Origin of the sequence: Pseudomonas sp. FP1740 (genome assembly GCF_030687165.1) — a bacterium.
Lineage (GTDB): Bacteria > Pseudomonadota > Gammaproteobacteria > Pseudomonadales > Pseudomonadaceae > Aquipseudomonas.
This window is the reverse complement of the sequence record NZ_CP117461.1, coordinates 1,747,139-1,860,975: the sequence shown is the minus strand read 5'-3', so window position 1 is coordinate 1,860,975 and position 113,837 is coordinate 1,747,139. Positions and strand designations below refer to the sequence as shown.

At 60.1% G+C, this 113,837-nt stretch carries 115 protein-coding genes (1 of these 115 cut by a window edge); 27 read left to right on the top strand and 88 right to left on the bottom strand.

Annotated features, from left to right (window positions below; translation table 11 throughout):
- The 5 genes from PSH69_RS08240 to PSH69_RS08220 form a co-directional block, all read right to left on the bottom strand.
- Positions 1-137, bottom strand: the start of a protein-coding gene (locus tag PSH69_RS08240) for an AraC family transcriptional regulator (protein ID WP_305411637.1). Its footprint begins 877 nt before the window's first position; 137 of the gene's 1,014 nt are visible here — the first part of the coding sequence; it begins with the start codon at positions 135-137; the stop codon falls past the left edge of the window.
- A gap of 22 nt (positions 138-159) precedes the next feature.
- A complete protein-coding gene (locus PSH69_RS08235) occupies positions 160-1,563 on the bottom strand; it encodes an amino acid permease (RefSeq protein ID WP_305411636.1) in 1,404 nt (467 codons plus the stop codon).
- A gap of 98 nt (positions 1,564-1,661) precedes the next feature.
- Positions 1,662-2,516, bottom strand: coding sequence for a tryptophan 2,3-dioxygenase (gene kynA, locus PSH69_RS08230; RefSeq protein WP_305411635.1), 855 nt, complete (start codon positions 2,514-2,516; stop codon positions 1,662-1,664).
- Positions 2,513-3,178, bottom strand: coding sequence for an arylformamidase (gene kynB, locus PSH69_RS08225; RefSeq protein ID WP_305411634.1), 666 nt, complete (start codon positions 3,176-3,178; stop codon positions 2,513-2,515). Before kynB ends, kynA begins: the two co-directional genes overlap by 4 nt.
- A 223-nt stretch (positions 3,179-3,401) precedes the next feature.
- Positions 3,402-3,842, bottom strand: coding sequence for a heme-binding protein (locus tag PSH69_RS08220; protein ID WP_007939170.1), 441 nt, complete (start codon positions 3,840-3,842; stop codon positions 3,402-3,404).
- A gap of 266 nt (positions 3,843-4,108) precedes the next feature.
- Between PSH69_RS08220 and gcl the strand changes: the two genes are divergently transcribed.
- The 8 genes from gcl (at position 4,109) to PSH69_RS08180 (ending at position 13,746) form a co-directional block, all read left to right on the top strand.
- Complete coding sequence (gene gcl / locus PSH69_RS08215) at positions 4,109-5,884, top strand: glyoxylate carboligase (RefSeq protein WP_305411633.1); 1,776 nt, start codon at positions 4,109-4,111, stop codon at positions 5,882-5,884.
- A 145-nt stretch (positions 5,885-6,029) separates the two neighbouring features.
- On the top strand, positions 6,030-6,812 hold the full coding sequence (gene hyi / locus PSH69_RS08210; protein WP_018925087.1) for a hydroxypyruvate isomerase: 783 nt from the start codon (positions 6,030-6,032) through the stop codon (positions 6,810-6,812).
- 188 nt (positions 6,813-7,000) lie between these two features.
- Positions 7,001-7,891, top strand: coding sequence for a 2-hydroxy-3-oxopropionate reductase (locus PSH69_RS08205; RefSeq protein WP_305411632.1), 891 nt, complete (start codon positions 7,001-7,003; stop codon positions 7,889-7,891).
- Positions 7,892-8,056: 165 nt separating this feature from the next.
- The gene (locus PSH69_RS08200; protein WP_305411631.1) at positions 8,057-9,337 is read left to right on the top strand and encodes a glycerate kinase; all 1,281 of its coding nucleotides are present in this window, start codon (positions 8,057-8,059) and stop codon (positions 9,335-9,337) included.
- Positions 9,327-10,742: a pyruvate kinase gene (gene pyk / locus PSH69_RS08195; protein WP_305411630.1), complete on the top strand. Its 1,416-nt coding sequence runs from the start codon at positions 9,327-9,329 to the stop codon at positions 10,740-10,742. Before PSH69_RS08200 ends, pyk begins: the two co-directional genes overlap by 11 nt.
- Before the next feature lie 138 nt (positions 10,743-10,880).
- A complete protein-coding gene (locus PSH69_RS08190) occupies positions 10,881-11,795 on the top strand; it encodes an urea transporter (protein WP_305411629.1) in 915 nt (304 codons plus the stop codon).
- 21 nt (positions 11,796-11,816) lie between these two features.
- Positions 11,817-12,641 carry an ion transporter gene (locus PSH69_RS08185; protein ID WP_305411628.1) on the top strand — a complete coding sequence of 275 codons (825 nt, stop codon included), beginning with the start codon at positions 11,817-11,819 and terminating at the stop codon, positions 12,639-12,641.
- Between the two features lie 106 nt (positions 12,642-12,747).
- Positions 12,748-13,746 (top strand): sulfate ABC transporter substrate-binding protein, encoded by a 999-nt coding sequence (locus PSH69_RS08180; protein ID WP_086945851.1) that lies wholly within the window; start codon positions 12,748-12,750, stop codon positions 13,744-13,746.
- A gap of 57 nt (positions 13,747-13,803) precedes the next feature.
- Here the strand turns inward: PSH69_RS08180 and PSH69_RS08175 are convergent, their stop codons facing one another.
- On the bottom strand, positions 13,804-14,433 hold the full coding sequence (locus PSH69_RS08175) for a hypothetical protein (RefSeq protein ID WP_305411627.1): 630 nt from the start codon (positions 14,431-14,433) through the stop codon (positions 13,804-13,806).
- Positions 14,434-14,659: 226 nt separating this feature from the next.
- On the opposite strand from PSH69_RS08175, the gene PSH69_RS08170 reads away from it, so the two are divergent.
- From PSH69_RS08170 to PSH69_RS08160, 3 genes are all read left to right on the top strand, one after another.
- Positions 14,660-15,865, top strand: coding sequence for an MFS transporter (locus tag PSH69_RS08170; RefSeq protein ID WP_305411626.1), 1,206 nt, complete (start codon positions 14,660-14,662; stop codon positions 15,863-15,865).
- A gap of 244 nt (positions 15,866-16,109) precedes the next feature.
- The gene (locus PSH69_RS08165) at positions 16,110-16,577 is read left to right on the top strand and encodes a helix-turn-helix domain-containing protein (protein ID WP_305411625.1); all 468 of its coding nucleotides are present in this window, start codon (positions 16,110-16,112) and stop codon (positions 16,575-16,577) included.
- On the top strand, positions 16,574-17,149 hold the full coding sequence (locus tag PSH69_RS08160) for a PIN domain-containing protein (protein WP_305411624.1): 576 nt from the start codon (positions 16,574-16,576) through the stop codon (positions 17,147-17,149). Before PSH69_RS08165 ends, PSH69_RS08160 begins: the two co-directional genes overlap by 4 nt.
- A gap of 56 nt (positions 17,150-17,205) precedes the next feature.
- Here PSH69_RS08160 and PSH69_RS08155 read toward each other — a convergent pair whose 3' ends face one another.
- The 10 genes from PSH69_RS08155 to ccmA form a co-directional block, all read right to left on the bottom strand.
- Positions 17,206-17,604, bottom strand: coding sequence for a hypothetical protein (locus PSH69_RS08155; protein WP_305411623.1), 399 nt, complete (start codon positions 17,602-17,604; stop codon positions 17,206-17,208).
- A gap of 14 nt (positions 17,605-17,618) precedes the next feature.
- On the bottom strand, positions 17,619-18,827 hold the full coding sequence (gene ccmI / locus PSH69_RS08150; RefSeq protein ID WP_305411622.1) for a c-type cytochrome biogenesis protein CcmI: 1,209 nt from the start codon (positions 18,825-18,827) through the stop codon (positions 17,619-17,621).
- Complete coding sequence (locus PSH69_RS08145) at positions 18,820-19,293, bottom strand: cytochrome c-type biogenesis protein (RefSeq protein WP_018925074.1); 474 nt, start codon at positions 19,291-19,293, stop codon at positions 18,820-18,822. Before PSH69_RS08145 ends, ccmI begins: the two co-directional genes overlap by 8 nt.
- Positions 19,290-19,826 carry a DsbE family thiol:disulfide interchange protein gene (locus PSH69_RS08140; RefSeq protein WP_018925073.1) on the bottom strand — a complete coding sequence of 179 codons (537 nt, stop codon included), beginning with the start codon at positions 19,824-19,826 and terminating at the stop codon, positions 19,290-19,292. Before PSH69_RS08140 ends, PSH69_RS08145 begins: the two co-directional genes overlap by 4 nt.
- Complete coding sequence (locus PSH69_RS08135) at positions 19,823-21,826, bottom strand: heme lyase CcmF/NrfE family subunit (RefSeq protein ID WP_305411621.1); 2,004 nt, start codon at positions 21,824-21,826, stop codon at positions 19,823-19,825. Before PSH69_RS08135 ends, PSH69_RS08140 begins: the two co-directional genes overlap by 4 nt.
- A 3-nt stretch (positions 21,827-21,829) precedes the next feature.
- Positions 21,830-22,285, bottom strand: coding sequence for a cytochrome c maturation protein CcmE (gene ccmE / locus PSH69_RS08130; RefSeq protein WP_007939191.1), 456 nt, complete (start codon positions 22,283-22,285; stop codon positions 21,830-21,832).
- Positions 22,282-22,458, bottom strand: a complete 177-nt coding sequence (ccmD, locus tag PSH69_RS08125) for a heme exporter protein CcmD (RefSeq protein ID WP_007939192.1) — start codon at positions 22,456-22,458, stop codon at positions 22,282-22,284. The genes ccmE and ccmD overlap by 4 nt, the downstream gene beginning before the upstream one ends.
- Positions 22,455-23,210, bottom strand: coding sequence for a heme ABC transporter permease (locus tag PSH69_RS08120; protein ID WP_007939194.1), 756 nt, complete (start codon positions 23,208-23,210; stop codon positions 22,455-22,457). Before PSH69_RS08120 ends, ccmD begins: the two co-directional genes overlap by 4 nt.
- A gap of 80 nt (positions 23,211-23,290) precedes the next feature.
- Positions 23,291-23,959, bottom strand: a complete 669-nt coding sequence (gene ccmB, locus PSH69_RS08115; RefSeq protein WP_007939195.1) for a heme exporter protein CcmB — start codon at positions 23,957-23,959, stop codon at positions 23,291-23,293.
- On the bottom strand, positions 23,956-24,591 hold the full coding sequence (ccmA, locus tag PSH69_RS08110; RefSeq protein ID WP_007939196.1) for a cytochrome c biogenesis heme-transporting ATPase CcmA: 636 nt from the start codon (positions 24,589-24,591) through the stop codon (positions 23,956-23,958). The genes ccmB and ccmA overlap by 4 nt, the downstream gene beginning before the upstream one ends.
- A gap of 197 nt (positions 24,592-24,788) precedes the next feature.
- Here ccmA and PSH69_RS08105 point away from each other — a divergent pair, with 197 nt between their 5' ends.
- Both PSH69_RS08105 and PSH69_RS08100 read left to right on the top strand, forming a co-directional pair.
- Entirely contained in the window at positions 24,789-26,363 is a 1,575-nt protein-coding gene (locus PSH69_RS08105; protein ID WP_305411620.1) for a flagellar hook-length control protein FliK, read from the top strand.
- On the top strand, positions 26,360-26,689 hold the full coding sequence (locus PSH69_RS08100) for an EscU/YscU/HrcU family type III secretion system export apparatus switch protein (RefSeq protein ID WP_018925069.1): 330 nt from the start codon (positions 26,360-26,362) through the stop codon (positions 26,687-26,689). The genes PSH69_RS08105 and PSH69_RS08100 overlap by 4 nt, the downstream gene beginning before the upstream one ends.
- A gap of 117 nt (positions 26,690-26,806) precedes the next feature.
- On the opposite strand, the gene PSH69_RS08095 is transcribed toward PSH69_RS08100, so the two are convergent.
- The 14 genes from PSH69_RS08095 to flhA all read right to left on the bottom strand — a co-directional run bounded on the left by PSH69_RS08095 (position 26,807) and on the right by flhA (position 41,107).
- The gene (locus PSH69_RS08095; RefSeq protein ID WP_105339832.1) at positions 26,807-27,199 is read right to left on the bottom strand and encodes a DUF2802 domain-containing protein; all 393 of its coding nucleotides are present in this window, start codon (positions 27,197-27,199) and stop codon (positions 26,807-26,809) included.
- Entirely contained in the window at positions 27,200-27,685 is a 486-nt protein-coding gene (locus tag PSH69_RS08090) for a chemotaxis protein CheW (protein WP_007938663.1), read from the bottom strand.
- A gap of 74 nt (positions 27,686-27,759) precedes the next feature.
- Entirely contained in the window at positions 27,760-28,626 is an 867-nt protein-coding gene (locus PSH69_RS08085; RefSeq protein WP_305411619.1) for a CheW domain-containing protein, read from the bottom strand.
- A 30-nt stretch (positions 28,627-28,656) separates the two neighbouring features.
- A complete protein-coding gene (locus tag PSH69_RS08080) occupies positions 28,657-29,445 on the bottom strand; it encodes a ParA family protein (protein ID WP_007938661.1) in 789 nt (262 codons plus the stop codon).
- 43 nt (positions 29,446-29,488) lie between these two features.
- Positions 29,489-30,385, bottom strand: coding sequence for a flagellar motor protein MotD (gene motD, locus PSH69_RS08075; protein WP_370695253.1), 897 nt, complete (start codon positions 30,383-30,385; stop codon positions 29,489-29,491).
- Positions 30,386-30,397: 12 nt separating this feature from the next.
- Positions 30,398-31,138 (bottom strand): flagellar motor protein, encoded by a 741-nt coding sequence (locus PSH69_RS08070; protein WP_305411618.1) that lies wholly within the window; start codon positions 31,136-31,138, stop codon positions 30,398-30,400.
- On the bottom strand, positions 31,138-32,268 hold the full coding sequence (locus tag PSH69_RS08065; RefSeq protein ID WP_305411617.1) for a chemotaxis response regulator protein-glutamate methylesterase: 1,131 nt from the start codon (positions 32,266-32,268) through the stop codon (positions 31,138-31,140). The genes PSH69_RS08070 and PSH69_RS08065 overlap by 1 nt, the downstream gene beginning before the upstream one ends.
- 49 nt (positions 32,269-32,317) lie before the next feature.
- Positions 32,318-34,570: a chemotaxis protein CheA gene (locus PSH69_RS08060; RefSeq protein WP_305411616.1), complete on the bottom strand. Its 2,253-nt coding sequence runs from the start codon at positions 34,568-34,570 to the stop codon at positions 32,318-32,320.
- A 37-nt stretch (positions 34,571-34,607) separates the two neighbouring features.
- A complete protein-coding gene (locus tag PSH69_RS08055) occupies positions 34,608-35,396 on the bottom strand; it encodes a protein phosphatase CheZ (protein WP_018925061.1) in 789 nt (262 codons plus the stop codon).
- Positions 35,397-35,417: 21 nt separating this feature from the next.
- Positions 35,418-35,789, bottom strand: coding sequence for a chemotaxis response regulator CheY (locus PSH69_RS08050; protein ID WP_167331167.1), 372 nt, complete (start codon positions 35,787-35,789; stop codon positions 35,418-35,420).
- Positions 35,790-35,956: 167 nt separating this feature from the next.
- Positions 35,957-36,697 carry an RNA polymerase sigma factor FliA gene (gene fliA, locus PSH69_RS08045; RefSeq protein WP_018925059.1) on the bottom strand — a complete coding sequence of 247 codons (741 nt, stop codon included), beginning with the start codon at positions 36,695-36,697 and terminating at the stop codon, positions 35,957-35,959.
- On the bottom strand, positions 36,694-37,524 hold the full coding sequence (fleN, locus tag PSH69_RS08040) for a flagellar synthesis regulator FleN (protein ID WP_003222917.1): 831 nt from the start codon (positions 37,522-37,524) through the stop codon (positions 36,694-36,696). Before fleN ends, fliA begins: the two co-directional genes overlap by 4 nt.
- A 116-nt stretch (positions 37,525-37,640) precedes the next feature.
- Positions 37,641-38,966 (bottom strand): flagellar biosynthesis protein FlhF, encoded by a 1,326-nt coding sequence (gene flhF, locus PSH69_RS08035; protein WP_305411613.1) that lies wholly within the window; start codon positions 38,964-38,966, stop codon positions 37,641-37,643.
- 11 nt (positions 38,967-38,977) lie between these two features.
- Complete coding sequence (gene flhA, locus PSH69_RS08030; RefSeq protein ID WP_305411612.1) at positions 38,978-41,107, bottom strand: flagellar biosynthesis protein FlhA; 2,130 nt, start codon at positions 41,105-41,107, stop codon at positions 38,978-38,980.
- Between the two features lie 393 nt (positions 41,108-41,500).
- Between flhA and PSH69_RS08025 the strand changes: the two genes are divergently transcribed.
- Positions 41,501-41,650, top strand: coding sequence for a hypothetical protein (locus tag PSH69_RS08025; RefSeq protein ID WP_018925056.1), 150 nt, complete (start codon positions 41,501-41,503; stop codon positions 41,648-41,650).
- 48 nt (positions 41,651-41,698) lie between these two features.
- Here the strand turns inward: PSH69_RS08025 and flhB are convergent, their stop codons facing one another.
- From flhB to PSH69_RS07770, 51 genes are all read right to left on the bottom strand, one after another.
- Positions 41,699-42,838: a flagellar biosynthesis protein FlhB gene (flhB, locus tag PSH69_RS08020; RefSeq protein ID WP_305411611.1), complete on the bottom strand. Its 1,140-nt coding sequence runs from the start codon at positions 42,836-42,838 to the stop codon at positions 41,699-41,701.
- A gap of 3 nt (positions 42,839-42,841) precedes the next feature.
- The gene (gene fliR / locus PSH69_RS08015; RefSeq protein ID WP_018925054.1) at positions 42,842-43,624 is read right to left on the bottom strand and encodes a flagellar biosynthetic protein FliR; all 783 of its coding nucleotides are present in this window, start codon (positions 43,622-43,624) and stop codon (positions 42,842-42,844) included.
- A gap of 3 nt (positions 43,625-43,627) precedes the next feature.
- Positions 43,628-43,897: a flagellar biosynthesis protein FliQ gene (gene fliQ, locus PSH69_RS08010; RefSeq protein WP_007938648.1), complete on the bottom strand. Its 270-nt coding sequence runs from the start codon at positions 43,895-43,897 to the stop codon at positions 43,628-43,630.
- A complete protein-coding gene (gene fliP, locus PSH69_RS08005; RefSeq protein ID WP_007938646.1) occupies positions 43,894-44,652 on the bottom strand; it encodes a flagellar type III secretion system pore protein FliP in 759 nt (252 codons plus the stop codon). The genes fliQ and fliP overlap by 4 nt, the downstream gene beginning before the upstream one ends.
- Positions 44,652-45,101, bottom strand: a complete 450-nt coding sequence (gene fliO, locus PSH69_RS08000) for a flagellar biosynthetic protein FliO (protein ID WP_019579581.1) — start codon at positions 45,099-45,101, stop codon at positions 44,652-44,654. The genes fliP and fliO overlap by 1 nt, the downstream gene beginning before the upstream one ends.
- Complete coding sequence (gene fliN / locus PSH69_RS07995; RefSeq protein ID WP_370695235.1) at positions 45,102-45,560, bottom strand: flagellar motor switch protein FliN; 459 nt, start codon at positions 45,558-45,560, stop codon at positions 45,102-45,104.
- Positions 45,561-45,617: 57 nt separating this feature from the next.
- Complete coding sequence (gene fliM / locus PSH69_RS07990; RefSeq protein ID WP_007938639.1) at positions 45,618-46,586, bottom strand: flagellar motor switch protein FliM; 969 nt, start codon at positions 46,584-46,586, stop codon at positions 45,618-45,620.
- Between the two features lie 9 nt (positions 46,587-46,595).
- Positions 46,596-47,096 carry a flagellar basal body-associated protein FliL gene (gene fliL / locus PSH69_RS07985; RefSeq protein ID WP_258612525.1) on the bottom strand — a complete coding sequence of 167 codons (501 nt, stop codon included), beginning with the start codon at positions 47,094-47,096 and terminating at the stop codon, positions 46,596-46,598.
- Between the two features lie 214 nt (positions 47,097-47,310).
- Positions 47,311-48,678, bottom strand: a complete 1,368-nt coding sequence (locus PSH69_RS07980) for a flagellar hook-length control protein FliK (protein ID WP_305411609.1) — start codon at positions 48,676-48,678, stop codon at positions 47,311-47,313.
- Positions 48,679-48,783: 105 nt separating this feature from the next.
- Positions 48,784-49,131: an Hpt domain-containing protein gene (locus PSH69_RS07975; RefSeq protein WP_305411608.1), complete on the bottom strand. Its 348-nt coding sequence runs from the start codon at positions 49,129-49,131 to the stop codon at positions 48,784-48,786.
- A gap of 32 nt (positions 49,132-49,163) precedes the next feature.
- Positions 49,164-50,867, bottom strand: coding sequence for a fused response regulator/phosphatase (locus PSH69_RS07970; protein ID WP_305411607.1), 1,704 nt, complete (start codon positions 50,865-50,867; stop codon positions 49,164-49,166).
- Positions 50,868-50,872: 5 nt separating this feature from the next.
- Positions 50,873-51,178 carry an STAS domain-containing protein gene (locus tag PSH69_RS07965; RefSeq protein ID WP_019579575.1) on the bottom strand — a complete coding sequence of 102 codons (306 nt, stop codon included), beginning with the start codon at positions 51,176-51,178 and terminating at the stop codon, positions 50,873-50,875.
- Between the two features lie 118 nt (positions 51,179-51,296).
- Positions 51,297-51,746, bottom strand: a complete 450-nt coding sequence (gene fliJ / locus PSH69_RS07960; RefSeq protein ID WP_018925046.1) for a flagellar export protein FliJ — start codon at positions 51,744-51,746, stop codon at positions 51,297-51,299.
- Positions 51,747-51,752: 6 nt separating this feature from the next.
- Positions 51,753-53,111, bottom strand: a complete 1,359-nt coding sequence (gene fliI, locus PSH69_RS07955) for a flagellar protein export ATPase FliI (RefSeq protein ID WP_305411606.1) — start codon at positions 53,109-53,111, stop codon at positions 51,753-51,755.
- Positions 53,101-53,910, bottom strand: a complete 810-nt coding sequence (fliH, locus tag PSH69_RS07950; protein WP_305411605.1) for a flagellar assembly protein FliH — start codon at positions 53,908-53,910, stop codon at positions 53,101-53,103. The genes fliI and fliH overlap by 11 nt, the downstream gene beginning before the upstream one ends.
- Positions 53,911-53,917: 7 nt before the next feature.
- Positions 53,918-54,937 carry a flagellar motor switch protein FliG gene (fliG, locus tag PSH69_RS07945; RefSeq protein WP_003184041.1) on the bottom strand — a complete coding sequence of 340 codons (1,020 nt, stop codon included), beginning with the start codon at positions 54,935-54,937 and terminating at the stop codon, positions 53,918-53,920.
- Complete coding sequence (fliF, locus tag PSH69_RS07940; protein WP_018925043.1) at positions 54,930-56,717, bottom strand: flagellar basal-body MS-ring/collar protein FliF; 1,788 nt, start codon at positions 56,715-56,717, stop codon at positions 54,930-54,932. Before fliF ends, fliG begins: the two co-directional genes overlap by 8 nt.
- Before the next feature lie 15 nt (positions 56,718-56,732).
- Positions 56,733-57,062 carry a flagellar hook-basal body complex protein FliE gene (gene fliE, locus PSH69_RS07935; RefSeq protein ID WP_018925042.1) on the bottom strand — a complete coding sequence of 110 codons (330 nt, stop codon included), beginning with the start codon at positions 57,060-57,062 and terminating at the stop codon, positions 56,733-56,735.
- A gap of 129 nt (positions 57,063-57,191) precedes the next feature.
- Complete coding sequence (fleR, locus tag PSH69_RS07930) at positions 57,192-58,577, bottom strand: sigma-54-dependent response regulator transcription factor FleR (protein WP_305411604.1); 1,386 nt, start codon at positions 58,575-58,577, stop codon at positions 57,192-57,194.
- Positions 58,578-58,582: 5 nt separating this feature from the next.
- Positions 58,583-59,788: a PAS domain-containing sensor histidine kinase gene (locus tag PSH69_RS07925; RefSeq protein WP_305412803.1), complete on the bottom strand. Its 1,206-nt coding sequence runs from the start codon at positions 59,786-59,788 to the stop codon at positions 58,583-58,585.
- A gap of 128 nt (positions 59,789-59,916) precedes the next feature.
- Positions 59,917-61,392: a sigma-54 dependent transcriptional regulator gene (locus tag PSH69_RS07920; RefSeq protein ID WP_026345697.1), complete on the bottom strand. Its 1,476-nt coding sequence runs from the start codon at positions 61,390-61,392 to the stop codon at positions 59,917-59,919.
- A gap of 172 nt (positions 61,393-61,564) precedes the next feature.
- The gene (locus tag PSH69_RS07915; protein WP_096479714.1) at positions 61,565-61,861 is read right to left on the bottom strand and encodes a flagellar protein FliT; all 297 of its coding nucleotides are present in this window, start codon (positions 61,859-61,861) and stop codon (positions 61,565-61,567) included.
- Positions 61,862-61,871: 10 nt separating this feature from the next.
- Positions 61,872-62,267, bottom strand: a complete 396-nt coding sequence (gene fliS / locus PSH69_RS07910) for a flagellar export chaperone FliS (RefSeq protein ID WP_019579569.1) — start codon at positions 62,265-62,267, stop codon at positions 61,872-61,874.
- A 126-nt stretch (positions 62,268-62,393) separates the two neighbouring features.
- Complete coding sequence (gene fliD, locus PSH69_RS07905) at positions 62,394-63,836, bottom strand: flagellar filament capping protein FliD (RefSeq protein ID WP_305411603.1); 1,443 nt, start codon at positions 63,834-63,836, stop codon at positions 62,394-62,396.
- Positions 63,837-63,918: 82 nt separating this feature from the next.
- Positions 63,919-64,284, bottom strand: a complete 366-nt coding sequence (locus PSH69_RS07900; RefSeq protein ID WP_007938606.1) for a flagellar protein FlaG — start codon at positions 64,282-64,284, stop codon at positions 63,919-63,921.
- Positions 64,285-64,355: 71 nt separating this feature from the next.
- The gene (locus tag PSH69_RS07895) at positions 64,356-65,201 is read right to left on the bottom strand and encodes a flagellin domain-containing protein (RefSeq protein ID WP_019579566.1); all 846 of its coding nucleotides are present in this window, start codon (positions 65,199-65,201) and stop codon (positions 64,356-64,358) included.
- A gap of 249 nt (positions 65,202-65,450) precedes the next feature.
- Positions 65,451-65,717 (bottom strand): hypothetical protein, encoded by a 267-nt coding sequence (locus tag PSH69_RS07890; protein ID WP_305411601.1) that lies wholly within the window; start codon positions 65,715-65,717, stop codon positions 65,451-65,453.
- Complete coding sequence (locus tag PSH69_RS07885; protein ID WP_305411600.1) at positions 65,714-67,006, bottom strand: motility associated factor glycosyltransferase family protein; 1,293 nt, start codon at positions 67,004-67,006, stop codon at positions 65,714-65,716. Before PSH69_RS07885 ends, PSH69_RS07890 begins: the two co-directional genes overlap by 4 nt.
- Before the next feature lie 82 nt (positions 67,007-67,088).
- Positions 67,089-68,015 (bottom strand): ketoacyl-ACP synthase III, encoded by a 927-nt coding sequence (locus tag PSH69_RS07880; RefSeq protein ID WP_018925031.1) that lies wholly within the window; start codon positions 68,013-68,015, stop codon positions 67,089-67,091.
- Positions 68,016-68,244: 229 nt separating this feature from the next.
- A complete protein-coding gene (pseI, locus tag PSH69_RS07875) occupies positions 68,245-69,297 on the bottom strand; it encodes a pseudaminic acid synthase (protein ID WP_305411599.1) in 1,053 nt (350 codons plus the stop codon).
- Positions 69,294-70,796 (bottom strand): UDP-2,4-diacetamido-2,4,6-trideoxy-beta-L-altropyranose hydrolase, encoded by a 1,503-nt coding sequence (gene pseG, locus PSH69_RS07870; RefSeq protein WP_305411598.1) that lies wholly within the window; start codon positions 70,794-70,796, stop codon positions 69,294-69,296. Before pseG ends, pseI begins: the two co-directional genes overlap by 4 nt.
- On the bottom strand, positions 70,793-71,488 hold the full coding sequence (gene pseF / locus PSH69_RS07865) for a pseudaminic acid cytidylyltransferase (protein WP_305411597.1): 696 nt from the start codon (positions 71,486-71,488) through the stop codon (positions 70,793-70,795). The genes pseG and pseF overlap by 4 nt, the downstream gene beginning before the upstream one ends.
- A gap of 6 nt (positions 71,489-71,494) precedes the next feature.
- Complete coding sequence (gene pseC, locus PSH69_RS07860) at positions 71,495-72,658, bottom strand: UDP-4-amino-4,6-dideoxy-N-acetyl-beta-L-altrosamine transaminase (RefSeq protein ID WP_305411596.1); 1,164 nt, start codon at positions 72,656-72,658, stop codon at positions 71,495-71,497.
- Positions 72,655-73,656 carry a UDP-N-acetylglucosamine 4,6-dehydratase (inverting) gene (gene pseB, locus PSH69_RS07855; protein WP_305411595.1) on the bottom strand — a complete coding sequence of 334 codons (1,002 nt, stop codon included), beginning with the start codon at positions 73,654-73,656 and terminating at the stop codon, positions 72,655-72,657. Before pseB ends, pseC begins: the two co-directional genes overlap by 4 nt.
- Positions 73,657-73,686: 30 nt before the next feature.
- Entirely contained in the window at positions 73,687-76,623 is a 2,937-nt protein-coding gene (locus PSH69_RS07850; RefSeq protein ID WP_305411594.1) for a TIGR00180 family glycosyltransferase, read from the bottom strand.
- Positions 76,624-76,674: 51 nt separating this feature from the next.
- On the bottom strand, positions 76,675-77,412 hold the full coding sequence (locus PSH69_RS07845; protein WP_064619523.1) for a cephalosporin hydroxylase family protein: 738 nt from the start codon (positions 77,410-77,412) through the stop codon (positions 76,675-76,677).
- Positions 77,413-77,428: 16 nt separating this feature from the next.
- On the bottom strand, positions 77,429-78,499 hold the full coding sequence (locus PSH69_RS07840) for a class I SAM-dependent methyltransferase (protein ID WP_305411593.1): 1,071 nt from the start codon (positions 78,497-78,499) through the stop codon (positions 77,429-77,431).
- Positions 78,489-79,346, bottom strand: a complete 858-nt coding sequence (locus tag PSH69_RS07835) for an NAD(P)-dependent oxidoreductase (RefSeq protein ID WP_305411592.1) — start codon at positions 79,344-79,346, stop codon at positions 78,489-78,491. Before PSH69_RS07835 ends, PSH69_RS07840 begins: the two co-directional genes overlap by 11 nt.
- Positions 79,343-80,569 carry a class I SAM-dependent methyltransferase gene (locus tag PSH69_RS07830; RefSeq protein ID WP_305411591.1) on the bottom strand — a complete coding sequence of 409 codons (1,227 nt, stop codon included), beginning with the start codon at positions 80,567-80,569 and terminating at the stop codon, positions 79,343-79,345. The genes PSH69_RS07835 and PSH69_RS07830 overlap by 4 nt, the downstream gene beginning before the upstream one ends.
- Positions 80,566-81,126 (bottom strand): dTDP-4-dehydrorhamnose 3,5-epimerase family protein, encoded by a 561-nt coding sequence (locus PSH69_RS07825; protein ID WP_111454407.1) that lies wholly within the window; start codon positions 81,124-81,126, stop codon positions 80,566-80,568. Before PSH69_RS07825 ends, PSH69_RS07830 begins: the two co-directional genes overlap by 4 nt.
- The gene (rfbG, locus tag PSH69_RS07820; protein WP_305411590.1) at positions 81,123-82,205 is read right to left on the bottom strand and encodes a CDP-glucose 4,6-dehydratase; all 1,083 of its coding nucleotides are present in this window, start codon (positions 82,203-82,205) and stop codon (positions 81,123-81,125) included. Before rfbG ends, PSH69_RS07825 begins: the two co-directional genes overlap by 4 nt.
- Positions 82,187-82,960, bottom strand: coding sequence for a glucose-1-phosphate cytidylyltransferase (gene rfbF, locus PSH69_RS07815; protein ID WP_305411589.1), 774 nt, complete (start codon positions 82,958-82,960; stop codon positions 82,187-82,189). The genes rfbG and rfbF overlap by 19 nt, the downstream gene beginning before the upstream one ends.
- Before the next feature lie 271 nt (positions 82,961-83,231).
- Positions 83,232-86,804 carry a glycosyltransferase gene (locus PSH69_RS07810; protein WP_305411588.1) on the bottom strand — a complete coding sequence of 1,191 codons (3,573 nt, stop codon included), beginning with the start codon at positions 86,802-86,804 and terminating at the stop codon, positions 83,232-83,234.
- Positions 86,805-86,925: 121 nt separating this feature from the next.
- A complete protein-coding gene (locus PSH69_RS07805) occupies positions 86,926-88,494 on the bottom strand; it encodes a flagellar hook-associated protein 3 (protein WP_305411586.1) in 1,569 nt (522 codons plus the stop codon).
- Between the two features lie 13 nt (positions 88,495-88,507).
- A complete protein-coding gene (gene flgK, locus PSH69_RS07800) occupies positions 88,508-90,568 on the bottom strand; it encodes a flagellar hook-associated protein FlgK (RefSeq protein WP_305411585.1) in 2,061 nt (686 codons plus the stop codon).
- A gap of 23 nt (positions 90,569-90,591) precedes the next feature.
- The gene (flgJ, locus tag PSH69_RS07795) at positions 90,592-91,890 is read right to left on the bottom strand and encodes a flagellar assembly peptidoglycan hydrolase FlgJ (RefSeq protein WP_305411584.1); all 1,299 of its coding nucleotides are present in this window, start codon (positions 91,888-91,890) and stop codon (positions 90,592-90,594) included.
- A gap of 11 nt (positions 91,891-91,901) precedes the next feature.
- Positions 91,902-93,011, bottom strand: a complete 1,110-nt coding sequence (locus tag PSH69_RS07790) for a flagellar basal body P-ring protein FlgI (protein WP_305411583.1) — start codon at positions 93,009-93,011, stop codon at positions 91,902-91,904.
- A gap of 6 nt (positions 93,012-93,017) precedes the next feature.
- The gene (flgH, locus tag PSH69_RS07785) at positions 93,018-93,713 is read right to left on the bottom strand and encodes a flagellar basal body L-ring protein FlgH (protein WP_105339878.1); all 696 of its coding nucleotides are present in this window, start codon (positions 93,711-93,713) and stop codon (positions 93,018-93,020) included.
- A gap of 52 nt (positions 93,714-93,765) precedes the next feature.
- A complete protein-coding gene (flgG, locus tag PSH69_RS07780) occupies positions 93,766-94,551 on the bottom strand; it encodes a flagellar basal-body rod protein FlgG (RefSeq protein WP_305411582.1) in 786 nt (261 codons plus the stop codon).
- Positions 94,552-94,596: 45 nt separating this feature from the next.
- Positions 94,597-95,337: a flagellar basal body rod protein FlgF gene (locus PSH69_RS07775; protein WP_305411581.1), complete on the bottom strand. Its 741-nt coding sequence runs from the start codon at positions 95,335-95,337 to the stop codon at positions 94,597-94,599.
- Positions 95,338-95,691: 354 nt separating this feature from the next.
- Positions 95,692-97,251: a sigma-54-dependent phenylalanine hydroxylase transcriptional regulator PhhR gene (locus tag PSH69_RS07770; protein ID WP_007938551.1), complete on the bottom strand. Its 1,560-nt coding sequence runs from the start codon at positions 97,249-97,251 to the stop codon at positions 95,692-95,694.
- Between the two features lie 281 nt (positions 97,252-97,532).
- Here PSH69_RS07770 and phhA point away from each other — a divergent pair, with 281 nt between their 5' ends.
- The 6 genes from phhA (at position 97,533) to PSH69_RS07740 (ending at position 101,943) form a co-directional block, all read left to right on the top strand.
- The gene (phhA, locus tag PSH69_RS07765) at positions 97,533-98,318 is read left to right on the top strand and encodes a phenylalanine 4-monooxygenase (protein WP_018929945.1); all 786 of its coding nucleotides are present in this window, start codon (positions 97,533-97,535) and stop codon (positions 98,316-98,318) included.
- Positions 98,319-98,423: 105 nt separating this feature from the next.
- Positions 98,424-98,780, top strand: a complete 357-nt coding sequence (locus tag PSH69_RS07760; protein WP_018929944.1) for a 4a-hydroxytetrahydrobiopterin dehydratase — start codon at positions 98,424-98,426, stop codon at positions 98,778-98,780.
- The gene (locus PSH69_RS07755; RefSeq protein ID WP_370695234.1) at positions 98,780-99,973 is read left to right on the top strand and encodes an amino acid aminotransferase; all 1,194 of its coding nucleotides are present in this window, start codon (positions 98,780-98,782) and stop codon (positions 99,971-99,973) included. Before PSH69_RS07760 ends, PSH69_RS07755 begins: the two co-directional genes overlap by 1 nt.
- Positions 99,974-100,249: 276 nt before the next feature.
- A complete protein-coding gene (locus PSH69_RS07750) occupies positions 100,250-100,381 on the top strand; it encodes a hypothetical protein (RefSeq protein WP_007938543.1) in 132 nt (43 codons plus the stop codon).
- Between the two features lie 75 nt (positions 100,382-100,456).
- Entirely contained in the window at positions 100,457-100,639 is a 183-nt protein-coding gene (locus PSH69_RS07745; protein WP_019579540.1) for a hypothetical protein, read from the top strand.
- Positions 100,640-100,743: 104 nt separating this feature from the next.
- Complete coding sequence (locus tag PSH69_RS07740; protein ID WP_019648074.1) at positions 100,744-101,943, top strand: MFS transporter; 1,200 nt, start codon at positions 100,744-100,746, stop codon at positions 101,941-101,943.
- Here PSH69_RS07740 and arfB read toward each other — a convergent pair.
- Together arfB and PSH69_RS07730 are read right to left on the bottom strand one after the other, a co-directional pair.
- Complete coding sequence (gene arfB / locus PSH69_RS07735) at positions 101,940-102,353, bottom strand: alternative ribosome rescue aminoacyl-tRNA hydrolase ArfB (RefSeq protein ID WP_007938537.1); 414 nt, start codon at positions 102,351-102,353, stop codon at positions 101,940-101,942. The two genes, PSH69_RS07740 and arfB, sit on opposite strands and share 4 nt — an antisense overlap.
- Before the next feature lie 101 nt (positions 102,354-102,454).
- Positions 102,455-103,867 carry an amino acid permease gene (locus PSH69_RS07730; RefSeq protein ID WP_064619561.1) on the bottom strand — a complete coding sequence of 471 codons (1,413 nt, stop codon included), beginning with the start codon at positions 103,865-103,867 and terminating at the stop codon, positions 102,455-102,457.
- A gap of 947 nt (positions 103,868-104,814) precedes the next feature.
- Here PSH69_RS07730 and PSH69_RS07725 point away from each other — a divergent pair.
- Entirely contained in the window at positions 104,815-104,952 is a 138-nt protein-coding gene (locus PSH69_RS07725; protein WP_305411580.1) for a hypothetical protein, read from the top strand.
- Positions 104,953-105,019: 67 nt separating this feature from the next.
- On the top strand, positions 105,020-105,985 hold the full coding sequence (locus PSH69_RS07720) for a leucyl aminopeptidase (RefSeq protein WP_305411579.1): 966 nt from the start codon (positions 105,020-105,022) through the stop codon (positions 105,983-105,985).
- A 150-nt stretch (positions 105,986-106,135) separates the two neighbouring features.
- Here the strand turns inward: PSH69_RS07720 and rluB are convergent, their stop codons facing one another.
- The 5 genes from rluB to PSH69_RS07695 all read right to left on the bottom strand — a co-directional run bounded on the left by rluB (position 106,136) and on the right by PSH69_RS07695 (position 110,930).
- Positions 106,136-107,401 (bottom strand): 23S rRNA pseudouridine(2605) synthase RluB, encoded by a 1,266-nt coding sequence (gene rluB, locus PSH69_RS07715; RefSeq protein ID WP_305411578.1) that lies wholly within the window; start codon positions 107,399-107,401, stop codon positions 106,136-106,138.
- Between the two features lie 193 nt (positions 107,402-107,594).
- Complete coding sequence (scpB, locus tag PSH69_RS07710; protein WP_305411577.1) at positions 107,595-108,587, bottom strand: SMC-Scp complex subunit ScpB; 993 nt, start codon at positions 108,585-108,587, stop codon at positions 107,595-107,597.
- An 11-nt stretch (positions 108,588-108,598) separates the two neighbouring features.
- Complete coding sequence (locus PSH69_RS07705; protein ID WP_253548957.1) at positions 108,599-109,357, bottom strand: ScpA family protein; 759 nt, start codon at positions 109,355-109,357, stop codon at positions 108,599-108,601.
- Positions 109,358-109,423: 66 nt separating this feature from the next.
- Positions 109,424-110,053, bottom strand: a complete 630-nt coding sequence (locus PSH69_RS07700; protein WP_007938530.1) for an L-threonylcarbamoyladenylate synthase — start codon at positions 110,051-110,053, stop codon at positions 109,424-109,426.
- 13 nt (positions 110,054-110,066) lie between these two features.
- Positions 110,067-110,930 carry a PHP domain-containing protein gene (locus PSH69_RS07695; RefSeq protein WP_018929935.1) on the bottom strand — a complete coding sequence of 288 codons (864 nt, stop codon included), beginning with the start codon at positions 110,928-110,930 and terminating at the stop codon, positions 110,067-110,069.
- 87 nt (positions 110,931-111,017) lie between these two features.
- On the opposite strand from PSH69_RS07695, the gene PSH69_RS07690 reads away from it, so the two are divergent.
- From PSH69_RS07690 to PSH69_RS07670, 5 genes are all read left to right on the top strand, one after another.
- Positions 111,018-111,614 (top strand): septation protein A, encoded by a 597-nt coding sequence (locus tag PSH69_RS07690; protein ID WP_064619571.1) that lies wholly within the window; start codon positions 111,018-111,020, stop codon positions 111,612-111,614.
- A 1-nt stretch (position 111,615) separates the two neighbouring features.
- A complete protein-coding gene (locus PSH69_RS07685; RefSeq protein WP_019579534.1) occupies positions 111,616-111,915 on the top strand; it encodes a YciI family protein in 300 nt (99 codons plus the stop codon).
- A 110-nt stretch (positions 111,916-112,025) separates the two neighbouring features.
- Entirely contained in the window at positions 112,026-112,439 is a 414-nt protein-coding gene (locus tag PSH69_RS07680; RefSeq protein ID WP_064619574.1) for a hypothetical protein, read from the top strand.
- Between the two features lie 7 nt (positions 112,440-112,446).
- Positions 112,447-113,124 (top strand): response regulator transcription factor, encoded by a 678-nt coding sequence (locus PSH69_RS07675; RefSeq protein WP_008010984.1) that lies wholly within the window; start codon positions 112,447-112,449, stop codon positions 113,122-113,124.
- Positions 113,125-113,329: 205 nt separating this feature from the next.
- Complete coding sequence (locus tag PSH69_RS07670; protein WP_111454417.1) at positions 113,330-113,779, top strand: Spy/CpxP family protein refolding chaperone; 450 nt, start codon at positions 113,330-113,332, stop codon at positions 113,777-113,779.
- The last annotated feature ends 58 nt before the right edge of the window (positions 113,780-113,837 follow it).

Below are 113,837 nucleotides of genomic sequence, written 5' to 3'. Positions count from 1 at the left end.
TGAAAGCGGATCCGCTCGGGCGTCGAAGTCTGGAGGCGGTGCGGCCCGCAGATACCAGACATCCAGTTCCTCGCACCCTCGAGGTCATAGTGATCGATACGAATGTCGCGAAACTGCGGATCAGCGTTGCTACTCATCACGGCGCACCCACGGCAAAGGCTATTGAACTATCGGCAAGGCCCGATCCTTGGCCATACGCATCCGGTAAAAACCGAAGATGATCAACACCCACACCGGTATCGCGAAGACTGAAGCGCGTATCCCTGGAATCATCAGCATGACGCAGACGATCATGGCCATGAAGGCCAGGCACAGGTAATTACTGTAAGGGAACCAGAACGCCTTGAAGCCCGGCACGATACCTCGCTGGCCCATGATTTTGCGAAATTTCAGGTGCGTCAGGCTGATCATCGCCCAGTTGATCATCAGCGATGCGACCACCAGTGCAAAGAGCAACTCAAGCGCTTCATGCGGGGCGAGGTAGTTAACCAGCACGGACAGCATGGTGATCAACGCAGATACGCCCAGCGCCAGTAGAGGCACGCCCTGCTTGTTCAGTTTCATCAGCGCCTTGGGTGCATCGCCCTGTTCGGCCAGGCCATAGAGCATGCGGCTGTTGCAGTAGACGCCACTGTTATAGACAGAGAGCGCCGCTGTGAGCACCACGAAATTGAGGATGTGCGCTGCGGTGTCACTGCCGATCAAGGAGAAGATCTGCACGAACGGGCTGCCGCTATAGGCATCGCCCGAAGCGCCCAGTGTCTGCAGCAGTTGATCCCACGGATACAGCGACAGCAACACGGTGAGTGCGCCGACGTAGAAGATCAGCACGCGATAAACCACCTGGTTGATCGCCTTGGGAATCACCTTACCCGGCTCGCTGGCTTCAGCGGCGGTGATACCGACCAGTTCCAGACCGCCGAAGGAGAACATGATGAACGCCATGGACATCAGCAATCCGGTGGTGCCGTTGGGAAAGAAGCCGCCGTGACTCCACAGATTGCTGACCGAGGCCTGCGGGCCGCCCGTTCCGCTGAACAACATGTAGCAGCCCAGGACGATCATGCCAATGATCGCGACAACCTTGATGATGGCGAACCAGAACTCCATTTCGCCGAAGACTTTGACGTTCATCATATTGATGAAATTGACCAGGACGAAGAACACCGCCGCGCTGACCCAGGAGGGGACTTCCGGCCACCAGAACTGCACGTACTTGCCGACAGCCGTCAACTCGGCCATGCCCACCAGCACATACAGCACCCAGTAGTTCCAGCCGGACAGAAAGCCGGCATAGCCGCCCCAGTATTTGTGGGCAAAATGACTGAAGGAGCCGGCCACCGGTTCCTCGACAATCATTTCGCCCAGCTGGCGCATGATCAGAAAGGCGATGAAGCCGGCAATCGCATAGCCGAGGATCATCGACGGCCCGGCCGATTTGAGGACTCCGGCAGAGCCGAGAAACAACCCGGTCCCTATCGCTCCGCCCAATGCGATCAGCTGAATATGACGATTTTTCAGCCCTCGCTTGAGCTCGCCTTGTCGCAAGATTTCATCCGCCATCTGGTTACCTTCTAATTGTTATGGTCAGGCATGGTTTGGATGCGTCAATTTACTCAATTGCCGCTCGGTTTAAGCGTTCAGACATCATTCTCGGCAAATTAAAGAGTTGAGCGCACTCGCCACAACTCCGGGAACAGCACGGTATCGAGCATCTTGCGCAGATAACCGACACCTTCTGTGCCACCGGTCCCTGGTTGAAAGCCGATGATCCGCTCGACCGTGGTCACATGCCGGAAGCGCCATTGACGGAACGAGTCCTCAAGGTCGATGAGTTTCTCCGCCAGCTGATAGAGATCCCAATAACGCGAAGGGTCAGTGTAGACCTCGCGCCAGGCGGCTTCGACCGACGCGTCATGCACCGTCGGACTGCTCGGGTCGCGTTCGAAACGCTGTGGGTCGATGGTCAAGCCTGCGCTGACCATCAAGCGAATCGCCTCGTCATACAGCGACGGTGTGGCGATTGCCTTTTCAAGCGCCTGCAACAGTTCCGGCCGATGCGCATGGGGGCGCAACAGGGTCGCGCTTTTGTTGCCCAGAATGAATTCGATCTCGCGGTACTGGAACGACTGAAAGCCCGATGACTGCCCCAGAAACGGCCGTATAGCGTGGTACTCGGTGGGTGTCATGGTCGCCAGCACCGTCCAGGCATGCACCAGCTGATCAAAAATCCGCGAGACCCGCGCCAGCATCTTGAACGCGGGCGGCAACTCTCCCAGTCGAATGTGTTCACGAGCGGCTTTGAGCTCGTGCAGCATCAGCTTCATCCACAGCTCTGACGTCTGATGCTGGATGATGAACAGCATCTCGTTATGGTCCGGAGATAACGGGTGCTGTGCGCTGAGAATGCGCCCCAGATCCAGGTAGTCGCCGTAGCTCATGGAGTCGGAAAAATTCAGCTCGGCGTTATGCCATTCTTCCGTCTGGTTTGCAGGTGAATAGGGGCATTGGCTCATTGAGTCGGCTCCTCAAGTTGCGGTTTATTCAGTGGACGCAAAATTGCCCTGACCGGACTGGCGTCCAGATGGGCAAAACGCAGCGGCAGCGCGATCAATTCATAGTCCCCTTCCGGGACGTCATCGAGCACGATGCCCTCGAGAATAGCCATGCCATGTCGGGCTACGGCATTGTGCGAATCCATGGTTTTGGATTGCTGAGGGTCCAGCGATGGCGTATCGATACCGATCAAGCGCACACCGAGGCTCGCCAGCAGGTCGACGGTTTCTTTGGCGACGGCGGTAAAATCCGGATCCCAGGCGCTCAATGGCGCTTGTCCCCAGGTGCGCAGCAGCACCCGTTCAGGCAGGTCTTGCAAGCGACCTTCAAGCTGCTCGGGGTGCACCAGCGGGCCGCTATTCAGGCAATGCAGCACACGGCAAGGCCCCATATAGACATCGAGCGACACATCGCCAATGGCCGCGCCATCAGCGCTGTAATGCAGCGGCGCGTCGACATGGGCACCCGTGTGAGGCGACAGGGTGATACGCCCGACATTCACCGGACACTCGGGTCCGAAGCTCCACACGCGCTCTTCCTGGAAAGGTGTGTCACCCGGCCAGGTAGGTGTAGCGGTGCTCAAAGGCGGGCTGATATCCCACCACGACAGTGTTGTTTTCATTGTAAAGCTCTCGGCCTGTTCCGAGAGAATGATACGAGTGATACCTCTGAATTTTCTTGCGAAAATATTCGGCAATAGCCAAATATTTCGCACAAAATTCTAAAAATCTGGAATTTACCGGATGGAAATTTCAACGAAGAAAGCAGGCAGCTAAAAAGCTGTTTTCGTCCGCAAGACGCTTTCGCGAGTAAGCTCGCGAAAGCGGTAAATCAGGCGCCGAAGATCAACCAGCCACCCCCGCATCCGCCTTCAACCCCTGCCCCTCGATCGCGCGGATCGCACACTGCTCATCGACATCTGACAGATCACCGCTGATGCCAACCGCCCCCAACACAGTCCCGTCCTGATCCCGAACCAACACGCCGCCGGGCACCGGGACGACGCTGCCCTGCCCCAGGCTATTCAGCGCGGCGAAGAAAGCCGGGCGTTGTTGGGCGTCCTGTGCCAGCAGGCGTGAGCCCTTGCCCAGGGCAATCGCGCCCCAGGCCTTGCCGATGGCGATCTGCGGACGCAGCAGGCTGGCGCCGTCTTCACGTTGCAGCGTTATCAGGTGCCCGCCGGCATCCAATACTGCAACGGTCAATGGCGCGGCAGAGATGGCCCGCCCTGCGGTGATGGCCTGATCGGCCAGGTTGACTGCAACTTTCAAGGTTAAAGCGCTCATGGTGCCGTCCTCATTTTGTTATTGGGAAAGCCGTTGGATTGCTTTTCGTTGCGCAATCCGATGCAACAAATAGAACACAATGAATTATTTTTTTGTATACAATAATTTTCGAAAAGCGCGACATGCGACGAAAAGCCACAGCTATTTGGGCTTCCGACGAATGAAACAGGCGCTTGAGAAAATGGATTGACCTGCGCCGTCCGCCGTGAATACACTCTGCGCAAAGCCACTTGTATACAATTACAAAACGTAAGAGGCACAAAACCATGAGCAAAATGAGAGCAATCGAAGCCGCCGTTCTGGTGATGCGCCGCGAAGGGGTCGATACCGCTTTTGGCATCCCGGGCGCCGCGATCAACCCGCTGTACTCCGCCTTGCAGAAGGTCGGTGGCATCGATCACGTCCTCGCTCGCCACGTTGAAGGCGCCTCGCACATGGCCGAGGGTTACACCCGCACCAAGGCCGGCAACATCGGCGTGTGCATCGGCACATCGGGACCTGCCGGTACTGACATGGTCACCGGGCTCTACAGCGCTTCGGCCGACTCGATCCCGATCCTGTGCATCACCGGGCAAGCACCGCGGGCCCGTATGCACAAGGAAGACTTCCAGGCCGTCGACATCACCAGCATAGTCAAGCCGGTCACCAAGTGGGCGACCACGGTTCTGGAGCCGGGCCAGGTGCCTTACGCCTTCCAGAAAGCCTTCTATGAGATGCGCTCCAGCCGCCCCGGCCCGGTGCTGATCGACCTGCCGTTCGACGTGCAGATGGCCGAAATCGAATTCGATATCGACGCCTACCAGCCGCTGCCATTGGCCAAGCCGAGCGCGACCCGCGTGCAGGTGGAAAAAGCCCTGGCCATGCTCGACCAGGCTGAACGCCCATTGCTGGTGGCCGGTGGCGGCATCATCAATGCCGACGCCAGCGAGTTGCTGGTGGAGTTCGCCGAGCTGACCGGTATTCCGGTCATCCCGACCCTGATGGGCTGGGGCACCATCCCGGACGATCACCCGCTGATGGTCGGCATGGTCGGCCTGCAAACCTCGCACCGTTATGGCAACGCCACGATGCTGAAGTCCGACGTGGTGCTGGGCGTCGGTAACCGCTGGGCCAACCGTCACACCGGTTCGGTCGACGTTTACACCGAAGGCCGCAAGTTCATTCACGTCGACATCGAACCGACCCAGATCGGCCGCGTGTTCACCCCGGACCTGGGCATCGTGTCCGACGCCGCTGCCGCATTGACCGTGTTCATCGAAGTCGCTCGCGAATGGCAAGCCGCTGGCAAGCTGAAAAACCGCAGCGCCTGGCTGCAAGACTGTCAGCAGCGCAAAGCCAGCCTGCAGCGCAAGACTCACTTCGACAACGTGCCGGTCAAGCCGCAGCGCGTTTACGAAGAGATGAACCAGGTGTTTGGCAAGGACACCTGCTACGTCAGCACCATCGGTCTGTCGCAGATTGCCGGCGCGCAGTTCCTGCACGTCTACAAACCGCGTCACTGGATCAACTGCGGCCAGGCCGGACCGTTGGGCTGGACCATTCCGGCCGCGCTCGGCGTGGTCAAGGCGGATCCGACCCGCAAGGTGGTGGCGCTCTCGGGCGACTACGACTTCCAGTTCATGATCGAAGAACTGGCGGTGGGCGCGCAGTTCAAGCTGCCGTACATCCACGTCGTGGTGAACAACTCGTACCTGGGGCTGATCCGTCAGGCGCAGCGCGGTTTCGACATGGACTACTGCGTGCAGCTGTCCTTCGACAACCTCAACGCTCCGGAACTCAACGGCTACGGTGTCGACCATGTCGCGGTCGCTGAAGGCCTGGGTTGCAAGGCGCTGCGAGTATTCGAACCGGGTCAGATCCAGCCTGCCCTGCGCAAGGCTCAGGAGATGATCGAGGAGTTCAAGGTGCCGGTGATCGTCGAGATCATTCTGGAGCGCGTGACCAACATTTCCATGGGCACCGAGATCAACGCCGTCAACGAATTCGAAGACCTGGCGCTGGTCGGCAACGATGCGCCAACGGCGATTTCGTTGCTCGATTAAGAATGACCTGACACCTGTAGCAGCTGCCGAGGTACGAGGCTGCGTTGCGTGTCCGCAGGACCGCCATCGGGGGGCCGCTTCGCAGCCCAACGCAGCCTCGTGCCTCGGCAGCTGCTACAGGCACATATTTTTACAGGAGACCACCATGCCGCGTTTCGCAGCCAACCTGTCCATGCTGTTCACCGAGCAGGATTTTCTTGCCCGTTTCGACGCTGCCGCCAAGGCCGGCTTCAGTGGTGTCGAATACCTGTTCCCCTATGACTTCAGCTCCGCCGAAATCAAGGCCAGGCTCGATGCCAACGGTCTGACCCAGGTGCTGTTCAACCTTCCGGCCGGTGACTGGGCCAAGGGCGAACGCGGTATCGCGTGCCTGCCGGATCGGGTCGAAGAGTTCCGCGCCGGTGTCGATCTGGCCATTGCCTACGCCCAAGTGCTGGGCAACACCCAGGTCAACTGCCTGGCCGGTATTCGCCCACAAGGCGTCGACGAGGCCACCGTGGAAAAAACCTTCGTCGCCAACCTCAAGTACGCGGCCGACAAGCTGCAAGCGGCGGGCATCAAACTGGTGATGGAAGCGATCAACACCCGCGACATTCCGGGCTTCTACCTGAACAACACGGCGCAAGCCCTGTCGATTCGCGAACAGGTCGGCAGCGCCAACCTGTTCCTGCAATACGACATCTATCACATGCAAATCATGGAAGGCGACCTGGCCCGCACCATGGCCGCGCACCTGGATGAGATCAACCACGTGCAATTGGCGGACAACCCAGGGCGCAACGAACCGGGTACCGGTGAAATCAACTACCGCTTCCTGTTCGAACACCTGGACCGCATCGGTTATCAGGGTTGGGTCGGCTGTGAATACAAGCCGCTGACCACGACCGAAGCGGGCCTGGGCTGGTTGAAAACCCATAACGCAATTTGACGTGTGGCGAGGGGGCTTGCCCCCGTTCGGCTGCGAAGCAGTCGTAAAACCTGCACACGCGCTCTACCTGATTCACTGCGCAAACAGTTTTGGGGCCGCTTCGCGACCCAACGGGGGCAAACCCCCTCGCCACAAAGAGCTCATCGGTCCAGAGCCGGGAGCCACACAAAAAACAAGAGGATTTTCTCATGGCTAAAATCGGATTTATCGGCACCGGCATCATGGGCCACCCAATGGCGTTGAACCTGCAGAAAGCCGGTCACAGCCTCTTCCTGTCGGCGCACCACGACGCCGCCCCTGCCGATCTGCTGGCTGCTGGCGCCGTTGCGCTGGCCAACCCGAAAGAAGTCGCCCAGGAAGCCGAATTCATCATCGTCATGGTGCCGGATACCCCGCAGGTCGATGACGTGTTGTTCCGCGCCGACGGCGTTGCGGCGGGCGTCAGCAAGGGCAAAGTCGTGATCGACATGAGCTCGATCTCGCCGACCGCCACCAAAACCTTCGCCGCCAAAATCAACGAAAAAGGCGCGCAATACCTCGACGCACCGGTTTCCGGCGGTGAAGTCGGCGCCAAGGCTGCAACCCTGAGCATCATGGTCGGTGGTGAAGCCGATGCCTTCGAACGCGCCCTGCCGCTGTTCCAGGCCATGGGCAAGAACATCACCCTGGTCGGTGGCAACGGCGACGGGCAAACCGCGAAAGTGGCGAACCAGATCATCGTCGCGCTGAACATCCAGGCCGTGGCCGAAGCGCTGCTGTTCGCCTCGAAAAACGGTGCCGACCCAGCGAAAGTACGTGAAGCGCTGATGGGTGGTTTCGCCTCGTCGAAGATCCTGGAAGTTCACGGCGAGCGCATGATCAAGGGCACCTTCGACCCGGGCTTCCGCATCAGCCTGCACCAGAAGGACCTGAACCTGGCCCTGGCCGGTGCGCGCGAGCTGAACATCAACCTGCCGAACACCGCCAATACCCAACAAGTGTTCAGCACCTGCGCGGCCATCGGTGGCAGCAACTGGGATCACTCGGCGCTGATCAAGGGCCTGGAACACATGGCGAATTTCTCGATTCGCGATAAATAACGCCTGCCCCGTACGGATCGTTCCCACGCTCTGCGTGGGAATGCATCCCGGGACGCTCCGCGTCCCTGCCGAGCGGACGCGGAAAGTCCAGTTGAGGCATTCCCACGCAGAGCGTGGGAACGATCATTAGCACCATACCCAGAACAATAAAAATTGGAGCCCGCCATGTCGGTCGATCCGCAACAATTGCTGCGCGAGCTGTTTGCCACAGCCATCGACGCGGCCCATCCGCAGCATGTCCTTGAAGCCCATTTGCCAACCGACCGCAGCGGTCGGGTGATCGTCATCGGCGCCGGTAAAGCCGCCGCAGCCATGGCCCAGGTGGTCGAACGCTGCTGGCAGGGTGAAGTATCTGGCCTGGTGGTGACCCGCTACGGCCACGGCGCCCCGTGCGAAAAAATCGAAGTGGTCGAAGCCGCGCACCCGGTGCCGGACGCTGCCGGTCTGGCCGTCGCGAAACGGGTTCTGGAACTGGTCAGCAACCTGAGCGAAGACGACCGTGTGATCTTCCTGTTGTCCGGCGGTGGCTCTGCCCTACTCGCCTTGCCTGCCGCCGGCATCACCCTGGCCGACAAGCAATCGATCAACAAAGCGCTGCTCAAATCCGGCGCGACCATCGGCGAGATGAACTGCGTGCGCAAGCACCTCTCGGCGATCAAGGGTGGGCGTCTGGGCAAAGCCTGCTGGCCCGCCACGGTTTACACCTATGCGATTTCCGATGTGCCAGGCGATCTCGCCACCGTCATCGCCTCCGGCCCCACCGTGGCCGACCCGAGCACCTCGGCTGAAGCGTTGGCGATCCTCAAGCGTTATGCCATCGAAGTCCCGGCCTCGGTGCGCAACTGGCTGCAAAGCCCCGAGTCGGAGACGGTCAAACCTGGCGACCCGAGCCTGGCCCGCAGTCATTTCCAATTGATCGCCCGCCCACAGCAGTCACTGGAAGCGGCGGCGGTGAAAGCCCGTCAGGCGGGTTTCAGCCCGTTGATTCTCGGCGACCTGGAAGGTGAATCCCGGGAAGTGGCGAAGGTCCACGCCGGCATTGCGCGGCAGATCGTCCAGCACGGTCAGCCGCTGGCGGCGCCGTGCGTGATTCTGTCCGGCGGCGAAACCACCGTCACCGTGCGCGGCAATGGCCGTGGCGGGCGCAACGCCGAATTCCTGTTGAGCCTGACTGACAGCCTCAAAGGCCTGCCCGGCGTCTACGCCCTGGCGGGTGACACTGACGGCATCGACGGCTCCGAAGACAATGCCGGCGCCATCATGACTCCGGACAGCTATGCCCGTGCCGCCGCCCTCGGCCTCACTGCCTGCGATGAGCTGGACAACAACAATGGCTATGGCTACTTCGCGGCGCTCGATGCACTGATCGTCACCGAGCCGACCCGTACCAACGTCAACGACTTCCGCGCCATTCTGATTCTCGAGAGCCCTAATCATGACGCCTGACAAGAAGGTCAAAATCCTCGCCACCCTCGGCCCGGCCACCGACGGGATCGACGATATCCGTGAACTGGTGCGCGCCGGGGTCAATATCTTTCGCCTGAACTTCAGCCACGGCGATCACGCCGACCACGCGCAGCGCTATCAGTGGATTCGTGAAGTCGAGCGCCAGCTGAATTATCCGCTGGGGATTCTGATGGACCTGCAAGGCCCGAAACTGCGGGTCGGCAAATTCGCCCGGGGCAAAGTGCAGCTATATCGCGGCCAGTCGCTGCGCCTGGATCTGGATGCGACGCCGGGGGACGAGCGCCGGGTCAACCTGCCCCACCCGGAAATCATCGCCGCGCTGGAGCCCGGCATGGACCTGCTGCTGGATGACGGTAAGTTGCGTCTGCGAGTGGTGACCAAGTACGCCGACGCCATCGACACCACGGTGCTCAACGGCGGCGAACTGTCGGACCGCAAAGGCGTCAACGTGCCGCAAGCGGTGCTCGACCTGAGCCCGCTGACCGCCAAGGACCGCCGTGATTTGAGCTTCGGTCTGGAGCTGGGGGTGGACTGGGTCGCGCTGTCGTTCGTGCAACGCCCGGAAGACATCCGCGAAGCCCGCGCGCTGATCGGCGACAAAGCGTTCTTGATGGCCAAGATCGAGAAGCCATCGGCCGTGGCTCAGCTGCGGGAAATCGCTGAATTGAGCGATGCGATCATGGTCGCTCGCGGTGATCTGGGTGTGGAAGTGCCGGCCGAAAGCGTGCCGCAGATTCAGAAAAACATCATCGGCACCTGCCGCCAACTCGGCAAACCGGTGGTGGTGGCGACGCAGATGCTGGAGTCGATGCGCTTCTCCCCGGCCCCGACCCGCGCCGAAGTCACCGACGTCGCCAACGCCGTGGCCGAAGGCGCGGACGCGGTGATGCTGTCGGCGGAAACCGCGTCCGGCGAGTACCCGCTGGAAGCCGTGCAGATGATGAGCAAGATCATCCGCCAGGTGGAAAACGGCCCGGATTATCAGACCCAACTGGACGTGAGCCGGCCAAAAGCCGAGGCCACGGTGTCGGACGCCATCAGTTGCGCGATCCGCCGCATCAGCAACGTGCTGCCGGTGGCGGTGCTGGTGAACTACAGCGAGTCCGGTACCTCGAGCCTGCGGGCCGCACGGGAACGGCCGACGGTGCCGATCCTCAACCTGACGCCAAACCTGCAAACCGCCCGGCGATTGACGGTGGCGTGGGGCGTGCACTCGGTGGTCAACGATCGACTGCGACAGGTGGATGAAGTGTGCTCGACGGCGCTGGAAATCGCCCAGGCACAGGGGATGGCTCAGCGCGGGGATACGTTGCTGATTACCGCGGGCGTGCCCTTCGGGCAGCCGGGGTCAACTAATTCGTTGCGCATCGAGACATTAATCTAACCCCCTCACAATGATCGTTCCCACGCTCTGCGTGGGAATGCAGCCCGGGACGCTTCGCGTCCCAAGAGCAGACGCAGAGCGTCCACTGAGGCATTCCCACGCAGAGCGTGGGAACGATCTGTACTGACTGCCCCCATCATGCCTGCCAACCACTTCAACACCCACTGCCCCGACTGGGCGACCGCCCTGCTTAACGGCTTCAGCCAGATCTTTCTCCAGCGCCATCCGCTGAGCGGGCTGTTGTGTCTGTTGGCGATTCTATTCACCGCGCCCGCTCTGCTCGGCGGTGCGCTGCTGGGCGGTGTCGCCGGGTTGCTTACCGCGCAACGTCGCGGGTATGCCAAGGCGGATCGTCAGGCCGGGCTGTTCAGTTACAACGGTATTTTGCTCGGCCTGCTGCTGAGCCTGTATTTCCCATGGTCAGCACTGTTGCCACCGCTGATCATCGCCTGCGGCGGCCTGAGTGCCATGCTCATTCAGCAATGGCTCAAAGGTGCTCGCGATCATCAATGTCTACCGGCGTACACCGCACCCTTCGTTGGGTTGAGCTGGTTATTGCTCGGCTTTGCCGCACCACAGCAACCCGCGCCGCTGATCGAACTGAACACCCTCAACCTGCTCACTGCCGAATTGAAAGGCCTGGGGCAAGTCATGTTTCTCGGCCATCCCCTGGCCGGCGCGCTGATTGCCGCCGGATTACTGATCGCCGATCGCGGCGCCTTTGTGTGGGCGCTGCTCGGCTCCGCCGCCGGCCTCGGATTTGCCCTTCTGCATGGCGAAACTTCAAATGCCTTGCAGGGTTTGAGCGGTTACAACGCGGTACTCGCCGCCCTCGCCTTCAGCCCGCAACGCCGCCAACCCTGGCTGCCGCCGCTCGGCATTCTGCTCGCGGTATTGCTCACGCCGGGGTTCGCCGCACTGGGCCTGGCAACGCTGACCGCGCCGTTCATTCTTGCCTGCTGGCTGATTCGCGCAGGCATTCGGGTGTTGCGTCAGGCCGCCATGGACAGCGCACCTTGCGCTAGCGGGGAGAATCACCCTAGGCTGCGCTGATTCTCGATTCAGGCGTTATCCATGGACAGCAGCAAAAACTGGCGTGAAGAGCTTTACGTCATGATCTTCCAGACCGACACCCAGGCCGGTCGGCGCTTCGACAGCATCTTGCTGTTGATCATCCTCGCCAGCCTGGTGATCGTGGTTCTGGACAGTATCGACAGCGTTCACCAGAACTACGCCGACGTGCTGGCATACATCGAGTGGGGCTTCACCGTCATTTTCATCATCGAATACGGCCTGCGCCTGTATTGCTCGCCCAAGCCGCTGCGCTACGCGTTCAGCTTCTATGGGTTGGTGGATTTGCTGGCGATCGTGCCCGGCATTCTCGCGCTGTATTACAGCGATGCGCAGTACCTGCTGATCATCCGGATCATACGAATGCTGCGGATTTTCCGCGTGCTCAAGCTCAGCCCGTATCTGAAACAAGCCAACTATTTGATGTCGGCGTTGCGCGGCAGCAAGCAGAAGATCGTGGTGTTTTTGCTCAGTGTCAGCACCCTGGTGACTGTGTTCGGCACCTTGATGTACGTGATCGAAGGCCCGGAACACGGCTTCACCAGCATCCCCAAAGGGATCTATTGGGCTATCGTCACGCTGACCACCGTGGGTTTCGGCGACATCGTGCCGAAGACGCCGCTGGGTCAGGTGATTTCGTCCCTGGTGATGATCACCGGTTACTCGATCATCGCCGTGCCGACGGGGATCTTTACCGCGGAACTGGCCAACGCCATGCGCGGTGAACAACTGCAACACGATTGCCCGATCTGCAAGAAAAACAGCCACGAGCATAGCGCGGCGTTCTGCTCTCGTTGTGGCAATGCGTTGTTCAAGAAAATGGAATAAGCAAAGTGTTTTTTAATCTTTAAGCGACTATGCGAGTCCGGCTATAGTCGCTGGCAAATTGCCAATAATCTCCATCGAACACGTTTGATAAAACAAGGAATGCGCAGTGAAAAAACTCTTTGGCGCCTCACTTCTGGCCGCTGGCCTGGCCTTGAGCAGCCTGGCTCAGGCCGCACCGACCCTGCTGAACGTTTCCTACGACGTGATGCGAGATTTCTATAAGGACTACAACGCTGCCTTCCAGAAACACTGGCAAGCCGAGCACAACGAAAACATCACGCTGCAGATGTCCTTCGGCGGCTCCAGCAAACAGGCACGCTCGGTGATCGATGGCCTGCCGGCTGACGTCATCACCATGAACATGGCCACCGACATCAACGCCCTGGCGGACAACGGCAAACTGGTCCCGGACAACTGGGTCACCCGCCTGCCGAACAACAGCGCGCCGTTCACCTCGGCCACCGTGTTCATCGTGCGCAAAGGCAACCCGAAAGCCCTGAAAGACTGGCCGGACCTGCTCAAGGACGGCGTACAGGTGATCGTCCCCAACCCGAAAACCTCGGGCAACGGCCGCTACACCTACCTCTCGGCCTGGGGCTATGTGCTGAAAAACGGCGGTGACGAAAACAAGGCAAAAGCCTTCGTCGGCAAACTGTTCAAACAAGCGCCGGTGCTCGATACCGGTGGCCGTGCAGCCACCACCACCTTCATGACCAACCAGATCGGCGACGTGCTGGTGACCTTCGAAAACGAAGCGGAAATGATTGCTCGCGAGTTTGGTCGTGACCAGTTCGAAGTGATCTACCCGAGTGTTTCCGCGGAAGCCGAGCCGCCGGTGTCGGTGGTCGATAAAACCGTCGACAAGAAAGGCACTCGCGCGGCTGCCGAGGAGTATCTGAAATACCTGTGGTCCCCGGAAGGTCAGGAAATTGCCGCCGCCAATTACCTGCGACCGCGTGATCCGGCGGTGTTGGCGAAATACACCGATCGCTTCCCGAAAGTGGATTTCCTGTCGGTGGAGAAGACCTTTGGTGACTGGCGCACCGTGCAGAAGACTCACTTCAATGATGGTGGGGTTTTCGACCAGATTTACAACGGCCAGTAATCACTGAGTTCAATGAAAGAGGCGACCTGTGAAGGTCGCCTTTTTTGTGGGATACCGTTACATCGGCGGTGTCACACCGTCCTTGCCGGCCGAAATGGATTGAGCGGTCAGTGTCCCGTCGGCACTCTGGGTCACAAACGTCACGATCTTCACGCCCACCTTCAGCAAGCTGCGGTCCCCCGACACCAGATTGACGATCGGCACATCCTCCGGCACCAGAATCGTCTGTTGGCCGCCCTTGTAATTGACGGTCAGAACCCGGCCGTTGCTGACCACCAGATCTCCTACGCTGCCATTGGTCATGCTGCTGCCCTTGACCAGATCAAAAGGCCGATGGCCGTCGCCGCTGCCGGCCAGTTCCGGCGGGAAGACGTGGACTTCCAGCGCTTTGAGAGTGCCGTCTTCCTGGGGCACGGCGGCCGAGCCGATGTAACTGCCGGGTTTGATGTCTTCGATGTTGGCCAGGGTGACGGCGCGGATTTTGGTGTCCTTGGTCAGGTTGATCACCACGTTTTCGCCGCTGCTGACGTGGACTTTCAACACGTCGGCGCTGACACCAGTGATCTCGCCGCGCACACCGATACGCATCCCCGGTGCGTCGCCGGCCTGAACAAGACCAGCCGTAAACAAGCTGATCAAGGTAACCACTGAAGCACTACGGATCAGGTGACGGAACATCGCATTCATGTTGAAGTGCCTTCCGGTTTATGGAACGAAAGAGAACATAAGCACGCTATCGAAGAACAGTGAATGTATCATCGGATCCCGATGGTCGGGCACAGATTCATCGCAGACTGCTCATGGGCGTCACTCATTGCGCAAAGGAATGATGACTATCACTCCAAACCCTCTTCCGCCGCTCTAGCCAGCCGTTTAGCCTCTGCGCACTTCTTCTTGTTCAGCGAGCTACATTATGAATCCAGCGACTCAGGTGCCCCACGGTACCGCGACAATGACCCGAGGGATGGTGCTGCTCTTTGCCTTCTGCTGTGGCGCGATCGTCGCCAACATCTACTACGCCCAGCCGATCATCGGCCTGATCGCGCCGGACATCGGCCTGACCGACACCATGGCCAGCCTGATCGTTTCGCTGACGCAGATTGGTTATGCGCTGGGCCTGTTCTTTCTGGTGCCGCTGGGCGATCTGCTGGAAAACCGCCGCTTGATGATCATCACCACCGCGGTGGCGATTGCCAGTCTGCTGGGCGCGGCGTTCACCGATCAGCCGAACGTGTTTCTGCTGATTTCGTTGCTGGTGGGTTTCAGCTCGGTGTCGGTACAGATCCTGATTCCGCTGGCCGCCCACCTGACGCCGGAAGCGTCGCGCGGCCGCGTGGTTGGCGGGATCATGGGCGGTCTGCTGTTGGGGATTCTGCTGGCACGGCCGGTGTCCAGCGTAGTGGCTGACCACTTCGGCTGGCGTGCGATGTTCGTCATTGCCGCAGCGTTGATGGCTGCAATCAGCATCGTCCTGGCCCTGACGGTGCCCAAGCGCCAGCCTGATCACAGCGCCTCTTATGGCCAGCTACTGGGTTCGCTCTGGACGCTGCTGCGCCAGCAACCGGTGTTGCGTCAACGGGCCTTTTACCAAGCCTGCATGTTCGCCACGTTCAGCCTGTTCTGGACTGCCGTGCCGCTGGAACTGATGCGCAATCATGGCTTGTCGCAAACCCAGATCGCGATCTTCGCCCTGGTCGGAGCCATCGGCGCGATTGCCGCGCCCATCGCCGGTCGACTGGCCGATGCCGGCCACACCCGCAACGCCTCGCTACTGGCCATGCTGTTCGCCAGCCTGAGCTTCCTGCCGGCCTTCATCCACCCGGCCTACAGCGTCATCGGCCTGGCCGTGACCGGCGTGGTGCTGGATTTCTGCGTGCAGATGAACATGGTCCTCGGCCAGCGCGCGGTCTACACCCTCGACGCCAAAAGCCGCGGTCGTCTGAATGCGCTGTACATGACCAGCATCTTCATCGGCGGCGCGTTCGGCTCATCGGTGGCCAGTGCGGTGTACGAACACGGTGGCTGGTTGTGGGTCGTGATTGTCGGCAGCGTGTTTCCGTTGCTGGCGTTGTTGCGGTTTTTGAGTGCTTCGGAGAAGCCTGCACTGGCGACGGCGTAACAACGTTAGAAACATCGTGAACAAACGTAAGTCCCTGTGTGAGCGGGATTGCCCGCGAAAGCGTCAGGTCAGTCGACATTTCTGCTAAATGTCACACCGCCTTCGCGAGCAAGCCTACACACCCGATCTCCAGCACTAACGTGATTGCATATGGAGCTGAAAAGCCGGTCGTTTCGTTTATTGCGATTTTCGTTTGATTCGAATAGCCTTCCAATATCGATTATTCAGAATATTGGAAAGCATCATGTCACCAGTTATCCATCCCCCCCTTAACCTGCCCATGGAGCGTGAGGTCCAGGCCGCTATCGAAGGTCAGCGCGCCTTGGCTGCCTACCTCGCCACCCAATTCGAAACTCAGCATATCCAGATTTTCGATGAGCAGAATGAAGCACACAGCGTCGAACTTCCCACCTCAGCGCTTCGGTTGCTTGTCGACATCCTGGCAGAGCTCGCTGCAGGCAACGCCGTCAAAGTGGTCCCGGTACACGCTGAACTGACCACCCAGGAAGCGGCGGACTTGCTCAATGTCTCACGCCCGCACCTGATCAAACTGCTGGAGTCCGGTGAGTTGTCCTACCACAAAACCGGCAAGCACCGACGTGTGCGCTTTACCGATTTGATGGACTATAAAACCCAGCGCGACATAGCCAGCGAGCAAGCAATGACGTTTCTCGCCGAGCAGGCACAAGCGTTAAGGACAGGATACGAGTGAGGCACTCCCCTTTTACCGCTGTATACGACGCATGTGTTTTGTACCCCGCCCCCTTGAGAGATTTTTTGATGTGGCTTGCGCTCTCCGGGCGCTTCAGGGCGCGATGGTCACTGGAGATACATAACGAATGGAAGCGCAATCTACTGAAGAACCGCCCGGACCTGACAACAGAGCAGTTGGATCGCACGTCCGACTTGATCGATCAGGCCATACCTGATGCTTGCGTCTACGGTTACGAAAGGCTGATCGAAGGGCTAACACTGCCTGATGTCGATGACCGACATGTTCTGGCTGCCGCTATACGCTGCAATGCCAGTGTCATCGTGACCTTTAACCAGAAAGATTTTCCGGATGAAACACTGGGAGCCTTTGGCATCGAAGCCCAGCATCCTGACGAGTTCGTCGATAACCTCTTTGATCCGGACCCGGCAGCAGTTGTTGCGGCAGCACAACGACAACGCAAACAGCTAAAGACGCCGCCGATGGATGTCACCACTTATCTCGAACTGCTGTTACGCCAGGGCCTGAATCGGTCGAGCAAGGCGTTGACCCACTATCAGGCGATTCTTTAATCGCCCTTCATAAATGCCGAAAAGCAAAACGGCGATCCTCAGATCGCCGTTTCCATTCACTGCCCGAATTGTCTGCCCAACCCACCCGGTACACCATGAATGTCCGTCTCTTCCCATGGCCCGTTCGGGCTGATCGAGCGGCTCCAGCCGTTGTCCCAGCGGTAGTAGGTGCGCTGGCGGTAGAAGGTGTTGGTTTGATTGTCGAGGACGTAAACACCGAGTTTCGCATCCCAATGGCTGTTGCCCCCCGGTGGCGGGGCGAAGCTGGCGGAGGTGCGTGGCACCGGCTTCGATGGTTTGCCCGGCGTGACCGGTTTGCTCGGTGTGGTCGGTTTGGTGCTCGGCTGCGAGGGCGGGATTGGCGGCAACCGTTCCGGTTCGTACTCCTGGACCGCACACGCGCTTAGCCCCAAAACCATCATGCTGAGGAGAGTGATACGAGCGAAGGCGGTCATGGTGGCGTTTCCTGTTATTTATCCGGGCTGTCGATGGTCAGTTTTTGTGGCGCGGTGGTGCTGGTGGCCAAAGGTTGGCTACGACCGATCCATTCGCCGGCAGTCGGTTGGCCGGCGCGGGAGATGCGCGCAACCAGTTGGACTTCGGGGAAGTTCGACAGTTTCAACTGGGGCATCATTGCATCGGCATCGCCCAGCTCGACGGTCGCTGGCAGGTCGGCAACGGTCAGACGCTTGGCGGCCAGCGGCGCGGGTGGGCCGGAAATGGCGCGGGCGAAGATGAACACGCTGTCGCCGGGCTGGACCCTGGCTTTCAAGTCGGGCGCCAGATCGACACGCACCTTGAGCAATGCTGCAACCTTCACTGCCGGAGCCTGAACCTGAGCCACCTTGCCACCGCTGGCTTCAAGCTTCTCGGCGGCCTTGGCGATGCCGCCTTGCAGCGCGACACGGGACTGGTCTTCCGGCGGCAGTTGCACCAACAGACGATTCCAGTAGTCGATGGCTTCCTGGTAACGCTCGCCTTCGAAGGCCGCTATGCCCAGCAGACCGAGACTGGTGACCTCCTTCGGATCGGCTTTCAGTGCTTCGTCAGTCAGAGCCTGGACCTTGTCCGACCACTTCTTGCCATCGGCGAAGTATTGGGCCTGAGCCCACTGCCCGAGCAGTTCCGGCTGGCGACCGGCCAGGTTCACGGTACGCTCGAAGATCTTCGCCGCATCGCCGGGGCGGTCCTGAGCCATGTAAGTGCGGCCGAGGAAGTACAGGCCTTCGGCCGAATCCGGTTGGGCCGCAACCGCACGCTCCAGGCGACGGGTCATCTCTTCCATCGACTGCGGTGCCTGGGCGAACTCGCGGGTCAGCTCGACTTTGTCGCTGGCACCGAAATGCAGGTACAGCCCAAGGCCCAGCACGGGCACCAGAATTGCCGCCAGCAATGGCAATGGCTTGCCCATGCGCGACACTCGCGGTGCCTCGACGCCTTCGGTGTCGGCAAGCAGTTCACGGGCGGCTTCGGCGCGGCCGGCATTCATTTGTTCGGCGTTGAGTACGCCTTCTTCCTGCTGAGTCTGCAACTCAGCCACGCGCTCCTGATACAGCGCGACGTTAAGCGCCGTACGATCCTCTTCAAGCTGGGCGCGACGACCGCGCAGAACGGGGATCAGCAAAAAACTCAGGGCTACCAGAAGCAGCAGGCCTGCAGCGAGCCAGAAATCAATCATGCTTGGTTTTATCCAACAGGTGGTCGAGGCGCTCGCGCTCATCAAAAGAAAGCGTGTCCGGGCTGTCAGCGCGTTGCACGCGACGACGGCGGACGATCACGGCGATGATGACAAAACCGCCCAGCAGCAGGCCGGCCGGGCCGAACCAGAGCAATGCGGTCTTGGCATTCAGAGCAGGTTTATAGCGGACGAAATCACCGTAGCGGTCGACCATGAAGTCGATGATCTGCTGATTGTCCTTGCCCTCGCCGAGCATGCGGAAAATCTCTTTGCGCAGGTCGGCGGCGATCGGTGCGTTGGAATCGGCAATGTCCTGATTCTGGCACTTTGGGCAACGCAGCTCTTTGGTCAGCTCGCGAAAACGCTCGCGATCACCCTCTTTGGCGAACTCATAGGTATCGATGGCGGCGTGGGCCACGCCAGCCATGCTCAACCCCAGAACGGCGGCGGCAATCCAGCGCTTCATGGCTTGGCCTCGTCGACCAGCGCCTGATACTTGGCCGCCAGTTTTTCCCGCCAGACTTGCTCGTCGATCACCCCGACGAACTTGTCTCGGATGATGCCCTTGGCGTCGATGAAGAAGGTTTCCGGTGCGCCATACACGCCGAGGTTCAGGCCCAGGGTGCCCTCATCGTCACGGACGTCCAGTTGATACGGGTTGTGGAACTCGGCCAGCCACTTCAAGGCGTCTGCATTGGTGTCCTTGTAGTTGATGCCGTAGATCACCACGCCCTTCTCGGCCAGTTTGTTCAACACCGGGTGCTCGACCCGGCAGGAAATGCACCAGGTGCCCCAGACGTTGACCAGCGCCGGTTTACCCAGAATGTCCGCTTTGGTCAGGGTTTTGTCGCCCTGCACGGAGAGCAGGGAAAACTCCGGGAACGGCTTGCCGATCATCGCCGAGGGCAACTCGGCCGGGTTCAGGTACAGCCCCCGATACAGAAAAACAGCAACCACCAGAAAAATCGCCAGCGGCAACAGCATCAACCAACGTCTCATGCGGTGGCTCCCGTCATGCCGAGCGCTTCACGCACACGACTTTTTACCTTGACCCGATAACGGCGATCCAGCGCCGCCAGCAACCCGCCTACACCTGTGAGCAGCCCACCGAACCAGATCCAGCGCACGAACGGTTTGACGTGCACGCGAACCGCCCAGGCGCCCTCGCCCAACGGCTCGCCCAGTGCGACGTACAGGTCACGGGTGAAACCGGCGTCGATCCCGGCCTCGGTCATCATCGAGTTCTGCACGGTGTACAGGCGTTTTTCCGGGTGCAGCACGCTGACTTCCTTACCGTCGCGGATCACCCGTACGGTGCCCTTGTCGGAGGTGAAGTTCGGGCCTTCGAAGTGCTTGGCGCCTTCGAACACAAACTGGTAACCGGCCAGGCTCATGGACTCACCCGGTGCCAGGCGCAGATCACGCTCGGCGCTGTTCTGGCTCGACAACACGACACCCAGGGCGCACACGGCGATACCCAAATGCGCAAGTTGCATGCCCCAATAACTGCGGGTCAGGGTCGGCAGTCCTTTGATCAGGCCTTTGTGGCGAGTCTTGTCGAAAATGTCCCGCACACCGGCCAGCAACACCCAGGCAGCCAACATGAAGGTTGCCAGCACCGCCCAGTTGAAATCGCCGTAAGCAACACCCGCCACGACGGCCAGCGCGGCGCTGCCGAGTAATATCGGGGTCAGCATGCTCACCAGCCATTTGACCGGGGTGTCTTTCCAGCGCACCACCACGCCGACCGCCATCACTATCATCAGGATCGCCATCAACGGAATGAACAGCGCGTTGAAGTACGGCGGGCCGACCGACAGCTTGGCACCGGTCATCGCGTCAAGGATCAGCGGATACAGGGTGCCCAGCAGAATCATCGAAGCAGCCACCACCAGCACCAGGTTGTTGCCCAGCAGCAGGGTTTCCCGGGACCAGAGGTTGAAGCCGACATGGCTCTTGACCACCGGCGCGCGCAGGGCGAACAGCGTCAATGAACCACCGACCACAAACAGCAGGAAGACCAGAATGAACACACCACGCTCAGGGTCAGAGGCAAAGGCGTGAACCGAGGTCAGCACGCCGGAACGCACCAGGAAGGTCCCGAGCAGGCTCAACGAGAATGCGGCGATGGCCAACAGCACGGTCCAGCTCTTGAACACGCCACGTTTTTCCGTGACCGCCAATGAGTGAATCAGCGCCGTGCCCACCAGCCAAGGCATGAAGGACGCGTTTTCCACCGGGTCCCAGAACCACCAGCCGCCCCAGCCGAGTTCGTAGTAGGCCCACCAGGAACCCAACGTGATACCGATGCCAAGGAAGGCCCAGGCGACGATGGTCCACGGACGGGACCAGCGCGCCCACGCCGCATCGAGACGACCGCCCAACAGCGCGGCGATGGCGAAGGCGAAGGCCACGGAAAAGCCGACGTAACCCATGTATAGCATCGGCGGATGAACAATCAGGCCGATGTCTTGCAGCAGAGGATTAAGATCGCGCCCGTCCGCCGGCATCTGCGGCAGGATCCGGGCGAACGGGTTGGACGTCAGGATCAGGAACAGCAGGAAACCCGTGCTGATCATGCCCATCACCGCCAGCACCCGGGCCAGCATCACTTGCGGCAACTGTCGGGAGAACACCGACACCGCGAAGGTCCAGCCGCCGAGAATCAACGCCCACAGCAGCAACGAACCTTCGTGAGCGCCCCACACGGCGCTGAACTTGTAGTACCACGGCAGCGCGCTGTTGGAGTTGCTGGCCACGTAGGCGACGGAGAAGTCGTCCGCCATGAACGCATACGTCAGGCAACCGAAGGCGAACAGCAAAAACGCGAACTGCCCCCACGCGGCCGGCTGGGCCAGGCTCATCCACAAACGGTCGCCGCGCCAGGCACCGAGCAACGGCACCACGGCCTGCACCAACGCAAAACACAACGCCAGGATCATGGCCAGATGGCCGAGTTCGGGGATGAACAGCCCCGAGCTGTAAAGTGCGGAAGTCATCCGTTAGCCCTCCTTGGCTGGCGTAGGTGCCGACTGACCACTGTCTTTCAACGCCTTGGTCACTTCCGGCGGCATGTACTTCTCGTCGTGCTTGGCCAGCACTTCGTCGGCCACCACCACGCCATCAGCGTTGAGCTTGCCGAGGGCAACGATGCCCTGCCCTTCGCGGAACAGGTCCGGGAGGATGCCGCGATAGCTGATGGTCACGGATTTGTTGAAGTCGGTGACGATGAATTTCACGTCCAGGGAATCGCCGGAACGTTGCAGCGAGCCTTTTTCGACCATGCCGCCCGCACGGATGCGCGTGTCTTGCGGCGCTTCGCCATTGGCGATCTGGGTCGGGGTGTAAAACAGATTGATGTTCTGCTGCAGGGCGCTCAGGGCCAGGCCGACGGCAGCGCCGACACCGACCAGGATCGCGAGAATGATGACAAGACGCTTTTTACGTAGCGGATTCACTGGCCGTTCTCCCGGCGCAAACGACGCGCCTCTTGTTGCAGATACCGCTTGCGGGCCAGGATCGGCGCCGCCACGTTGAGGGCCAGCACCGCCAGGCAAATGCCATAGGCTGACCAGACATACAGGCCGTGATGGCCCATGGCGAGAAAGTCGCCGAATGAAGCGAAACTCATCGAGCGGCCTCCAGACTGTTCTGCACTTCGGATTTCACCCAGCTCGCCCGGGCTTCGCGCTTGAGCACTTCAAGGCGCATGCGCAGCAACAGCACCGCGCCGAAGAAACAGTAGAAACCCAACACCGTCAGCAGCAGTGGCAGCCACATCTCGGCGGGCATCGCCGGTTTTTCGGTGAGAGTGAACGTCGCGCCCTGGTGCAGGGTGTTCCACCACTCCACCGAGTATTTGATGATCGGGATGTTGATCACACCGACAATCGCCAGCACCGCGCAGGCCTTGGCCGCGCTGTCACGATTGCTGATGGCGTTGCCCAGCGCAATAAGACCGAAGTACAGGAACAGCAGAATCAACATGGACGTAAGTCGCGCATCCCAGACCCACCACGACCCCCAGGTCGGTTTGCCCCAGATCGCCCCGGTGACCAGCGCCACGGCGGTCATCCAGGCACCGATCGGGGCGGCGCATTGCAGGGCGACGTCGGCCAGTTTCATTTTCCACACCAGCCCGACAACGCCGCACACGGCCAGCATCACGTAGATCGACTGCGCCAGCATGGCGGCGGGAACGTGGATATAGATGATTCGAAAGCTGTTGCCTTGCTGGTAGTCCGGCGGTGCGAAGGCCAGGCCCCAGACCACGCCGACGCTAATCAGCAGCAACGCCGCGACGCTCAGCCAGGGCAGCAATTTGCCACTGATGCCGTAAAACCATTTGGGCGAGCCGAGCTTATGAAACCAGGTCCAGTTCATTGCTGTTTCCATCACGGTTGCTGTTCGTTATCACGAAACAGCCAAAGGGTCTTTACTGGTTAAATTTTAACCAGACCTCATTATTCGCCGACACTGATCTTCAGGCCAGCAGCTATTGCAAAAGGTGCCAGGGTTATCGCCAGGGCGGTCAGGCTACCAAGCCACAAGAGATAACCGGTCGCCGGCATGCCCTGCAATGCCGCCTGCAAGGCGCCACTGCCGAGAATCAACACCGGGATATACAGCGGCAGAATCAGCAGCGCCAGCAACAGGCCACCACGCTTCAATCCGACCGTCAGCGCCGCGCCCACCGCACCGAGCAGGCTCAACACTGGTGTACCGAGCAATAAAGAAAGCAGCAACACCGGCAGACAAGCGGCAGGCAAACCGAGCATCAGCGCCAGCAATGGCGCGAGCAAAACCAGTGCCAGGCCGGAAAAGGCCCAGTGTGCCAGCACCTTGGCCAGCACCAGAAGAGGCAGGGGGTGCGACGAAAGGACCCACTGTTCAAGGGATCCGTCTTCGAAATCACTGCGGAAGAGCCCGTCCAGCGAGAGCAAAACCGATAAAAGCGCCGCCACCCAGACCAGCCCCGGAGACAAGGTTTGCAACAATTGAGTCTCGGGACCGACCGCCAGCGGGAACAAGGAGACGACGATGGCGAAAAATACCAACGGGTTCGCCAATTCGGCGGGACGGCGGAACAGCAAACGGGCCTCACGGGCGACCAACAGGCCGAAAACACTCATACGGCCCAATTCCCCAAATCAATGTCGCGATAGCCGGCCGGCATCCGGCTCAGCGTGTGGTGAGTGGTCAGCACCACCATGCCGCCGCGCTCGCAGTGCGCGGCCAGGTGTTCTTCGAGTTGCGCCACGCCTTGTTTGTCGAGCGCAGTGAATGGCTCGTCGAGGATCCACAGCGGCGGGCTGTCCAGGTACAACCGCGCCAACGCCACACGACGCTGCTGGCCGGCGGACAGGGTGTGACAGGGAACATCCTCGAAACCGCGCAGCCCCACCGCCGCCAGCGCTTGCCAGATCGCCTCATGGGAAGCCGGTTGATGCAAGGCGCAGAGCCAGCTGAGGTTTTCCTCGGGGGTCAGCAGGTCCTTGATGCCGGCGGCATGGCCGATCCACAGCAGGTTGCGCGCCAGTTCGCTGCGTTGTTCGTTCAGTGGCTGGCCGTTGAGCAACACTTGACCGGCGGTCGGGTGCATCAAGCCACAAAGCAGACGTAACAGGCTGGTCTTGCCACTGCCGTTGGGACCGCTGATCTGTAACATTTCGCCACTGGCCAGTCGCAATTCGAGATTTTCGAAAAGCAGCCGAAGGTCTCGCTCACAGGCAAGGGCAACGGTTTGCAGGACAGGACTGGTCAAGGGTTCACGGGCCTTATGCGGTTCAAGTCGGCTCTGGCGCGGCCGTTAAAGAGATGCAGCATAGATGCTATGACGGCTTGTTCTAGAGAGCTGCGTCAATCAATTGCAATGTTTTCGCCACTCAGCGAAAGACGGGCGGCATTATACATGGCGTTCCCTACTCTCAAGAGTGCAATTTCCTCAGGTTGTGTCCGCGTATGACAGGCGAAATGAACATCCTCCCGCTCCCGCCAACCACCCCGGCGACTTCGCGTCCATTGGTGATCAGCGGCGAGTTGCTCAAGCTGCTGACGCCGATGGAGGGCCTGATCACGGCCGGTCAGACCGCCAAGGCTGAAGTGCTGTCGCTCAAGCAGGCGGATCAGACCTTTCAACTGTTGCTCAAGGTCACTCTCGACAGCGGCCGCCAGACCACGGTCCAGGCCACCAGCACTCAGCCGTTGCCCCAGGGTACCAGCCTGTCGATCACCCAGCCGTCGGCGGGCAATCTGGCGGTCACGGTGCAACAGGCCATCGCCTCCAGCGTCGCCACCCTCACCCGTATCGATACCGCGCAACTGCCGGTCGGCACCCTGCTGCAAGGCAAAGTGCTGACCTCTCAGGTGATGCCGCAGGTGCCGGGCCAGCCGACGGTGTTTCGCTCGATGGTGAGCCTGCTCAACACCGCGCTGAGCGGCAGCACGTTGAGCATCGACAGCCCGACGCCGCTGCGCATCGGCACCTTGCTGAGCGCCCTGGTGCAGGACACCCAGACCCTCAAATTCGTGCCGCTGAGCAGCCGTCAGGAACAGTTGGCGGTGACGCAACAATTGGTCAGCCAGCAAAGTCGCCAGGGTTCTCTGGATGGCTTGATCAAGGTCCTGCAAAATCTGCCACCGTCGGATCAGACCTCCAGCGACCTGCGCGCCGCCGTAGACAAATTGCTCGCCGGCCTGCCGGACGTCCAACAATTGAGTACGCCCAAAGGCCTGGCCCAGGCGCTGGCCAACAGTGGCCTGTTCCTCGAAGCGAAACTGCTGACCGGGCAAAACCCGACGCTGACGCCGGACATGAAAGGCGACTTGCTCAAGCTGATCGCCCAACTGACGCCGGGCCTGCCGGCCAACACCAATCTCAACGCAATCATCGCCGCCAACACCCTGGCCCAGGCCATGCCGAGTTTTGTGCGCAATGCCCTCGGCATGCTCGGGCAAGTCAGTGCCAAACCGTCGCCTACCAGCTTCCCACTGCCCGAGCGCCTGCTGCAAAGCGCAGAAGGCGAAAATGATCTCGAGCACCTGCTGCGCCTGGCTGCGGCGGCGGTTTCACGCTTGCAAAGTCATCAGCTGTCGAGCCTTGAGCAGACTGGCGTCACCAGTGACGGGCGGTTGATGAGCACCTGGCAACTGGAAATCCCCATGCGCAACCTGCAGGACATCGTGCCGTTGCAGGTCAAATTCCAGCGCGAAGAAGCCCCCGAAAAAGAACAACCGCGCGAACGCCGCGATGAACGCGAACCCAAGCAACCGCTATGGCGTGTCGAGCTGGCGTTCGACATGGAACCGTTGGGGCCGTTGCAGATTCAGGCCCAACTGATCAAAGGCAGCCTCTCCAGTCAGCTGTGGGCCGAACGGCCGTACACCGCGAGCCTGATCGAAAGCAATCTGGCCGCGCTGCGCCAGCGCCTGCTGGATTCCGGGCTGAACGTCGGCGATCTGGATTGCCACCTCGGCACACCGCCACAAGGCCCTCAAACCCGTCTCGAACAACGCTGGGTCGACGAAACCGCATGAACGAATCCACCGCACCGCGCCAGGCCATCGCCCTCAAATACGACGGCAGCCACGCCCCTACCCTTACGGCCAAAGGTGACGAAGAACTGGCTGAAGAAATTCTGCGGATTGCCCGTGACTACGAAGTGCCGATTTACGAGAACGCCGAACTGGTGAAACTGCTGGCGCGGATGGAATTGGGCGAGAGTATTCCCGAGGAGTTGTACCGCACGATTGCCGAGATCATTGCGTTTGCCTGGAATCTGAAAGGCAAGTTTCCGGCGGGGCATGATCCGCATGCGGTGACGGTGGAGAAGGACGTCACCGAGCGCGGGGATGATTATTGAATCTTTGTTGAATGTAAAAAGATCGCAGCCCCGTTTCACTCGACAGCTCCTACAGGGCGTACACCATCCCAATGTAGGAGCTGTCGAGTGAAACGAGGCTGCGATCTTTTGCTCTTCTCAGTTTCTGTGCAACTTGCTCATCAACTCCGCCTCAGCCTGGGTCAACCCGCAGGACTGAGTCAGCTCATCGACGCTGGCCCCCATCCCCACCAGACGCGCGGCCTGGGCGAATGAAAGGCTCGATGGATCACGCTGTTCCAACTGCGCCAGTTTGTCCGGCAACGGCCCGACCACCGCGCGCAGTTCGTGCAGGTCTTCCCCCATGCGCACATTGCCGTTCTGGTAGTCGTCGACGCGCTTGGCCAGGTCCTTGATGCGCTGATCACGCAGCGCATCGCCCTGAGCCTGTTGTGCGGCGATCTGCCTTTGAGCGCGGATGTACGCCAGGAACATCGCCAGCGTGCCTGCCCACAAGAGGAACAGGACAATCACAGCCACCTCAAGAATCAATCAGATACTCTCCAGTTCCGACCATTCTTCTTCGCTCATCATCTTGTCCAGCTCGACCAGGATCAGCAGTTCATTGTTCTTGTTGCACACGCCTTGAATGAACTTGGCGGACTCTTCGTTACCGACGTTCGGTGCGGTCTCGATTTCCGACTGACGCAGATAAACCACTTCAGCCACGCTGTCGACCATGATCCCGACCACTTGCTTGTCGGCTTCGATGATGACGATGCGGGTGTTGTCGCTGACGTCGACCGTGCCCAGGCCGAAACGCTGGCGGGTGTCGATCACGGTGACCACGTTGCCGCGCAGGTTGATGATACCCAGCACGTAGCTCGGGGCACCCGGTACCGGAGCGATTTCGGTGTAGCGCAGGACTTCCTGAACGCGCATCACGTTGATGCCGTAGGTTTCATTGTCCAGCTTGAAGGTGACCCATTGCAGGATCGGATCTTCGGAACCTTTTGCCGCCGTCGCCTTGTCATTCATACCCTGACCCCTCGAAAAACCGCCCTAGCGGTGTGTATTCAGTGCACCGGCACTTGAATGCCGATGCGTGTTTTTTATGTCGGTTTGTGGTTCGGCTTACTGCCGCCCATGTGCTTCGCCCCGCCGCTGGCGATCAATTCGGCCAGTGCGGCGACATCGAGCAAGGCGCACATGTGTTCAATCACCGTGCCGGCGAGCCATGGCCGCTGCCCCCGGTGACTTCTCCATTTGATTTCATTCGGGTCCAGGCGCAACGAGCGGCTGACCTGATGCACCGCCAGCCCCCACTCATAGCCTTGGACTGAAATAACGTATTGCAGGCCCTGGCGGAAATCGTCGCGGTAGCGGTCCGGCATGACCCAGCGTGCGGTATCCAGCACTTTCAGGTTGCCGGCCTGGCTCGGCAGGATTCCGAGGAACCATTCCGGCTGACCGAACAACGGCGTCAGCTCGTGGCCGGCCAGGGAATAAATCGAGCCCAGGCACACCAGCGGCACCGCCAGGGTCAACCCGGCGACATCGAACAACAGGCATTCGAACGGCTCGGCCGCCCAGGCCGGACGATCGTCATTTTCCACCGGAGGCGGCGTGTTGCTCGGCGGCAGATGAACTTCCACCACCGGCGGCACCAACGCTTGCAGCAACGGCGCAATCGTCGACACGGGCGCCAGAATCGGTGCCGGCGCTTCGATCACGGCCACCGCGGCCTTCGCCACTGGCACAACAACGGGAGCCGCGACCACTGCCGGCTTCTGCGCATCGCGCGCCTGCTCTTCGAGCACTGCCGCCTGGAACTCGTCCAGGGCAGCTTCAGCCTCGACAACCTCGGGCAGCGCCTCGACTTCAGGCAACAGTTCTTCGGTCGCGTCCTGCAGCAAGCCATCCAGATAAGACTGAAGGGCCAATTGCGGGCGCGAGGTGATCTTCACCGGCCGGGTCATGCGAATACCATCGTAGGAATCAGGCTCATCTCAAGCCACCTGCGGAACAAGTTGCTGGGCGAGCAGATGCTTGAGCAGTGCGCGGTAGGCGAGCACGCCGCGACTCTTGCCATCGAATTGCGACGGCGTCAGCCCTGCCCGGCTCGCGTCACGCAAGCGGGTGTCGATCGGGATGTAGCCTTGCCAGATTTCTTCCGGGTACTTGTCGCGCAGCACCCGAAGGGTGCCAAGCGAAGCCTGGGTGCGGCGGTCGAACAGGGTTGGCACGATGTTGAACGGCAACGCCAGTTTGCGCGAGCGGTTGATCATCGCCAGCGTGTTGACCATGCGTTCCAGGCCTTTGACCGCCAAGTGCTCGGTCTGCACCGGAATCACCAACTGCTGGCTGGCCGCCAAGGCATTGACCATCAGCACGCCGAGCAACGGCGGGCTGTCGATCACGGCGTAATCGAAGTCTTGCCACAACTGCGCCAGACTCTTGGCGATCACCAGGCCCAAACCGCTCTGGCCCGGCGACTGGCGCTCAAGGGTGGCCAGCGCGGTGCTCGACGGCAACAGGGAAATGCGTTCGTCACTGGTGGGCATCAACAGCTGACCGGGCAAGCCTTGCGGCACGCTGCCCTTGTGCAGAAACAGGTCGTAGCTGCTGTGCTCCAGGCTGTCGGGGTCGTAACCGAAGTAGCTGGTCATGGAGCCGTGGGGGTCGAGATCGACCACAACCACGCGCTTGCCCGCCTCCGCCAGTAAACCGGCTAAAGCAATGGAGGACGTGGTTTTACCGACACCACCCTTTTGATTGGCAACTGCCCAGACTCTCATTCGGATTGTTCCTCCCGGTCGAAAACGTCGACCGAGAAATAGCTCAACGTATTAATGCGGGTGACGGAGAATTGACGGCACTCTCGCGTCCCGGCGACTTGACCGGGGTCGGTGCAGTTTGTGTGCCAGCCCGCTTCAATGCGGCATCCGGTTGTGCATGAGCCGTTCCGGTACCGGTGAGGCTACGGCGTACATCAAGATTGCGTGACACCACCAACACCACCCGACGGTTGCGCGCGCGGCCTTCGGCGGTGGCGTTGTTAGCCACCGGCTGGAATTCGCCGTATCCCACCGATGCCAGACGACCAGGGTTCACGCCTTGCATCGCCAGCATCCGCACGATGCTCGCCGAACGGGCCGAGGACAGTTCCCAGTTGGTCGGGTATTGCGCGGTACGGATCGGCTGATCGTCGGTGAAGCCTTCGACGTGGATCGGGTTGTCGAAAGGCCGGAGGATCGCGGCGACCTTGTCGATAATGTTGAACGCAATGTCGCTGGGCATGGCGTCGCCACTGCCGAACAACAGGCTGGAATTGAGTTCGATCTCAACCCACAACTCGTTGCCGCGCACGGTCATCTGGTTGGAACTGATCAAGTCGCCGAACGCCGCGCTGATGTCATCGGCGATGCTTTTGAGTGGATCGTTGGCGGCCTGGGCGATGCCGGCGTCGATCTGCTCGCTGTCCTTGACCAATGGCTTGGCCGGGGTCACGGTCTTCGGTCGCTCTTCGCCGATGGGTATCGGCTTGAGGGCGCGGTCAGAGTCGGTAAACACCCCGATCAACGCCTCGGAAATAATCTTGTACTTGCCTTCGTTGATCGACGAGATCGAGTACATCACCACGAAAAACGCGAACAGCAAGGTGATGAAGTCGGCGTAGGAAACGAGCCAGCGTTCGTGATTCACATGTTCTTCAGGTTGCCTGCGACGAGCCATGATCCATTTCCCCCATCAATCCATGAAGCCCTGAAGCTTCAACTCAATAGAGCGAGGGTTTTCACCTTCGGCGATCGACAGGATTCCTTCCAGCAACATTTCGCGATAGCGTGACTGCCGCAACGCGATGGACTTGAGCTTGGCGGCAATCGGCAGCAGCACCAGGTTGGCACTGGCCACGCCGTAGATGGTGGCGACGAAGGCGACGGCAATGCCGCTGCCCAGTTGCGATGGATCGCCCAGGTTGCCCATGACGTGAATCAGGCCCATCACCGCACCGATGATACCGATGGTCGGCGCGTAGCCGCCCATGCTTTCAAAGACTTTGGCGGCTTCGATGTCGCGGCTTTCCTGGGTGTAGAAATCCACTTCCAGAATGCTGCGAATCGCTTCCGGCTCGGCACCGTCGACCAGCAGTTGCAGGCCTTTGCGCGAGTAGCTGTCGGGCTCAGCGTCGGCCACCCCTTCCAGCCCGAGCAAACCTTCCTTGCGAGCGGTCAGGCTCCAGTTCACCACGCGATCAATGCCGCCGGCCAGGTCCACGCGAGGCGGAAACAGAATCCAGGCAAGAATCTGCATGGCGCGCTTGAAGGCACTCATCGGCGATTGCAGCAGCGCGGCACCGATGGTGCCACCGAGTACGATCAACGCCGCCGGGCCGTTGGCCAGCGCGCCGAGGTGACCGCCTTCAAGGTAGTTGCCGCCGATAATGGCGACAAACGCCATGATGATCCCGATAAGGCTGAGTACATCCATCAGATGCAAGCCTCAACCAGATGCCGACCGATGTCGTCGAGGCTGTACACCGCGTCCGCGAGTTCGGCTTTGACGATGGCCATCGGCATGCCGTAGATCACGCAGCTGGCTTCATCCTGCGCCCAGATCGCACTGCCGCCCTGCTTGAGCAGACGCGCGCCTTCGCGACCGTCAGCGCCCATGCCGGTCAGTACCACCGCCAGAACTTTGTCGCCGTAGGACTTGGCCGCGGAACCGAAGGTAATGTCCACGCACGGCTTGTAGTTCAGACGTTCGTCGCCCGGCAGGATTTTCACCGCGCCACGGCCGTCGATCATCATCTGCTTGCCACCCGGTGCCAGCAGCGCCAGGCCCGGACGCAGGATGTCGCCATCCTCGGCTTCCTTGACGCTGATGCGGCACAGCTTGTCCAGGCGCTCGGCGAAGGCCTTGGTGAAGGCAGCCGGCATGTGCTGGATCAACACGATGGGTGCCGGGAAGTTGGCCGGCAACTGGGTCAGGACCCGTTGCAGCGCAACCGGGCCGCCGGTGGAGGTACCGATGGCGACCAATTTGTAGGCTTTGCGTTTCGGCGCAGGAGATGACGGAGCCGCTGCATGGGGGCGCGCCGCAATCGGTGCCGGTGCCGGACGCGCAGGCGCGCTGCTGCCGTAGCTGCCAACACTCGAAGGTGCAGGCGTCGGGGCTGGCGCAGCGACCGGTGCCGGAGGGGTGTAGGCACTGACACGACGGTTACTGCGCGAGATGCTGAGAATCTTCTCGCACAGCAGTTGCTTGACCTTCTCCGGGTTACGGGAGATGTCTTCGAAATTCTTCGGCAGGAAGTCCACCGCGCCGGCGTCCAGCGCATCGAGGGTGACCCGGGCGCCTTCGTGGGTCAGCGAGGAGAACATCAACACCGGGGTCGGGCAGCGCTGCATGATGTGCCGCACTGCCGTGATGCCGTCCATCATTGGCATCTCGTAGTCCATGGTGATCACGTCTGGCTTGAGGGCCAGGGCCTGATCGATCGCCTCTTTTCCGTTGGTCGCCGTACCGACGACCTGGATATTTGTATCCGCTGCAAGAATTTCCGAGACGCGGCGGCGGAAAAACCCCGAATCGTCCACCACCAGGACTTTGACTGCCATAAACACTCCGTTAGACGGGGCGAGGCTCTGGCGCCCCGCTCCCCCAGAATCAAATACGCCGTGCGGCGTAACGCTTGAGCATGCTCGGAACATCGAGAATCAGAGCAATGCGGCCGTCACCGGTGATGGTGGCACCGGACATGCCCGGGGTTCCCTGGAGCATTTTGCCCAATGGCTTGATGACCACTTCTTCCTGGCCCACCAACTGATCGACGACGAAGCCGATCCGTTGAGTGCCCACCGAAAGGATCACCACATGGCCCTCGCGCTGCTCTTCGTGAGCGGCGGAGCTGACCAGCCAGCGCTTGAGGTAGAACAAGGGCAGCGCCTTGTCCCGCACGATCACCACTTCCTGGCCGTCCACCACGTTGGTGCGCGACAGGTCGAGGTGGAAGATCTCGTTGACGTTCACCAGCGGGAACGCGAACGCCTGGTTGCCGAGCATGACCATCAGCGTCGGCATGATCGCCAGGGTCAACGGGACCTTGATGACGATCTTCGAGCCTTTGCCCTTGGTCGAGTAGATATTGATGGTGCCGTTGAGCTGGGCGATCTTGGTTTTCACCACGTCCATGCCCACGCCACGACCGGACACGTCGGAGATCTCGGTCTTGGTCGAGAAGCCCGGCGCGAAGATCAGGTTGAAGCAATCGGTCTCGCTGAGACGGTCCGCCGCATCCTTGTCCATCAAACCTTTTTTCACGGCGATGCCGCGCAAAACGTCAGCGTCCATGCCCTTGCCGTCATCGGAGATGGACAGCAGGATGTGGTCGCCTTCCTGTTCTGCGGACAGGATCACTTTGCCGCTGCGAGGCTTGCCCATCGCTTCGCGATCAGCCGGCTCTTCGATACCGTGGTCGACCGAGTTGCGCACCAAGTGGACCAATGGGTCGGCCAGGGCCTCGACCAGGTTCTTGTCGAGGTCGGTTTCTTCGCCGACCAGTTCCAGGTTGATCTCTTTCTTGAGCTGGCGAGCCAGGTCGCGAACCAGACGCGGGAAGCGCCCGAAGACTTTCTTGATCGGTTGCATCCGGGTCTTCATGACCGCGGTTTGCAGGTCGGCCGTGACCACGTCGAGGTTCGACACGGCCTTGGACATGGCTTCGTCGCCGCTGTTGAGGCCCAGACGAACCAGGCGGTTACGAACCAGTACCAGCTCGCCGACCATGTTCATGATTTCGTCGAGACGCGCGGTGTCGACCCGCACGGTGGTCTCGGCTTCGCTGGTTGGCTTTTCCGCGGGCGGCGCGGCCGGGGCACGAGCGGGAGCCGGCGCTGCGGCGGCAGCAGGCTTCGGCGCTTCGGCTTTTGGCTCGGGTGCTTTGGCCGCAGGTGCTGGCGCCTTGGCAACCGGAGTCGCTACCGAAGCAACAGCAGAAGCAGTGCCCACTTCAGTGAACTTGCCCTTGCCATGCAATTCGTCGAGCAGCGATTCGAACTCATGATCGGAGATCAGATCGCTACCCGCCGCAGCGGCGGTTGGCGCAGCCGGGGCGGGTGCCGAAGCGATGGCCGATTCCAGCGCATCGACCGCAAAGTTGCCTTTGCCATGCAGCTGGTCGAGCAGAGCTTCGAACTCGTCGTCGGTGATGTCGGAGCTGTCGCCGGCGGCTTTCGGAGCAGCCGGTACAGCAGGCGCTGCGGCCACTGCATCGGCGGCGAACTGGCCTTTGCCGTGCAGTTGATCGAGCAACGACTCGAACTCTGCATCGGTGATTTCGTCACTGGCGGCTGCATCGGCGGCAGGCTGCGAAACAGGCTGCGCAGTCGCTACGGGCGCCTCGGCCTGGGCCTTGACGGCGTTCAGCGAGTCCAGCAGTTGTTCGAATTCGTTATCGGTAATGTCGCCCGATTCGCTTTCGGCGACCGGTGCTTCAACCACTTCAGCGACCGGAGCCGGTGCGGCTTCCATTTGCGGCTCGGCCAGACGGGCCAGCGCCGCGAGTAATTCAGGCGTGGCAGCCGTGATCGGGCTGCGTTCGCGGACTTCGCTGAACATGCTGTTCACCGCGTCCAGCGCTTCGAGAACCACGTCCATCAGTTCCGAGTCGACGCGACGCTCACCCTTGCGCAGGATGTCGAACACGTTCTCGGCGATGTGACAGCACTCCACCAGCTCGTTGAGCTGGAGGAAGCCGGCGCCCCCTTTTACAGTGTGAAAACCGCGAAAAATTGCATTGAGCAAGTCCGCATCATCAGGTCGGCTTTCCAGCTCGACCAGCTGCTCGGACAGTTGCTCTAGAATCTCGCCGGCCTCAACCAGGAAATCCTGAAGGATCTCTTCATCGGCGCCGAAGCTCATTAAGGGGGTGCTCCTACAGGTCTAAAAACCCAGAAAACTAAAATCCAAGACTGGATAACAAATCGTCCACATCGTCCTGACCGGACACAACGTCTTCTCTTTTATCGGCATGAATCTGCGGACCTTCACCCTGAGAGAGATGTTTTTGTGGATCTTTTTCAGCCAGCATCGCCTCACGGTCATGTTCGATACCCGCAAAGCGGTCTACGTGACTGGCCATGAGCACGAGCTTGAGCAGATTGCTTTCAACTTCGGTGACCAATTGGGTCACACGCTTGATCACCTGACCGGTGAGGTCCTGGTAATCCTGGGCCAGCAGAATGTCGTTGAGGTTGCTCGACACGACGCGGTTGTCTTCACTGCTGCGTGTCAGGAAACCATCGACCCGCCGGGCCAGTTCGCGGAACTCTTCAGCCCCGACTTCGCGACGCATGAACCGTCCCCAATCCGTGCTCAGCGCCTGGGCTTCATCGCTCAGGCTGTTGATCAGCGGCGTGGCGTTTTCCACCAGGTCCATGGTGCGGTTGGCCGCGGCCTCGGTCAGTTTGACCACATAGGACAGGCGCTCGGTGGCATCCGTGATCTGAGACACTTCCTCGGCTTGCGGCATGTGCGGGTCAATCTGGAAATTGACGATCGCGCTATGCAGCTCGCGGGTGAGCTTGCCCACTTCCTGATACAGGCCGCGGTCACGGGTCTGGTTGAGCTCATGGATCAGTTGCACAGCGTCGCCAAACTTGCCTTTTTCAAGGCTGTCGACCAGTTCGACCGCGTGTTTTTTCAGGGTCGACTCGAAATCGCCCTGTGAAGATTCGTTATGCTCCATAGCTCCCCCGTGCGCAGTACATCAGCCGATGCGTTCGAAAATCTTCTCGATTTTTTCTTTCAACGCCTGGGCTGTGAAGGGTTTGACCACATAGCCGTTAACACCGGCCTGGGCCGCTTCGATGATTTGCTCGCGCTTGGCTTCGGCGGTCACCATCAGCACCGGCAGGTGCTTGAGCCTTTCATCGGCGCGTACCGCACGAAGCAGGTCGATGCCGGTCATACCGGGCATGTTCCAGTCGGTAACCAGAAAATCGAAGTTACCGCTTTGCAGCATCGGCAACCCGGTCAGCCCGTCATCGGCTTCGGCGGTGTTGGTGAACCCAAGGTCACGCAACAGGTTTTTTATGATCCGCCGCATCGTTGAGAAGTCATCAACGATGAGGATTTTCATGTTCTTGTCCAATTCGACCTCCAAGCAGTCTTAAACGCGTCCAGCACCTGGACGCGCCATTTCAATCAATCCGGCAAAGCACTCAATGACTGTCTGGAGCACAACAGATCGAGACCGGTGCAGTTCAACCCCACACCGGCTCCATTCGCAGTGTCCCCACACTGCCTTCAGCGCGCTCGCCACTCCCCCAAACGCCCCCGCAAACGGGCCGCGCACTGGCTGTGTAACTGGCTGACCCGAGATTCACTGACCCCCAGGACTTCACCGATTTCCTTGAGATTCAACTCTTCGTCGTAGTACAGCGCCAACACCAGTCGCTCACGCTCCGGCAAATTGGCAATCGCGTCCGCCAGCGCCGCCTGGAAGCGTTCATCTTCCAGATCGCGTGACGGCTCGAGATGAGCACTCGCGCCATCCTCATGCAGCCCTTCGTGTTCGCCGTCCTGCAACAGATCGTCGAAACTGAATAACCGGCTGCCCAGGGTGTCGTTCAAAATCCCGTAATAATCGTCGAGACTCAATTGGAGTTCGGCCGCAACTTCGTGATCTTTAGCGTCACGGCCGGTTTTAGCTTCAATCGAGCGAATCGCGTCGCTGACCATGCGGGTATTGCGGTGGACCGAACGTGGCGCCCAGTCCCCCTTGCGCACTTCATCGAGCATCGCGCCACGGATTCGAATGCCCGCGTACGTCTCGAAACTCGCGCCTTTGCTGGCGTCGTATTTGGTTGATACTTCAAGCAGGCCAATCATCCCGGCCTGGATCAGGTCTTCGACCTGGACACTGGCCGGCAGACGCGCCAGCAAGTGGTAGGCAATGCGCTTGACCAGTGGCGCGTAACGCTCGATCAGCTCGTACTGCGCGTCACGTGCCGACTGCTTGTAGAGGTTGTAACCGCTGGCTGTCATAGCACGGGTCCTGCCGTTTGTTGCACGAGGCGCTCGACGAAAAATTCCAGGTGCCCGCGCGGGTTGGCCGGCAGTGGCCAGGTATCGACTTTCTGCGCAATGGCCTTGAACGCCAGGGCGCACTTGGAACGCGGAAAGGCTTCATACACCGCGCGTTGCTTCTGCACGGCCTTGCGCACGCTTTCGTCGTAAGGGACTGCGCCGACGTATTGTAAGGCGACGTCGAGGAAGCGATCCGTGACCTTGGTCAACTTGGCGAACAGGTTGCGGCCTTCCTGCGGGCTCTGCGCCATGTTGGCCAGGACGCGGAAGCGGTTCATGCCGTAGTCGCGGTTAAGCAGTTTGATCAGCGCGTAGGCGTCGGTGATCGAGGTCGGTTCGTCGCACACCACCAGCAAGACTTCCTGGGCGGCGCGCACGAAGCTGACTACCGAGTCACCAATGCCCGCAGCGGTGTCGATCACCAATACGTCGAGGTTGTCGCCGATATCACTGAACGCCTGGATCAGGCCGGCATGCTGAGCCGGGCTCAGATGAACCATGCTCTGGGTGCCGGAGGCGGCCGGGACGATGCGGATACCGCCAGGCCCTTGCAACAGCACGTCGCGCAGCTCACAGCGGCCTTCGATCACGTCGGCCAGCGTGCGTTTGGGTGTCAGTCCCAACAGAACGTCGACGTTCGCCAGCCCCAGATCGGCATCCAGCAGCATGACGCGCCGGCCGAGCTCAGCTAGAGCCAGGGACAAGTTCACTGACACGTTAGTCTTCCCGACGCCACCTTTGCCGCCGGTCACCGCGATCACCTGTACGGGATGCATGCTGCCCATGTTATTTCTTTACCTTGTCTTACTTAGACGGAGGCCACATTACTGGCTGCGCGTTCACCATCGGAACAATGCATGGCAGACCATCGATGTAGGTACAAAAAATGTTCATTAACACCTCAGCCAACCTGCTTGGTCGGGCTGTGGTAAATATCAGCGAACATGTCAGCCATGGCTTCTTCGCTGGGTTCTTCCTGCATTTGTACGCTAACGGCGCGGCTGACCAACTGATGACGACGTGGCAGATGCAAATCATCCGGAATCCGTGGACCATCGGTCAGGTAAGCCACCGGCAACTCATGACTGATCGCCAGGCTCAACACCTCGCCCAGACTTGCCGTTTCATCCAGTTTAGTCAGGATGCAGCCGGCGAGGCCGCAGCGTTTGTAACTGTGATAAGCGGCAGTTAGAACCTGTTTCTGGCTGGTGGTTGCCAGGACCAGATAATTTTTTGATTTGATGCCGCGCCCGGCCAGGCTTTCGAGCTGCATCCGCAGTGCCGGATCGCTGGCCTGAAGGCCGGCGGTATCGATCAGCACCACGCGTTTGCGCAGCAAGGGCTCCAGCGCCTGCACCAGGGATTGACCCGGATCGACGTGGGTCACCGACACGTTAAGGATCCGGCCCAGCGTCTTGAGCTGCTCCTGGGCACCAATGCGATAGCTGTCCATGCTCACCAGCGCGATGTTCTGCGCGCCGTACTTGAGCACATAACGGGCCGCGAGCTTGGCCAGTGTGGTGGTCTTGCCCATGCCGGCCGGGCCGACCATGGCAATCACCCCACCCTCTTCCAGTGGCTCGATTTCCGGGGTAGCGATCATCCGCGCCAGGTGCGCGAGCAACATGCGCCAGGCCTGACGAGGCTCTTCAATGTCGGTAATCAGCGCCAGCAGATCGCGCGACAACGGGCCGGACAGGCCGATACGCTGCAGACGACGCCAGAGATTGGCCTGGGCCGGACGGCTGCCTTGCAGCTGATTCCAGGCCAGCGAGCCAAGCTGCACTTCCATCAGTTCACGCAGGCTGTTGAGCTCGAAACGCATCGAATCGAATGCGCGCGGATCGACACCGGGCGCCGCAGCAGGCGCGGGGGCCGGACGCCGAGGTTCGGCGAGCGCCGGTTCGATCAGCGGTTCGGCGGCGGTCAACGGCAGGCCGGCGAACAACTGGCGATTGGTGGTCTTGTCGCTCTCGCCATCGCCGCGCAGGCTCAGTTCGGCCTGGGCGGTGACGATCCGCGACTGGGTCTTGCGCAGCTCATCCTCAAGTTCCATGTTCGGAACACGCGGGGCCAGCGCCGACAATTTGTAATCCAGGGCAGCCGTCAACTCGACACCGCCGGCGATCCGGCGATTGCCAATGATGGCGGCATCAGCGCCCAACTCATCACGAACCAGTTTCATGGCCTGACGCATATCGGCGGCGAAAAAACGCTTAACTTGCATAAACCACTACCTCAGCCGTTGGGCCCTACTGTCGCAACGATGGTCACTTGCTTGTTGTCAGGAATTTCCTGGTAAGCCAACACGTGCAAACCCGGCACTGCCAGCCGACCGAATCGCGAGAGCATCGCGCGAACCGGACCGGCTACCAGCAGAATCACCGGCTGACCTTGCATTTCCTGACGCTGCGCCGCATCGATCAACGAGCGTTGCAGTTTTTCCGCCATGCTTGGCTCCAGCAGAACGCCCTCTTCCGAGCCTTGTCCTGCCTTCTGAAGACTATTGAGCAATATTTGTTCCAACCTTGGTTCCAAGGTGATCACAGGCAGCTCCGACTCAGTGCCTACAATGCTTTGCACGATTGCACGGGATACGCCGACGCGCACCGCGGCCACCAAAGCGGCGGTATCTTGACTCTTGGCGGCGTTGTTCGCGATGGCTTCGGCGATGCTGCGAATGTCCCGCACCGGCACCTGTTCGGCCAGCAACGCCTGCAAGACTTTGAGCAGTTGCGACAGCGAAACCACCCCCGGCACCAACTCTTCGGCCAGTTTCGGTGAGCTTTTGGCCAGCAATTGCATGAGTTGCTGGACTTCTTCGTGGCCGATCAGCTCGCTGGAGTGCTTGTACAGAATCTGGTTCAAGTGGGTCGCCACCACCGTACTGGCATCGACCACGGTGTAACCGAGGGATTGCGCCTGGGCACGCTGGCTGATTTCGATCCACACCGCTTCCAGGCCAAAAGCCGGATCTTTGGCGGTGATGCCATTGAGCGTGCCGTAGACCTGACCCGGGTTGATCGCCAGTTCGCGCTCCGGGTAAATCTCCGCTTCAGCCAGGATCACGCCCATCAGGGTCAGGCGATAGGCGCTAGGCGCCAGGTCGAGGTTGTCACGGATATGCACAGTCGGCATCAGGAAGCCCAGGTCTTGGGAGAGCTTTTTACGCACCCCCTTGATCCGCGCCAGCAACTGCCCACCCTGGTTGCGATCCACCAGCGGAATCAGGCGGTAGCCCACTTCCAGGCCAATCATGTCGATCGGCGTCACGTCATCCCAGCCAAGCTCCTTGGTTTCCTGAGCCCGGGCCGGCGACGGCAGCAACTCCTGCTGACGCTTGACCTCTTGCAGGGCCTGAACCTTGACCGCGTTCTGTTTCTTCCAGAACAGATAAGCGCCACCGGCCGCCAGGGCTGCCATGGACAGAAAGGAAACGTGCGGCATGCCGGGCACCAGGCCCATCACCGCCATCAAGCCTGCGGCCACCGCCAAGGCTTTCGGCGAGGCGAACATCTGACGATTGATTTGTTTACCCATGTCTTCCGAGCCGGAAGCACGGGTCACCATGATCGCGGCGGCGGTCGACAACAGCAGTGATGGCAATTGCGCCACCAAACCGTCACCGATGGTCAACAGCGCATAAACCTTGCCGGCATCACCAAAGCTCATGCCGTGCTGGAAGATACCCACCGCCATGCCGCCGATCAGGTTGATGAACAGAATCAGCAGACCAGCGATGGCGTCACCGCGCACGAACTTGCTGGCACCGTCCATGGAACCGTAGAACTCGGCCTCCTGGGCGACTTCCATCCGGCGCAGTTTCGCCTGGCTCTGATCGATCAGGCCGGCGTTCAAATCGGCGTCGATCGCCATCTGTTTACCGGGCATCGCGTCGAGGGTGAAACGCGCGCTCACCTCGGAAATCCGCCCGGCGCCTTTGGTTACCACGACGAAGTTGATGATCATCAAAATCGCGAAGACCACGATACCGACCACGTAGTTACCGCCGATCACCACTTCACCGAAGGCCTGAATCACCTTACCGGCGGCGGCATGGCCGTCCTGACCGTGGAGCATCACCACCCGCGTGGAGGCCACGTTCAGCGCCAGTCGCAGCAACGTCGCCACCAGCAGAATGGTCGGGAACACCGCAAAATCCAGCGGCCGCAAGGCGTATACACAGACCAGCAACACAACGATGGACAGGGCAATGTTGAAGGTGAAAAACACGTCCAGCAGGAACGGCGGCACCGGCAACATCATCATGGCCAGCATGACCAGCAGCAACAGCGGCACACCCAGATTGCCCCGACTGAGGTCGGCGACGTTTGTGCGGGCACTGTTGATTAACTGAGAGCGATCCACCGGTTTTCCCCGTTCCTTTAAAGCAAACTTTTGACGCCTGAAGCAGGCGCAGGGCGGCTATTGCAAGAAGCCTTCCAACTTTTGCCAAGGAGGGAAATAGAGAGATTTGTTGAGGCCGGGGTAGCAGCTGCCGAGCTGCGCGAGGCTGTGTTCGGCTGCGTAGCAGTCGCAAATCCTTTGCGAGGACTGCGTCCTCGAACGCAGCCTCGCAGGCTCGGCAGCTGCTACGAACAGGGTGGATCAGAGGCGGGGCATGACATCGCTCAAGTTCACTGCCCCGCCATTCGTCCAGAGACCTGCACAGCCGTGAGTTTTCATAGTAGCCAAAACGGCCTTATGGGTATTGGATGGTGATCATTAGCGTTGGTAATACCAAGCGCCGGAGCAGCGATCATGCCCAAGAAAGCGGTCAAGTCATTCAACGACGCCAAAGGCTTCGATCTGGTTGCGCCCAAGCAACAGGACGACAGGAAGAAACAGGAAAACAGTATCGCGAAAGAGCCCGGCAATGAAAAAGCCAAGAGGCGGCATCAGCGCCCGTAGGCGCTGTCGAAGGCGGCGATCTTTTTGATTTCAGAACCGTAGACCCGATCAGGAATCGCGCCGCAGATCCGGCGGAATCGGCAAATCATCTTTCAGCGGATCCGGACGTTTGCCCTTGCCCGCGCGGTACTGGCGGATCTGGTAGACGTAAGCCAATACCTGAGCCACCGCCAGATACAGCCCACCTGGAATTTCCTGATCCAGTTCCGTGGAGTAGTAAATCGAACGCGCCAGGGCGGGCGATTCGAGCAACTGCACTTGGTTGGCCACGGCGATTTCGCGGATCTTCAAGGCCAGGAAGTCGCTACCCTTGGCGATCAGCATCGGCGCCCCGCCCTTCTCCGGATCGTACTTGAGCGCCACGGCGTAGTGGGTCGGGTTGGTGATGACCACGTCGGCATCAGGGATCGCAGCCATCATCCGCCGCTGCGACATCTCGCGCTGCAACTGGCGAATGCGTTGCTTGACCTCCGGCCGCCCTTCCTGGTCCTTGTGCTCGTCACGGATTTCCTGCTTGGTCATCTTGAGCTTATTCATGCTCTCCCAGAGCTGCACCGGCACGTCGACCGCCGCGATGATGATCAGCCCGCAAGCCATCCACAAGGTGCTCCAGCCCACCACTTGCAGGCTATGAATGATGGCCATGTCCAGCGGCTCGTGAGCGATGCGCAGCAGATCGTCGATGTCCGACGACAAGACCGCCAACGCCACGAACAACACGATGAAAAACTTCGCCAGAGCCTTGAGCAACTCCACCAGCGCCGTGGCCGAGAACATTCGTTTCAGGCCTGCGGCGGGATTCATGCGACTGAACTTGGGCGCCATGGAGCCAGCCGCAAACAGCCAGCCCCCCAGGGAAATCGGGCCGATCAGCGCGGCCAGCAGCAAGGTGATCATCACCGGCTGAATCGCGAACAAGGCGATCTGTCCCGAATGCAGCAGATAAGTCGCCATGGAGCGCTGATCCAGAATCACCTCTCGCGAGAGCGAGAAGTTCATGCGCATCAGCTCCATCAAATCCTGGGCCAGGGCGCCACCAAAAATCAGCAGCCCACCGGCGCCGGCAAGCATGACCGCCAGGGTGTTGAGCTCCTTGGAGCGCGCAATCTCACCCTTTTCACGGGAGTCCTTTTTGCGTTTCTCCGTGGGGTCTTCTGTTTTGTCCTGACCGCTTTCGCTCTCAGCCATGACTCAGCGTGCCTGTGCCAGTTCGCGCAACAACTGCAAGGCCTCGGCGGCCAGCGGTTGATACTGATTGAGAATGTCCGCCAGGCCGACCCAAACGATGAACAGCCCAAGTACCAGGGTCAGCGGAAAACCGATCGAGAAGATGTTCAACTGCGGCGCCGCCCGGGTCATCACGCCAAACGCAATGTTGACCACCAGCAACGCAGTGATCGCCGGCAACACCAGCAACAGCGCCGCACCGAGCACCCAGCCGAGCTTGCCGGCCAGTTCCCAGAAATGATTGACCATCAACCCGCCACCGACCGGCAGCGTGGTGAAGCTTTCGGTGAGGACTTCGAACACCACCAGGTGGCCGTTCATCGACAAGAACAACAGCGTCACTAGCATGGTGAAAAACTGCCCGATCACCGCCACCGACACGCCGTTCGTAGGGTCGACCATCGAAGCGAAACCCATGCCCATCTGGATCGCGACAATTTGCCCGGCGACCACGAATGCCTGGAAAAACAGCTGCAAGGAAAAGCCCAACACCGCGCCGATGATGATTTGCTCGGCGATCAGCAGCATCGCGCTCAGGTCCAGCGCGTTGACCGCGGGCATGGGCGGCAGACCCGGCGCGATGACCACAGTGATCGCCAGCGCGAAGTACAAACGCACGCGCTTGGGCACTAGCGTCGTGCCGAAAATCGGCATGACCATCAGCAACGAGCCGATGCGAAACAGCGGCAACATGAACGTCGCCACCCAGGTGCTGATCTGGGTATCGGTCAGCTGCAGCAGCGACATGGCTTAACCGATGACCTGAGGAATGCTGTGGTACAGCTGCAGAATGTATTCCATGAAGGTCTGCACCAGCCACGGGCCGGCAACGATCAGCGTCACCAGCATCACCAGCAGGCGCGGCAGGAAGCTCAGGGTCTGTTCGTTGATCTGCGTGGCCGCCTGGAACATCGCCACCAACAGCCCCACCAGCAAGCTCGGGATCACCAGCACGGCGACCATCATGGTGGTCAGCCACAGCGCTTCGCGAAAGATGTCTACGGCAACTTCGGGCGTCATGGTGAAACACCGCCGAAGCTGCTGGCCAACGTGCCGATGATCAACGCCCAGCCATCCACCAGCACGAACAGCATGATTTTGAACGGCAGGGAAATGATCAGTGGCGAGAGCATCATCATACCCATCGCCATCAGCACACTGGCCACCACCAGGTCGATGATCAGGAACGGAATGAAGATCATGAAGCCAATCTGGAACGCGGTTTTCAGTTCCGAGGTCACGAACGCCGGCACCAGAATCGTCAGCGGCGCCTGATCCGGCGTAGCAATATCAGTGCGCTTGGACAGGCGCATGAACAGCTCCAGATCGCTGCTGCGAGTCTGGGCCAGCATGAAGTCCTTGATCGGCACCTGAGCCTTGGCGACAGCATCCTGAGCGGTGAGTTTCTCCGCCAGATACGGCTGCAAGGCATCCTGATTCACCCGATCGAACACCGGCGCCATGATAAACATGGTGAGGAACAGCGCCATACCGGTGAGGATCTGGTTCGACGGTGTCTGCTGCAAGCCCAGGGCCTGACGCAGGATCGAGAAAACGATGATGATCCGGGTGAAACTGGTCATCAGCATGACGAACGCCGGGATGAAACTCAGCGCCGTCATGATCAGCAGGATTTGCAGGCTGACCGAGTATTCCTGAGCGCCATTGGCATTGGTGCCCAGGGTGATCGCCGGGATCGACAACGGATCGGCGGCGAACGCCAGCGGCGCAGCCAGCATCAGGGCCAGCGTCAAGACGATGCGTAACGCACCCATTACTTCTTATCCTTCTGATCCTTGCCGAGCATCTCCAACAGACGCTGGGCAAACTCCGGAGTCGCTTTCTCGGTTGCGCTCGGCACTTGTACCGGCTCCTTGAGCACATGCAACGCGGTGATGGTGCCGGGGCTCAGGCCGAGCAGAATCTGTTCGTTGCCGACCTGTACCAGCATCAAACGGTCACGGGGGCCGAGGGCTCGGGAACCGATCAACTCGATCACTTGCCCCTTGCCGGCCGGCCCGGCCTGCTGGACCCGGCGCAGCAGCCAGGCGAGGAAGAAGATCAACCCCAGCACCAGCAGCAAGCCGAACACCAATTGCGTCAATTGCCCGGCCACACCGCTGCTGACGGCTGGCGCGGCGGCCGCTGTCGCAGCAGTCGTCACCGACTCGGCCGCCAGCACGCTGGATGGCAAGGCCAACAGAACCGCAAGAACCTTGTTCACTCAGCGCAGCTTCTTGATGCGTTCGCTTGGGCTGATCACGTCGGTCAGGCGGATGCCGAACTTTTCGTTGACCACTACCACTTCGCCGTGGGCGATGAGCGTGCCGTTGACCAGCACGTCCAGCGGCTCGCCGGCCAGGCGATCGAGCTCGATTACCGAACCCTGGTTGAGTTGCAACAGGTTGCGGATGTTGATGTCGGTGCTGCCGACTTCCATGGAAATCGACACCGGGATATCGAGGATCACGTCCAGGTTCGGACCGTCCAATGTCACCGGATCGTGGTTCTTCGGCACGCTGCCGAACTCTTCCATCGGCAGACGGTTGGAGCCCGACGTACCGGTATCGGCCGCCAGCAGCGCATCAATGTCGGCCTGCCCGGCGTCACCGGTTTCTTCCAGGGCCGCAGCCCATTCGTCGGCCAGTGCCTGATCGTCCTGGGCGTTCATATCGTCGTTCATCATTTGTCCTCGGCGGGCAACAATTCAGTTAAATGCGTAGGGGGGTACGAGCGCCGGTCAGCGGCGCTCGATCGGCTCGATCACTTGCAACGCGAGGTTGCCTTTGTGCGAGCCCATCTTGACCTTGAAGGCCGGCACGCCGTTGGCGCGCATGATCATTTCTTCCGGCATCTCGACCGGGATCACGTCGCCGGGCTGCATGTGCAGGATGTCGCGAAGGCGCAGCTGGCGGCGGGCAACGGTGGCACCGATCGGTACGTCGACGTCCAGCACGTCCTGGCGCAAGGCGTTGATCCAGCGTTCGTCCTGATCGTCGAGGTCCGACTGGAAGCCGGCATCGAGCATCTCGCGCACCGGCTCGATCATCGAGTACGGCATGGTCACGTGCAGGTCGCCGCCACCGCCATCGAGTTCGATGTGGAACGTCGACACCACAATGGCTTCGCTCGGCCCGACGATGTTGGCCATGGCCGGGTTTACTTCCGAGTTGATGTACTCGAAGTTCACTTCCATGATCGCCTGCCAGGCTTCCTTCAAATCGACGAAAGCCTGCTCCAGCACCATGCGCACCACACGCAGTTCGGTGGGGGTGAATTCACGCCCTTCGATCTTCGCGTGACGGCCGTCGCCGCCGAAGAAGTTGTCCACCAGCTTGAACACCAGTTTGGCGTCGAGGATGAACAGCGCGGTGCCGCGCAGCGGTTTGATCTTGACCAGGTTGAGGCTGGTCGGCACGTACAGCGAGTGCACGTATTCACCGAACTTCATCACCTGCACGCCACCCACGGCAACGTCCGCCGAGCGGCGCAGCATGTTGAACATGCTGATGCGGGTGTAGCGGGCGAAACGCTCGTTGATCATTTCCAGCGTCGGCATGCGTCCACGGACGATGCGATCCTGGCTGGTCAGGTCGTAGCTTTTGACACTGCCGGGTTCGGCAGCGTTATCGGTCTGTACCAGACCATCGTCGACGCCATGCAACAGCGCATCGATCTCATCCTGGGACAGCAGGTCCTGCACGGCCATGTCGTGTTCCTACTGCAGTACGAAATTAGTGAAAAGCAACTGTTCGATCACCACTTTGCCCAGCTCTTTCTGCGCCACTTCCTGGACGCTGGCCGTGGCTTTCTGACGCAACATCTCCTGGCCGACCGGGGTCGCCAGCGTGGCGAAATCCTGACCGGAAAACAGCATGACCAGGTTATTGCGGATCACCGGCATGTGGACTTTGAGCGCCTCCAGATCAGCCTGATTACGCCCCAGCATGGTGATGCTCACCTGCATGTAGCGCTGACGGCCGTTCTGGGTGTAGTTGGCCACGAAGGCTGGAGCCATTGGCTCGAAGATCGCCGGCTGCTTGCCGACCACAGCGGTTTCAGCCGCGGCGGCAGGCTTGCTCTGGGCGCCGTGCATGAAGAACCAGGTCGCCCCCACGGACAAGCCGATCGCCAGCAGCAGGGCCACGACGATCACAATGATCAGCTTGATTTTGCCTTTGGTTGCGGGGTCTTTTACTACTGCTTCACTCTTCGCCATGCCAATAATCCGTCACTATTCGGGTTTTCACAGTCGCACGGCAAGGCAAGAGCAAGTGTTATGCCAGAAGTGTCTGGGGCTATGTGGAGGCGGCAGGCAGGCAACGGAAATCAAAAGATCGCAGCCTTCGGCGGCTCCTGCATTTGGATGGTGTACACCCGTAGACACAAGGAGCTGCCGAAGGCTGCGATCTTTTGAGGGGGCGCCCTGATTATCAGGCGTAATAATCGACCGCGCTGGTGCCGATCAGGCTGGTGGTGTTGGCGGCCACGTCAGCGACCGTCGCAGGAAGCTCTTCATCGACAGAATCGAGGCGACCGCCACTGGCATTGGTGCGCCCGCCCTGCCCCTGCTGAGCCTGTTCCTGCCCCTGGCCCTGCCAGCCACGGGACTGATCGGAAACGTTGACGTCGACCTGGCCCATGCCCTGCTGCGCGAACATGTCCCGCAGGCGATGCATTTGCCCGTCGAGTGCTTCGCGAACGCTTGGGTGAGCGCTCATGAAGGTCACTTGGGTCTGCTGATCCGAAACCATGTTCACCCGAATATCGAGGCGTCCCAGTTCGGCCGGTTGCAACTGGATATCCGCCGCCTTGAGATTGGCGCTGGACAGGTACATGACCCGGTTGACCACCTCTTCGGTCCAACCGCTCTGATGCATGGCGATCGGTTGGTTCACCGGCAATGCATTGGCAGTCTTGGGTGTTGCCGCCTGGGTCAGAGCCGCCAGACGATTGGCGAAGTCATCGACACGGGTGTCGCTGCTGGCGGACTTGAGATCCTTGAGGCCGTCATCGATCAGGCCACTGAACGCCTTCTCGCCGCCCTGGCTGGTGCTGTCCTGATCGGCTTGCACGTCGAGCATGCTCGCCATGCCTGCGGCAAAGTTCTGTGCCGAGGTCAGCTCACCGTCGACGTGAGCCTGAGTCGGCGCCGCTTTTGGCTGAGCCTGGCTGGCGGCCGAAACGTGCCCGCTCTGCTCCATCGCCATGCGCACGGCCGGCAGTGCATCGAGAGGATCGGCTTCGGGATCGAAATCAGGATCGGTGGTCGTAGCGGCCGGCGTCGCTGTTGCGGTAACGGCGGCCGCGACGGGTGTTTGTACGATTGACTGCACAGCGGCGACAACCGGTGGGGTTTCCGGCACAGGGGCTGGCAGCACCGGCAGCACCACTTGCATCAACGCCGGATCGAGGGCTGGATCGACAGGCGCGGTATCGACTACCGGCGTCGTCGGCTCGGCGGTATCGGGCGCGTTATCGCTGGCGGTCTTGTCATCGGCCTGCGCCGGTTTATCGGCGGGCAAGGATTTGCCGCTATCGGCAACCGTCGGTTCCTGGGCGGCAGACGAGTCGCTGCCCACGTCCTTTTTGCCAGTGTTGTCTGAAGCTTTGTCACGTACGGGGTTAGCCGATCCGTCCGCCGTAGCCGAAGGCTTGTTCTGGGCCTGATTGGCGTAGACCTGAGCGAAGCTGGACGCCTTGTCCCCGGGCTCAGCCGTCGACGCCGGGGTATTGGCGGATGCGGCTTGAGTCTTGGCCGCAGCCGCGGCCTGAAGAAGAATGTTTGGGGTAACGGGCATGGAACGGTCTCCGCTGCACTGGGATCGTAGGTACAGTTGAGGGAGTTGACTGCAAGGGTCGAGCCAGCTTTGCTCGCTGGCCGCCAAAAGCGCCGGAAGGTTGTCTTATTCAGCCAGGGAGCGCTGGCGCTCTGCCTCGAAAAGCGGTCGGACAATAGCGAATTCGCCGTCGATCTCTCCAACCAGAGCTTCAATGCCTTCGAGTTTTTTCTCTTTGGCTCGCTGCTCCAGTTCATGGCACAGCTCAGCCAACCGAGTCGCGCCCATGTTGCTGCTGCTGCCCTTGAAACTGTGCGCCGTGGCACCTAACCGATCGGCATCGTCAGCCCCGCGCAGCACGCTCAAACGCGCTTCGGAATCGCTGAGAAAGGTATCGAGCAATTCTGGATACCCGTCCTCCATAACTTCTTGCAACGCGCTCAGCACGTCGCGATCCAGATGTGTGTTGTCCACTTGTTCACTCCTTTGATCAAGAATGCCTGGGATTATGCCTGAGCCTCCCAGAAAAACTCCACGCGAGCACTGCGCCCATTATCGGACCAGCTCGCATGATGACTCAACTGTCGGATCAAACTGACGCCACGTCCCGACAAACGGACATCATCGACGGGACGCTCCATCACCCGTACCACATCGAAGCCCTTGCCACTGTCTTCGACTCGAACAGTCAGGCAACCGCCTTCGCCTTTGGGCGTCACCTGCAAATGTACCCTCACATAGCCGTCCTGCAATTCGTCCAGGCGCGCACTGCGCTGCTGATAATAACGCGCAAAACCCGAAGCATCGCGTTTGAGACTCGAATCCAGACCTAGCACGCCATGCTCCAGGGCATTGGAGTAAAGCTCTGCCAGCACGCTGTAGAGCGCACCACTCTGAGCGCGCAGACCATGCACCTCAAACAGCAATTGCAACAGGTACGGCAGCGGGTTGAAGCGTTTGAGGGTGGCGGCGCGAAATTCGAAACTCACCGACCAGTCCAGCGGGCAGGACTGACCGCTGTCGGAATATACCGGTGCTGGCGGGCTCAGTTGCGCCGCATCCAACAGGCTGACCTCAACCATGCTCACGTCATCGCGAGCCTCGCCGCGAAAGTCCCGCAGGGCCTGCTCGATTTCTTCGAACAGCGCATCGGGCTGACGATTGGCTGCAAACACCTGCTCCAATCGCTCTACGCCAAATAACTGCTCATTGGCATCGCAGGTATCAATCACTCCGTCAGACAACAGGAACACCCGATCCCCGACGGCCATCGGGAACACCTCGGTGCGGTCATCGAAGGTTTGCGGGCTCAGCACACCCAGCGGCAAGTGCCGTGCCGTGAGCGCTGTACGCTCGCCACTGGTGGCGTTGTGCAAATAGCCGTCCGGCATCCCGCCGTTCCAGACCTCCACCGACCCTCGCTGAAAGCTCAGGCGCAACAGGGTCGCGCAGCAGAACATATCGACCGGCAGAATACGTTTGAGCTTGGCGTTCATCTCGCGCAGGGTTTCGGACAAACCATAACCCTTGGCGGTCATGCCATAGAAAACTTCGGCCAACGGCATGGCACCGACAGCGGCCGGCAAACCATGGCCGGTGAAATCACCGAGCAACACATGCATGTCGCCGGCCGGGGTAAACGCGGCCAGCAACAGATCGCCGTTGAACAGCGCATAGGGCGATTGCAGATAGCGGATGTTCGGCGCATTCAGGCAACCGGAGTGGGCCACCTTGTCGAACACGGCTTTGGCCACTCGCTGTTCGTTGAGCAGGTAATCGTGGTGCCTGGCGATCAGATCGCGCTGTTCCAGCACCGTGGCCTGCAAACGCCGCAAGCGGTCCATTGCCTTGATCTTGGCCGCGAGGATCACCTGGTTGTAAGGCTTTGCCAGAAAGTCGTCGCCCCCGGCCTCCAGACAACGAGCCAGGGCTTCGCTTTCGGTCAGCGACGTCAGAAAGATGATCGGCACCAGGGTTTCGCCGGCCAGCGCCTTGATCTGCTGCGCGGCCTCGAAGCCATCCATCACCGGCATCATGGCGTCCATCAGCACCAGGTGCGGCCGCTGCGAGCGAAACGCCTCGACCGCCTCGGCGCCATTACTGGCTGTCAGCACTTCATGCCCCTGACGACGGACAATAGTCGACAGCAGCATACGATCGGCCGCACTGTCTTCGGCGATCAGAATCGTCAGCGGCTCGAGCGGCTGCATGACAGTCAACTGATGTCGAACAGCTTGTCGAAGTTGGAGATGGCGAGGATTTTCTTCACATCGCTACTGCTGTTGACGACACGAATATCGGAGTTGTCGCCACCGGCGTGATCGCGCAGCAAAAGCAACATGCCAAGCGCCGAACTGTCGAGATACGTGGCTTCCTTCAGATCTACGACAATGGACTCGGGTTTCTTGTTGAGTCGCTCGTAGGACTCGCGAAACTCCTGATGCCGACCGAAATCGAATCGCCCCTTAACCGAAATCGTCAACTTTTGCCCATCCGGGGATACTTCTGTAACGACTGACATTTCACGGCTTCCTTGTCATTGGCGAACGTACGTGTAGAAGGTTTAGCACCTGATGGGGGCTGGAGCAAGGCTGAAAAAATTGTGCGGTTTGTGAAATCGCCTTCGCGGGCTACTTGATTCAATACGAATCCTGACGCGGCAACCGCTGGGACAACTCATCCAGCAGCTTCTGCTCGCGCTTGTCTTCCAGTTGCCGCGCTTCATCCATGTAGCGCTGAACCAGTTTGCGCAAGCCTTCGACCCGGGCAAATGCCTGTTGCCAGGCTTCTCGGGCCTTGTTCAGGTTGTTTTGATGCCAGTTCAAGCTCTGGCGCTGCTGGTCGATGGCCGTGCCCAATTGCGCGAGAAAACCCTGATAGCCCAGCAACCACTGGCCCGAAACGCCGCCGCTGCCGCGCACGATCCATTGTTCCTGGTAGTCGAGACGGAAGGCTTCGAGGTCGGCGAGTTTGCTTTCCGCCAAACGAACCTGGCCCTGGAAGTGCCCCAGGCGCTGGACGGCGGTTTTCTCAGCCTTTTCAGCCATGTCCACCACAGGCGCCAGGCGTGCCGCGCGACTCGAGGCCATGACCGGTTAACCGCCCGGCGCTGGCGCGAAGACCGACGCGAGATGGTTTTCGCTGGCGCCCATGCTGATGTTGTCGTTCAAACCCTGACGCAGGTACAGGGCCATGGCCGGTTGCAGATTGATCGCGGCATCGGTTTCCCGGTCACCGCCGGGCACATAGGCGCCGACACTGATCAGGTCGCGGCTCTGCTGATAGCGCGACCAGTATTGCTTGAACATCTGCGCGTGGTTCAGGTGTTTGATACCGACCACCGACGGCATGACCCGACTGATGGACGCTTCGATGTCGATGGCCGGGTAATGCCCTTCCTCGGCCAGACGCCGGGACAGCACGATGTGCCCGTCAAGCACGCCCCGCGCCGAGTCGGCGATCGGGTCCTGCTGGTCATCGCCTTCAGACAATACCGTGTAGAACGCAGTGATCGAACCGCCGCCCTTTTCGGCGTTACCGGCCCGCTCCACCAGTTTCGGCAACTTGGCAAACACCGACGGCGGATAGCCCTTGGTCGCCGGCGGTTCGCCGATGGCCAGGGCGATTTCCCGCTGGGCCTGGGCGAAACGGGTCAGGGAATCCATCAGCAACAGGACGTTCTTGCCCTTGTCGCGAAAATACTCCGCGATCCGCGTACAGTACATGGCCGCACGCAAACGCATCAGCGGCGCATCGTCCGCCGGCGACGCCACCACGACCGAACGCTTGAGCCCTTCTTCACCGAGGATGTGCTCGATGAACTCTTTAACTTCACGACCCCGCTCACCGATCAGCCCGACCACGATAATGTCGGCCTCGGTGAAACGGGTCATCATGCCCAACAGCACACTCTTGCCGACGCCGGTACCGGCGAACAGCCCGAGGCGCTGACCGCGACCGACCGTCAACAAACCGTTGATGCAGCGAATGCCCACGTCCAGCGGCTGGCTAATCGGGTCACGCTTGAGCGGGTTGATGGTCGGACCGTCCATCGGCACCCAGTCTTCAGCCTTCATCCCGCCCTTGCCATCCAGCGCACGACCGGCGCCATCAAGCACCCGCCCGAGCATGCTCATGCCCATCGGCAAACGACCGGCGTCAGCCAAAGGAACCACGCGCGCGCCAGGGGCGATGCCCGCGACACTGCCCACCGGCATCAGAAAAACTTTGCTGCCAGAGAAGCCCATGACCTCGGCTTCGACTTGCACCGGGTGATAGCTGTCATCGTTGATGACCATGCAGCGACTGCCCATGGCGGCGCGCAAGCCTTCGGCTTCGAGGGTCAGGCCGACCATACGCAGCAATCGACCTTCAAGGATCGGCGCGCCAGCCAGCTCCGTGGCCTCGGCGTAGCTGCCGAGGCGTTTGGCGAAGCTGGTGCGATCAAGGCGCATCGGGATGGTCCAGTTCCGGTTCGACCGGGGTGGCGGCAGGCTTCTTGTCGATCGGCAATTCCAGGCTGAGGTCCGGCGCGGCCGGGTGCAACGCCTGATCGTGCAATTGGTCGAACAGCTTGGCCATGACCTGGGTCACACGGGTTTCGATGGTCGCATCGATACGGCTGTGTTCGGTCTCGACCCGGCAACCGCCCGGCAACAAGGATTCGTCCTCGACAATGCGCCAGGTTTCTTCATGGCGCTCGCGCAGGGCTTTGACTTGTTCGAAATCCTGCGGGTTGACGTACAACCGCACATTGCCCACGCCCAGTGGCAAGAGCTTGAGCGCTTCACGCATGACGTGTTCGATCTGGCTCGAGTCGATGGTAAGTTCGCGCTGAATCACTTGTTTGGTGATGTGCTGCACGAGGTCGACCAGCGATTTTTCGATCTGGGTGTCCTGCTCGGCAATGGGCTCGAACAGGTTGGCCATCAACTGTTCCAGGCCAGCGATCTTGGCCGTCAGGACCACTTCGGCTTCCTGACGGACCTTGAGCGTGGTGCTGTGGAAACCTTCTTTCTCGCCAACCGCGAAGCCTTCGTTGTAGGCCTCCTGGCGAATGCTTTCGAGTTCTTCGAGGGTCAGTGGCTGGACTTCTTCCAGCGGCACTTCTTCCATTTCCGGCGGTTCGGGCTCAGGTTCCGGCTCGGGTTCCGGCACAAACGGGTCGAAGCTGGGCAGCGCCCAGACGTCGAAACCTGCGACGTCCTTGCCACGGATCAGGTCGGTCTGGGACTCATCATGTTTGGACGACATAGTGACCTTAGATCATCTCTTCGCCGCCCTTCCCGCCGAGAACGATTTCTCCGGCTTCGGCCATACGGCGGGCAATGGTGAGGATTTCTTTCTGCGCCGTTTCCACGTCGCTGACACGCACCGGGCCTTTGGCCTCGAGGTCGTCGCGCAACAGTTCGGCCGCTCGTTTGGACATGTTCTTGAAGATCTTTTCCTTGACGCCTTCGTCCGAGCCTTTGAGGGCCAGCACCAGGACGTCCGAGGACACTTCGCGCAACAGCGCCTGAATACCGCGGTCGTCGACATCGGACAGGTTGTTGAACACGAACATGAGGTCTTCGATCTGACCGGACAGGTCTTCGTCGACTTCGCGGATCGAGTCCATCAACTGACCTTCGATCGAGCTGTCGAGGAAGTTCATGATGTCTGCCGCGCGCTTGATGCCACCCAGGGTGGTACGCGAGGCATTCGAGTTGCCGGAGAACTGCTTCTCGAGAATCTGGTTGAGCTCTTTCAGGGCCGCCGGCTGCACGGTGTTCAGCGAAGACACCCGCAGGATGATGTCCAGTCGCACCTTATGATCGAAGTTGCCGAGCACTTCACCGGCCTGGTCCGGATCGAGGTACGCCACCACGATCGCCTGGATCTGCGGGTGCTCGTAACGGATCACGTCGGCGACGGCGCGCGGTTCCATCCACTTCAGGCTGTCGAGGCCACTGGTGTTGCCGCCCAGCAGGATCCGGTCGATCAGGCCGTTGGCCTTGTCTTCGCCCAGGGCCTGGGTGAGCATTTTGCGCACGTAGTCGTCGGAGCCGACGCCCAGGCTGGTCTGGTCGCCGACGATGTCGACGAACTCGCTCATGACCTGTTCGACCTGCTCGCGGTGCACGTTACCCATCTGGGCCATGGCCACGCCCACACGCTGGACCTCTTTGGGCCCCATGTGGCGCAGCACTTGTGCGGCATCCGTAGAACCCAGGGACAGCAGCAGAATCGCGGCTTTATCAACCCGGGACAGTTTGGCGACAGCGGCTCGGTTATCACTCATCTGCGTTAATCCACTCTTTCACGACCTGGGCCACGCGACCCGGATCTTCTGCCACCAGACTCTTGATTGCGTTCAACTGTGCGTCATAGCCTTCGCTCGGGCTCGGCAGCAGAATGCTGGTCGGGCCACCGAGGCTGACGCGGTCGTTGGCCAGTTCGCCGTCCAGGCCACCCATGCCACCGAGTTCCACGTCGCTGCCAAAGGCCGCGAGTTGCTTGCCTTTGCCGCCACCGGTGATGTTGTTGAGCACCGGGCGCAGCACACCGAACACCAGCACCAGGATGAACAACACACCCAGCACTTGCTTGACGATGTCCCAGAACCACGGCTGGGAATAGAACGGAATATCGGCGATCACTTCACCGCGCTCGGCGGAGAACGGCATGTTGATCACGCTGACGCTGTCGCCACGGCTGGCGTCGAAACCGACCGCGTCCTGCACCAGACGGGTGAAGCGCGCCAATTCATCGGCGCTCCACGGCGCGCGGGTGGTTTCGCCATTGGCCGCGTTGACCTTGACCTGATCGTCCACCACCACCGACACCGACAGGCGATTCAAACGGCCCTGCTGTTGCTTGGTGTGGCTGATGGAACGGTCGAGCTCGAAGTTCTTGGTGGATTGTTGACGCTTGTCCGCCGGGTACGGCGCCAGCATCGGCTGACCGGTGGCCGGGTCCATGATCTGCTGACCGTTGGCATCGAGCAGTGGCTGGCCTGGCTGCACCATGCCGGCCGACGCGGTGGCGCCACCAGTGGTTTGCGGCGCCGAGGCAGGCGACGGCGGCTGGTTGCTCAAGGCACCCGGCACACCTTGCGGGCCATTGCTGGCAGTACGTTGTTCGTTGACCGACTGCTCGCTGCGCAACGCCGGTTGATCCGGGTTGAACTGCTCGGAAGTCGATTCGACGGCGCTGAAATCCACATCGGCCGAGACTTCGGCTTTATAGCGGTCGTTGCCCAGCACCGGTTGCAGGATGTTGTGCACGCGCTGAGTCAGCATGCTTTCCATGCGACGGCTGTAATCGAACTGCTTGCCGGCCATGGTCAGCTCAGAGTTTTCCGCCTGATCCGACAGCAGATTGCCCTTCTGGTCGACGACGGTGATCTGCGATTTGCTCAGTTCGGGAACGCTGGTCGCCACCAGATTGATGATGGCGACGACCTGGCCTGGCTCCAGCGAGCGACCGGAATACAGTTCAACCAGAACCGAAGCGCTTGGCTTGCGTTCGTCACGCACGAACACCGAACTTTTCGGAATCGCCAGGTGCACGCGGGCACCCTTGACGTTGTTCAGGCTGGAGATGGTCCGCGCCAGTTCGCCTTCGAGGCCGCGACGATAACGGGTCGCCTCCATGAACTGACTGGTACCCAGCCCCTGTTCCTTGTCGAGGATCTCGAAACCGATGTTGCCGTCGCTGGGAGTGACACCAGCGGCCGCGAGCTTGAGCCGCGCACGGGACAGGTCATCGGCCTTGACCAGCAAGGCACCGGAATTCGGTTCGACGGTATAGGGAATGTCGGCGGCGGCCAGGGTTTCCATGACCTGTTTGGCGTCCATGCCGGCAAGGCTGCCGTATAGAGGCCGGTAGTCCGGCTGCTGGGACCACAACACCACGGCAAAACCAATCGCCACGCTCGCAGCCAGGCCGACCAACAGGCCCACCTGACGCAACATGGTCATCTCGGAGAGGTTTTCCAGGAAAGACAACCCGAACAGCGGCGGTTTGCCGTCTATTGGAGTGGCCTTGGCCGGAACATTATCGGCGATTGCTTCTGCCATGACTCAATCTCGTCCTTAAACCGGCATCTGCATGATGTCTTGGTAAGCCTGAACCAGCTTGTTACGCACCTGGGTCAGTGCCTGAAAAGACACGCTGGCCTTCTGTGAGGAAATCATCACATCCGTCAGGTCGACGCCGCTTTTACCGATCTCGAAGGCACTGGCCAACTGATTGGACGCCTGCTGGGTGTCGTTCACTTTATTGACGGCCTGACCGAGCATGTCGGCAAAGCTGCTGCCACCCACTTCAGGGACTGCGGCAGTCGATTTCGGCGCAGACATGGCATCCATTTGCATGGCGCGCATATCCAGCATCAACCGGTTGAATTCAATACCTTGGCTCATGGTCTGCTCTCTTTGGCTACTCGCAATTTTTTGACACTCACTCGGCGAGTAGTGAGGTGTTAGCAACAAGGGTGCCAGCTCCGTGGCCGCTCTAAACAAAAGCTCTCCTGTGCTTTTATTTGCCGACCGTTACGTGGCGAACAAATACGCTTCCACATCCATTCCGGCGTCACGCATCTGCGCCAGCTTGTAGCGCAAGGTGCGCGGGCTGATGCCCAGTCGCTCGGCGGCCTCTTTGCGACGACCGCGCTCGGCGCGCAAGGTGTCGATGATCATCTGGAACTCACGGCGCCGCAGGTCATCGCCGAGGGCGCCCGCCGATTCGGCTTCGACTTCCACTGCTCGTGCGGGCGCCAGCGCCAATGCTGGCAATGGCGCACACGCCACAGGCCCGGCCAGACAAAAATCCTGCGGCTGGATCAAACCGCCCTGCTGCAGAATCAAGGCCCGCTGGATTGCGTTATCCAGCTCACGCACGTTGCCCGGCCACGGATAGCCGATCAGGCAGGCCTGCGCCTCGGGCGAAAGCTTTGCCGCGGCATGCTTCATTTTATTGACGTGTTTGGCCAGCAGGCGCTCGGCCAGCGGCAGGATGTCGGCGGTGCGCTCGCGCAGCGGACGCCAGGCCAACGGGAACACCGACAGGCGATAGTAAAGATCTTCGCGGAAACGCCCCGCCGCCACTTCACCGGCCAGGTCACGGTTAGTGGTAGCGACCACTCGAATATCCAGCGTGATCGGCTTGCGTGCGCCGACTCGTTCGACTTCGCGCTCCTGCAATACGCGCAGTAACTTGGCCTGCAGGCCGAGGGGCATTTCAGAAATTTCATCGAGCAGGATCGTCCCGCCATCGGCCTGCTCGAACTTGCCGGCCTGCGCCGCGATGGCGCCAGTGAACGAACCCTTCTCGTGACCGAACAAAGTGGCTTCAAGCATGTTGTCCGGGATCGCTGCGCAGTTGATCGCAATGAACGGCTGACTGGCGCGATGGGAGTGCTGATGGATGTAACGCGCCAGCACTTCCTTGCCGGTCCCGGACTCACCGGAGATCAACACCGTGGAATCACTGCGCGCCACCCGCGCGGCCAATTCCAGCAATTGCGCACTGGCCGGCTCGAACGCTACAGGCCCCTCGCTCTCGGTCGCGCCGAGATTGCCCAAGGCGTGGCGCGCCACCAGATCGAGCAAGGCTTTGGGCTCGAACGGCTTGACCAGGTAATCCGCCGCGCCTTGACGCATGGCGTCGACTGCACGCTCGACCGCACCGTGAGCAGTCATCAACAACACCGGCAGTTGCGGCTGACGAGCCCGCAGCAATCCAAGCAGCTGATGGCCATCCATGCCCGGCATGTTGACGTCACTGACCACCAGGCTAAATGCCTCGGCGCCAACTGCAGCCAGCGCCTCTTCCGCCGAACCGACCGCCTTGTAATCGTGTCCGGCAAGCAACAGCGTATCGGCCAGTGCTTCCCGTAGCGCGCGATCGTCCTCGACCAGTAAAACCTTGATGGTCATATCCTTCACTTCACTCCCTGAGCACTGGACTGCTCACCCGCGAAAAGCGGCAGGATCACCTGCGCGCAAGTGCCGCGACCCGGCCGCGAACGCAACTGCAATTCCCCCTGATGAGCACGGGCCACTGCCTTGACCACGGTCAGCCCCAGACCGGTGCCGGTGGTTTTGGTGGTGAAAAACGGCTCGCCCAAACGTGCCAATACCTTCGTGTCGATACCACTGCCGCTGTCGCTGACCGATACGCGCAGGTTGTTGTCGCGGGTATACAGGTGAACTTTCAAACGGACGTCGCCGGCGCTGGCCTGAATGGCGTTTTCGATCAGATTGAGGATCGCTCCGACCAGCGTGTCGCGATTGCACAGCAACTCACCGGCATGACTGTCGCATTGCCAGCGCACCGGCAGATCCTGAACATGAGTCAGCGCGGCCGCTTGCAGTGACTGCATCAGCATTTTTGGGGTGACGCGATCGGTCAACGGCAGCTCACCGCGAGCGAACACCAGCATGTCGCGCACCTGATGTTCCAGCTCATGCAGTCGCTCTTTCAGGCGGCCGGCAAAACGCTGCTGCGTGGCGACCGGCAGTTCCTGCTCAGTCAAATGACTGGCATAGAGCAACGCGGCGGACAACGGCGTACGAATCTGATGGGCCAACGAGGCGACCATGCGACCGAGCGACGACAAGCGCTCATGGCGGGCGAGTTGATCTTGCAGATGACGGGTTTCAGTCAGGTCGTTGAGCAACACCAACTGACCGGGTTCGGCATCCAGCGAGCGGGTAGCGATCGACAGGCGCCGACCGTCCTTGAGGGAGATTTCGTGGCCGTCATCTTCGCGCGGCGCAAAGCATCGAGCAATGACCTGGCGCCACAGCTCGCCTTCGAGGGGCAAGCCGAGCAACTCACACGCGGCGGGATTGGCTTCACGCACGATGCCTTGGGCGTCGATGACAATGACGCCGCCAGGCAATAGATCGAGGAGGTTTTGCAGCCGGTTGGCCAGACGCTCTTTTTCCGCCAGCTCCTGCATGCGCTGGGCGCTGACCACCGCCAGCTCACCTTTGAGCTCGGTGACCCGGGCTTCGAGCATGCTGTAGGAATCGGTCAATTGGCTCGACATCTGGTTGAACAACGCAAACGCCTGCTCAAGGCCAAGCCGGCTCGCCTGCTCTACGGACGACGGTTGTCCCGAAACATCAGGGACAGGAGACATCTGGGCGGCTTGGGGCATTGTGCTCTCTCGCGTGGTTGACCGTCAGTTAAACGGAACGTTGCGAGGGATGTAGCAATACCCGTGCCTAAAAAAAACTGCCTATAAATGAATGGGTTGAAAAACAGGCGTCAATCATCCGCCTGTTCATCACCATCACGACGACTCATGCCGTACTTGCGCATCTTCTCCACCAAGGTGGTGCGACGAATACGCAGCCGTTCGGCCGCCCGCGCCACAATGCCGTTGGCGTCATCCAGCGCCTGCTGAATCAACCCTTGCTCCAGACCGCCAAGGTAGTCTTTCAGGTCCAGGCCTTCCGGCGGCAGCAGCGCATTGGCGGTGAAGTCCGGGGTATGACCGTTGATGGCCACACGCTCTTCGAGATCACTGCGCAGGCTGTCGACCAACTGCTCGTCTTCGTCATCGACGTAGCGGAATTTCTTCGGCAACTCGACCACGCCGATCACCCCGTACGGGTGCATGATCGCCATGCGCTCCACCAGGTTGGCCAGCTCGCGAACGTTGCCCGGCCAGCCGTGACGGCACAGCGACATGATCGCCGCCGAGTTAAACCGGATCGAGCCGCGCTTCTCGTGCTCCATGCGCGAGATCAACTCGTTCATCAGCAACGGGATATCTTCGACGCGCTCGCGCAGTGGCGCCATCTCGATCGGGAACACATTCAGGCGATAGTAGAGGTCTTCGCGGAACGTGCCGATCTCGATCATGCTTTCGAGATTCTTGTGAGTTGCCGCAATGATCCGCACATCGACGCTTTGGGTCTTGTTGCTACCCACGCGCTCGAAGGTGCGCTCCTGCAAGACGCGCAACAGCTTGACCTGCATCGGCAACGGCATGTCGCCGATTTCATCCAGGAACAGCGTACCGCCGTTGGCCAGCTCGAAACGCCCGGCACGACTGGTGATCGCCCCGGTGAAGGCGCCCTTCTCGTGACCGAACAATTCGCTTTCCAGCAACTCGGCCGGAATCGCCCCGCAGTTGACCGGAACGAACGGCGCTTCACGACGCTTGGAGTGGTAGTGCAGATTGCGCGCGACCACTTCCTTGCCAGTGCCGGACTCACCGAGGATCAGCACGCTGGCGTCGGTGTCGGCGACTTGCTGCATCATCTGACGGACGTGTTGAATCGCCCGACTGGTGCCAACAAGGCTGCGGAAAAGATTCGGTTCACGGTGACGACCGCGCTCACGGGCCTGGTCATACATCTCGCGATAGACCTGGGCACGGTGCAGCGAATCGAGCAGTTTGCTGTAGCTGGGCGGCATTTCGAGCGTCGAAAGCACTCGGCGACGCTGGTCTTCCGGCAAGTCAATGGAAGAATTATCGCCCATTAACAAAACTGGAAGGAACTCATCCCAGGTTGAGAGTGTCTTTAACAGGCCCAAAAGTGCACCAGGAGCATTTACCGTCCCGATGAGGACACAGATTACTTCACGACTTGATGACAGAGAGCCGACCGCCTGCTGCCAGTCATGGCTGCCACAGGGTAAATTTTCTTCGCCGAGAAAATTTAAAATCACCGCCAAATCGCGGCGGCGGACGCTATCGTCATCAATCAGCAGAATTTTGGTTTCACGCCACATGCAATAGCAACTTCCCTAGTCAACTCAATGCCCAAAATGAGGGGCAAGCTAGACGCTTGCAGACACGTTGTGCCTGTAGACGCCTGAAATCTGGAACCAGCCACTAGTTAAGTCAAAAAACCGTGCACAGTCAAATTTATGGCGCACTATGTTTGGATTAACTGAGGGTTAATTAACCAAACAGATGGTAAACCTTTGCCGCGTTCTGTGCTTGGTGGATCTGCGACATCTCGTCGACTATCGCCTGACGCTCCCCTGTCGCCGCTTCCAGGAGCTGTTTATACACCCCCAGCAACTCCTCCAGGTTTTCGCGCAACGCGGTCTCGTCCACCGAAGCTTCACTCAAGACGTCTTCCATGCAGGAACGGCAAGCCAGGTCCAATTCACCGATGGCTTCCCAGTTACGCTCGGCCAATGCCTCGACCAGGGCGTCCCGGGTTTGTTCGATTCGCTGCAATACAAGACTCATGGTGATCTCCTTAAAACTGGGGAGCAGGTGCGCCAATAGCATCCCAACCGTCTTTCACCGTGCGAAGCAAATCGGAAACTTCGTCGAGGATTTTTGGATCGGTCTTAATGTTGGCTTCCGCCAGACGTTTCATCATGTAAGCGTAGAGACTGTCCAACTCACCGACGGACTCTGCCTGCTTCTCCAAGTCCAATCCCTCTCGCAAACCACCGATAATGCCGATGGCCTTGCCGATTAGAACACCCTTGTTGGCGACATCCTTGCGCTCCATGGCGCCTTTGGCCTGAGCGATGCGATCCAGACCGCCTTCCATAAGCATTTGCACCAGACGATGAGGGCTGGCCTCGGAAGTCTGGGCTTGCGCACCAATCTTCTGGTACTGCCGAAGGGCTAACATCGGGTTCATGCTGTACCTCATCAAAGCTCTGTGATTCGTATAATCAGGCTATCGACATAGCGTCAAAAATCTTTAGTCCGAAACTAAAAAAGCCCGACAAGCGGAATCCGCTGCCGGGCTTTTGGCGTTTATCCGCTATGAAGCGTTTTTCTGCGCATTCATCGCGTCGAACATCGAAGTGATATTGCTCGCCGTTGCCTTCAGTTTACCGACAAGGGTATCCATGTCGTTGTACTTCTTGGTCAGTACCGCCGTCAGGGTCTCGACCCGACGATCCAGGGCTGCCTGCTGGTTGGCCAGATTGCTCTTGGCCTTGGACAGGTTGCTCGAACGGGTGTCGAGGATCCCCTCGCTGCCAGTGATCGTGTAAGGGGTGATGGCATCGTTCATGCGCGTGAGCAGGCCCTTGGCGGCTTCGCCAGTCGCCGTCGGATCGCCCAGGAACAGCTTCTGAACCTCACCACCGAGCTTCTGGGTGTCCATCGCATTGGTGAACTTGGCGCTATCGAAATCCAGCGCACCGGTTTTCTGATTGGTGGTGATACCCAATTGCGACAGAACAGTGAGCTTGTCGCCAGCACCGGTAGTCACCAACGGCGAACGAATCGATGCCATGATACCGCGCGCCAATGGATCACCGGTCAGTGCAGCAGCAACGGTCAGCTTGCCGTCTGCATCCAAGGATGGCTTGGTCAACGTATTTACACTGGTCACAACCTGGTTATAAGCGTCGACGAAAGCTTGAATGGACTTTTTCAGACCATCACTGTTCGGACCGACCGTCACCGTCGTGGTTACATCACCACCGGCGACCAGATTGAGGGTCAAGCCAGAAATAGCCGAGTCAACCTTGTTGCTTTTACTGGTCAGCGCAAGCCCGTCCACGGTGAAATTGGCGTCCTTCGCGAAATCGCCGATAGCACCAGCCGAAGTCGCTGTCGGTGTTGCGCCCATTTGCTGGCCGGCATTGATTTCCAGACCCGCAATACCGCTGAGGGTGATATCGGAACCGGCACCGGTCGCCGTGGAACCCATCACCAGACGCGAGCCAAACGAGTCAGTCACGATGTTGGCACTGAAGCCATTCGCGCCCTGCTGGGTGTTGATCGCATCGCGAACCGATTGCAACGTCGCGCCCGCCGGAATGGTGACAGAACTGGATACGCCGTTTTGCGTGATATTGAGCGTGCCGCTCGCAATGGCACTGCTGGCGCCGCCGGCAAAGGCTGCGGTGGCCACTTTGGACGAGGTCGCAAGGTTAGAGACCTTGACCACGTAAGAGCCGTTGACGGCGGTGTTGCTGGCCACAGCGGTCAATACTTTCGCGTCGGCGGAAGTGGCGTTGTAGCCGAGGAATTGCGGAGCCTGCGTATCTTGCAGCTTCTTGATCGCAGCCTGGAAGTTCGCCAGGACACTTTTGAGAGTACCAATACCGGAAATCTGCGCAGTGTTGGTGGTCGTCTGACGATCGATCTGATTCTGCTTGGCCGCCTTGTCGGCGTTGACCAGAGCCTTGACGATATCACCGGTATTAATACCGGAGCCTAAGCCCGTGCCCGGTAAAATTGGACTTGCCATGTGGAACTCCCTTCAGTGTGTCGCCGGCCTTTTGACCACTACAACGCCCAAAAGAACATAGCAACAAAATTCGTGCCAGTTGTCAGACTTTTGCGCTGAACAACAGGCTGCTTGCATCATTCAAACTGTTCGCCAGCTTAAGGACTTCTTCGTTGGGGATTTGACGAATCACCTCACCGGAGTCACTGGCAATCACTTTGACCACAACTTTGCCTGAAGGCTCGTCAATCGAGAACTCCAGGTTACGCTTGACCGACTGAACGAACTTTTCGATTTCCTGAACGGCCATCTTCAGTTTTTCCTGCTCGGTCTGGTCTTTTTTACCTTCTTCCTTGACGGTAACCACTGGCGCAGTTTCCGCTCGAGGCTTTTCCGCAGGCTTATCGGCAACAGTCGTCGCCTGCTGTGCCGCAGGATAAGACAAGTTCAGCTTGACGCTCATATCCATGTCCATCACCTCTTAAAGTAAAAAGCGAGAGAGCGCGACAAGCGCACTCCCCCGCCAAAACTCATCGGCTATTACTGAAGCAGTTTCAGTACAGCGGATGGCAGTTGGTTGGCCTGAGCCAGAACTGCGGTGGAAGCTTGTTGCAGAGTTTGTTGCTTGGTCAGCTGTGCAGTTTCAGCAGCGAAGTCGGTATCTTGTACGCGGCTCAGTGCAGCACTGGCGTTTTCGTTGATGTTCTGCAGGTTGGAGATGGTGGTCGAGAAACGGTTTTGAGCAGCACCCAGGTCAGCGCGAGTGGCGTTGATGTTTGCCAGAGCAGCGTCGATAGCCGAGATAGAGGCATCAACGTTGGTGTGGTTAGTAGCGTTGGAAGTACCGGAAATAACAGTACCGGTCATACCCAGGGCGCTGGCGTCGAAGCTGGTCGACAGGGTCAGAGTGATCTGGTTGTCGGAAGTAGTGTTCGAACCTACCTGGAACTGCATCGCACCTGCAGTACCGTCGATCAGCGCTTTACCGTTCAGGTTGGTCGACTGAGCGATACGGGTCAGTTCAGCAACCGACTGTTGGTATTCTTTGTCCAGAGCGGTACGGTCAGCAGTGCCGTTGGAGTCGTTTCGCGATTGCACTGCGATTTCACGCATACGCTGCAGAATGTTGGTCGACTCTTGCAGAGCGCCTTCAGCGGTCTGAGCGATCGAAACACCGTCGTTGGCGTTTTTGATAGCCATGGTCTGGCCACGGATCTGCGAAGTCATACGGGTAGCGATCTGCAGGCCGGCGGCGTCGTCTTTGGCGCTGTTGATTTTCAGGCCGGAGGACAGGCGGGTCATCGAAGTCGACAGTGCGTCGGACGCACGGTTCAGGTTCTTCTGAACACTCAGGGAAGTAGTGTTAGTGTTTACTGTTAAAGCCATGACGAATTCCTCGTTGGTTGGGTACTGCGGCTTCCGGCCCTGGCAACCGCCCGGTATGGCCTAGAGAACCTTCGTAATAGTTATCGTCGCCAATGCAGGTTGCTTGAGGGGATTTTTGAAATTTTTTGCCATCACCCTGCCACCCCCTGTAAAACCGAGGCTTAGCGACGATCCAACCACCAAAAAATGACGCCAGAGAACTGCCACAACCCTTTCTTACAGCCCCGCTCCCGCTGATCTGCCACGGCATTACGCAGAATTGACAGCCACCAGCAAATCGACCAGTTCGTATTCAAGGTAATCCGCCAGCGCCAGCCAGTCCTGTCGTTCCTGACTATCCAGCATACCTGTCAGTAATGCCGTCCACCGGACCGCGATCTGGCTCTCGGCCCCGCCGACCCGCGACTGCACCTGCTCCGCCACCTCGACCATGACCAGCGCCGCCTCGACATCCCTTCCCAGGCGAAACAACGCTGAACATTGCCGGGCCTGATCAACGAGTAGCACTTCGCTCATCGACTGAACTCCGGATGAAATGTCGTGCCGGCAATCATGGCCCCGGCTCGACTGCTGTTGTAGAAGACGACATGTGGATTCGCAGCGATATAGCGCTCCAGCTCACACAGGTAGCTGCGGAAATTGAGCTGGGTCTTGACCCGCTGCCCATGCCCGTCCAATACCCAATGGCGAGCCGCGCCCAGTTGGGGGCCAAGGTCGCCGTCATTCCAGCCGGCATGGGTCTTGTTGTTGGGGAACGCGAAGTCAGCCCCGAACAGCGTGATCTGACTGGCACCCATTTTCACCGCCAGGTCCACCGCCGGATGAATCACGCTGCCGCCTGCAAACAGCTCTGCCCGTGGGAGCTGCGCGCGCAGATCCCGAAAAACCGGGCTTGCCGAGTAGGCGACATAGCGTTTGCCTTGCCAGGCCTGCAAGACGGCAGGGGCCACCAGCGGCATGTAGACCAGCGTGATGTTTGCGCTGTCCTCGGGCGGCAGATGGCGCAGCGAGATACGCTGATCGATCGTGACGACCACATCCGGCTTGATACCGTTCTCGATCAGCGGCCTATAAGCGGTATCGACACAAACGAACAGTGGTCGCGGGGTCTGGCCGCGAATTGATCGCAAGGTCACGAAGTGCTGTTCCAGGCTCGGCCCGGTGGCGATGACAAACATCGGCTGGCCAGCGTGTGCTGCGAACAATTGTGCGGTGTCGCTATCGACACGGATCTGTTCGACACTTTCCAGCAGGCGCGTCGCTATTTCCGGATTGTCCGGATCGAACTCACGGTTGTTGAACGTCAGATGGGTTTCGCTGATCAAGCGGTCGCGAATCTTCGCGTTGAAGTCATCGGCCAGCACCAGCTCCGAAGGCAGGGCAAAGAACGGCAAACAAATCTCAGCTAAATCACCGGCGTAGTGCAGCTCGACCCGCGAATCGCTGAGCCACGGCTGCTGATCGAGTAATTGCAACACCAGCGCAAACACTGCGCCGTTAAGGATATGTACGTGTAACTGAATCAGCCCCGAACGCTGCAGCAGCTCCAGCTGCAGATCACCCAGCCCCGTGCCATAAACGTGCAACACCGGACTGTCGACCGGCAGGCTTGCGGCTTGAAGCTGCGCTTCGCGGGTACGGTCATGGCGACTGGTCAGCTGAATGCCGTTGATGCTCAGAGTCGAGCCGAGCCCTTCCACCAGATCGGCCTGCAACGGACCCGGATCTTCAGACAGCAGACGCTCAGCCACGGCCGGCCAGCGACGCTGGATGAGTTCGGCGTTGGGTTGAAAAAACTCGCTCATGGCGCCTCGCTGTGATTCGGGCAAAAAAATAGCGCTCAAGGTTACACCTTGAGCGCTTTTTTTGTGTCCGGCTTTTAGAAGATCAAGGACGATAGATGATCGCCGATCCCCAAGACAAACCAACGCCGAAACCGCTGAGTGCCACACGCTTCCATTTGGAATCGAGCACGTGTTTTTCCAGCAGCAACGGAATACTCGACGACACGGTATTACCGGTTTCGACCATGTCCTTGAGGAACTTCTCGGGCTCACCCTCGAAGCGTCGCGCCACGGCATCGACAATCGCCGCACTGCCCTGGTGAATGCAGAAGGCATCGATATCGTCGGCCGTCAGGCCCGAGTCGCCCAGCAGCTCGTGCAAATGCGCAGGGACTTTGAGCAGCGCGAAGTTGAAGACCTGACGGCCATTCATGAAGAACACGCCATCGGTGACCTTCAGGTGCGGCGCACCGGAACCGTCGGTGCCGAACTTGGCCTTGCCCAACTGCCATGGCGCGTCTTCGCCCATCCAGGTGGCGGTGGCGGCATCGCCGAACAACATGGTGGTGTTGCGGTCTTCCGGGTCGACGATCTTCGAATACGGATCGGCGGTCACCAGCAGGCCATTCTTCAGGCCTGCGGCTTCCATGAAGCCCTTGATGGCGTAGATGCCGTAGACGTAACCGGAGCAGCCCAGGGAAATATCGAACGCAGCCACGGTGGTCGGCAGGCCCAGCTTGTCCTGAACGATGGCGGCGGTGTGCGGCAGGCCTTCTTCGTCACCGTTCTGGGTCACGACGATCAGCACGTCGATGGCTTCACGCTTCAATTCAGGGTTGTTGGCGAACAGCGCGTTGACTGCTTCGACACACAGGTCCGAAGTTTCTTGCCCGGCGTCTTTGCGCGGCAGGAAGGCCGAACCGATCTTGCCCAGGATGAATTCTTCATCCTTTTCGAATTTTGCACCTTGTGCGTAATTGTCCACGCCGGCTACAGGAACGTAGCTCGCAATGCTCTTTATGCCAATCATTACGGCTTCCCAATAATAAACAGCCCAATACCACCGCTCGCAAGGAATCGAGGGGCGCCGACAAACAACGAATAACGTCGCCCTCAACGAGGTGACAGCGGGAAGAGTAAAAGGCCATCACTGAGCCAAAAGCAGGCCAGGCGCCCTCTTCCCTATTTATACAATACAGTGAAGATGCGCGTAATGACTCGCAGGTCACGCTATTTTGCCGAATCAGCCCCACAAGCGGTTATTCGACCAGCGACCAGTCCAGCGGCGTTCCGCGCTTGATGGCCTGGCGGGCACGGCGGCCCAGAAGGGTTTCAGCGTGTTTCGGGGCCAGCCCCAGGCCCGGACGGATGGCCCGCAGATTGGCGGCGGTAAATGGCTCACCGGCGGTCATGTCCTGGGTGACATACAGCGACCGGCGGTACACCAGGGACTTGCGCTCGGCGTCAGTCACGCCGTAATGCACCTGGCCCATGGCCTGCCAGGCGCGCTCGGTTTCGACCACCAGGCTGGCGAGTTCGGCCGGTTCCAGGGAGAAACTGGCGTCCACGCCTCCGGCGGCACGGTCGAGGGTGAAGTGTTTTTCCACCACCGTCGCCCCCAGCGCTACGGCGGCGACAGACACCCCGACGCCCATCGAATGGTCGGACAAACCGACTTCACAGCCAAACAACTCACGCAGATGAGGAATCGTGCGCACGTTGCTGTTGACAGGCGTCGCCGGGTAAGTGCTGGTGCACTTGAGCAACACCAGGTCCTTGCAACCGGCCTCTCGGGCGGCTCGCACGGTTTCATCGAGCTCGGCGATGCTGGCCATGCCGGTGGAAATGATCAGCGGCTTGCCGGTGGCCGCAACCCGACGAATCAACGGCAGATCAGTGTTCTCGAAGCTGGCGATCTTGTAGGCCGGCACATCGAGGCTTTCGAGGAAGTCCACCGCGGTGTCATCGAACGGTGTGGAAAACGCCAGCATGCCCAGCTCTTTGGCCCGGGCGAAAATCGGCGCGTGCCATTCCCACGGCGTGTGGGCCTTTTCGTACAGCGCATACAGCGAAGAACCGGCCCACAAGCTGTTGGGGTCCTTGATGAAGAACTCGCCTTCGGACAAGTCCAGGGTCATGGTCTCGGCGGTGTAGGTTTGCAGCTTCAAGGCATGGGCGCCGGCCTTGGCCGCGGCTTCGACGATTTTTATCGCCATGTCCAGCGACTGGTTATGGTTGCCGCTCATCTCGGCAATGATGAACGGTGGCGCATCGACACCGATCGAGCGATTACCGATCTTGAAACTGGTCATTGTTCTGGATCCTTCAACACGCGCGTGAACGCGCAAGCACTCTGAGTAAAACCACCCTCGCGGAAAACCTTCAGCGATGGCTGATTGGCCGGCAGCACCTGAGCGGTGATGGCCTCAAGTTGTGGCCAATGCGCCGTGACGAACGCTTCGCCCCGCGCCAGCAGCGCCCTGCCCCAGCCCAGGCCGAATCGGCCTTCGAACAGATAGATCGAGACTTCGGCCCGAGTACCGTCAAGGTCATAGCGCAGCATACCGACCGGGCCGTCATCCGCCTCGGCAATCAACAGCAGTCGCTGAGGGTTGTTCAGGCTCGCGGCCAACCAGACCTGATGCCGCTGCCAATCGATGGCGTGGGTGTCCAGCGACCAGCGCCGTACCGCCTCGGCATTACGTCCCTCGAACAACAATTGCGCATCGTCCGGATCGGCTCGACGCACCTGCAGTACCGCTCCCGCCAGTGCTGCCGCCACCCGCTGCGCGCCACGGCCATCGACCAACTGCCGTGAGCGTTCGGCCATACTTTGACGAAAACCTTGATTGCCTACGACAAAACCGATGGCTTGGCGCAACTGCTCGACGCTGACATGCTCGCGGTTGCCCAGGAACACATGAGCGCCCGAGGTCGCCATCACCTCGCCGTTGGCCTGTTGATTATTCGAGACCGCAATGCAAATAGTCGGCAGCCCCATGGCCGCCCGCTCCCAACTGGTGCCGCCACCGGCACCGATAAACAGGTCAGCCTCGGTCATCAGCCGGTAGAAGTCGCTGACAAAACTGTGCAGGCGCCAGTTCGGACGATACGCCGCCAGCGCCTGCATCTGCTCCCAGGCTGGGTTGTCGGCACCCGCCACGAAATCGACCTCCAGCTCATGAAGGTCCGCCAGCGCCAACATCGCGTGGTGGGTCTGCATGGCCACATCGAAGCCGCCGAAGTTCACCAATACTCGCCTGGCCCGAGGCTTGATCTCGACCGCCGGGCAGCAGAACTCATCGCGCAACATCGCAAAACGTGGACCGAGCAAGGTCTGGCAGTCGGGCGTCAGCAGCGAGGCATAAGCCTCTGGGGTGCCCGACAGATTTTGATTGAGCAGCAGATCGACGCGGTACTGCCGAGTGGCCAGGTCATCCACCGCCGCGATCCTCGGTGCCCAGCGACGGGCCGCGGTCTGCCAGTGATGATCGAGGCCATAGTGGTCGACGATGATCCAGTCGAAAGCCGGATGGCTTTCCAGGGCTTGCGCCAGCGCGGCGATGTCCGCCTGCCACGGCAGCATCGACTCGATGGCCTGCTGCGGATCTTCATCGGGGTAGCGCGCCGGCAGCGCGAAGGTCTCGAAGCCCTCGCTGGCCAGGCTGTCCAGTCGATGCCCCGGCAGCAGGCGACAGGCGAAGGCAACGTGCGTGCCCTGCTTGCGCAACACCCTGGCCAGGGTCAGGCAGCGGGCGATATGGCCGCTGCCAATGGTTGGCGACGCGTCAGCGCGGATCAGTATCCTCATTGCAACTCACCACCAGCCTTCAATGCGGCGTAAAGGTATTCGGCGCGTTTCCAGTCTTCAAGGGTGTCGATGTCCTGTACCAGGTAGCGCGGCAGAATCACCGGCAGGCTCGCTGGCGAGAACAGTGCATCACCACGCAACCAGGCCTCGCTGCGCCCCCAGTAGAACTGGCCGGCGTCTTGAAAGGCTTCGGGCAAGTCCTGGGAGCGGGTGTCACGAAACTCCGGATAGAGCGAGGTCAGGGCGCCCTGCGCGTCGAGGGTCAAGGCCCGCTGCACCGGAAAACCAAAACCGGTGACTGAAAACGCAAAAGATTTGTCCGGGTGCTGCACCAGCAATTCAAGCCCCTGACGCAGATAACGCACCTGCAACAATGGCGCCGTTGCGTAGACGCAGCAGGCATGGTCGAACGGTGGCAATTGATTCAAGGCATGCGCGATCACCGACGCAGTCCCGGTGAAATCGTCAGCCAGTGCCGCAGGCCGCATGAACGGCACCTGAGCGCCATTGGCTCGTGCGACTTCGGCGATTTCCTCATCGTCGGTACTGACGATCACCTGGTCGAACAGGCGCGACTCCAACGCCGTGCGAATCGAACGGACGATCATCGGCACGCCGTCGAACGGCTTGAGGTTCTTGCGCGGGATTCGCTTGCTGCCACCACGGGCCGGAATGATCGCAACACAGCTCAAGAGTCACTACTCCTCAAGGATCAGCCGTCGCAATTGCTCGACCACATAGTCCTGTTGTTCATCGCTCAGCAGAGGAAACAGCGGCAGGCTGATGGCCTCGGCGTAATAACGTTCGGCCTGGGGGAAATCACCCTCGGCAAAACCCAGGTCGCGATAGTACGGCTGCAAGTGCACGGGAATATAGTGCAGATTCACCCCGACACCGGCCGCTCGCAAGCCTTCGAACACCTGTCGATGACTGAGGTTGATCCGCTCCGTCTGCAAGCGCACCACGTACAGATGCCACGCCGATTCGGCTTCAGGCTGCGTACTGGGCAAGGTCAGCGGCAAGTACGCCAGCAACCGGTCGTAACGCGCCGCCAGTTCGCGTCGACGCTCGATAAAGCCATCGAGCTTGTTCAGCTGTGACAGACCGAGGGCCGCTTGCAGGTCGGTGATCCGGTAATTGAAGCCCAGCTCCACTTGCTGGTAGTACCAGGGGCCGTGGCTGGGTTCGGTCATCTGCTCGGGTTCACGGGTCATGCCGTGGCTGCGCAGGCGTTGCAAGCGTTCGGCCAGTTCCGGGCGATTGGTCAGCACCATGCCGCCTTCGGCACTGGTGATGATCTTCACCGGGTGGAAACTGAACACGGTCATTGCCGCGAATTCACCGCAACCCACCGGGCGCCCGGCATAGGACGCGCCGACCGCGTGGGAGGCATCCTCGATCACCGTGAAACCGTAACGCTCGGCCAGTTCGGCGATCATGCGCATATCGCAGCTCTGCCCGGAGAACGCTACCGCCACCAGCACTTTCGGCAGCTTGCCGTCGCGCTCGGCGATTTCCAACTTCGACGCCAAGGTGTAGGCATCGAGGTTCCAGGTCAGCGGGTCAATGTCGACAAAATCGACGTCGGCGCCGCAGTAGCGACCGCAGTTGGCAGAGGCCAGAAAGGTGTTCGGCGTGGTCCACAACCGATCGCCCGGCCCCAGGCCCGCCGCTAGGCAGGCAATGTGCAACGCCGCCGTGGCATTGCACACCGCCACCGCGTAATCGGCCTGGCAACGCTCGGCCATCGCCTGTTCGAAACGCTCGATGGTCGGCCCTTGGGTCAGCCAGTCGGACTGCAACACGGCGACCACCGCATCGATATCCGCCTGATCGAGGCTTTGCCGACCGTAGGGAATCATGCCGACAGTTCCGCGTGCAGGTCGGCGATCTGGCCGACCGACAGGAAGTACGGGTTGGTATCGGAACGGTACTCGAAGTCTTCGCCCACCGGCCGGCCCTGCTCACCCAGTTTGTCCACGGCAAAATCCACGTCGACGCTGGTGAAACGGATCGACGGCTGAATGGTGTAGTGATCGTCGAACTCCAGGGTCATGCGCGCGTCGTCCAGCGGCACCATCAGTTCATGGAGTTTTTCCCCCGGACGAATGCCGACGTGTTTGTGCGGCAAATGTTCAGCCATGCCCTGCGCCAGATCGATGATGCGAATCGACGGGATCTTCGGTACAAACACTTCACCACCGTGCATGCGGGCGAAGCTGTCGAGCACAAACTTCACGCCGTGATCGAGGGTGATCCAGAACCGCGTCATGCGCTCATCGGTGATCGGCAGCTCTTTGGCGCCCTCGGCGATCAGTTTGCTGAAGAACGGCACCACCGAACCCCGTGAGCCAGCGACGTTGCCATAGCGCACCACGGCAAACCGGGTTTGTTGCTCGCCGGCAATGTTGTTGGCAGCCACGAACAATTTGTCCGACAGCAGCTTGGTCGCGCCGTACAAGTTGATCGGGCTGGCAGCCTTGTCGGTGGACAGCGCGACAACTTTTTTCACGCCGTTGTCGATGGCCGCGGCGATGATGTTTTCCGCGCCGTTGACGTTGGTGCGGATGCATTCGGTGGGGTTGTATTCCGCCGCCGGCACTTGCTTCAGCGCCGCGGCGTGCACCACGTAATCGATACCGCGCATGGCCTGACGCAAACGGTCGGCGTCACGCACATCACCGATGAAGTAACGCATGCACGGCGCGTTGAACGTCTGCTGCATCTCGTACTGTTTGAGCTCATCGCGGGAAAACACCACCACCCGCTTGGGCTGGTATTGCTCCAGCAAGCGACGGATGAAGTTGCGCCCGAACGAACCAGTGCCGCCAGAGATGAAAATCGATTTACCGTTGAACATGCCTTGAGTCCTTTTACCTGTCAGCCAGGCTTATGCGAGCAACTGCGCCCAGTTCACACTGGTCGGTTCGCCGAGAGTAAAGCCCTTGCCGGTCAAGGCCAGGTTCTGGTTGTAGGCTGGATCCTGCTCGAAGCGGGCCTGCCACTTATCGCGCAGGGCCGCTATCGCCTGCGGGTGGTCTGGCAAAGAGCCAGAGTGGGCGATTTGCACTTGCGGCGTCCATACGGTCAGCAACCCGGCATCGGCGACTTTCAGGCACAAGTCGACATCGGCATACACTTGCTCGAAATGCTCTTCATCCAGCCCACCCAGTGCGTCGAACACCTCTTTGCGCACCATCAGACAAGCGTCGGAAACCGCCGAATAATTCTGCTCGACCAACAGTCGATGCATATAACCCGGAGCGTCTTTTTTCTCGCCGACGAACGCAGAGGCCACGCCGCCCCCCAGCCCCAGAATCAGACCGGCACCGGTCACGCTGCCCTCGCGATCAACCAGCTTGGCCCCCACCACACCCACTTCCGGACGCTGAGCCTGGTTGAGCAAGGTTTCGATCCAATTGGCATTAACCACCTCGGCGTCCGCCGCGAGCAGTATCAGGTACTCACCTTGCGCCTGCGCAGCGGCCTGGTTGAGCAGTGCCGACGGGCTCATGCGCTGCTCGTTCTTGATCAGGCGAATCCGGCCACGGCCGTTTTGCTCCAGGCTGTCGAGCCACGTCAGCAGATCGGCTGACTGACTGTGGTTGTCGGCGATGATAATTTCGTTGTTCTGATAGCGCGTGCGCTGCAATACGCTCACCAGGCAGCGCTGCAATTGCTCCTGATCGCCTTCGCTGCGTACGATGATCGACACCTTCGGACGCTGCGCGTGGCGGTAGTCGACCCGCAAACCACCCAATGCCTCGGCACTGACCTGCGCCTGATAACCACGGGTTGCCAGGTGACGCACCAGGGCCTGTCGTTGGTGCTCGTTCGGCGTCAACTCCACCGCCGGAGTGATGAGCAATGGCTCGGCCAAATGCGCCAGCCCCGCCAGCCCGCCAGCTTCGATCAGGCGCAGCAGCAGGTCGAATTCCAGTGCATCGCTGAACTCGCGGGCATAACCACCGACATCCACCAGCACTTCGCGTCGGATCAGCCAATGCCGGGCGGTCAACGTCGGCAGACTTTGCAGCAGGTCGAGGTTGAAGGCCGGGCGGAAAACCTCGGTCAATGTGCCGTTACTACGGCGATGAATCTCATCCATCGCCACCGCACGGCAACCTTCCGCGTCCTGCAACTCAAGGCTGGCGCGCAGGAAGCCGGCAGCCGTGAACTCATCGCCGGCCTCAGCCAACAGCAGCCAGTCCGAGGTCGAGCGCTGGGCAATCTGGTTCAGTTTATCGACGTAGTTGCTTGCGCTGACCTTTACAAAATGCACGGTATTTTGTTCGGTGGTGACGTCGGGCAAATCACCGGTAGTGAAGACCACCACCTTGAAGGCGCGGAAAGCGCTCTCCATCAGACTGTCGAAGGTAACCTGCAACTTGTCCATGTCGGCTTCAAGATCCAGCAACAGAATGCCGAACTGAGGCCCGCCCTCATTGGCCGCCAGGTGCTGATTGATTTTCCGAACCGCGGTGTCGTTCGGCTGGCGTGCCTGCAACCAGTTCAACAGCCGGCCGGAGGGCATGCTGCTCAGCAACTCACGGCTGTCGTAGGTCGGTAGGCTGCCGAGGCGGGCAATCCAGTCCGTCAATATTTTCGCATCGGCGCTCTCGCCCATGTCCAGCAGCTGCTGCGCCAGTTTTTGCACGACCTGACGGTTGAATGCGCCCAACTGCACGGCATGCAGCAAACGGGTCTGGATGGTCTCGGGAGTGTCATTGGAATAGGTGCGCTGCAGCGTATGCTGCTGAAGTAATGCACCTTCCATTTCTTCCAGCTGCAAGCGTCCGGCAGGCATCGCATGGAGCAGGAATTCGCACTCGGTCAGTTGATCGAAAAACGCCTGGTTGTAGAACGGCATCTCGACATATTGCCGGGTGCCGAATGCGCGTTTCGGGCCGACGGTGGGATCTTTCCAGTAGGACTCGAAGATCGGCTCGATAGTCAATGCATTGCGCGTGGCCAGGCTGTCGGCCAGCGCCTGGAAACTTTGCAGGGCGAACTCTGCGGTCTGCGCCTGGTTCAGGCCACTGATGTCGGTCGGCAACGTGGCGAGGAAACCGGCAAAGCGCTCACGCTCGGCGACCGAACGGGCGTCTTTGAAACTCAGGACGTGAATGATTTCGGTATTGTGATCCGAACGGCCGTAGTTGACCTCCCGCACCACATAAGGCATTGGCAGAATCCGCGCCTTGGCCCGCGCGAGCATGTAATACACATGGCCGATTTCCTGCCACTCGAAAATCGTGCCCTCCGGCATGGCCGCGTACCAGTCCTGCAACAGCGAGGTGCGGTGCACCGCATAGAACGGCGGAATGTACTGGCCCATGTAGTCGAGCACACGATCCTGCGCGCGCCCGGCGTTGTAATCCTCTTTTACCTTCTTGTCGCGACGGTAGTACTGCACATAGTTGGAGTGCGTCAGGTACATCAGGCAGTAGCCGTGGCACATGCCGTAATCAGGGTTGGCCTCGAGGAAGTTCACCGATTCGGTCAGTGCATCGTGCAGCAGGAAGTCATCGTCGGAAGCCAACACCATGTACGGCGTGGTGACCTGGCTGACGCCATACCCGAGCTTTTGCTGAAACCCCGTGTAGGTGAACTGCGGCAAATGACGATAGTCGACCGACGGAAAGTCGGTTGCGATGCGCTCATCGCCCTGCACGGACGAATCCAGCACCAGCACCTTGGCGGAGTAACGGCTGTAGTACTGCAAGGCGCGTCGCAGGAACGCCCTGCGGTTGTGGGTGATAACCACCACCGTGAACAGCTCGTTCAGCGGTGTCACGTTGGTTTGAGTGCTGCTTTGAACCTGCATTTTCCTATCCCCACAACCGGCCGATCGCCAAGTACCTGAAGCTGTTTTTGATTAACGAACGCGACGCAGATAGCCGTCCGGCGCCACGGTGATCAGCAGTTTGTTTTGCATCTGCTGGTCGATCTCGAAGTCCTTGTTCTCTTCCAGGTACTTCCACACCGCAGTTTTCGGGTTATCGCCCGGGCCCCATGGACGATCCGGGAAGAAATCGGCTGGCATGTCTTCGACCACGGTGTCCATGACCACGCAGTAGCTGTCCACCGACACCAGTGGTGCGTACAGGCGCAACTCTTCCAGCACATGATCGTGGGTGTGATTGGAATCGAGCACCAGAATGACTTTCTTGCCTTCAGCGGCAGCACGCACTTGGGCGGCGATGGCCGGGTCGATGCTCGAACCTTCGATCATCGAAATACGCTTGCTCATCGGATGGCTCTCGATGGCTTCGCGGTTGTGTGCACGGATATCGAGGTCGATGCCCAGCACTTCGCCGTGGCCTTGCAGCTCCAGCAAGGAGGCGTAGTAAATGATCGAGCCGCCGTGGGCAATGCCGCATTCGATCACCAGGTCCGGTTTGACCTGCCAGATGATTTCCTGCATCGCCATCATGTCTTGTGGCAACTGGATGATCGGACGGCCCATCCACGAGAAGTGGTAGCTGTACTTGTGTTTGGCCGATTCGTTGAAGAAATCCCGGGCCAGGCCGGTGAGTTTCTGGTCGTCACCCTGCTGGGCGATCTGTTCCCGGCATTCGGCTTCGAAGGCTTTATTGATGGTGTTGTCGGTCATTTTAGAATCTCAATAGTCACTGGAACGAAGCGCTGTCGACGGCGTGATAGACGTAGCGTCCACCGGTCATCCGCTTGATTTCTTCGAGGTAGTTGGAGTTCATCACAAACAGGTTGGCGCCTTCAGGCAAAGCATCCATGGCCTCTTGCGGCGAAGACACCCGCACGCCGCTCAGGGGCAGATAACGTCCCTGTTTGGCCGGGTTGATATCCACCACGCGATCCACCGCCACACCCGCGCGTTGCAGGAACAACGAATAAATCACGCCTTTGGACGAGGCACCCCAGATCGCCGAACCTTGCTCGGGCGCCGCTTGAATGATCTGCACCGCACGCTCAAGGCTGCTGGTGAACCCGTCCGGCAATGCCAGGCGCGGCACTGGTTGTTCCGGCGTCAGGCGCAACGTGGCCAGGTCGGCGACGATGTACAGGTATTGGCCACCGAACAGGTGACCGGCCTCGTGCACGGTGCCGAACATCCGGCGCAGGTCATCGAGGCGGAAATAATTGACGTGCTCGTAGAACAGGTCGAACCAGGCGCGGTGCTCGAGAATCCAGTCGAAGCACGGCACTTCGATGTAGATCTGCCCGCCCTGATTGGCCTTGGCCATCTCGGCGAGAAAACTCACCGGGTCCTGGATATGTTCCAGCACATGCCGCAGCACGATAGCGTCCGCCGACAACCCCAGGCCGCGAGTGAACGGTGCCTTGATCACGTCAGTGTTGTCGCCTTCGTAGGCCGGATCGATGCCGGTAATGGCGTAGCCCAGGCCTTTGAGCAGCTCAAGAAAATAGCCTTTGCCGCAGCCGACTTCGATCAGTTCCTGACCCTTGAAGTGACGGGCAATGATCCCTTCGACATCGCTCAGGTGCTTCTGGAACTGGCCGGAATGCGCCTGCTCGTTCTGATAGTCGGCGTCGTAGCTGAGCTTGTCGGCGTCGAAAGCCTGATTGAAGATCAGCCCGCTCGTCTCGTCCTGCACCAACAGCATGTCGGCGCTGGCCGAAGCCCTGGCCGACTCCGGGTCGGCAAAGGTACGGTTCTGCAACACCGGCAGGTCGGCGACCCGATACAACTCATGCCTCATGCTCTGCTCCCAGTAGCTGTTGCAAGCGGTCCGCCACGCCCCAGAACGCCATCGGCTCATGGGTCGGGTATGGGTAATGGCCCAGGTTCAAACGGATCGACGCGCCACGCTCACGCAGCCGCTGCTCGACCAACGCCCTGACCGATACCGGCTGGCCACTGGAACAATTGATCACGCCATCGAATTCGCGCTGTTGCAGGATCGTGGCGAGGTAATTAGCGGCTATGTCAATCGCCAGGTAATCGCGCAACTGCTCGCCGGCCGACATGTTGAAGCTGTCGTCCCCGGCGTCGATTGCCCGGTCCAGCGCCGCCAGCAAACTGTTGGGGTTCTGCCCTTCCCCGTGCAGGTAGAACAGCCGCGCCCATTGCAGGGTGAAGGGCTGTTGGCGCTGCAGGTTTTCGAGGAACAGACGCAAAGTGTTCTTGGCCAGCCCGTAAGGGTTGCTTGGCCGCGCCTCGGTCTGCTCGCTGAGCGGCCCGCTCTGCAGGCCGTATTCGAAACAGGTGCCGGTGACCAACACCTGCAATACGCCCGCCTCGACCGCGCCCTTGATGAAGCGGTAATCGGCCATCAGGTTGTGCTCGAAGTGAAACAGCGCCTGATAATTCGGCAACCCCGGCCAGGCGAGATGCGCCAAGGCATCGACGCCATCGGTCAGCGCGGCAAAGTCCAGGTCGGTGGCATGAACATCCGCGGCCACGAACTCCACAGCGTTGATCCACGGTAATTGCGCGGCGGTCTCGGCGTTACGCGCCACGGCCCGCACCTCGCAGCCACGGGCGAGCAAAGCCGCGACCAGATGTCGGCCGACGAACCCGGTGGCACCGGTGACCAGCACCTTCACAGTACGGTCAACTCAGGCACGGCGATCACGAAACGGCCATCCCACTGACGCACCTGCGCCAGTTGCTGACTGACTTCGTGCAACAGGTTCCATGGCAACACCAGGATGTAATCCGGTTTCTCCAGATCAATCTGCGCCGGCGAAACGATCGGAATGCGACTGCCCGGCAAGTACTTGCCCTGCTTGTGCGGGTTGGCATCGGCCACCCAGGCCAACAGGTCCGGTTTGACCCCGGCGTAGTTGAGCAAGGTGTTGCCCTTGGCCGCCGCGCCATAACCGACCACGCGCTTGCCGTCAGCCTTGGCCTGCAACAGGAAACGCAGCAATTGGTGCTTGATGCCCTCGGCCGCTGGTGCCAGGGTCGCGTAGTACTCGGGGGTTTTCACTCCCGCTGCCAGTTCAGCCTGCAACTGCTGTTGAACGGCTGGCTGCACCTCACGGCGAACACCGTCGGCCCGCTGGACGAACACCCGCAACGAACCGCCATGGGTCGACAACTGGCTGACGTCGAACACTTCCAGGCCATTGCGCTCGCACAAGGTCTGCACGGCAGTCAGGGACAGGTAGGAATAGTGCTCGTGATACAGCGTGTCGAATTGCTGCCCGGCCATCAATGTCAACAGTTGCGGAAATTCGAACGTCGCCACACCGGTCGGCTTGAGCAAGGTGGAGAAACCACCGAGGAAATCATTAATGTCCGGCACATGCGCCAACACGTTGTTGGCGGCCATCAGGTCGGCGGCCCAGCCTTCGTTTTTCAGCTGCGCGGCGGTGTCGCGACCGAAAAACAGTTCGCGAATCTCCAGGCCTTTTTCCCGCGCCGCTTGCGCGGTGCTGCGGGTCGGTTCAACGCCCAGGCAAGGGATGCCGTGCCCGGCGACGTACTGCAACAGGTAACCGTCGTTGGCGGCGATTTCCACCACGCGGCTGTCGGCAGTCAGGCCGAAGCGTTCGACCATCTCGGCGACATAGCGCTCGGCATGGGCCAGCCAGGTGCTGGAGAACGAACTGAAATACGCATACTCGGCATCGAACAGGCTGTCGGCGCTGGTGTAATCCTCGGTCTGCACCAGCCAGCACTGCTGACACACCGCGACCTTCAATGGCACCCATTGCTCGGCTTGTTCCAGGCGATCGGCATGCACATAGGCGTTGGACGGCGGCGAGGTGCCGAGGTCGATCAGCGGCAGGCTCAGCGGTGCGGCGCACCCTCGGCAGTTCATAGACGCACTCCAGCGAAGTGTTCATCGATCAAGGGATGGCTGGAATCCCTGGCCGACAGATTATTGACAGGCAACGGCCAGGCAATCGCCAGCCGTGGATCGTTCACCGACAACCCGCCCTCGTGCGCAGGCGTGTAATCAGCGCTGTGCAGGTAGAGCAATTCGGCGTCATCGGTCAGCGTCTGGAAGCCGTGGGCGAACCCGGCCGGGATCAGCAGGCTGCGACCGTCACCGGCCTTCAGGTGCTCGGCGTGCCAGTGCAGAAAGGTTTCGGAATCGGGGCGCAAGTCCACCGCCACATCCCAGACTTCGCCGCGCAGGCAGGTAATCAACTTGGCTTCCGGTGCATTGGAATTTTGAAAATGCAGACCGCGCACACTGCCCCGCTCACGGGTGCAGGAGTGGTTGATCTGGCGGATATGAAACGGCTGGCCGAAAGCGCTCAGGCTGCCTTCACAAAACAGCCGGGCGAAATGCCCGCGATCATCTTCGAAGCGTTTGTGCTGCACGCTGAACAGACCGGCCAGCGGCAAGGCTTTCAACAGAAACTCGCTCACAACGCGCCTCGGTACAGGTTCAACTGGTTCAGGGTGACTTCACGCATGTCATCACCGTTCTGCCACGCCAGGTGCCAATCGAGGGTCTGGGTCAGGCACTGCTGCAACGACCAGCGCGGTTGCCAGGCCAACCGTTGACGGGCGCGACTGCTGTCCAGGCGCAGCAGCCCGGCCTCATGCAAATCACTCGGTTCGATGCGCAATCCGCGTGCTTGCGGCCAGCGGCTGGCAAGCAACTCGACCACTTCGCCGACGCTGCACATGTCCGCTTCGCTCGGGCCAAAGTTCCACGCGCCGGCAAACTGAGGGCCTTGCTCATAGAGGCCTGCGGCGAGTTGCAGGTAACCCGCCAAAGGTTCAAGAGCGTGCTGCCAGGGGCGCACGGCTTGCGGGTAGCGCAGGGTTACCGGCTGGTCGGCCGACCAGGCCTTGAGCACATCGGGAATCAGGCGTTCCGGCGCGAAGTCGCCACCGCCCAACACGTTGCCGGCCCGCGCGGTGGCCAACGCCAAGCCATGCTCGGCGTACTTGTCGGCCGGGAAAAACGATGCGGCGTAAGACTGCGCCAACAATTCGCAGCAAGCCTTGCTGCTGCTGTAAGGATCGTGACCGCCCAAGGCTTCGTCTTCGCGGTACGGCCACAGCCATTCCTTGTTGGCGTAGACCTTGTCGGTGGTCACTAACACACAGGCACGCACGCCGCCGACCTGGCGGATCGCTTCGAGCAGATTGAGCGTGCCCATGACGTTGCTGGAATAGGTGCCGAGCGGATCGCGATAGCCTTCGCGCACCAGCGGTTGGGCCGCCAGGTGCAGGACGATTTCCGGCTGGGTTTCGGCGATCAGTTCCAGCAAGGCGCCCAGATCACGCAGATCACCGCGCTGATCGTTGATGCCCTCATGTACCCGCGCCAGTTCGAACAGGCTCGGCTCGGTGGACGGATCGAGCGAAAACCCGCTGACCTCGGCCCCGAGGCTTTGCAGCCACAACGTCAACCAGCTGCCCTTGAAACCGGTGTGGCCGGTCAGCAGCACCCGTTTGCCACGCCAGAACTCCGGACTCAGGCCCATTGCTTCCATGGGGCCTCCCCGCTCTGCCACAGCGCTTCGAGGTGGTTCTTGTCGCGCAGGGTGTCCATCGGGTGCCAGAAGCCTTCGTGTTCGAAAGCCTTCAACTGTTCGTCCTGGGCCAGCCGGGTCAACGGCTCGGCTTCCCAAGTGGTCTCGTCACCGCCGATGTACGACAGCACTTTCGGCGACAGCACGAAGAAGCCGCCATTGATCCAGCCGCCGTCGCCACGGGGCTTCTCGGTGAAACCAAGTACCTGATCGCCGTGACGCTCCAGGGCGCCGTAACGGCCCGGCGGTTGTACGGCGGTGACGGTCGCCAGACGACCGTGGACGCTGTGGTAGTCCACCAGTTGACGGATATTGATATCGGAGACGCCATCGCCATAGGTGAAGCAGAACGCCTCTTCATCCTTGAGGTAACGGCCGGCGCGCAGCAAGCGGCCACCGGTCATGGTTTCCTCGCCGGTGTCGATGAGGGTGACGCTCCACGGCTCGCTGTAGTTCTGGTGCACGTCCATGCGGTTGTTGCGCATGTCGAAGGTGACGTCGGAGGTGTGCAGGAAGTAGTTGGCGAAGAAGTCCTTGATCGCATAGCCCTTGTAGCCAAGGCAGATCACGAAGTCATGAATCCCGTGGGCGGAGTACTGTTTCATGATGTGCCAAAGAATTGGCTTGCCGCCGATCTCGATCATCGGCTTGGGCTTGAGGTGCGACTCTTCGCTGATGCGCGTGCCCAGGCCACCCGCCAGAATTACTGCCTTCATCGTCTCCCCTCTTGTTCTTCACAGAGCTCGGCCAAGCTGTTTCAAGCTTTTGCGGGCTGTCTGGCTAAAACGCTCTGCCGTGTCAGGCGCTGGCGTACCGGCCGCAAGCGCTCGTTTTATGGCGATATGAGGGGGACTTGCAGGAAACGCGCCAGCTCATGAGTCCAAATAGCAGGCATAAAAAAGGGACGAATCCGGATCATGCAGACCGGGTTCGTCCCCAAGCGTAAAGCGGGCCCAAGGCCGCCTGCAGGTGTACATCCATGCTCGATCAGTTCGGCAGCCAGCCCTCGACCCAGTAGTTGAGGTTGTTGCCCTTGAGCATGTAGTCGCGCAGCACTTCTTCGCGCAGCGCATCGCCCATGCGATAGCTCGCATCAGGGTCGGACAGGTGCATGCGGATTGCCTCGAGCCATTCCTCGGTGCTGTTGCTCACGACCTTGGTGCAGGGCAGATAGCCGCGATAGGCTTCAGTGTCGGTGCAAATCACCGGGTAACCGCAGGCACCGTACTCCAACAGACGCAAGTTGCTCTTGCAGTCGTTGAAGATATGGAATTCCAGCGGAGCCAAGGCCAGATCGAGGTTCAGGCTGGCCAGTTTGGCCGGATAGGCCTCCAGGCCGATGCTGGGATGGAACTCATGGACAAACGGACGCAAAGCTGGCGGACACATGCCGAAGAACACCCATTCGACTTCGTTGGCAAGTAGACGCACCACGTCCGCAATGATTGCCAAGTCTCCATCATGACTCGTCCCGCCGCCCCAACCCACGCGAGGTTTGCGAGAGGTGCGGCGCTGGCTGGTGAGCCCGGTCCAGAGATGCGGGGCAAGCATGTTCGGGACGACCCGGATGTCGTGATGCATGTCCCGCAATGCATCGGCCAGGGGCTGGGTCGAGACCACAACCCGGTCACACAGCCCTACGCCACGGCGCACTATTTTATCGACCCCGACCTCAGCCTTGCGCAGGTGCGCGTTCTTCTTCGGGACATCAATCACATAATCGTCAAGTTCGAAGATGCGGAAAGCGTGCGAACAATTTTTGACTCGCTCAACCTCATCGACCGCATTCTGGCTATAGCGCCCCTGCAACACGATCACGTCGGGGGAACACCGCTCAAGGTCAATGTCTGTCGGCGTGTGATAACTCAGGTGCCCCATCACGCGCCCGGCCGCCTCCAACTCACGGAACGGCTGGGCAACCCGGTAATGGCCCACTGCGGTGGTATTGATTGGGATCCCCAGCACCTTGGGCAAAAGCGGGCGCGAGAACGGGTCCCAGCCATCCTTGAATCCCGGCTCCAGACTGAAGTTGCTGGCGCCCAGACTCAGGTTAGGGTTGTAGGCCGGATCCCTGGCTATCACCGGCAACCATCGCTGGTAAAAACTTTTTTGCTCGGCCTGTAGCACCCTGGGAGCGGGAGTGAAGGCAGAGGATGGAACCACTCGCATCAATTCGGCGTAGGGAGTCCACACCACCAGGTATCCGTTTTGCTTCACGCGCAGGCAAAAGTCAGCGCCATTGAGTGCCTGCGCCAGATTTTGCTCGTCCAGGCCATGCAGCTCATCAAAAACTTTCTTGCGCACAAGCAGACAATCGATGCCCACGGCACTGAAATTCTGTACCGTCTGCTGGCGCTGCATGTAACCGGACGTATTGAGCGGCTCACCACGATTGGGAACACCGACGGCCCCCCGCAACCCCAGTACCTGGGCCGTGCCCTCGATACGCCCTTGCGGACTCACCAGCCGACCGCCGACCACACCGACTTCCGGACGCTGAGCGTGATTGAGCAACTCGTCGAGCCAATCAGGGCCCACAACGACACTGTAGGGGCTGAGAAACAACAGATAGTCGCCACGGGCGTGGCCGGCAGCAAAGTTCTGCACTGCCGCCAGATTGTCACCATGACCACAGCGCAACACCCGAAGTTTGTCACTGCCCATTTGCTCCATGGCTGACAGCCAGTTGCAGGCATCAACGGCAGTACTGCCATTGTCGACAATGAGAACTTCAAAGCGTTGGCAGGCGGTTTTCTCCAACAGACTTTCGACGCAACGCTCCAGGGAGCCCAGTTCATCGCGGGTCGCAATGATGATCGAGACCATGGCCGGCTCATCATGCAGGTAGTCCACACGATTGATCATCGACTGGCTGCCGGGACGAATCCGGTGCGGTGCGCCGAGCCGCTGCAGATGCGCGGCCAGTACGCGAGGGCTCTGCTCGATAATCTGCGGCTGCGTGAGCCACTGGGAGAGACACAGAGCGGACTCCACGAGAACTTCAGCAATGTGCCCAATCGCATGCGGCCCGTTACTCTCCACCAGTCGCCAGACCAGATCGTGCACACCCAGCTCGCCAAAACCGTCTTGCATGCCACCCAGCTCGATCATCCGCTGCCGCTGCAGGGCCAGCACACGGCCGACATAGGGATAGCTGCGCATCAGATCCAGGTTGAAGTCCGGCTTGAACACCGGCTCGACCGAAACATCATCACGCAATCCGCCCTCGTCACTGTAGAGGCAGCGCACGTCAGGCACTTCCACCATGCGCTCTGCCAGCAACAGCAAAGCCAGTTCATTCAAGCGATCCCCCGCGCGAACCAGATAGATCCAGTCTGCGTTGTCCAACTGGGCCAGCAGGCGATTGAACTGGGTAACCGGTTCATCATCCAGGCGCACATGCTGCACACCGTCGCATGGCGAGTGCTGCAATTGGGACAGCACTACCACTTGCTCAGCAGCATAGGTTTGCTGACGAATGCTCTTGAGCGTTTCTTCCAGCGCCGGAACATCGCCTTCGCTGTCGAGAACAATCGGCACGATGCGTGGACGCCAGCTCCAACCCTGCAATCGGGCGTCGAGCAAGCGTTGCTGAGCCGGTTTCAAACGACGGCACGACAGCCATTCCCGGTACATGTCGGCAAAGCTCTCGCTCTCAACGCCTACCCGGGTGTGCACCATCGTTTGAATGAAGCCCAGTTGCCGTCCCAGCGCGGTTTCTTCCCAGGCATAGGCGTGCCCCGCAATCGCATCAGCCAGTGCCAGATAACGTACCCAGCCCGGCGCAGGCGCCGGCTCACCACTGCGCAAGGCAAGCATTTGCTTGAGCCAGTCGAGCTCGGTCATTACCGCTGCCTTGACTGGCGCCTGATCACTCAGCCGCGCCGGATGCAAACGCTCAAGGCTCAACACCTGACCTACCACCACCAGATTGCCACGCCGTAGCAGGCAGGCAAACAAGGCGAAGTCCAGACACGCGATAAAACCTTCGCCGATCTGAGTCAGGGCCGGCAGATATTCCAGAGCATGGCGGGTTCGCAACAACGCCCCGCTGAGGCCACTGAGAAAATTGACCGGACTGCTTTCCAGAATACCCAGCAGATCCTCGCCCTTGAACAAGGTGACACCGGTGGAAAAACAGCAATTTTCCACACGGTCGGAAAGCAGGATGTAATCACCATCGTAAAACTGCCGCTGGCCGATCACCAAGTTGACATCGTCGTGGTCGACGAAGCCGCCGATCTGCTGAGTGATGCATTCAGGGAGTAGCTGGTCGTCGTCGCACAGCAACTTCAAATAGTCACCGCTGGCCTCTTGTGCACAGGCCATGAGGTTGGCCTGAAAACCCAGGCGCTGCGGATTGCGCACATAGCGCAGGCGAATCGAGACAGGCACCTCACAGGCATCGACGATCTCGCGGATCTCGTCACCGCCACTGTCATCGCAGACGATCACTTCAAGATTGGCGTAGGTCTGATTCAGCGCGCTTTGCAGTGCCGTCTGGAAGAACTGCGGGTTGAAGGCGGGGATGGCGATGGTAACAAGAGGTGCTGGTTTCACGGCGGGAGAACTCGCGAGCGGCGGGAGCTTACTTCAACGAAGTGAAACTCCCCGAACCGCTGAATAAAGACGGTTTGCACTCGGCAGTCGCAAGCCTTCGCGAGATCGCGAAGGCCCTGACTCAGACTTTGTTGAACAGCCCCAACTGAGCGATCTTGCTGAACGCCAGTTGCGAAGCTTGCAGCATGGTCTGCTGCAGAGTCAGGCGGGTCATCACTTCAGCCGGATCGGAATCGCGAATGGCCGATTGGGTCTGGGTGTTGGCGAGTGCCAGACTCTGGTTGATATCAGTCTGGGTATCCAATGACGCACCGCGACCGCCTACAGAACTGATACCGGAGGCCAGTTGATCCATACCGCTGGACAGGTTGCCGATACCGGCAGTGACTGCAGCGTTCATTTGCTGAATGGCAATCGGATTATTATTGGTTGGCGTCGACAGCGCTGTTTTCAGCTGGCTGACGGTGTCCAGAATGTTTTGGGTCTGGTGCGTGTTGACCGCCACCGAGAACTGATCGCCTGCACCCGGCGTACCGGCCACGGTGAACGAGACACCCGATGCTGTCGCGGTCGTACCGGCCATGGTACCGGTGGACACCGGTTTACTGTTGACGGTCAATGGCGCGGCATAGAGTTCGAAGTTCGTGGCACTGGTGAACTTGAGAATCGCCCCGCCGCCCGGGAAGCTGGCGTGGTAGTTGGTGCTGTTGGTCACAGAGGCGCCTGTCACCAGCGCGGTCGACGGGTTGCCCGGGCTGCGCGAAGTGTTGAAGCTGTCCGGCTTGGCTGCCAGCGTGAAGCTGTGCCCGGTGATCACGGTTCCCGGGACATCCCCCGCTTGCAGGTTGATGTTCAAGTTCAGATCAATGCCACGGAAACTGACAGTCTGTGTGGCCGCACCACTGGTGGAACTGAACACGCCGTTCTGACTGGCCTCGGCGGTGACATCATTACCCAACGAGTCCGTAATTTGCAGCTGCGTACCGCTGACGAAACTCACGGTGTAAGGCTCGCCGCTGCGGAACTTGGTGTTATAGGTGACATCGGATTCAACCTGACCGTTGGACAGCACCACACGACCGTCATCGACCGCAGGCGCGGTGAGCGTGGTCTGAGTCCGGGTAGTGTTGATCGCCTGCTGGAACACGTCCCAACCGGTGCTGTTGGTGGCCATCGACTGGGTATCGCCGATTGGCAGATCCAGCGTGACCTGATCACCGTTGTAGGTGTAGCTGCCATCGGTGTTGCGGGAGAACGGCACCACATCGCCCTTGGATCCGGAGAAGATGTACTTGCCGTTTTCATCCTTGGTGTTCATCAGGCTGAGCAGTTGTTCTTCGATCTGCCCCAGTTCGGAAGCGTTGGCCTGGCGGTCGGCATCGGTATAGCCTGCGTTGCCAGCGCCCAGCGCCAGCTCTTTGGCACGCTGCAGCACGTTGCCGATACTGGTCATCACCGCTTCGGTCTGGCCGAGGGTGCCTTTGATGGTGGTCATGTTGGCCGAGTACTGATCAAGCATCGAAGCCTGCTGACCCAATTGCAGCAGACGCGAAGCGCCGACCGGATCATCCGCCGCGGTATTCACGCGAACCAGGCTGCTGGCCTCTTCGCTGCTCTTGACCACGTTGGAAAAATTCTTCTGATAGTTGGCAGCAGAGGACTCGTAAAACTGGGCGGTAGAAATGCGCATGGGCTACGACTCCTTAAAGACTGTTGATCAGTGTGCTGAAGATTTCCTGCGCAGCCTTGATGATCTGCGAAGACGCGGTGTAGTACTGCTGGTACTTGACCAGGTTGCCGGTTTCCTCATCGAGGTCGACACCGGACAACGAGTCGCGAGCGCCTTTGGCATTGGCCAAAATCGCGGTGGTCGCAGCACTGTCGAGCTTGCCCTGGGCCGCTTTGGCGCCGACGCCCGAGACCAGCTTGCCGTAGGCGTCGTTCAGGGAAATACCGTTACTGGCCGAACCGGTGTCCACGGTCTGCTTGGTCTGCAAGGCGGCCAGTGTGGTGCCGTTACGGTTGTCCAACGAACCCGGCTGGCTGAGCGAGACGTTGATCGCAGTACCGTTACCTGGCGAACCGGCCACGGTCATGTCGAACGACACGGTGCGCTGCACGATGGGCGGTCCCGGATCATTGATCGCGGCGCCGGTGCCGTCGACCAGTGGAATGGTCAGGCTCAGCGTATTGTTCTGGCCCGGCACGATGGTGCCGCTGCTGAGCGCGTTGCCTTGGGCATCGAGCATTTGGTAAGTCTGAGTCGTACCGCCAGCCGCACCGAACACGATTTTGACCGGCGTCGACGTCTTCAGGCCGTTCTGGAGCGTGGTGGTGGTCGCCGTGTCGTAGATATCGAACTTGGTGGTCAGGGCCGGTTGACCGCTGGCCGGAATCGTCAGTGTGCCGCTGCCGCCCGCAGCAATGGCCGCGCCCAACGGTGCCGCGATGGCCAGACGCTTGGAGTCGGTCATCTCGGTCTTGATGTTGGTCGCCGCGTTGCGGGTCGGGGTGATCTTGAACGTGTCGCCGGCGGCTGCGGTGCCACCGGAAAGTGTCATGGAGAAACCATCGATCACCGGCGGTGGCGTGGTCAGCGTGCTGAACGCGCCCATGGCGGTGCCTTCTGGCAGACGCTGCACGGTGTAGTTGGTGGCGCTGGTGAAGGTGACCTTGTAATCGTTGATGGTCAGCTTGCCGCTGTCCTCGATGCTCACATCGAAGTTGCCTGAGCCGGCGCTGTTACCGACCGTGGCAACGCTGCGCTGAGCCATTTGCGCTGCGGTGTTGATGCTATTGAACAGGTTCGAACCGAAGTCACCGTTCTTGTCGATGCCCTGGGCCTGGACGGTGTTCATCTGATCGGCGACGACCAGCGCCACACGCCCCAGTTCATTCATGGCCGGGTCCAGCACGGTGCTGCGATAACGCAGCAAGCCGCCCATCTCGCCACCGGTCATCACCGAGGTGATATCGATGGTGCTCGAACCTCGATTGAGCTGAATGGCCGAACGCGACGGATCGTCTTTGCTCGGCACCACTTCCAGCTTGCTGGCAGTGCTGCCCATGACCAGCGGTTGACCGCTGCCCAGGTAAATGTCGAGGTTGCCGTCACGCTCGATCACCTGCGCACCGGTGAAGGTGGACAACTGGCGCACGGTCTCGTTGCGCGCGTCGAGCAAGTCGTTGGGCTGGCCGCCGGCGTTGGAAACTTCGGAGATCTTCTGGTTCAACTGGGCCACGGTGGCCGCCAGTTTGTTAACCTGATCGGCCATGTCCGCCAGGTTACCGTTGATGTCCGCGTTCTGCGCGGTCAACTGGCTGGAGATCGAGTTGAAACGGTTACTCAGGGCTTGCGCATCGCTGAGCAGCAGTTGGCGGGAAGCATCGTCGCCCGGTTTCGCGTTGACGTTCTGTACCGAGGCGAAGAACTTGGTCAGGGCGCCGTTGAGGCCGGTACCGCTGTCCGACAGCAACTTATCGAGCGGGCTGATCTGTCCGGCATAGGCAGCCGAGTCGCTGTTGAGCGAGGTGGTGGTTTGCAGTTGCGCATCGAGGTAGCTGTTGTACACCCGACGCACATCGGCCAGGGTCGTACCGGTGCCGATGTAGACATTGCCGAACTGATTCGAGGCCTTGCTGCCCTGCACGGTTTGCTGACGCGAGTAGCCTGCGGTGTCGGCGTTGGCAATGTTGTTACCGGTCACCATCAACGCGCTTTGGCCAGCGGATAAACCCGACATCCCGATGTTGAGCAAACTCATGATTCAAACCTTATGCCTTGTGCCTATAAAGGCGTAGTGGAAGCGCCCGCTGCAGCGTAGTTTTGGTAACTCGTCATCTGCTTGGCTATCTGCGAAATCTTGCTTGCGTAATCCGGGTCGGTTGCATACCCGGCTTTTTGCAACTCGCGTACAAACTGTTCTGGGTTATCGGCCGACTTCAGCACATCTTGATAGCGATTGTTGCTTTGCAGCAGCGTCACAAGGTCATGGAAACTGTCCTTGTAAGAGGCGTAGGAACGGAACTCGGCCGTCTCCTTGACCATCTGGCCATTTCTGAATTCGCTGGTGATCGCCCGCGCCGAATCGCCCTTCCAGTTACCACTGGCCTTGATCCCGAACAGGTTGTGGCTACTGCTGCCATCCTGGGCGCGCATGACCGATTTGCCCCAACCGGTTTCCAGGGCGGCCTGAGCCACCAGGTAACGCGGATCGACACCGATACGGTCGGCGGCTTCTTTGGCCATTGGCAGCATGGTGTTGACGAATTCGTCGGCGGAGCTGAAGGCTTTCTTCGCCGGCGCCAGGGGGATTTGAGCCATGGCACGACCATAAATCTGCAGGCGCCCACTGGAGATCGTATCCGTTTGCGAAGCCAGCCAATCACCGTTGTACAGCGGGCCGGAACCGGTCGCGGTGCTCGTCGGCACCTGGATTTTGTTCTGCATTACGGTGGCGGTTGTCGCCGTGGTCGATGCCGATGGCACCAGCCCTGCGAGCAAACGGTCGGCCAGTTTCGGTGGCAGCGCCAGACGCCGCTGATTGATCAGCGCCATGTCATTGCGGTGAGTCCCCTCGCCCGCGTTCGCCGGCAACTTCACCGCGCGCGAAGCCCACAACGGACGCTCACCATTGAGGCGCGACAGCGGCCCGTTGGTGGCGACCGTACCGGCGGCAATCGGTGTTTCCACGGCGGCCTTCGCGGCGGCTTGCTTGGCGGCAGACGCTGCAGCAGCCTCGCCCGGTGCCAACGGTTTGTTCTTCGACATCTGGCGCATCAGCACGTCAGCCAGGCCGATACCGCCGCCTTCACGGGACAGGGAAACGGCCAACTGCTGGTCGTACATTTCCTGGTATTGCTTGGCTGCCGGCGTGTTGAGCGGATTATCCTGGCCCAGCGCTTCGGTGGCCGAGCGCATGGACTTGAGCATTTCGCCGAGGAACAGCGACTCGAATTCCTGCGCCACTTTGCGCATGTTCGCATCGCTGTTCTTGTCGCCGACCTTGAGCTGATTCAAACGATTCAGGTCCGAGTAGGAACCCGAATCGCTGCTGCTGACCAGACCGCTTTTGCGCATATCCATGATCGCCGTCCTCAGATCACGATCAGGTCGGCTTGCAACGCGCCGGCCTGTTTCAACGCTTCGAGGATCGCCATCAAGTCACCCGGCGCTGCGCCGACCTGGTTCACCGCACGAACGATCTCGTCGAGGGTGGTGCCCGGGCCGAACTTGAACATCGGCTTGGCTTCTTGCTGAGCGTTGACCCGCGAACGCGGCACGACCGCCGTCTGCCCGTTGGACAGAGGGCCGGGCTGGCTGACGATCGGGTCTTCGGTGATGGTCACGGTCAGGCTGCCGTGGGTCACGGCGGCCGGGGAAACCTTGACGTTCTGGCCAATCACGATGGTGCCGGTGCGCGAGTTGATGATGACTTTCGCCACCGCCTGGCCCGGATCGACTTCGAGGTTTTCGAGGATCGACAAATAGTCGACCCGCTGGCTCGGATCGAGTGGCGCGGTCACGCGGATCGAGCCGCCATCGATGGCCTGAGCGACGCCAGGGCCAAGCATGTCGTTGATCTTGTCGACGATGCGCTTGGCCGTGGTGAAGTCCGAACGGTTGAGGTTCAGGGTCAGGCTGTTGCCCTGATTGAAGCCGCTCGGCACGGCACGCTCGACCGACGCACCGCCGGGGATACGACCGGCCGACGGAACGTTGACGGTGATCTTCGAACCGTCACGACCTTCGGCATCGAAACCTCCGACCACCAGGTTGCCCTGAGCGACGGCGTAGACGTTGCCATCGATACCTTTGAGTGGCGTCAACAGCAAGGTGCCGCCGCGCAGGCTCTTGGAGTTACCGATGGACGCTACGGTGATGTCTATCTGCTGACCTGGCTTGGCGAACGCTGGCAAATCGGCGCTGATCGACACGGCCGCAACGTTCTTCAATTGCACGTTGCCGGAACCTGCCGGCACCTTGATGCCGAACTGCGAGAGCATGTTGTTGAAGGTCTGCAGGGTGAACGGGGTCTGGGTCGTCTGGTCACCGGTGCCGTTAAGCCCGACCACCAGGCCATAGCCGATCAATTGGTTGGAACGCACGCCGGAAATACTGGCGATGTCCTTCAGCCGTTCGGCTTGAGCATCGAAGGCTGCGCACAGCAAAAGAGCGCCCACCATCAGGTGTTTAAGATTCAACATAGCCACCTAGAAAGGGAACAGCGGGCTGAGGAAGAAACGGTCGAACCAGCCTGGCTGACTCGCATCGGCAAACGCACCGGTGCCCGAATAGGTGATGCGTGCATCGGCGACGCGGGTCGACGACACGGTGTTATCGGTGGCGATGTCATCGGCACGAACGAGGCCGGCAATCCGTACCAGTTCGTCACCGGTGTTGAGGGTCAGCCACTTCTCGCCGCGCACGGCGATGATGCCGTTGGGCAACACATCGGCAACGGTCACGGTGATCGAACCGGTCAGGCTGTTGCTCTGGCCGGACTTGCTGTCGCCCTTCGTCGAGCGGTCGGCGCTATAGCCGGCGTTCAGACTCAGGTCATTGCCACCGACCGGGTTATTGGTGGTCAGACTGGAGCCGAACAACGAGGTCAGGCCGATCTTGTTGTCACTGTTCTTGTCCATCTGCGAGTTGGCGTTCTTGCTCGCCTGGGTGCGCTCGTTCAGGGTGATGGTGATGATGTCACCGACCCGGAATGCCTTGCGGTCGCTGTACAGGTTCTGTTCGAAACCGGCCTGGTAGATCGAGCCGTTATTGGCGGCAGCCGGCAGCGGCGTGCGCGGCAACACCGGGGCGTAGTAAGGGTCATTGGGCCTGGGCGGCGGGGCAACGCAACCCGCGAGCACGACGACCCCACTCAGTGCCAGAACAGATACAAAGCGATTCATGACCCTACCTCACGGTATTGCAGGCGACCTCATGGCCGCCTCATAGACTTGATTACAGATTCTGCGTTACGAACGAGAGCATCTGGTCGGCGGTGGAGATCACCTTGGAGTTCATCTCGTAGGCGCGCTGAGTGGTGATCATGTTGACCATCTCTTCAACGGTACTGACGTTGGACGTTTCCAGAGTGTTCTGCAGCGTGGTGCCGAAACCGGCCAGGCCCGGGGTGCCGACTTGCGGCGCACCACTGGCAGCGGTTTCCAGGAACAGGTTGTTACCCACCGCTTGCAGGCCGGCCGGGTTGATGAAGTCGGCGGTTTGCAGGTTGCCGATCACCTGGGAGGTGGGGTTGCCGGCAATGGTGATGGACACGGTGCCGTCACGACCAACGGTGAACGTCTGGGCGTTGTTCGGAATGACAATGGCCGGCTCCAGGGCGAAGCCGCTGGCGTTGACGATCTGGCCGTTGGAGTCCAGGTGGAAGGTACCGTCACGGGTGTAGGACGTGGTGCCATCGGGCTGCAGAATCTGAAAGAAACCACGACCGTCGATGGCCATGTCCAGTGGCTGCTCGGTGGTTTGCAGGCTACCGGCGGTAAAGTTTTTCTGGGTGCCGACGATGCGCACACCGGTACCCACTTGCAGACCCGACGGCAATTCGCTGTCCTGGGTCGACTGGGCGCCTGGCTGGCGTTTGATCTGATACAGCAAGTCCTGGAACTCGGCGCGGTCACGCTTGAAACCCGTGGTCGATACGTTCGCCAGGTTGTTGGAAATGGTGGTGAGGTTGGTGTCCTGGGCGGACAGACCTGTTTTGGCAACCCATAGAGCCGGAAGCATTCGATTCTCCTCGTGCGCCTGTTTTACGGCGCGACGTTCTGATAATTAGCTGATCTGCAAGACCCGAGCCATGGCCTGGTCATCGTCTTTGGCGGTGTTCATCATCTTGATGTGCAGCTCGAACTGCTTGGCCAGCGCCAGCACCGAAGTCATTTCTTCCACGGCGTTGACGTTGCTCGACTCGAGGAATCCGGACACCAGTTTGACGTTGGCATCGGCTTGCGCCGGCTTGCCGTCCTTGGTGTGGATCGAACCGTCCAGGCCTTTGGTCATGTTCTTGAAGTCCGGGTTGACCAGTTTGATGCGGTCGACTTCGGCCATCACCCGCGGGCCTTCACCCATCGCACGGATGCTGACGGTGCCGTCTTCGCCAACTTCGATCTGCTGCTCGGGCGGCACGGCAATCGGCCCGCCATTGCCCATCACCGGCATGCCGTTGCCGGCGCGCAGCACGCCCAGCGCATCAACGTTCAGACTGCCGGTGCGCACGTAGCTCTCACCGCCATCGGGGTTCTGCACGGCGATCCAGCCGTTGCCTTGCACCGCGACATCGAGATCACGACCGGTTTCCACCAGGGCGCCCGGGGAGAAGTCGGTGGCCGGACGTTCGCTCATGGCAAACGCACGCGCCGGAAAGCTGTCACCAAACACCGGCATCGAACGGGCCTGCTCCAGGTCCTTCTGAAAACCATTGGTAGAGATGTTCGCCAGGTTGTTGGCATGAGCCTTCTGCGCCAGTGCATTCTGGCTGGCGCCGGTCATTGCCACATAAAGGTACTTGTCCACACTCTTTCCTCTGCATGCCGGACGTTTGCCGCCCACCGCTGTACTGCTGAGCCATAAGCAATTTGCAGACCAACTTTTTTCTGGCGGCGCCGGGCCCGGCAAACAAAGGACTTGAGGGGTTTAGAGGGGATTGGGGGAATGTATCGAAGACGAAAAACCGGCGGTGTCATGCCGCCAAGAGGCAAGGATCAGCCTGGACGCTGATCGTTCCCCTGTGGCGAGGGAGCTTGCTCCCGCTGGGCTGCGCAGCAGCCTCAAAAATGACAACCGAATTATTGCAGGCAGATCGCGCAGGTAGGTTTTGCGGCCGCTTCGCGCCCGAGCGGGAGCAAGCTCCCTCGCCACAAAAGCCGCTTAGCCGGGCTCTTTGCCGACCTCATACTCGCGCAACTTATTGGCAATGGTGGTATGGGAAACCCCCAGCCGCTTGCCTAGTTGCCGACTGCTCGGATACTCGGAATACAAGCGCTCCAACACCGCCTTCTCGAAGCGCCCGACAATCTCGTCCAGCCCGCCCTCAAGGGAAAAATCGCCAAGCGGCTGACGCACGCCGTAGTCCGGCAGGCGAATGTGCTCGGCTTTGACCGTGCCGCCCTCGCACAGGGAAACCGCCTGAAACAGCACGTTTTCCAACTGCCGCACGTTACCCGGCCAGTGATAGTGACTGAGCCGTTCCATCGCCGCCGGCGCCAGTTTCGGCAGTGGGCAACCGATCTGTCGACTGGCCTGATCGAGGAAGTGCTCCACCAGCGGCGCCAGTCCGTCGAGGCATTCGCGCAGTGGCGGGATGTGCAGCGAGAGCACGTTCAAGCGGTGGTACAAGTCCTGGCGAAATTCACCGCGAGCACACAGCTCGGACAAGTCCACCTGAGTCGCGCAGATCACCCGCACATCCAGATAGACCTCTTCATCGCTGCCGACACGACGGAAGCAACCGTCCTGCAAAAAGCGCAGCAATTTCACCTGCAAGCGCGGGCTCATTTCGCCGACGCCATCGAGAAACAACGTACCGCCCGCCGTCAGCTCCAGGAGCCCGAGCTTGCCTTCGGCCCGCGCCCCTTCGAAGGCGCCGGGGCCGTAGCCGAACAACTCGGTCTCGGCCATGGACTCTGGCAGGCCGGCGCAGTTGAGCGCCATCAGCGGCGATTGCCCACGCGGGCTCGCCAGGTGACAGGCCCGCGCCAACAACTCTTTGCCGGTGCCGGTTTCGCCTTCGATCAATAGCGGCGCATCCAGTGGTGCCATGCGCCGCGCTTCGCGAACCACCGCCGCCATCACTTTCGAGCTTTGGAAAATGCTGTCGAAGCCGCGCAACTCCTGTTTGCGCACGTTATAGATGCGCTCGCCCACCCGGTCCGCCCGGTGCAGCGTCAACACCGCACCGGCCATGGCCTCGCTTTCGTCGTGCTCCGATTGCAGCGGCGCGATGTCGGCGAGAAACACGTCACCCTTGACCTTCACCCGCAAGCCGTTGATCCGCGACTTGTTGGCGCGCACCAGTTCCGGCAAGTCGAAGTCTTCGGCATACCGCGACAACGGAATCCCCGGCACCTCATCCACCCGCACCCCAAGCAACTGCGCCGCCGCACGGTTGGCCGCGACGATGGAACCGCCCATGTCGATCGACAGCACCGGAAACTCCAGGGCACCGAGCAACGCATTGAGCTCCATGTGCCGACGCTCGCTGGGCATCAGCCCTACACGCTTGACGCCGAATACCCCACCAATCGCCTCGAACTTCGGTCGCAACGCCTGGAACTGAATGTTGATCAGGTTCGGGCAGTGCAGATAGATCGCATTGCCATGCTCACCACCCACCTCGCCGCGAGCGACGTTGATCCCGTACTCGACCAACAGGTTGAGAATGTCGCGCAGGATACCGATGCGGTTCTGGCAGTGGACTTTGATACGCATATAAAGGCTCGTAACAGCGGTGATCGAGGCCCGGCGCAAGGAATTTTCTGCGCGAGCACCAAGTTAGTCGTCAAGATTATGTGACACCCGCAGGCCATTTCAAACCCGTAAATATCAATACTTGCGCCACAGCAGCCAATACGTAACGAATACTTTACGAATAACGCGGATTTTTCCTACGCAAGACGCGGCTCACCTGCTGCAACACCGAACACCTTGGGGTATTTCTAGGTCCATAGCTGTACACACAACAAGAACGATTCCCCTAGCAGGAGAGCAGCATGAAGCAGACGCAATACGTGGCTCGCGAGCCCGATGCGCAAGGTTTTATCGACTACCCCGCTGAAGAACACGCGGTGTGGAACACGCTGATCACTCGCCAACTGAAAGTGGTCGAGGGCCGTGCGTGCCAGGAATACCTGGACGGTATCGAAAAACTCGGTCTGCCCCACGACCGCATTCCGCAACTCGGCGAAATCAACAAAGTCCTCGGTGAAACCACCGGCTGGCAAGTTGCCCGGGTGCCCGCGCTGATTCCCTTCCAGACCTTTTTCGAATTGCTGGCGAACAAGCAGTTTCCGGTAGCGACCTTTATTCGTACCCGCGAAGAGCTGGATTACCTGCAAGAGCCGGACATTTTCCACGAGATCTTCGGCCACTGCCCGCTGCTGACCAACCCCTGGTTCGCCGAATTCACCCACACCTACGGCAAACTCGGCCTACAGGCTTCCAAGGAAGAACGCGTGTATCTGGCGCGCCTGTACTGGATGACCATCGAGTTCGGCCTGGTCGACACGCCGCAGGGCTTGCGCATCTATGGCGGCGGTATTCTGTCCTCGCCGAAAGAAACCGTTTATGCCCTGTCGGACGCGCCTGAGCATCAGGCCTTCGACCCACTGGAATGCATGCGTACGCCTTATCGCATCGACATTCTGCAACCGCTGTACTTTGTCTTGCCGAACCTCAAGCGCCTGTTCGATCTGGCCCACGAAGACATCATGGGCATGGTCAAGCAAGGTATGCAGCTGGGGTTGCACGCACCGAAATTTCCGCCAAAAGCTGCGTGACCCGCGCCTTTTGGCATCAAGTGAGTCTGTTACGGATCGCCGCTTTGCTTTAGCGTGGTCCCACTGACGACCGTTTTTCAAAACACTCGATTTCAGGAACACATCATGTCCACATTGAACCAAGCCCATTGCGAAGCCTGCCGCGCCGATGCCCCTCAGGTCAGCGACGAAGAATTGCCGATCCTGATCAAGCAGATCCCTGACTGGAACATCGAAGTGCGCGACGGTGTGATGCAGTTGGAAAAAGTTTTCCTGTTCAAGAACTTCAAGCACGCGCTGGCGTTCACCAACGCCGTTGGCGAAATCTCCGAGGCCGAAGGTCACCACCCGGGCCTGCTGACCGAGTGGGGCAAAGTCACCGTGACCTGGTGGAGCCACTCCATCAAGGGCCTGCACCGCAACGACTTCATCATGGCCGCGCGCACTGACGAAGTGGCCAAAGACGCCGAGGGCCGCAAATAATGCATTTCGACGCCATCGGCCGAGTACCCGGCGACCCGATTCTCGGCCTGATGGAGGCCTATGCGCAGGACCCCAATCCGCGCAAGTTCGACCTTGGCGTGGGGGTCTACAAAGACGCCCAGGGCCTGACGCCGATCCTTGAAGCGGTGAAGCTTGCCGAGCAGCGCCTGGTGGATCGCCAGGCCACCAAGACTTACATCGGCGGCCACGGCGATGCGGCGTTCGGCAAAGTCATCAACGAGCTTGTGCTGGGTGCTGATTCGGCGCTGATCGCCGAACAACGGGCCGGCGCCACCCAAACTCCGGGCGGCACCGGTGCGCTGCGCTTGAGCGCCGACTTCATCGCCCAATGCCTGCCGGGCCGTGGCGTGTGGCTGAGCAGCCCGACCTGGCCGATCCACGAAACGATTTTCGCGACGGCCGGGGTCAAGGTCAGTCACTACCCGTACGTGGGCAGCGATAACCGTCTCGACGTCGAAGCGATGCTCGAAGTGCTCAATCAAGCACCGAAGGGCGATGTGGTGCTGCTGCACGCCTGCTGCCACAACCCGACCGGTTTCGACCTGTCCCATGACGATTGGCGCCGGGTGCTGGACGTAGTGCGTAGTCGCGACTTGCTGCCTCTGATCGACTTCGCCTATCAGGGCTTCGGCGACGGCCTGGAGCAAGATGCCTGGTCGACCCGGCTGTTCGCCGCCGAGTTGCCGGAAGTGCTGATCACCAGTTCCTGCTCGAAGAACTTCGGCCTGTACCGCGACCGCACCGGCGCGCTGATTGTCTGCGCGCAAACCGCCGACAAGCTGGTGGACATCCGCAGCCAACTGGCCAACATCGCCCGCAACCTGTGGTCGACACCGCCGGATCACGGCGCCGCCGTCGTCGCGACCATCCTTGGCGATCCAGAGCTGAAAAGCCGCTGGGCCGACGAAGTGGAAGCCATGCGTTTGCGCATCGCCCAGCTGCGCAGTGGCCTGATCGAAGCGCTTGAACCCCACGGCTTGCGCGAGCGGTTTGCGCACATTGGCGTGCAACGCGGGATGTTTTCCTACACCGGTTTGTCGCCGGAGCAGGTCAAGCAACTGCGCGAACATCACAGTGTGTACATGGTCAGCTCAGGCCGGGCGAACGTGGCGGGGATCGATGCGACACGCCTGGACCTGCTGGCCGAGGCCATCGCTGACGTCTGCAAGTAACCCCTCCCACCGATCGTTCCCACGCTCCGCGTGGGAATGCCTCATTGGACGCTCTGCGTCCGCTGTTGGGACGCGGAGCGTCCCGGGCTGCGTTCCCACGCAAAGCGTGGGAACGATCAATTGAGCCTATCCCATTGACTTGTCTAGACAATCCCATCCGTCGTAACAATTGGATATAAAATCTATTTGTCATTTTTCCTGCTGTATCCTGCCCAGGCTTTTTTAAAAGCGCGGATCTACCAGATCTATCAACAGACTTAGCGAGGAGCGCGAAACATGCACGAGATCCCTAATCTCCCCTTCCCAAGCCTGCACGAAACTGAGCAGACAACCACGCAACAAGCCGGCGCCCAACAGCCCGAGCCGAAAGAAGCGCCTGAACGCCGCCAGGCCGACAGAGAAGACTGATACACCTGCAATGCCAGACCGTGTGGAAAGCGCTAACATGCGCTTTCCACACTGCCTGAACCGCGAGCCCGCACCATGAGCGATGATTTCACTGAAGCCCAGGCCAGCGTCCTGATCGGCACCGCCGAGAAGATGATCGACATCTGGAATCGCCTTTCCCCCGAGAAACAAGCCGCCCTGCTGGCCCGCTTCGGCAGCGAAGAAAATGCCCTGGCCGCCCTGGTCACGACGCAACTGGTCGCCCCCGCAAAATCCTGATTCATCCCGTTCGGCAATTAGTTTTACTTTTTCACGCCCTGCGACCGTCCACGCCGCTATCATAAGCAGCCTATCTATCATGCTGCCCCGTGGACCTTTTACCCATGTCTGAAACCCAGCGCCCCCTGGCGGTCACGCTGCAAGTCGTTTCCATCGTCCTGTTCACTTTCATCGGTTACCTCAATATCGGTATTCCCCTGGCCGTATTGCCGGGCTACGTCCACAGCGACCTCGGCTTCGGCGCGGTGATCGCCGGGCTGGTGATCAGCGTGCAATACCTGGCCACCCTCCTCAGCCGCCCTTACGCCGGGCGCATCATCGATAACAAGGGCAGCAAACTGGCGGTGATGTATGGTCTCGCCGGCTGTGGTTTGAGCGGGGTGTTCATGCTGATTTCGGCCTGGACGCAGAGCCTGCCGATACTGAGTTTGATCAGCCTGTTGATTGGCCGCCTGATACTCGGCAGCGCGGAAAGCCTGGTCGGCTCCGGGTCGATCGGCTGGGGCATCGGCCGGGTCGGCGCGGCGAACACCGCCAAGGTCATCTCCTGGAACGGCATTGCCAGTTACGGCGCGTTGGCGGTCGGCGCACCACTGGGGGTACTGCTGGTGAGTCAATTGGGTTTGTGGAGCATGGGCGTGAGCATCATGCTGCTGGCCGTGCTGGGCGTGGCGCTGGCCTGGCCGAAAACCGCGGCACCGATTGTCGCCGGTGAGCGTTTGCCGTTCATGCATGTGCTGGGACGGGTGTTCCCTCATGGCTGCGGCCTGGCACTGGGTTCCATCGGCTTTGGCACCATCGCGACCTTCATCACCCTGTATTACGCCACTCAGCATTGGTCCAACGCGGTGCTGTCCCTGAGTTTGTTCGGTGCCAGTTTCATTGGCGCGCGACTACTGTTCGGCAACCTGATCAACCGCCTCGGCGGCTTTCGCGTGGCGATTGCCTGCCTCTCGGTGGAAACCCTCGGGCTGTTGCTGCTGTGGCTGGCGCCAGATGCTCATTGGGCACTGGCCGGTGCGGCGCTGAGCGGTTTCGGCTTTTCGCTGGTGTTCCCGGCCTTGGGCGTGGAAGCGGTCAATCTGGTGCCGGCCTCCAGCCGTGGCGCAGCAGTTGGGGCCTATTCGCTGTTTATCGATTTGTCACTGGGGATTACCGGACCGCTGGCGGGTGCGATTGCTGCAGGATTCGGCTTTGCCTCGATCTTCCTGTTCGCCGCCCTCGCCGCTTTGAGCGGATTGATGTTGAGCGTTTACTTGTACCGACAGGCGCCCAAGTATCGGGAAGAGCGTGAAGCCCGCTAGAAATCCACCTTGCCACGCCCGGCCTTGATGCTGCCGCGCTTGGTCTTGGATTCGAGCCGACGCTTTTTCGAGCCCAGCGTCGGCTTGGTCGGACGGCGTTTCTTTTCCACTTTGGTAGCGCTGAGGATCAACTCGGTCAGACGCTCCAGCGCATCGGCGCGGTTCTGCTCCTGCGTGCGGTATTGCTGGGCCTTGATGATCAACACCCCTTCGCTGGTGATGCGACTGTCGCGCAACGCCAGCAGCCGTTCCTTGTAAAACTCGGGCAGGGACGAAGCCGGAATATCGAAGCGCAGGTGCACCGCACTGGAGACCTTGTTGACGTTCTGCCCACCGGCGCCCTGGGCGCGAATGGCCGTCAACTCGATCTCGGCATCCGGCAGATGCACGTTGTTGGAAATCACCAGCATGGAAAAAGGTCCGGTATCAGGACCGCCAGAATACCCCGGCTTTCGCATCCTCCACAAAAAACCCGGCACTTTGGCCGGGTTTATCGTTTCTGCGCGTTGCGTTATTTCACCGCAACCTGCAACGCCTGCTGGGCGCTGCGCTTGTTTTTGATGCCGTAGCAGATCCACATGAACGCGACCCACACCGGAATCGCATACACCGAGACCTGGATGCCCGGGATCAGCAGCATCACGCCGAGGATGAACACCACGAACGCCAGGCAGATGTAGTTGCCGTACGGGTACCACAGGGCCTTGAACAGCGGCGTCTGCCGGGTCTTGTTCATGTGCTGGCGGAACTTGAAGTGCGAGAAGCTGATCATCGCCCAGTTGATCACCAGGGTCGCAACCACCAACGACATCAACAGTTCCAGCGCGTTTTGCGGGATCAGGTAGTTCAGCAACACCGCGATCAACGTCACAGCGGCCGACGCCAGGATCGAACGTACCGGCACGCCACGCTTGTCGATCTTCGACAAGGCTTTCGGCGCATCGCCCTGCTCGGCCATGCCCAGCAGCATGCGGCTGTTGCAGTAAGTACCGCTGTTGTACACCGACAGCGCCGCGGTCAGGACCACGAAGTTGAGGATATGCGCGGCGGTGTTGCTGCCGAGCATCGAGAACACCTGCACGAACGGGCTGCCGCTATAGGCATCGCCAGACGCATTCAGTGTCGTCAGCAGGCTGTCCCAAGGGGTCAGCGACAACAGGACCACCAGCGCACCGATGTAGAAAATCAGGATCCGGTAGATCACCTGGTTGATGGCTTTCGGGATCACGGTTTTCGGCTTGTCGGCTTCAGCGGCGGTGAAACCGAGCATTTCCAGGCCACCGAAGGAAAACATGATGATCGCCATGGCCATCACCAGACCGCTGACACCGTTCGGGAAGAAGCCACCGTGGGACCACAGGTTGGTTACCGAGGCTTGCGGGCCGCCGTTACCGCTGACCAGCAAATAGCTGCCCAGGGCAATCATACCGACGATCGCCACGACCTTGATGATCGCGAACCAGAACTCGGCCTCACCGAAGACTTTGACGTTGGCCAGGTTGATCGCGTTGATCAGCACGAAGAACGCAGCAGCGGAGACCCAGGTCGGGATATCCGGCGCCCAGTAGTGGATGTATTTGCCGACCGCGGTCAGCTCCGACATGCCCACCAGGATGTACAGAATCCAGCAGTTCCAGCCCGACAGGAAACCGGCAAAACCACCCCAGTATTTATGCGCGAAGTGGCTGAAGGAACCGGCCACCGGCTCTTCGACGATCATTTCGCCCAGCTGGCGCATGATCATGAAGGCGATGAAGCCGCAAATGGCGTAGCCGAGAATCATCGACGGGCCGGCGGATTTGAGCACGCCGGCCGAGCCGAGGAACAACCCGGTACCGATCGCGCCGCCGAGGGCGATCAGTTGAATATGGCGATTTTTCAGGCCGCGTTTAAGCTCGCCTGAATGCGAGTTTTGTCCACTCATGAAAAGGGTCTCACGCAAGGTTTGATGATGTTCAGTAGACGTTGCTGCAAGGTTGCGATTTCAAGCAGCGCCGATCAAACCCCAGCGCAGGCACCAGGAGTTCAGCGTTTTTACGACAGTCATGCGTCACCTGTTTGTTTTTATCTGTGACGAAATCGAACCCGACACGCTCGTGACGCGGCGGAGTGAACAAGGCGGATAGCCTTGAGGTTTGCGCTGTTGCGCAGAGGGTCACAGTTAAAACGCGGCGCATTGTACACCGCTAACCCCCTGCTGCCAGACACCGCTGGATCAGCGCGTCGGTTGCCGGGATTGCCTGTGTCCGCCTCGAAGGTCTCGGGCGGCTGCAAAAATTGAGTCAGACCTTTGCAGGTCTTCGACGGGGGCAGCGGAAAAATCGCCCCACGGAGAGAGATGGAGATGAGTCACGGCGTTCATTGCGCCTCCTTCTTGTTATGCACCTGCACGACAGGCATGGGGCGCATCTCACCTTTCAATCGAGGCTGAGACAAGCGCGCCAGAGCCCTTGAACAGCGCCATCGTGGCGGCGGACGGCAGGTTTTCCTTACAGCCCTTTCCACAGCGGCATTCCATGGGGTTTGAGCACGCTTTTCGTAAGGATTTATTTACAGCGCGTAACGCATGCTTTCCAAATCAGATCCAGAGAACCGTCGACTGTAAATTGACGATAGGAAGCTTCCTAAGGAGTTTTCTGACTTAGTTTTCTGTTTTTTATTAGGAAATTTGCTTTTTTTAAAATGGAATAATTAGTTCAAATGAAAATTGTTTAATTATTTTTTTGCAATTCAAAAACCTGTGAAGTAGGTTTTCAGCGACTTGCCGAGCCGCATCGACCGGCAAGTTGACGCGCTCTTCAATGAATGAAAAACGCGCCACTGTTTTTACCGAAGCTGTTCTTACCGTAAAAGTCATCTAGGAGATTCACCATGCAAGCACTGGACAAAGACTTGGACACTGAACTGCAACTCGACGATTGGTTTGAAGCACCGCCCCATGAAGCCGCCGTTGAAATGATGCAAGCCGACGCGGTTGTTCCGTTCGGCACGGCGATGTGGCCTCTGTAAGACATCCCGGCGGGCATGATCCGGCCGGTCGTGCCCGCCACTTACCAGGTTTGTCAGGGAGGACTCCATGGATAAGCAGCGTGCCATCTCGCATTTCCTTTACTACCTCGAACATCACCCAGCCGTTGCCGGCATCAACCCGGCGAAGGTCTTGCTCGGCCATACCGCTGATTACGAGGCGCTGACCGGCGCCATCGCCGAACAGGCCGGCAACAGCCCAAGGTTCAGCTTCAGCGCGATGCGTCTGGACCTCGAGCCCACCGAATTGCGGGCCAAGGCGATTGTCGACAGCGATCTGTACATCTTCTTCTACGACTCTTCCACCCTGCCCAACCCGCGTCCCGACGGCCCGGACTTTGTCCGCGCGTTGCAAGGCGTGATGGCGGAAAACTGGAAGAAGTCGCTGCTGTTCAAGGATTACGGCGATTACTTCTACGACACGTTCAGTGTCACGCCGCAGCGGATTGCCGGGCTGAACAGCCATTTGATCCAGCGCATGTCCCAAGCCACCACTTTAAGTTTCAAAGATGATCATGGCTCGTGGTTCGAAACACCGTTGAGCAGTATCAAGAAGTGGACCGACATCAACGGTGTCGGCAACTTCGATCTGGCGCCCGGCGAGATTGCCACCCATAGCGAGGCGATAAATGGCCGAGTGAAGTTCATGGGGACGTTCCTCAGCACGATTCCGTTTGCCCGCAAGTACGGCGTACTCGCGTCACCGCTGGAGTTGTGGATCGAGAACTCGACCATCAGCAAAATCGCCACCGACGTGCCGGGGCTGGAACATGACTTCAACAAGTACCTGGACGCCAATCCGTCCAATCGACGCATCGAGGAGTTGGGGATCGGCACCAACGAAGGTGTGAAAGAGTTGTATGCGCGCAATGCCGGGTTCGAGGAACGTCATTGCGGGCTGCACTTGGGGTTGGGCGAAGGCGCCAAGGGCAGCCATCATCTGGACCTGATCTTCTCTGGCGGCGTGTTGGCGCTGGATGACGAGCCGGTGTTTGATCGGCGGTTTGTGTTTTAACCCAAGGCTTTCGGCGATACAGATGACGCGCTGATCGTTCCCACGCTCTGCGTGGGAACGATCAAACAACCGCACCTGCTGAAAACCGGTTCTGCCAGACACAAAAAAACGCCATCCCGAGGGATGGCGTTTTTACGCTGCGCTTACCGATTACTCAGGCTTGCGACGACCGAAGCCCGGACGCTGGCCGGAGCCGGCGGGTGCGCCGCGGCGCTTGCCCGATGGCGCGTCCTTGTCGACCAGCACGATGCCTGGGCGTTTCTTCGGCGCCGGCTTGGCCGGGCGCTTGGTGTCGGCCGGGCGGTCTGCCACCGGCGTACCACGGCCGGCAGGCGCACCGCGATCGCTACGACCACCGGACGGAGCGCCGCGGCCTTCGCCACGCTCAGTACGACCGTTGGCCGGACGCGGCGTGCGTGGACCGCGCTCGCCGTCCTGGCGTGGCGCTGGCTTGCGGGCCGGGCGCTCGCCTTCGATCTGCGGCTCGCGAGATGGACGCGGGCCGGCAGCTGGAGCGCCAGTGGCTGGACGCAGGGTCCGTACGCGTTCGGTCTTGCCCACCGGGCGGGACGATTTGCGCTGCATACGCTCGAGCTTGTCTTTGCTCTTGGCGTTCATTTGCGGCATCGCCACCGGCGTCAGGCCGACTTCAGCACTCAGAATGTCGACTTCCTGCTGGCTCATTTCGCGCCAGCGACCCATCGGCAGGTCGGAGTTGAGGAACACCGGACCGAAACGCACGCGCTTCAGACGGCTGACCACCAGGCCCTGGGATTCCCACAGACGACGAACTTCGCGGTTACGACCTTCCATCACCACGCAGTGGTACCAGTGGTTGAAACCTTCGCCACCTGGTGCCTGCTTGATGTCGGTGAATTTGGCCGGGCCGTCTTCGAGCACCACGCCTGCCTTCAGACGCTCGATCATCTCGTCGTCGACTTCACCACGTACACGGACGGCGTATTCACGGTCCATTTCGTAGGAAGGGTGCATCAGGCGGTTGGCCAGCTCACCGTCGGTGGTGAACATCAGCAGACCTGTGGTGTTGATGTCCAGGCGACCGATGTTGATCCAGCGACCTTCTTTCGGGCGCGGCATCTTGTCGAACACGGTCGGACGGCCTTCCGGGTCGTCACGGGTGCAGATTTCACCGTCGGGCTTGTTGTACATGATCACGCGGCGTACCGACTCGGCAGCTTCTTCGCGCTTGATCACCTTGCCATCGATGGTAATGGCGTCATGCAGGTCGACGCGCAGGCCAAGAGTGGCGTCTTTGCCATTGACCTTGATGCGGCCGTGGCTGATCCAGGCTTCTACGTCACGGCGCGAGCCGACGCCGATACGGGCGAGGACTTTCTGCAGTTTTTCGCCTGCTGGGCCGATTTCCTGGTCGTCTTTCTGGTCGTTGATACTCATCTGGGCACCTCCCGGTGTGATCAAGTTCAGGCCTTGGCCTGAAGATGTGAAATCTGGTCGTTTGACGAAGGGATCGTCAAAGGGTCGCGAATCATACGCTCATGGAAGCGTTCGCGCATCAGAGACTAGCTGATCGACCGTCGGTTATTGGCTTTTCCGCCGGCCGGTGGTGGCTGCGATCTTTTGGCGGACCTCAATCCTCGAACTGGCGGCGTTCGGCCTCGATCGCTTCGGCCAGGGCACGGGCTTCGGCTTCTTCGTCGCTCAGTTCAGGTTCGGGCTTGGGTTGTTCAAGCGCGGCAACCGCGGCCAGCAGTTTCTCGCGAGCCTCGGCAACGCCAAGAATGTCATCCTCTGGCTCTGGTTCCTGCTCTTCTTCGTCAGCAGCTTCGGCCTCAACCTGAAGCTCTACCTCGACTTCCGCCTCCGGCTCCGGCTGCTCCAATACCTCTTCAGTCTCGGTCAACTCGCCATCGCGCAACAAATCGTCGAAATCGGTCTTGAGCCCCTCCTCCATCGTGTCCAGCTCCAGCAATAGCGTGTGGAAGCTGGTTTCTTCCTTGGGCTCTTCCGGCTCGGCGCTGGCATCTGCCAATTCTTGCAGCCCGGCCGGCACGGGTGCGTCGTCGAACTCGAGCATCGGCTCGGGTTCCAGCTCGCGCAGCTCGGCCAGTGGCGGCAGGTCGTCGAGGTTCTTCAGGTTGAAGTGATCGAGAAACGCCTTGGTGGTGGCGAACATTGCCGGTTTGCCGGGCACGTCGCGGTAACCGACGATGCGGATCCACTCACGCTCCAGCAGGGTTTTGACGATGTGGCTGTTGACCGCCACGCCGCGCACGTCTTCGATCTCGCCCCGGGTGATCGGTTGGCGATAGGCGATCAGGGCCATGGTTTCGAGCATGGCGCGCGAGTAACGCTGCGGCCGTTCTTCCCACAAGCGCCCGACCCACGGCGCGAACTTTTCGCGGATCTGCAGGCGATACCCGGAGGCGACTTCCTTCAACTCGAAGGCTCGGCCATCGCAGGATTTGCCCAGAATCGTCAGTGCTTTCTTGAAAACCGCTGGTTCGGGCCGCTCGCCTTCTTCGAAGAGTTCGAACAGGCGCTCAAGCGATTGCGGTTTTCCCGAGGCCAACAGAAAGGCTTCAAGCAGTGGCGCCAGCTCGCGGGGTTCAGTCAGGTTCATGATTCAACTCGTTATTCGGCTCGGGCTCGCACATGTATCGCCGCGAACGGCTCATTCTGCACCAGCTCGACCAAGGATTCCTTGACCAGTTCGAGGATCGCCATAAAGGTCACCACCACTCCCAGGCGCCCTTCTTCAGCGGTGAACAGCTCGACAAAGGGCACGAAACCGCCGCCCTTGAGCCGCTCCAGCACATCGCTCATGCGCTCGCGGGTGGACAGTGCCTCGCGGCTGACCTGGTGGCTTTCGAACATGTCACCCCGGCGCAAGACCTCGGCCATGGACATCAGCAACTCTTCCAGACTCACGTCCGGCAGCAGCTTGCGCGCCCGGGCTTCCGGCGCGTCGAGCTTGGGCACCACGACATCGCGGCCGACGCGGCTCAGCCCATCGATGCCTTCGGCGGCGGCCTTGAAGCGTTCGTACTCCTGCAAGCGGCGGATCAGTTCGGCGCGAGGGTCGTCTTCCTCGTCTTCAATGGTTTCGGCCCGCGGCAGCAACATCCGCGACTTGATCTCGGCGAGCATCGCGGCCATCACCAGGTACTCGGCGGCCAGTTCCAGGCGCACCGACTGCATCAACTCGACATAGCCCATGTACTGGCGGGTGATTTCCGCCACCGGGATGTCGAGGATGTTGATGTTCTGCTTGCGGATCAGGTACAGGAGCAGGTCGAGCGGGCCTTCGAAGGCTTCCAGAAAGACCTCGAGCGCATCCGGCGGGATGTACAGGTCCAGCGGCATTTCCATGACCGCCTGGCCATAGACCATGGCGAAAGGCAGTTCTTGCTGGGCGCCGGCCTGGCTGTCGACGGGTTCTGGTTCTACTGCAGACATCTACGCCTCGGCCATGAATGGCGTAGGGTCGCCGCAACCGACACGGATGACTTCCGGCTCGCCGTCGGCGAGGTTGATCACGGTGGATGCCTTGATCCCGCCAAAACCGCCGTCGATGATCAGGTCCACCTGATGCTCCAGCAACTGGCGCATTTCGTAGGGATCGGTCAGCGGGTCAGTGTCGCCGGGCATGATCAGGGTCACACTCATCAGCGGTTCGCCGAGTTCTTCCAGCAGCGCCAACGCAATCGGATGGCTCGGCACGCGCAGGCCGATGGTGCGTTTTTTCGGGTGCAGCAACAGCCGCGGAACTTCGCGAGTGGCGTTGAGAATGAAGGTGTAAGGCCCCGGCAAGTGGGCCTTGAGCAGACGGAAAGTACCGGTGTCGATCTTGGCGAACAGCCCAAGCTGCGACAGGTCGCTGCAGATCAGCGCGAAGTTGTGCTTCTCATCCAGCTGACGCAACCGACGCACACGCTCCACGGCGGTCTTGTCACCGATCTGGCAACCAATGGCGTAGGAAGAGTCTGTGGGATAAATCACCACCCCGCCGTTGCGGATGATCTCGACAGCCTGTTTGATCAGGCGCGCTTGCGGGTTTTCCGGATGAATCTGGAAAAATTGACTCACATTCTCTACCTGTTCAGACGGCGGCAATAATTGGGTCATGTTTGAATCGACACCACAGTGGTGGCAGATCCTCCGGGAGCGGGCGGTATTCACCGATCTCGGACCAGCCTCCAGGGCCATGAAAATCACTGCCGGCGCTGACCAGCAGACCAAACTCACGGGCAAGAATCGCCAGGCTGCCCACTTGCTCGGCGGGCTGATGGCCATTGACCACTTCAATCGCGTGGCCCCCGGCTTGAATATAGTCAGAAATCAGGCGGCGACGCTTGCTACGAGTGAAATCGTAGTGCCAAGGGTGCGCCAGGCTGACCCAGGCACCCGCGGCGCGCAGGGTCTCGACGGTGTCTTCGAGGGTCGGCCAGTGCAGCTTGACGTCTCCCAGCTTGCCGGCGCCCAGCCATTTGCGGAACGCTTCGGCGCGATCCTTGACGAAACCTTCGCGCACCATCCAGTCGGCGAAGTGCGGACGGGCCGGCGCGTTGCCGCTGTCGCCCAGTTCCTGCTGAATGGCGCGGGCGCCGTCAAGCGCCCCCGGCATGCCTTTCAACGCCAACTTGCGGCTTATTTCTTCGGACCGTAGCCAGCGGCCATCGTGCAATTTGGCGATGGCCTCGACCAATGGCGCGGCATTGACGTCGAAACCGTAGCCCAGCACATGAATGGTCGCCCCGCCCCAGGTGCAGGACAATTCGACGCCGTTGACCAGTTGCATCCCCAGCGCCGTCGCGGCGCTACGGGCCTCGTCGAGGCCTTCAAGGGTGTCGTGATCAGTCAAGGCCAGGACTCGCACGCCTTTCTCGAACGCACGCGCAACCAGTGCCGCAGGCGCCAGGGCGCCATCGGAGGCCGTGCTATGGCAGTGCAAATCAACATTCACAGGACTATGTAACCTCAAATCAGCTGACGCTATCGCGCGTCAATATGTTTGTTATTATGCCGCCACATCCTGCTTCTGGCTGCCACTGTGAAACAATTCATCGACTTCATCCCGCTTCTGCTGTTTTTCATCGTCTTCAAAATCGACCCGCGGGTCGTCGACATTGGCGGTCATCAACTGTCCGTCGGTGGTATTTACAGCGCCACCGCGATGCTGATCATCAGCTCCCTGGTGGTCTACGGCACGCTGTACATCAAGCAGCGCAAGCTGGAGAAGAGCCAGTGGCTGACCCTCATTGCCTGCCTGGTCTTCGGCAGCCTGACCCTGGCGTTCCACAGCGAAACCTTCCTGAAATGGAAAGCCCCGGTGGTCAACTGGCTGTTCGCCCTAGCGTTCATCGGCAGCCATTTCGTCGGTGACCAACTGCTGATCAAACGCATCATGGGCCACGCGCTGACCCTGCCGGAGCCAATCTGGACCCGCTTGAACATCGCCTGGATCGGTTTTTTCCTGTTTTGCGGTGCCGCCAACCTGTTCGTCGCGTTCACGTTCCAGAGCTACTGGGTAGACTTCAAGGTCTTCGGCAGCCTGGGCATGACTTTGCTGTTCCTGGTCGGCCAGGGCATCTACCTGTCCCGCCACCTGCACGACGCCGACACCACAACGCCAAAAACCGAGGACTGACATGCTTTACGCAATCATTGCCACAGACGTCGCCAACTCCCTGGAAGCCCGACTGGCCGCACGGCCTGCGCACCTTGAGCGTCTGCAAGTGCTCAAGGGCGAAGGCCGTATCGTATTGGCCGGCCCCCACCCGGCGGTCGACAGCAATGATCCGGGCGCGGCCGGTTTCACCGGCAGCCTGATCGTCGCCGAATTCGAGTCCCTGAGCGCCGCCAAGGCCTGGGCCGACGCCGATCCGTACGTTGCCGCAGGCGTCTACGCCAATGTTCTGGTCAAGCCATTCAAGCAAGTCCTGCCGTAAAGTTCTCGCGTGCGGTGAATCTTATCGATTCATCGCACGTTCAATCGCTCATTATTCTCGTTTACCGGCCGACAACCTGCCCAATACTCGTATTGGAATCAGGAGTTGCGATGCGCAAAGGTCCGTTGTGTCTGATGTTGGTGACGTTGTCGATCATGGCGCCCGCCCATGGTGAAGAAAGCGCCAATGGCGGTAATTCGACGCCGCTATCCTTGAGCGCCGGTAGCCAGATCACCGAATTGCAGCAGCGCTTGAAAGAAAGCGAGCAGCAACGAGAAACACTGAGCAAACAATTGCAAACCACCGATGGTGAACGCGAAAGCGCCCAGCTGAGCCGGTTGCGCCAGGAGAATCAGCGCCTGAAGCTGCAACTCAAGGAAACCCTGGCCAGCAGCCCGCTACCGCGCCTGCTGACAGATCAGCAGCAGTGGTTCGTTATTGGGGCGGCAGTAGCGCTATTGGCCCTGCTCTGCGGTATCTTCGCCAGTGGTGCCACCAGAAAACGTAGGCAATGGCTAAATTGAGAGAGTCATGAGCGAGCTGTTACTAATTGATGATGATCAGGAGCTGTGTGAGCTCCTGAGCAGTTGGCTGAGCCAGGAAGGCTTTCAGGTTCGCGCCTGCCACGATGGCCAGAGCGCCCGTCGCGCGTTGGCCGAAACGTCTCCGGCAGCCGTGGTGCTGGACGTGATGCTGCCGGACGGTAGCGGCCTGGAATTGCTCAAGCAACTGCGCAGCGACCATCCGGATTTGCCGGTGCTTATGCTCTCGGCCCGTGGCGAACCGCTGGACCGCATCCTCGGCCTGGAACTGGGCGCCGACGATTACCTGGCCAAGCCGTGCGACCCACGGGAACTGACCGCCCGCCTGCGCGCGGTGTTGCGCCGCAGTCATCCGACGGCGGTCTCCAGCCAGCTCGAGCTGGGCGACCTGTGCTTCAGCCCGGTGCGCGGGGTGGTCAGCATCGATGAACAGGAATTCACCCTCACCGTTTCCGAAAGCCGCCTGCTCGAAGCCCTGCTCAAGCAGCCCGGCGAACCGCTGGATAAACAGGAACTGGCGCAAATCGCCCTCGGTCGCAAACTGACCCTGTACGACCGCAGCCTGGACATGCACGTCAGCAACCTGCGCAAAAAAATCGGCCCACACCCCGACGGCCGCCCGCGCATCGTGGCCCTGCGCAGTCGCGGTTACTACTACAGCCTGTAAGAACCAAGAAAGAACCGAACAAAAGCAAGCTGTGGCGAGGGAGTTTGCTCCCTCGCCACAGCTTGGTGCCCGCATCTGGAATTTTGTCAGGAAGGTAGAAAACCGTCTTTACCCAAGCTTTACGCTCCGCTGACCGCCGTTGACCTTGATCTGCGTAATCTGCACACATCCGGAACGTACCGGGAACGAGACAAGGAGATACACCATGCGCAAGACTCTTATCGCTCTGATGTTTGCTGCCGCCCTGCCGACCGTTGCCATGGCCATGCCTGAAGGCACAGGCCCGATGGGTGATCACATGGACGGCTCACGCCACGGCGGTCAGATGCACGGCATGCACGGTAGAGGCCCTTACAGCCAACTGGACCTGAGCCGCGAACAGCGCGAGCAGATCCGCAAAATCATGGGCGAGCAGATGCACGAGCGTCAGCAACTGGTCGACAAGTACCTGGAAAAACTCTCGCCAGCCGACCAGAAAGCCCTGAAAGACGAGATGGAGGCCAAGCACAAGAAAGCCGAAGCCGACGTTCGCGCCCTGCTGAAACCGGATCAACAGAAGCAATTCGACGAGATCCAGAAGAAACAAGCTGAGCGTCGCGCCGAATGGGCCGAGTTCAAGGCCTGGAAAGCGCAGCAAGCGCAAAAGGCGCAATAATGCGTTAACCCCGGACCCAACGGCTAATCACCGTTGGGTCTGATGCCACTCAGTTCGT

Excerpts from the sequence above, each read along its gene's own strand:
- PSH69_RS08235 (WP_305411636.1), bottom strand. The coding sequence starts at position 1,563 with ATGGCGGATGAAATCTTGCGACAAGGCGAGCTCAAGCGAGGGCTGAAA.
- kynA (WP_305411635.1), bottom strand. The coding sequence starts at position 2,516 with ATGAGCCAATGCCCCTATTCACCTGCAAACCAGACGGAAGAATGGCAT.
- kynB (WP_305411634.1), bottom strand. The coding sequence starts at position 3,178 with ATGAAAACAACACTGTCGTGGTGGGATATCAGCCCGCCTTTGAGCACC.
- PSH69_RS08220 (WP_007939170.1), bottom strand. The coding sequence starts at position 3,842 with ATGAGCGCTTTAACCTTGAAAGTTGCAGTCAACCTGGCCGATCAGGCC.
- gcl (WP_305411633.1), top strand. The coding sequence starts at position 4,109 with ATGAGCAAAATGAGAGCAATCGAAGCCGCCGTTCTGGTGATGCGCCGC.
- hyi (WP_018925087.1), top strand. The coding sequence starts at position 6,030 with ATGCCGCGTTTCGCAGCCAACCTGTCCATGCTGTTCACCGAGCAGGAT.
- PSH69_RS08205 (WP_305411632.1), top strand. The coding sequence starts at position 7,001 with ATGGCTAAAATCGGATTTATCGGCACCGGCATCATGGGCCACCCAATG.
- PSH69_RS08200 (WP_305411631.1), top strand. The coding sequence starts at position 8,057 with ATGTCGGTCGATCCGCAACAATTGCTGCGCGAGCTGTTTGCCACAGCC.
- pyk (WP_305411630.1), top strand. The coding sequence starts at position 9,327 with ATGACGCCTGACAAGAAGGTCAAAATCCTCGCCACCCTCGGCCCGGCC.
- PSH69_RS08190 (WP_305411629.1), top strand. The coding sequence starts at position 10,881 with ATGCCTGCCAACCACTTCAACACCCACTGCCCCGACTGGGCGACCGCC.
- PSH69_RS08185 (WP_305411628.1), top strand. The coding sequence starts at position 11,817 with ATGGACAGCAGCAAAAACTGGCGTGAAGAGCTTTACGTCATGATCTTC.
- PSH69_RS08175 (WP_305411627.1), bottom strand. The coding sequence starts at position 14,433 with ATGAATGCGATGTTCCGTCACCTGATCCGTAGTGCTTCAGTGGTTACC.
- PSH69_RS08170 (WP_305411626.1), top strand. The coding sequence starts at position 14,660 with ATGAATCCAGCGACTCAGGTGCCCCACGGTACCGCGACAATGACCCGA.
- PSH69_RS08165 (WP_305411625.1), top strand. The coding sequence starts at position 16,110 with ATGTCACCAGTTATCCATCCCCCCCTTAACCTGCCCATGGAGCGTGAG.
- PSH69_RS08155 (WP_305411623.1), bottom strand. The coding sequence starts at position 17,604 with ATGACCGCCTTCGCTCGTATCACTCTCCTCAGCATGATGGTTTTGGGG.
- ccmI (WP_305411622.1), bottom strand. The coding sequence starts at position 18,827 with ATGATTGATTTCTGGCTCGCTGCAGGCCTGCTGCTTCTGGTAGCCCTG.
- PSH69_RS08145 (WP_018925074.1), bottom strand. The coding sequence starts at position 19,293 with ATGAAGCGCTGGATTGCCGCCGCCGTTCTGGGGTTGAGCATGGCTGGC.
- PSH69_RS08140 (WP_018925073.1), bottom strand. The coding sequence starts at position 19,826 with ATGAGACGTTGGTTGATGCTGTTGCCGCTGGCGATTTTTCTGGTGGTT.
- PSH69_RS08135 (WP_305411621.1), bottom strand. The coding sequence starts at position 21,826 with ATGACTTCCGCACTTTACAGCTCGGGGCTGTTCATCCCCGAACTCGGC.
- ccmD (WP_007939192.1), bottom strand. The coding sequence starts at position 22,458 with ATGAGTTTCGCTTCATTCGGCGACTTTCTCGCCATGGGCCATCACGGC.
- PSH69_RS08120 (WP_007939194.1), bottom strand. The coding sequence starts at position 23,210 with ATGAACTGGACCTGGTTTCATAAGCTCGGCTCGCCCAAATGGTTTTAC.
- ccmB (WP_007939195.1), bottom strand. The coding sequence starts at position 23,959 with ATGAGTGTTTTCGGCCTGTTGGTCGCCCGTGAGGCCCGTTTGCTGTTC.
- PSH69_RS08105 (WP_305411620.1), top strand. The coding sequence starts at position 24,789 with ATGACAGGCGAAATGAACATCCTCCCGCTCCCGCCAACCACCCCGGCG.
- PSH69_RS08100 (WP_018925069.1), top strand. The coding sequence starts at position 26,360 with ATGAACGAATCCACCGCACCGCGCCAGGCCATCGCCCTCAAATACGAC.
- PSH69_RS08090 (WP_007938663.1), bottom strand. The coding sequence starts at position 27,685 with ATGAATGACAAGGCGACGGCGGCAAAAGGTTCCGAAGATCCGATCCTG.
- PSH69_RS08085 (WP_305411619.1), bottom strand. The coding sequence starts at position 28,626 with ATGACCCGGCCGGTGAAGATCACCTCGCGCCCGCAATTGGCCCTTCAG.
- PSH69_RS08080 (WP_007938661.1), bottom strand. The coding sequence starts at position 29,445 with ATGAGAGTCTGGGCAGTTGCCAATCAAAAGGGTGGTGTCGGTAAAACC.
- PSH69_RS08070 (WP_305411618.1), bottom strand. The coding sequence starts at position 31,138 with ATGGATGTACTCAGCCTTATCGGGATCATCATGGCGTTTGTCGCCATT.
- PSH69_RS08065 (WP_305411617.1), bottom strand. The coding sequence starts at position 32,268 with ATGGCAGTCAAAGTCCTGGTGGTGGACGATTCGGGGTTTTTCCGCCGC.
- PSH69_RS08060 (WP_305411616.1), bottom strand. The coding sequence starts at position 34,570 with ATGAGCTTCGGCGCCGATGAAGAGATCCTTCAGGATTTCCTGGTTGAG.
- PSH69_RS08055 (WP_018925061.1), bottom strand. The coding sequence starts at position 35,396 with ATGGAGCATAACGAATCTTCACAGGGCGATTTCGAGTCGACCCTGAAA.
- PSH69_RS08050 (WP_167331167.1), bottom strand. The coding sequence starts at position 35,789 with ATGAAAATCCTCATCGTTGATGACTTCTCAACGATGCGGCGGATCATA.
- fliA (WP_018925059.1), bottom strand. The coding sequence starts at position 36,697 with ATGACAGCCAGCGGTTACAACCTCTACAAGCAGTCGGCACGTGACGCG.
- fleN (WP_003222917.1), bottom strand. The coding sequence starts at position 37,524 with ATGGGCAGCATGCATCCCGTACAGGTGATCGCGGTGACCGGCGGCAAA.
- flhF (WP_305411613.1), bottom strand. The coding sequence starts at position 38,966 with ATGCAAGTTAAGCGTTTTTTCGCCGCCGATATGCGTCAGGCCATGAAA.
- PSH69_RS08025 (WP_018925056.1), top strand. The coding sequence starts at position 41,501 with ATGCCCAAGAAAGCGGTCAAGTCATTCAACGACGCCAAAGGCTTCGAT.
- flhB (WP_305411611.1), bottom strand. The coding sequence starts at position 42,838 with ATGGCTGAGAGCGAAAGCGGTCAGGACAAAACAGAAGACCCCACGGAG.
- fliR (WP_018925054.1), bottom strand. The coding sequence starts at position 43,624 with ATGTCGCTGCTGCAGCTGACCGATACCCAGATCAGCACCTGGGTGGCG.
- fliQ (WP_007938648.1), bottom strand. The coding sequence starts at position 43,897 with ATGACGCCCGAAGTTGCCGTAGACATCTTTCGCGAAGCGCTGTGGCTG.
- fliP (WP_007938646.1), bottom strand. The coding sequence starts at position 44,652 with ATGGGTGCGTTACGCATCGTCTTGACGCTGGCCCTGATGCTGGCTGCG.
- fliN (WP_370695235.1), bottom strand. The coding sequence starts at position 45,560 with ATGAACGACGATATGAACGCCCAGGACGATCAGGCACTGGCCGACGAA.
- fliM (WP_007938639.1), bottom strand. The coding sequence starts at position 46,586 with ATGGCCGTGCAGGACCTGCTGTCCCAGGATGAGATCGATGCGCTGTTG.
- fliL (WP_258612525.1), bottom strand. The coding sequence starts at position 47,096 with ATGGCGAAGAGTGAAGCAGTAGTAAAAGACCCCGCAACCAAAGGCAAA.
- PSH69_RS07980 (WP_305411609.1), bottom strand. The coding sequence starts at position 48,678 with ATGCCCGTTACCCCAAACATTCTTCTTCAGGCCGCGGCTGCGGCCAAG.
- PSH69_RS07970 (WP_305411607.1), bottom strand. The coding sequence starts at position 50,867 with ATGCAGCCGCTCGAGCCGCTGACGATTCTGATCGCCGAAGACAGTGCG.
- PSH69_RS07965 (WP_019579575.1), bottom strand. The coding sequence starts at position 51,178 with ATGTCAGTCGTTACAGAAGTATCCCCGGATGGGCAAAAGTTGACGATT.
- fliJ (WP_018925046.1), bottom strand. The coding sequence starts at position 51,746 with ATGGCCTCGAGTCGCGCGGCACGCCTGGCGCCTGTGGTGGACATGGCT.
- fliI (WP_305411606.1), bottom strand. The coding sequence starts at position 53,111 with ATGCGCCTTGATCGCACCAGCTTCGCCAAACGCCTCGGCAGCTACGCC.
- fliH (WP_305411605.1), bottom strand. The coding sequence starts at position 53,910 with ATGTCGTCCAAACATGATGAGTCCCAGACCGACCTGATCCGTGGCAAG.
- fliG (WP_003184041.1), bottom strand. The coding sequence starts at position 54,937 with ATGAGTGATAACCGAGCCGCTGTCGCCAAACTGTCCCGGGTTGATAAA.
- fliF (WP_018925043.1), bottom strand. The coding sequence starts at position 56,717 with ATGGCAGAAGCAATCGCCGATAATGTTCCGGCCAAGGCCACTCCAATA.
- fliE (WP_018925042.1), bottom strand. The coding sequence starts at position 57,062 with ATGAGCCAAGGTATTGAATTCAACCGGTTGATGCTGGATATGCGCGCC.
- fleR (WP_305411604.1), bottom strand. The coding sequence starts at position 58,577 with ATGACCATCAAGGTTTTACTGGTCGAGGACGATCGCGCGCTACGGGAA.
- PSH69_RS07925 (WP_305412803.1), bottom strand. The coding sequence starts at position 59,788 with ATGTCTCCTGTCCCTGATGTTTCGGGACAACCGTCGTCCGTAGAGCAG.
- PSH69_RS07920 (WP_026345697.1), bottom strand. The coding sequence starts at position 61,392 with ATGTGGCGTGAAACCAAAATTCTGCTGATTGATGACGATAGCGTCCGC.
- PSH69_RS07915 (WP_096479714.1), bottom strand. The coding sequence starts at position 61,861 with ATGAGTCTTGTATTGCAGCGAATCGAACAAACCCGGGACGCCCTGGTC.
- fliS (WP_019579569.1), bottom strand. The coding sequence starts at position 62,267 with ATGAACCCGATGTTAGCCCTTCGGCAGTACCAGAAGATTGGTGCGCAA.
- fliD (WP_305411603.1), bottom strand. The coding sequence starts at position 63,836 with ATGGCAAGTCCAATTTTACCGGGCACGGGCTTAGGCTCCGGTATTAAT.
- PSH69_RS07900 (WP_007938606.1), bottom strand. The coding sequence starts at position 64,284 with ATGGATATGAGCGTCAAGCTGAACTTGTCTTATCCTGCGGCACAGCAG.
- PSH69_RS07895 (WP_019579566.1), bottom strand. The coding sequence starts at position 65,201 with ATGGCTTTAACAGTAAACACTAACACTACTTCCCTGAGTGTTCAGAAG.
- PSH69_RS07890 (WP_305411601.1), bottom strand. The coding sequence starts at position 65,717 with ATGAGCGAAGTGCTACTCGTTGATCAGGCCCGGCAATGTTCAGCGTTG.
- PSH69_RS07885 (WP_305411600.1), bottom strand. The coding sequence starts at position 67,006 with ATGAGCGAGTTTTTTCAACCCAACGCCGAACTCATCCAGCGTCGCTGG.
- PSH69_RS07880 (WP_018925031.1), bottom strand. The coding sequence starts at position 68,015 with ATGATTGGCATAAAGAGCATTGCGAGCTACGTTCCTGTAGCCGGCGTG.
- pseI (WP_305411599.1), bottom strand. The coding sequence starts at position 69,297 with ATGACCAGTTTCAAGATCGGTAATCGCTCGATCGGTGTCGATGCGCCA.
- pseG (WP_305411598.1), bottom strand. The coding sequence starts at position 70,796 with ATGAGGATACTGATCCGCGCTGACGCGTCGCCAACCATTGGCAGCGGC.
- pseC (WP_305411596.1), bottom strand. The coding sequence starts at position 72,658 with ATGATTCCCTACGGTCGGCAAAGCCTCGATCAGGCGGATATCGATGCG.
- pseB (WP_305411595.1), bottom strand. The coding sequence starts at position 73,656 with ATGTTCAACGGTAAATCGATTTTCATCTCTGGCGGCACTGGTTCGTTC.
- PSH69_RS07850 (WP_305411594.1), bottom strand. The coding sequence starts at position 76,623 with ATGCAGGTTCAAAGCAGCACTCAAACCAACGTGACACCGCTGAACGAG.
- PSH69_RS07845 (WP_064619523.1), bottom strand. The coding sequence starts at position 77,412 with ATGACCGACAACACCATCAATAAAGCCTTCGAAGCCGAATGCCGGGAA.
- PSH69_RS07840 (WP_305411593.1), bottom strand. The coding sequence starts at position 78,499 with ATGAGGCATGAGTTGTATCGGGTCGCCGACCTGCCGGTGTTGCAGAAC.
- PSH69_RS07830 (WP_305411591.1), bottom strand. The coding sequence starts at position 80,569 with ATGAACTGCCGAGGGTGCGCCGCACCGCTGAGCCTGCCGCTGATCGAC.
- rfbG (WP_305411590.1), bottom strand. The coding sequence starts at position 82,205 with ATGGAAGCAATGGGCCTGAGTCCGGAGTTCTGGCGTGGCAAACGGGTG.
- rfbF (WP_305411589.1), bottom strand. The coding sequence starts at position 82,960 with ATGAAGGCAGTAATTCTGGCGGGTGGCCTGGGCACGCGCATCAGCGAA.
- PSH69_RS07805 (WP_305411586.1), bottom strand. The coding sequence starts at position 88,494 with ATGCGCATTTCTACCGCCCAGTTTTACGAGTCCTCTGCTGCCAACTAT.
- flgK (WP_305411585.1), bottom strand. The coding sequence starts at position 90,568 with ATGAGTTTGCTCAACATCGGGATGTCGGGTTTATCCGCTGGCCAAAGC.
- flgJ (WP_305411584.1), bottom strand. The coding sequence starts at position 91,890 with ATGGATATGCGCAAAAGCGGTCTGGTCAGCAGCAGCGATTCGGGTTCC.
- PSH69_RS07790 (WP_305411583.1), bottom strand. The coding sequence starts at position 93,011 with ATGTTGAATCTTAAACACCTGATGGTGGGCGCTCTTTTGCTGTGCGCA.
- flgH (WP_105339878.1), bottom strand. The coding sequence starts at position 93,713 with ATGAATCGCTTTGTATCTGTTCTGGCACTGAGTGGGGTCGTCGTGCTC.
- flgG (WP_305411582.1), bottom strand. The coding sequence starts at position 94,551 with ATGCTTCCGGCTCTATGGGTTGCCAAAACAGGTCTGTCCGCCCAGGAC.
- PSH69_RS07770 (WP_007938551.1), bottom strand. The coding sequence starts at position 97,251 with ATGCGTATCAAAGTCCACTGCCAGAACCGCATCGGTATCCTGCGCGAC.
- phhA (WP_018929945.1), top strand. The coding sequence starts at position 97,533 with ATGAAGCAGACGCAATACGTGGCTCGCGAGCCCGATGCGCAAGGTTTT.
- PSH69_RS07760 (WP_018929944.1), top strand. The coding sequence starts at position 98,424 with ATGTCCACATTGAACCAAGCCCATTGCGAAGCCTGCCGCGCCGATGCC.
- PSH69_RS07755 (WP_370695234.1), top strand. The coding sequence starts at position 98,780 with ATGCATTTCGACGCCATCGGCCGAGTACCCGGCGACCCGATTCTCGGC.
- PSH69_RS07750 (WP_007938543.1), top strand. The coding sequence starts at position 100,250 with ATGCACGAGATCCCTAATCTCCCCTTCCCAAGCCTGCACGAAACTGAG.
- PSH69_RS07745 (WP_019579540.1), top strand. The coding sequence starts at position 100,457 with ATGAGCGATGATTTCACTGAAGCCCAGGCCAGCGTCCTGATCGGCACC.
- PSH69_RS07740 (WP_019648074.1), top strand. The coding sequence starts at position 100,744 with ATGTCTGAAACCCAGCGCCCCCTGGCGGTCACGCTGCAAGTCGTTTCC.
- arfB (WP_007938537.1), bottom strand. The coding sequence starts at position 102,353 with ATGCTGGTGATTTCCAACAACGTGCATCTGCCGGATGCCGAGATCGAG.
- PSH69_RS07730 (WP_064619561.1), bottom strand. The coding sequence starts at position 103,867 with ATGAGTGGACAAAACTCGCATTCAGGCGAGCTTAAACGCGGCCTGAAA.
- PSH69_RS07725 (WP_305411580.1), top strand. The coding sequence starts at position 104,815 with ATGCAAGCACTGGACAAAGACTTGGACACTGAACTGCAACTCGACGAT.
- PSH69_RS07720 (WP_305411579.1), top strand. The coding sequence starts at position 105,020 with ATGGATAAGCAGCGTGCCATCTCGCATTTCCTTTACTACCTCGAACAT.
- rluB (WP_305411578.1), bottom strand. The coding sequence starts at position 107,401 with ATGAGTATCAACGACCAGAAAGACGACCAGGAAATCGGCCCAGCAGGC.
- scpB (WP_305411577.1), bottom strand. The coding sequence starts at position 108,587 with ATGAACCTGACTGAACCCCGCGAGCTGGCGCCACTGCTTGAAGCCTTT.
- PSH69_RS07705 (WP_253548957.1), bottom strand. The coding sequence starts at position 109,357 with ATGGTCTATGGCCAGGCGGTCATGGAAATGCCGCTGGACCTGTACATC.
- PSH69_RS07685 (WP_019579534.1), top strand. The coding sequence starts at position 111,616 with ATGCTTTACGCAATCATTGCCACAGACGTCGCCAACTCCCTGGAAGCC.
- PSH69_RS07680 (WP_064619574.1), top strand. The coding sequence starts at position 112,026 with ATGCGCAAAGGTCCGTTGTGTCTGATGTTGGTGACGTTGTCGATCATG.
- PSH69_RS07675 (WP_008010984.1), top strand. The coding sequence starts at position 112,447 with ATGAGCGAGCTGTTACTAATTGATGATGATCAGGAGCTGTGTGAGCTC.
- PSH69_RS07670 (WP_111454417.1), top strand. The coding sequence starts at position 113,330 with ATGCGCAAGACTCTTATCGCTCTGATGTTTGCTGCCGCCCTGCCGACC.